Origin of the sequence: Jannaschia seohaensis (assembly GCF_900116765.1) — a bacterium.
GTDB lineage: Bacteria > Pseudomonadota > Alphaproteobacteria > Rhodobacterales > Rhodobacteraceae > Jannaschia > Jannaschia seohaensis.
On record NZ_UETC01000017.1, the window covers coordinates 1 to 88,882 of the forward strand.

Below are 88,882 nucleotides of genomic sequence, written 5' to 3' on the forward strand. Positions count from 1 at the left end.
CCGTGTGTCCTTGGCGGTGGGCGTCTGCCCGGTGCCGATGAGGGGGATATGCGCCTCTGAGTCCTCACTATCAACGAACGAAACCGTGAAATACTGCATATCTACGCGCGCCTGCGCACAGATTGCCCGCTCTTCCGCACGCCCCTCACGGCGTCGCGACGGACCCTCACGCCCCCGCGACCGCGCCCCCCGATCCTGCAACGAAACCCGCCCGCGCCCCCGCACCGGCACCGCGCCCGGCCCCCTCCTTCTTCTGGCTAAAAATACTCAAATCCCGCCCGGGCCACCTACACCGCCGCCCACAGCAAGCCCCCACCCGAGCCACCAGCCCGCCGCGCGGGGGCCACGCCCCCGCGCCCCCGGTCATTTTCCGGTCTACCGAACCGCCGCTCCCATGCAGGGGGCTGGCCCCGCGCGCTCCCCTCGGCTATTGCCCCCGCCTGACCCGAAGGCGGAGCGCGCAGATGCAAGGCAGTGCCAATCTCAACGTCATGATCAAAGCCGCCCGCAAAGCCGGGCGCGGCCTGATCAAGGATTTCGGCGAGGTCGAGAACCTCCAGGTCTCGGCCAAAGGCCCCGGCGACTTCGTCAGCCGGGCCGATCGCCGCGCCGAGGAGACGATCCGCGCGGAGCTGATGGAGGCTAGGCCCAATTACGGCTGGCTGGGTGAGGAGTCGGATCCGGTGGAGGGTAAGGACCCGACGCGGCGGTGGATCGTAGATCCGCTCGACGGGACGACGAACTTCCTGCACGGGATGCCGCATTGGGCCATCTCCATTGCGCTCGAGCACAAGGGCGAGGTCACCTCGGCGGTGATCTACGATCCGGTCAAGGACGAACTCTTCTGGGCCGAGAAGGGCGCGGGTGCCTGGCTCGACGGGCGGCAGCGCCTGCGGGTGTCCGGCCGGACCTCGATGATCGAGACGGTCTACGCGACCGGTCTGCCCTTCGGCGGCGGCCGCTACTTGCCCGCGGTCTTGCAGGACCTCGGCCGGCTGCTGCCCGTCTGTGCGGGCGTGCGGCGCTGGGGCGCGGCGGCGCTGGACCTCGCCTATGTCGCCGCGGGCCGCTATGACGGCTATTGGGAGCGCGGACTCAAACCCTGGGACATGGCCGCGGGCGTGCTTCTGGTGCGCGAGGCCGGCGGCATGGTCCAGCCGATCCGCCCCGAAGGCCAGGCATTGATGGACGGTCACGTCATCGCCGGGTCGGGCGCCATCTTCGATCGCTTCGCACAGATCATTCGGGACCGCGCGTAACAACGTCTGGGCCGGGCGCGGCGGGGAGAATCCCCGCCCTACTTCCGTGCGGGCCGTAGGGCGGGGATATTCCCCGCCCCCCCGCTTGACGGCGCGGCGCGGTTGCGCCGCGCGACGGGCCGTGCGACCTCTGATCCGACAAGACCTTTATCCGAGACGCCCGTGACCGCCTCCGCCGACCTCCCCCGCAACACGGGCCTGCACTTCGACCCAGCGGTGGTCGAAGCGGTCCGCGTCAATACCCCAGCCACCCTACGCCGCGCCGCCACCCTGCCCGGCCGGCGCTCGGTCAAGAAGGAGTGGCAGGCCGCCTGGCTGGCCCGCGCCGTCTCCATGATCGACCTGACCACGCTTTCGGGCGACGACACGCCCGGCCGGGTCCGCCGACTCTGCGCCAAGGCGCTCCACCCCGTGCGCGCCGACATCCTGGACGCGATCGGTCTGCCCGATCTCACCACCGGCGCGGTCTGCGTCTATCACGAGATGGTCCCCGTCGCGGTGGAGGCCGTGGCGGGCCGTATCCCCGTCGCCGCCGTCTCGACCGGCTTTCCGGCGGGTCTCACGCCCTTCGACCTGCGCCTGCGCGAGATCGAGCGCTCGGTTGCGGCGGGCGCGACCGAGATCGACATCGTCATCTCCCGCCGCCACGTCCTGACCGGCGACTGGGCCGCGCTCTATGACGAGACGGCGCAGATGCGCGCGGCTTGCGGCGACGCGCATATGAAGGCGATCCTCGCCACCGGAGAGCTCGGGACGCTCAAGAACGTGATGAAGGCGTCGATGATCTGCATGATGGCCGGGTCCGACTTCATAAAGACATCGACCGGGAAGGAGAGCGTCAACGCGACGCTCCCGGTCTCGCTGACGATGATGCGCGCGATCCGAGCCTATGAGGCCGCGTCCGGGTTCAAGGTCGGATACAAGCCCGCGGGCGGGGTATCGAAGGCGAAGGACGCGATCCTGTATCTGGCGCTGCTCAAGGAGGAACTTGGCGACCGCTGGCTCCGGCCGGACCTGTTCCGCTTCGGGGCCTCGTCGCTGCTGGGCGATATCGAGCGGCAGTTGGAGCATTTCGTGACCGGGCGGTACTCGGTCGGGCATCGGCACGCGCTGGGGTGAGTTGCGCCGCCGGGCCGGCGGCGCGCCGGGCGGGGGCTCTGCCCCCGCACCCCCGGAGTATTTTCGGCCAGAAGAAGAGGGCACATGACCGAGGTGGCTGAGATTTTCGAGACCATGGACTGGGGCCCCGCGCCCGAGAACCGGGCCGAGGCGGATGCCTGGCTGGACGCGCATGCACGGACCTTTGGGCATTTCATCGGTGGCAAGCGATGGAAGCCCGGCGAGACCTTCGCCACCGTGAACCCGGCCACGGGCGAGGCGCTCGCTCAGGTCACGCAGGGCACGGAGGATGACGTGACGGCCGCCGTGAAGGCCGCGCGGAAGGCGCAGAAAGCCTGGGCCGCGGCCTCCGACCATGACCGGGCGCGGGTGCTCTATGCCATCGCGCGGGGCCTGCAGAAGCATGCCCGGCTCTTCGCCGTGCTGGAAGTGCTCGACACCGGCAAGCCGATCCGGGAGGCGCGGGATATCGACGTGGCGCTGGCCGCCCGGCACTTCTACCACCATGCGGGCCATGCGGCGCTGCGCGGCGAGACGCTGCCTGGGGCCGCGCCCTGGGGCGTCTGCGGGCAGATCGTGCCGTGGAACTTCCCGCTGCTGATGCTGTCCTGGAAGGTCGCGCCCGCGCTCGCCATGGGTAATGCCGTCGTGCTGAAGCCCGCAGAGTGGACGCCGCTGACCGCGCTGGCCTTCGCCGATATCTGTCAGCAGGCGGGCGTGCCGCCGGGTGTGGTCAACATCGTCACCGGCGACGGGGCGACCGGAGCGGCGCTGGCCGCGGCCGAGATCGACAAGCTGGCCTTCACCGGCTCGACCGAGGTGGGCCGGGTGCTGCGCCGCGAGACCGCCGGGCGCGGGATCGGGCTGACCTTGGAGTTGGGCGGCAAGTCGCCCTACATCGTCTTTGAGGACGCAGATATCGACGGCGCGGTCGAGGGCCTCGTCGACGCGATCTGGTTCAATGGCGGCCAGGTCTGCTGCGCGGGATCGCGCCTGCTGGTGCAGGAGGGGATCGCGGAGGACTTCCAGCGCCGGCTGATCGCGCGGATGGCCAAGATCCGCGTGGGCGACCCGCTCGACAAGGCGGTCGACATGGGCGCGCTGGTTCATGCCGAGCAGAAAGCGCGGGTCGAGGCGATGCTGGCGCAGACCTCCGGCACGGTGCATCGCGGGGTGGCGCCCGAGGGCTGCTACCTGCCGCCGATCCTGGTCTCGGACCTGCACTCCGCCGACCCGCTGATGCAGGAGGAGGTGTTTGGGCCGGTCCTCGCCATGACCACCTTCCGCACGCCCGCCGAAGCGGTGCAGCTCGCCAATGACACGACCTATGGGCTCGCCGCCTCGGTCTGGTCGCAGGACATCGACATGGCGCTGGACACGGCGCCCCGGATCGACGCGGGCGTCGTCTGGGTCAATGGCACCAACATGCTGGACGCCGCCGCCCCCTTCGGCGGCATGAAGGAGAGCGGCTTCGGCCGCGAGGGCGGGATCGCGGGGCTGCACGCCTATCTGCGGCCGGAGGCGGGCGCGGCGCTGGCCGAGCCCAAGCGCTATGACGGCACGGCCGCGCCCTCGGACATGATCGACCGGACCGCCAAGATGTATGTCGGCGGCAAGCAGGCCCGGCCCGATGGCGGCTATTCCCGCCCCGTCTTCGGCCCCAAGGGCGCCGTGGGCGAGGTTGGGATCGCCAACCGCAAGGATCTGCGGAACGCCGTCGAGGCGGCGCGGGGGGCCAAGGGCTGGTCGGCCTCGACCGGGCATCTGCGAGCGCAGATCCTCTACTACCTAGCGGAGAATCTCAGCGCCCGCGCGGCCGAGTTCGACGCCCGGCTCAAGGCGCAGGGGGCGAAGGACGCCGCGGAGGACGCGGTGCGCGCCCTGTTCCGCTGGGCCGCCTGGGCGGACAAGCATGACGGGCGCACGCTGGGCGTACCGATGGGCGGGCTGGCGCTGGCGCTGAACCGCCCGGTCGGCGTGATCGGGGCCTTCGCCGCCGAGGACGCGCCGCTGACCGCCATGGCGACGGTGATCGGCGCGGCCTTGGCGACGGGCAACCGCCTGGTGCTGGTCGCGCCCGAGACGGCGCCGCTGACCGCGACCGACCTTTACCAGGTGCTCGACACGTCGGACGTGCCGGGCGGGGTGGTCAACCTGCTGACCGGCGACCACGCGGAGCTTGCCCCGCATATGGGGGGACATCTGGGGGTGGACGCGGTCTGGTCCTTCTCCTCGGCCGACATCTCGGGCGTGATCGAGCGGGAGGCGGCGGCGGACCTGAAGCGGACCTGGGTGAATTTCGGGCGCGCGACGGATTGGGCCGACTCCGACCGGTTTCTACGGGCCGGCTGCGAGGTGCAGACGGTCTGGGTGCCGTTCGGGCTCTGATCCGGGGTCAGCGCGGGAGATCCAGGGCGGAGGGGGGCTCTGCCCCCCGCCCTGCGGGCCCCCCCGAGGTATTTTTGGCAAGATGAGAGCGGGGGCCTTCGCCGCCGCAGGTCAAAGCAGGGCGCGCAGCAGAGAGGTGCCGGCAAGGCCGATCAGGAGGCAGAGGGCGAAGGGCTTGTAGTAGCGCTCCAGCGAGGGACGGAAGATCGCCTTGCCGATCAGCACGCCTGTCGCGGCGACCGGCGCTAGGGCCAGGCCGCGCGCCAGCGCCGGACCGTCGAACAGGCCAAAGCCCGCCTGCCAAAGCAGCGTCAGCAGCGACGAGGCGAAGAGAAACAGCACCAGCGAGGCGCGGATCACCCGCGGGGGTGCGTCCTGGGCCAGGACATAGAGCGCGACCACCATCCCGCCGATCGAGGCGATGCCGGTGACGATCCCCGACAGGATCCCGGCCCCGACCAGGCCCGCATTCGTCGCCAGCCACGCCATCCGCACCCGCGCCAGGAGCAGCAGCGCCAGCACGATCAGCACGCCAAGCGCCAGGAGCCGCGTATCCTCCACCGGGAGGCGGGTGGTCAGCCAGAGGCCGGCCGGAACCCCGACCGCCGAGGTGAAGGCCAGGGTCAGGGCGATGCGGCGGTCGGCCTCGCGGATGCCGCCGCGGATCATCAGAAGCGATGCCGTCATTTCAAGCATCCAGCAGATCGGGATCAACTCCCGCGGGGGGAGGATCGGGATCGCCGCCGCCATCACCAGCGCCGACAGCGCGAACCCCGCGAAGCCCCGCACGATCCCCGCGGCCAGGACGATCAGCGCCAGGAGCGCGAAGTCCGGCGGCGTGAGAGCGAGCATCTCCATCCCGCGTCGTTACGCCGGCGCTCTCCGGCCGTATAGGACCAGATGCCGCCCGCCGATCAGCCGTCGATCACCGTCACCTCGGGGGCGGCGGCGCGCAGGATTTCGCGGATGTCGCGGGCCAGACGCTCGAACGCGCCGCCCTGGGCGGCGGTCTTGCGCCAGACCAGCGCGATATCGCGACCCGGCTGCGGCTCCGGCAGGGGGCGCGCCGTGACCAGATCGGCGCGCGTCACCTCGGAGCGCACATAAAGCGCGGGCAGCACCGAGAGGCCCAGACCGGTCGCCACCATCTGCCGGAGCGTGTCGAGCGACGTCCCCTCATAGTCCAGCGACAAGGTCGCCCCCGTCGCCAGCGCGAGTTCGGCCACAGTGTCGTGCAGGCGATGCCCGGTCTCCAGCGTCATCACCGTCTCGCCGCGCAGCCCGTCGGGCGGCACGGGATCACAGGCCGCCAGCGGGTGATCGCTGGGCATCACCACGAGAAGCGGCTCGTGGAACAGGGGGACATGGATCAGACCGGGCTCCTCGACCGGCAGAGGGAAAAACAGCAGGTCGAGGCTGCCGTCGCGCAACCGGCCCATGAGATCCGCCGCCAACCCCTCGCGCACGTAGAATTTCAGCCTGGGATAGGTGTCGTGCAGGGTGGGCAGGATAAGGGGCAGGAAATAGCCCCCGAGCGAGCCGACGATTCCCACGCGGATCGTGCCGTCGAACGGGTTGGCCCCCGCCCGGGCCAGGGCCGCGATATCGGCCACGTCGCGCAGCACCCCCCGGGCGCGGTCGGCCACCTCGCGCCCGATCGGCGTCAGCGTGACGCCCGCGCGGGATCGCTCCACCAATTGCACGCCCAGCTTTTCTTCCAACTCCCGCAGCTGGGCGGAGAGCGTGGGCTGGGTGACGTGGACCGACTCGGCCGCGCGGCGGAAATGCAAGCAATCGGCGACCGCTACGAGGTAGCGAAACTGTTGCAGCGTGGGCATGGACACCTCGATAGTAGGCCGCTATCGAAAAATAGATAAATCAGATGCTGGAACAATCAAACTGCGCTCCTATGTCTCACGACAACGCGCAGCCTGGGACTTGGAATGGGACAAAGCGAAAGCAGCGGAAAACCCCTGGGCGGGTCGGCCGGGATCATCTCTATCCTCGTGCCTGGCGGCCTTTTCGTCTGGTTCCTGCAGTTCCTGCCGGCGGTCGCGGCGGGCGAGACGATCCTGTTCCGCTACGACTGGGTGCCCGCGCTGGGGGTCTCGATCGGGATGCTGATCGACGGGCTCTCGCTGAGCTTCGCGCTGCTGATCACCGGGATAGGGACGCTGGTTACGCTCTATTCGTCCAGCTATCTCGGCGGGCACGTCCATTACAGCCGCTTCGTCTGCTATCTGCTGTCCTTCATGTTGGGCATGCTGGGGCTTGTCCTGTCGGACAACCTGCTGGCGCTGTTCGTCTTCTGGGAGGTGACGACGATCGCCTCCTATCTGCTGATCGGTTTTTCGGCGGATGAGTCGAAGTCACGGCGCAACGCGCTCCAGGCGCTGCTGGTCACCGGCACGGGCGGCCTCGCCTTCCTGGCCGGGATCATCCTGCTGGGTGCGGCGACGGGCACGTTCGAGCTGTCGGAGATCGAAGGCTCCCTGGCCGAGCATCCGCTCTACCTGCCGATCTTCATCCTGGTCGTGCTGGGCGCCTTCACCAAATCGGCGCAGGTTCCGTTCCATTTCTGGCTACCCAACGCGATGGCCGCGCCGACGCCGGTCTCGGCCTATCTGCACTCGGCCACGATGGTGAAGGGCGGGGTTTATCTGCTGGCGCGGCTGAACCCCAGCTTGGGCGGCACAGATCTGTGGTTCTGGACGCTGACGCTCTTTGGAGGGGTGACCGCGGTCTTCGCCTCGATCCTCGCGATCAAGCAGATCGATATCAAACAGGTGCTGGCCTACACGACGCTGATGGCGCTGGGCACGCTGGTGATGTTCATCGGGCTGGGCACCTCGGACGCGATCAAGGCGGCGATGGTGTTCCTGCTGGTCCACAGCTTCTACAAGGCGTCGCTCTTCCTGATGATCGGAGTAGTCGATCACGGCACCGGGACGCGGGACGCGACGGTGTTGCGCGGGCTGACGCGGGCAATGCCCTTCACGGCGCTGGCGGCGGCGCTGGCGGCGCTGTCGATGGCCGGGATCCCGCCGCTCTTCGGGTTCATCGGCAAGGAGTTCTTCTACAAGGCATCGCTGAGCGCCGAGATCGGCATGTTCTGGGTGACGGCCTGCGCTTTCCTGGCCTCGGCCCTGATGTTTGCGGCCGCCGGCATCGTCGCCTGGCGCCCCTTCACCGGGCGGTTGGCCGAGACGCCAGTCACGCCGCATGAAGGCCCCTGGGCGATGTTGATCGGGCCGCTGCTGCTGGCCGCGCTGGGGCTCGGCCTGGGCCTCTTCCCCGACTACGCCGAAGTTCTGGTGCGCCCGGCGACCGCCGCCGTCTACGGCGCGGCGGTGGAGGTCGATCTCTACCTCTTCAAGGAAGTGAATTCCGCGCTGATCCTGTCGCTGGTCACCTTCGCCCTGGGCTGGCTGATCTATATGGGTCACGGCACGTTACGCGACCGGCTGCGGCGCTCGCCCGACCGCTTCGATCCGGGCTGGGACCGACTGATGGACGGCGTGCTGGCCGGGTGCAAATGGCAGGCGAACCTGATCCAGACCGGGCAGTTGCGCCGCTATATCTTCGTCACCTTCCTGACCCTCGCCGTCGCGCTGGTCTGGACGATCTGGCGCGCGGGGTTGGTGCCGACGATGGAGCTGGGCGACGATCTGCGGGTCAAGCACTGGGCCGTGCTGATCGCCATCACCGCGGGGGCGGCCATCGTGGCCTTCACCAATTCGCGCATGACGGCCGTGGCCGCGCTGGGCGTGGTCGGCGTCGGCGTCGCGCTGATCTTCATCACCTTCGGCGCCCCCGACGTGGCGATCACCCAGCTTCTGGTCGAGGTGCTGGTGGTCGTGCTGGTCGCGGTCGCGATGCTGAAGCTGCCGCAGATGAACGTGGAACACGTCAAGGCGGTCCGGGTCTGGGATCTGCTGCTGGCGCTGACCATCGGCGTGTCGACGACCGTGGTGCTGTTGACCGTCATGGATACGCCCTTCGACCTGCGCCTGACCGAGTTCTTCGAGCAAGCCTCGGCCCCGGTCGCCTTCGGCCGCAACATCGTCAACGTGATCCTTGTGGACTTCCGCGCGCTCGACACTTTCGGCGAGATCGCGGTGGTCGCCATCGCAGCCCTCGGCGCCTACGCCCTGCTGCGCGGCACGCGGAGGCCCAACCCATGAAGTCGTCCCTCATCGTCCGCGCCGCCACGCGCCTGCTGGTCGGCCTGCTGCTGCTGTTCTCAATCTGGATGCTGCTGCGTGGCCATAACGAGCCCGGCGGCGGGTTCATCGGCGGGCTGATCGGCTCGACCGGGTTCATCCTCTACGCCATCGCGCATGGCTGCCGCGCCGCGCGCGAGGCGCTCCGGCTGGAGCCGCAGACCATCGCCATGGTCGGCCTGGGCGTCGCCCTCGCCGCTGGGGCCTTCGCGGCGATCCCGGGCGATGCGCTGTTCACGGGGCAGTGGCTGTTCCTCTGGCCCAGCGAGGGCTCCAAGGGCGTGCCGCTGTCCAACATCCTTGTCTTCGATATCGGGGTCTATCTGGTCGTTCTTGGCTCGGTGCTGACCCTGGTGCTGGCCCTGGAGGAGGAGGTCTGATGGAGGTCTTCGTCGCCATCATGGTCGGGGCGCTGGTCACGGCGTCGGTTTATCTGATGCTGGCCCGCAACGTGCTGCGCTTCCTGTTCGGGCTGGTGCTGCTGTCGAACGCCGCCAACCTGGTGATCTTCGCCGCGGGCGGGCTGACGCCCGAAGCGCCGCCGCTGATCGCCCCCGGCGCCAACGCCCCGCCCGAGGGCGTGGCCAACGCCCTGCCCCAGGCGCTTGTGCTGACGGCCATCGTGATCGGCTTCGGCCTCTTCGCCTTCGCGCTGACCCTGGTCTATCGCGGGTATCAGAACCTCGGGACGCTCGACACCGACGAGATGCGCCTGGCCGAGCCGGTGGAGGCCGAAAAGACGTGACGTCCCTCTGGCTGCTTCCCCTTCCGATCATCGTCCCCTTCGCGACGGCGGTCCTGGCCTTCCTGTTCCGCCGCGGCGCCGAGGGGCGCTGGATTTCCGTGATGGGCTCGGCGGCGACGCTGGTCCTGGGCGTGCTGCTGCTGATGGAGGTGCTCGCCAACGGCCCGCAAGCCGCGCAGATGGGCGAATGGCCCGCGCCCTTCGGCATCACCCTGGTGGCCGACACGCTGTCGGCCGTCATGGTCGTCATCACCGGCATCACCGGCCTCGCCGTCGCCATCTACGCCGTGGCCGACATCACCGAAGACATGGAGGAGATGGGCTACCACTCCCTCTTCCAAGTCCTCATCGCGGGCGTCTCGGGCGCGTTCCTCACCGGCGACCTGTTCAACCTCTATGTCTGGTTCGAGGTCATGCTGATCTCGTCCTTCGGCCTGTTGATTCTGGGCGGCAAGCGGGTGCAGTTCGACGCGGGGATCAAATACGTCACGCTGAACCTCATCTCGACGATCCTGTTCCTGAGCGGCATCGGCCTGCTCTACGGCACGACCGGCACGCTGAACCTCGCCGATCTGAGCCGCATCGCGCCCACCGTCGATCCGGGGCTGATGACGGTCATCTCGATGATGTTCATGGTGGGCTTCGGGGTGAAGGCGGCGGTCTTCCCGCTCTTCTTCTGGCTGCCGGCCTCCTATCACACGCCCAGCTTCGCGGTCTCGGCGGTCTTCGCCGGCTTGCTCACCAAGGTCGGCGTCTACGCGATGATGCGGCTCTTCACGCTGGTCTTCACCCAGGACATCGCCTTCACCCATACGATCCTGCTCTGGGTCGCGTGTCTGACCATGGTCACGGGCGTTCTGGGCGCCGCGGCGCAGACCGATTTCCGCCGCATCCTGTCGTTCCACATCGTCAGCCAGATCGGCTACATGATCCTGGGTCTGGCGCTGATGACGCCGCTCGCGGTGGTCGGCGCGGTCTTCTACCTGGTCCACCACATCATCGTGAAGGCGAACCTGTTCCTGGTCGCGGGGGTGGCGAACCGGATCGCGGGCGGGACCGAGCTTGCGCGGATCGGCAGCCTCTACAAGGGCGCGCCCTTCCTCGCCTTCCTGTTCCTCGTCCCGGCCTTCTCGCTGGCGGGCTTCCCGCCGCTCTCGGGCTTCTGGGCGAAATACGTGCTGGTGAAGGCGTCGATGGATATCGAGCTCTGGATCGTGGCCTTCGTCGCGCTGGCCGTGGGCCTGATGACGATCTATTCGATGACCAAGATCTGGGGGCAGGCCTTCTGGAAGCCGCATCCCGGGGGCATCGTCCCGACGCTGACTTCGCTTGAGCCGGGGGAACGGATGGCCCTACTGCTGCCGATAGTCTCGCTCGCGCTGATGACGGTGCTGATCGGCCTCTACCCCGAGCCCTTCGTCCTCGTGGCGGAGCGGGCGGCGGAGGAACTGCTCGATCCCGCCGCTTATATCGCGGCCGTCCTCGGAGAAGAGGAGATCCTGCAATGAGCCTTTTTCTGCTCAACATCATCCTGGCCATCGCCTGGGCCGCCCTGACCGGGACGTTCACGCTGGCGGGGTTGGGTGTCGGCCTCGTCGTCGGCTTCTTCGCGCTTTGGGTGGCCTCTCCGTTGTTCGAGGAGAATGGCGGCCGTTACTTCACCCGCGTCTGGCGCTGGATCAAGCTGGTGGTTCTGTTCCATTACGAGCTCATCGTCTCGTCGCTCTCGGTCGCATGGGACGTGCTGACGCCACGCCACCGGGCGCGGCCGGGGATCGTCGCCGTGCCGCTCAAGGCCAAGGGCGAAGCGGAGGTTCTGCTGGTCACGAACCTCATCTCGCTTACCCCGGGCACGCTCAGCCTGGACGTGACCGAGGATTGCAACACCCTTTTCGTCCACGCGATGTTCGCGGACGACCCGCAGAAGATCCGGGACGACATCGAGAACGGGATGGAGCGCTGGGTCCGGGAGGCGATGGAATGAACGAGACGGTGACGGCTCCTCTTTCGGCAACCATGCCGATCCTGGCCTTCGCGGTGCAGGTCGGCTTCCTGATGGTGATGGCGGGCATCGTGCTGGCCTTCGTGCGGCTGGCCAAGGGCCCCAGCCTGCCGGACCGGGTGGTCGCGCTCGACACGATGACGGTTCTGATCGTCGCCTTCTGCGGCCTCTTCGTCTTCGAAAGCGGGGCGACCGCCTTTCTCGACGTGGCGGTCGTGCTGGCGCTGGTCGGCTTTCTCGCCACGGTCGCGCTGGCCCGCTTCGTCGAGCGCAAGGCCGACCGGGCCGACGTGGATCGCGTCATCCAGCCCCCCCGGCCAGAGCCGACCCCAGATATCGAGGAGCTGCCATGATCCTGGAGATCGTCCTTTCGGTCCTGGTCCTGCTTGGGGGATTCTTCGCCTTCGTCGCGGGGCTTGGCATCCTCCGGCTGCCGGACGTGCTGATCCGGATGCACGCGACGACGAAGGCCGGAACGCTGGCCTCGGGCCTCATCATGGCCGCCGTGGCGCTCGGCCTCGGGGACTCCGCCACGGTCGCGCGCGCCGTGGCCATCGTGCTGTTCCTGCTGCTCACGGCTCCGGTGGCGGCGCATATGATCGGGCGCGCGGCCTTCCGGGCGGGCGTGCCGCTATGGGAGACCGATATCGACCGGACCGCCGACGAAAAGCTCGGCGTCCTGCCGGAACTGGCGCGCCGCCGGTCCGAGGGCCCGCGGCGCTGACCGCATCCGCGCCGGCTACGTCGCCTGGCCATCGGCGCGGATCAGACCGGCCCGCGTCACGGCGCGAGGGCCCTGTCGGCGCGGCGCCATGGGCGCGATTCAGAGCGGTTGAAGAGCGGCGTCGCGGGCCTCGCGCGCTTACGGGAGTGTCGATCGGTCGGGAAGCGTGTCTCAAGATGCGGGCACCGCCGCCACCGGAATAGCTTCGGCGCGTTGGGTCGTGACTTTGGTCCCGCTCACGCAGCCTCCTAAGGGTTCTACGACCTGCACGCCGTTTCACCGGCCTCGCCCTGCTGCTCCCCGACGCCATGTCCAGCGGCAACGACACAGTCCCGCTGAACTGGCAGGGCTGGGCGCCTTGACGGTGGTCCGTCGGCGCGCCTAGCGCCCCCGGAACCAGTCGCGGATGCCGCGGCGGCGTTCCGCGAAGTGGTCGCCCGCATCCTCCCAGGCCTCGCCGATATCCTCGGCGACCCGGCGGCGCCAGCGCATGACCCGAACCGTGATCGCCCAGATCGTTCCCGCGAGCAGGGTCAGGAAGATGATGTTGAACCAGGGGATCAGGGTCACGTCCGGCCCTTCGACCGGGCGGATCGAGACGGCGTTCGGGTAGATCGACAGCCACTCGAAGCGCCAGCCGTAATGGCGCACGGCGACCCATTCCTGATCGACATCCGAGTCGTAATCGTTCGCCTCGGCCTGGAGATTGCCTGAGTCGAACTTGAAATAGGGCGGCCAGAAGCCCGTATCCTGGTTGCGGTAGACCCGGGCGTTGCGGTTCTCGTCCACCGCGTTGATGAAGCGCACGTCTCGGCTGTCGGCGACAGCGTTGCCCCCGTCCGGCCCGGCATAGAACGCGCCGTTCCAGCCCGAGGTATCGACGCGGATCACCTCGGTTCCGGTGATCCGCACGATGTCCCGGTCCGGCAGGTTGTAATGCAGAAAACCGCCCGCGATCAGCACCACGATCAGCAACAAGGCATATTTGACGAAGCGCATCCGGCGTCTCCTAAAGGCTGTTCAGAATCAGGCTGGTCCCGATCACAAGGGCAAGCGGCACCACATAGACGCCCAGGATCAGCTTCCGGCGCAAGCCGCCCTCGTAGGCGCGCAGGCCGTTCTCGATATGGGTATGCTCCGGCAGAGGCGGCTGTTCCCGCGCCCATTGCTCGGCCAGCCGCTCCCGCTCGCCGGCCCGGAAATAGAACCAGAGCGAGACGAAGACGACCGTCAGCGCCACGACGAGCACCAGCAAGAGACGGGAAATCGGGATCATCGGCCACCTCCGCTCATCACCTGTGGGCGGGAGGGCGCGGGGTCAAGGTGCCTCACCACTCCGCCTCGGTCCAGCCCTTGGGCAGGTTGGCCAGCGACAGCACCAGGATTGGCGCCCAAAGCAGCGCGCTGCGCGCCGAGAGCATGACGAAGTGCCAGGGCGCCTCGCGCCAGACGACACCGCCCGCCGCGCCATAGAGCAGCATGAAGCCCGCCGCCGCCACCACCGCCAGCACCGCCGCCGAGATGAGGCCGTTCACCACCAGCCAGGCGACGCCCTCGGGCAGGACGCGGCCCAAGGCCCAGGGCAGGCCCCAGGCCAGGAGCCCCAGGCCCAGAAGCGGCAGGACGACATCGGTGAACATGGGGCGGCCTCCTTCGCGCTTTCATATCGGTGCGGGGATGCGGGCTGTCCACCTCTGGCGCTCCGGCCGGTTTCGTGCCCATTTGGCGCCCATGGACGCCTTACTGACCGAAATCGAAGCCCGAGCGGACGAGATCGCGGCCCTGACCGCCGACCTCGTCCGGATCCCGACGCTCAACCCGCCCGGCCGCCACTACCGCGACATCTGCGACGCGGTCGGCGCGCGCATGTGCGCGCGCGGCTGGCAGGTGGAGATGATCCGCGCCGAGGGCGCGCTGGGCGACAGCGACGCCTATCCCCGCTGGAACGTCATCTGCCGGCTGGAGGGCAAGGCCCCCGGCGACACAGTGCATTTCAACTCCCATCACGACGTGGTCGCCGTTGGCGAGGGCTGGACCCGCGACCCGTTCGGCGGCGAGATCGAGGGCGGCCGCGTCTGGGGCCGGGGCGCCTGCGACATGAAGGGCGGGCTGGCCACCTCCATCGTCGCGGCGGAGGCCTTTGCCGACCGCGTCCCCGACTTCCGCGGAGCCATCGAGATCAGCGCCACCGCAGACGAGGAATCGGGCGGCTATGGCGGCGTCGCCCATCTGGCCGAGCAGGGCCGCTTCGCCCATGTCGGCCATGTCATCATCCCCGAGCCGCTGGGCAAAGACCGCATCTGCCTGGGCCATCGCGGGGTCTGGTGGGCCGAGATCGAGACCAAGGGCCATATCGCCCATGGCTCCATGCCCTTCCTCGGCGACTGCGCCGTGCGGCACATGGGCGCCGTCCTCGACGAGATGGAGCGCACGCTCTTTCCCCTGCTCGCCGGACGCCGGACCGACGCGCCTGTCATCCCCGACGGCGCGCGCCAGCCGACGGTGAACCTGAACGCGATCCATGGCGGGGAGCCGGTCCAGCCCGACGGCTATACCGGCCTGCCCTCGGCCTGCGTGCCCGATCGCTGCGTGCTGACCATCGATCGCCGCTTTCTGCCCGAAGAGGACATCGCCGAGGTCAAGGCCGAGATCCGGGCGCTGATGGAGCGGGTGCGCGCCGCGCGGCCGGACTTTCGCTACGAGATCCGCGACCTGTTCGAGGTCCTGCCCACCATGACCCCCGAGGACGCCCCCATCGTGACGACCGTCCGCCAGGCCGTCGCCGACGTGATGGGCCGCGACGCGGGCTTCGTCGTCAGCCCCGGCACCTATGACCAGAAGCATATCGACCGGATCGGACGGCTGAAGAACTGTATCGCCTACGGCCCCGGCGTACTGGACCTCGCGCACCAGCCCGACGAGTGGATCGGCATCGACGACATGGTCGATTCGGGCAAGGTCATGGCCCTGGCGCTCCACCGGCTGCTGGGCGGGTGAAGACGATCCATCTCGACATCAACGACCGGGGCAGCCGTTACGCCGTCACCGGCGCGCCCGCCGCCGACGCGGAGGCGGCGAAGCAGGTGGTCAAACGGCTCTGCCGCGGCAAGAAGTTCGCGAAGGCCACCCATAACAGCTGGGCGCTGATCGGCGCCGACGGCCCGGTCAAGAACGACGATGGCGAGGCGGGCGCGGGCATGGTCATCCTGCGCATGCTGGAGCGGGAGGAGCTGCACGACCATGTCGTCATCGTCACCCGCTGGTATGGCGGCAAGCATCTGGGCGGCGACCGCTTCCGCCACGTTCAGGAGGCGGTGCGGACCTATCTCGACGCGTTGAGCTAGCGCGCGCCTGTCCGGCCTCTCGCTTGGCGTCACCGGGGCGTGGGCTATCTCTCGACGATGCTGTCCCAGGACGAGATGACCGAGGTATTCACGCGCCTCCGCGCGGCCCGGCCGGAGATCCAGCCGCCCGAAGCGAAGGGTGGGCGCACGGCCTTCCGGTCGGTCGTCTCCTGCATGCTCTCGGCGCAGAGCCTCGACCGGAACACCGCCGCGGCGAGCCGTGCGCTCTTTGCGCTGGCGCAGACGCCCGAGGGGATCCTCGCGTTGAGCGATGACCAGATCACCACCGCGATCCGGCCCGCGGGGCTCTATAACGTGAAGGCCCGCAACCTGCGGAAGATGTGCCGGGCGCTTCTGGACGATCACGGCGGCGCGGTGCCCCGGGACCGCAGGGGGCTGATGTCCCTGCCCGGCGTGGGGCGGAAATGCGCGGATATCGTCCTGCATTTCACCTTCGGTCAGCCGGTGGTCGCCGTCGACACCCATGTCCACCGGGTCTGCAACCGGGTCGGGCTCGCGGAAGGCAAAACCGAGGCGCAGACCGCCGCTTCTCTGGACGCTCGCATGCCGGACGCGTTTCGGATGGAGGCGCATCTGCTGCTTTTGGACCACGGCAAGCGCGTCTGCCGGGCGCGGGTCCCCAGGTGCGGCGACTGCCTTCTGGCCGATCTCTGTCAAGTTGCGCCGATGGCGTGACATGCCAGCGGCGGGAAGGGAAATGCACAGGATCCGCCGGGCCCCGGCCGATGGGCCGCGCGCAAGCCCAAAGGGCAATCTGGGGGCCGCCGCATCCCCGAGGGCCAGAGGCATGGGTCGCCTACGAGGCGCGCCTCGCGCAAGGCGGGCGCGCCGGGAGCGGCGAACAGGTCGGGCCTCCGTGCCCGCGTGACGGTGGACCAAGGCGGGGGCCGGTTTAGCGGCCCGGGGCGAGGGTCGCGGCGAGGCGCGGGCGGCTCCCCCCCCCGGCGGCCACCAGAGCGGCGGATCGCGACAGATACGCCCGGCCCCGCGCGGGCCGGCATCGCGAAAGGGTGATGCGTCACGGCCGCGACGCGACGCCCGCCGCGCGCGCTGCGCCCAGGAAAATCGCCGATCGCTTGCATGCTCGGACAACGCCGCCTAAGTGAGAGGTTGAGAGGCTGGCACGGGCAGGCGCCTCGCCAACCTGGTCAGGTCCGGAAGGAAGCAGCCACAACGAGCCCCGTCTGGGTCGTCGACCGGCCTCTCACCCCCTCCCTTTTGCACGCGCCTCTTGCCGAAGGCCCCGATCCCGCCGACACTCGCGCGCGTCGCACGACCGCGAAGGAGCCGCCCCGTGATCGCCGCCCTCGCCCTCCTCCTGGGGTGCCAACTGGCCGGAGAGCTGGTCGTACGCAGCCTGGTCCTTCCGGTGCCGGGTCCCGTCGCGGGGCTCGCCCTGCTGCTAGCGCTCTTCGCCGCGCGCCCCGCCCTGGTGGAGCGGCTGCGGCCGACGAGCGGCGTCATCCTGGCGAACCTGTCCCTGCTCTTCGTTCCCGCGGGGGTCGGCGTGGTGGCCAATCTGGACATCCTCACCGAGGACGGGCCCGCCATCCTCGCGGTGCTCGTGGTCTCGACGCTGCTGGCGATGGCGGTGACGGTCGGCACGTTCCTTGGGGTCCGCAACCTGATGGGCGGCGCGCGGAAATGACCGAGGTCGCGACGCTCTGGAGCTATCTCTCCGCGTCGCCGCTGACGTGGCTGACGGCGACCCTGGTGGCCTATCTCGCCGCCGCGCGCCTGTCTCAGGCCGCGGGGCACAGCCCGCTGGCGAACCCGGTCCTCTGGTCCGTCATCGCCGTAGCGCTGACGCTCACGGTGACGGGCACCGAATACCGCACCTATTTCGAGGGGGCGCAGTTCATCCACTTCCTGCTCGGCCCCGCGACCGTCGCGCTCGCCGTGCCGCTTTTCGACAACGCGGCCGAGATCCGCCGCACGGCGCTGCCGATCCTCGCGGCGCTCATCGCGGGCTCGGGGGTGGCGGTGCTGTCGGCCATCGCGATGGCCCGCGCGCTGGGGCTGTCCGACGCGGTCATCCTGTCGATCAGCCCGAAATCCACCACCGCGCCCGTGGCCATCGGCGTCTCGGAGGCGGTGGGCGGCATCCCCGGCCTCACCGCCGTCCTGGTGATCCTGACGGGCATCATCGGCGCCGTCACGGTGACACCGATGATGAACGCGCTGCGGGTGCGGGACTGGCGGGCGCGGGGCTTCGCTGTCGGCGTCGCGGCGCATGGGATCGGGACCGCGCGGGCCTTTCAGGTCAACGAGACGGCGGGTACCTATGCGGGCATGGGCATGGCGCTGAATGCGCTCCTGACCAGCCTCCTCGTGCCGCTGCTGGTGGCCTGGGCGGTCTGAGCCTCGCCCCGGCGCGGATCGGCCCTAGCTGCCCCACGATGCAGGATGGCAGCGCCGATCAGGACCGAAAGACCGACTGGGCCGAAGAGCGGACCGATTGGGCCGAGGACCGCACCGTTCTCGCCAATGAGCGCACCTTCGCGGGCTGGATGCGCACCGGGATGGCCGCCATCGCCATCGCCGTGGGCCTGCGCGCCGTCTTCAACGCGGCCGAGCCGACTTGGCTGCCCAAGCTGGTCGCCACCGTGTTCATCGGGGCCGCGCTGACGATCTTCTGGTCCGCCTGGCGCAACGCCACGCGGGGCCACAAACGGCTCAGCACCCACGCCACCCACGAACAGGACACCCGCTTCTTCGCGACCCTCGCCGCGACCTTCTCGATCGGCGCCATGGCCGTGGGCGCGATCCTCTGGACGCTCTGAGCGGTGGACGCCCCGATGCCCGCTGCGTAAAACCGGGTGTCTCTTCAGGGGAGCGCGATGCAGGACCAGCCCGCAGATCAAGCCTATCAGGTGCTCGCGCGGAAATACCGCCCGGCCACTTTCGCCGACCTCATCGGCCAGGATCCGATGGTCCGCACCCTGCGCAACGCCTTTGCGCAAGGGCGGATCGCGCAGGCCTTCATCCTGACGGGCATCCGCGGGACCGGAAAGACGACCACGGCGCGAATCGTCGCCAAGGGCCTCAACTGCGTCGGCCCCGACGGCGCGGGCGGGCCGACGACCGACCCTTGCGGCCAGTGCGAGCCCTGCCGCGCCATCGCCGAGGGGCGCCATGTCGACGTGCTGGAGATGGACGCAGCCTCCAATACCGGTGTCGGCGACATGCGCGAGATCATCGACTCGGTCCACTACCGGGCCGCCTCGGCGCGCTACAAGATCTACATCATCGACGAGGTTCACATGCTGTCGAACAGCGCGTTCAACGCGCTGCTCAAGACGCTGGAAGAGCCGCCGGCCCATGTGAAATTCATCTTCGCTACCACCGAGATCCGCAAGGTGCCGGTCACGGTGCTCAGCCGCTGCCAGCGCTTCGACCTGCGCCGGATCGAACCGGAGGTGATGATCGCGCATCTGCGCGGCGTGGCCGAGAAGGAGGGCGCGGAGATTGCCGAGGACGCGCTGGGCCTGATCGCGCGCGCCGCCGAGGGCTCGGTGCGCGATGCAATGTCGCTGCTCGATCAGGCGATCAGCCACGGCGCCGGAGAGACCACCGCCGACCAAGTCCGCGCGATGCTGGGGCTCGCGGATCGGGGCCGCGTGCTGGACCTTTTCGAGCTCATCATGAAGGGCGAAGCGGCGGCGGCCCTTATGGAGCTGGGTGCGCAATATTCCGATGGGGCCGATCCGATGGCGGTGCTGCGCGATCTGGCCGATGTCACCCACTGGGTCTCGGTCATCCAGATCACCCCCGACGCCGCCGAGGACCCCACCGTCGGCCCGGACGAGCGGGCGCGCGGTCAGGCCATGGCCCAGGGTCTGCCGATGCGGTCGCTGACCCGGATGTGGCAGATGCTGCTGAAGGCCCTGGAGGAGGTCTCCCAGGCGCCCAACCCGATGATGGCAGCCGAGATGGCAGTGATCCGTCTGACCCATGTAGCCGACCTGCCCTCCCCCGACGAGCTGATCCGCAAGCTGCGCGACGCGCCCGCCCCGGCGGCGCAGGCCCCCACCGCGCCACGCCCGGCGCCTTCGGGGGGCGGCGGGGGAACCCCCGCCCTACGCGGCGGTGCGGCCCCCGCCCTGGCCGCCGACCAGGAACAAGCGCTGGCCCGGTTCCAGACCTTCCCGCAGGTGGTCGAGCTGATCCGGGCCAATCGCGATGTGAAGCTGCTGGTCGAGGTCGAGACCGGCGTCCGGCTGATCCGCTACGCCCCGGGCCGCATCGAGATGGAACTGGCGCCGGACGCCGCGGGCGACCTGCCCCAGCGCCTCGCGGGCAGGTTGCAGGGCTGGACCGGCGTGCGCTGGGTCATCACCCTCGGCCGTGGCGGCGCCCCCACCATCGCCGAGACCCGGGACGCGGCCCGGCGCGAGACCGAGACCGCCGCGCTCGCCCACCCTCTGACCCAGGCCGTCCTCGCCGCCTTCCCAGGTGCCCAGCTCCTCGAGGTGCGCACCCGCGCCGAGATCGAGCAGGCCGCCGCCGGGGAGGCCCTGGAGGAGGTCGAGGACGAGTGGGATCCGTTCGACGAGGACTGAGACCCGGCTGAGCCGTCCCGGCCGCTCCGTCTGCTGCCCGACATGGCGCGCGCCGGGACGCGGGCGGCGGGAGAGGAGACCGCACAGCACAGGGCAACCGCCCCTCTCGGCGCGCATTCGCACATGGGGTCGCGCGGCCCTGTGGCGGAAAACGGCCCCGAGATGGAAACCGAATCGCCTTGCCTGTCGTTCCTTTGCCGAAACGATATGAAGGAGACAGACAATGCCCGACAGCTTCGTCACCGGCATCGACGCACAAACTCAGGAACAGATGTGCGACGTCCTGAATGCGCGCCTGGTTCAGGGCATCGACCTGCGACTCGCCGTCAAGCAGGCGCATTGGAACATGCGCGGCAAGGGCTTCATCGGGGTGCATGAGCTGCTCGACGAGGTGTCTGCGCGGCTGGGCGAGGGCACGGACATGATGGCCGAACGCGTGGCGCTGATGGGCGGGATCGCGCGCGGCACGACCCAGACCGTCGCCGAGCGGAGCGACCTGCCCGCCTATCCCGTCGAACTGGTCGCGCTCGACGGCCATGTCGACGCGTTGGTCGAGCGGTTCAAGCAATATGGCAAATACCTCCGCGACGGGATCGAGGCCGCCGACGCAGCGGGCGACGAGGACACCGCCGACCTGCTGACCGAGGTTAGCCGCATGGTCGAGAAGGACACCTGGTTCATCGGCTCGAACGCGGCCGTGGCCGCCTGACGGCCGCGCCTGCGGCCTGAAAGCCGAGAGAACGGCGGGCTTGCCCCGCTTGAAGCGCCGCGTCCCCGCCTTTACCTCGGTGGGGACGCATGCATGTGAGGGACCACGATGTTCAAGGGACTGGGCGGCCTCGGCGATATGGCCGGGATGATGAAAAAGGCGCAGGAGATGCAGTCCAAGATGGGCGAGATGCAGGAAAATCTCGGCCATATCCACGTTGTGGGCGAAAGCGGCGCGGGCCTCGTGAAGGCGACCGCCACCGCCAAGGGCGAATTGATCGGGCTGGATATCGATCCGTCGATCTTCAGCCCCGACGACAAGGAGATGGCCGAGGATCTGATCCTTGCCGCCATCAAGGACGCCCAGACCCGCGCCAATGAGCGGGGCCGCGAGGAGATGGGCAAGATGGCCGAAGAGCTCGGCCTGCCCCCGGGCATGAAGCTGCCCTTCTGAGCTCATGGACGGCCAAGAGGCCATCGAAGAGCTGATCGCGCAGATGGCGCGCTTGCCCGGGCTTGGCCCGCGCTCGGCGCGCCGCGCGGTCCTGCACCTCGTGAAAAAGCGGGACGCCCGGCTCGTGCCTCTGGCGCGGCTCCTGACGGAGGTCGGGCAATCGGTGCGGCCCTGTCTCAATTGCGGCAATATCGCTACAGCGGATATTTGCGGCATCTGTGCCGCCGGGGATCGGGCCAACGGGCAGATCTGCGTGGTGGAGGATGTCGCGGATCTCTGGGCGATGGAGCGGGCGCAGGTCTTCAAGGGGCGCTACCACGTCCTGGGCGGCACGCTCTCCCCGCTCGACGATGTCGGCCCCGACGATCTGGCCATCCCCAAGCTGCGCGACCGGATCTCGGCCGAGGCGGTGACCGAAGTGATCCTGGCGCTCAACGCGACCGTGGACGGGCAAACGACGGCCCATTACGTGGCGCGCGAGTTGGAGGCCACCGGCGTTCAGGTGTTCGGGCTTGCCCGGGGCATGCCCGTGGGCGGGGAACTCGACTATATGGATGACGGCACGCTGCGCGCGGCCCTGTCCCAAAGGCAGCCGATCTAAGCCCCGCAAGCCTGTGACTTTTTCGCACTGGTCACGTTGCCGCGCGGCCATTCCGCTTGCCACCCCCTCGGAGTCGTCGCATCTTTTTGGTGCGGGTCGTGCGGGTTCCGCAGTGTCGAGCCGGATCGCATTGCCTCCCACGCGGGTCTGGGTCGTTCGGATCGACGCTCCATGAAGAGTGAACCAGCCGGATGAACGACGGACCTATGAGGAGTATTTCCGCCGCCCTCGGCAACGCCGTATCGGCGACATGGCACCGCCTCTCTCCATCGCCTCCGCCAGGGTCGGACGCGGAGTGCGGGGATGGCTGTCTGGCCCTGATCGAGATCGACGACATGCGTGATCTGATCGACCGATCCGATTGGGACACCACTCTGCGCCTGTTCGGGCGGATCGAAGACGCGCTGCGCCGGGCCGTACCGTGCCATGCCGAGCTTGCCTGCATGGATGAAGGCCGATTTCTGGTGCTGCTGCCCGCGACGCCGATCTGCGAGGCCACCGAAATCGTCGAGACGCTGCGTCAGATCGGCGGGCTGGCCCTGGTTGATGACGGGACGGGCTGGAAAACACGGACCCTGTCGGCGGGGCTGGTCCAGTCCGGCCAGGGCGAGAGCCGGCGCCGCGCCATCCTCCGCTGCGGGACCGAGGTCGCCCGCGCCAGGGCCTTCGGCGGTGACCGTCTCATGCGGGAACAGAGCCGGCCCGCCGCGACCGTCTGCCCGTCGCGGGACGAGATCGAGGCGGATCTGGCATCGGGCGCTCTGCGCCACCACGTTCAGCCGATCGTGGACCTCCAGACGGGCCATATCGCCGGATTGGAGGCTCTGCTGCGCTGGACTCGGGACAATGCGCGAAAGATGGCGCCAGGGGAGTTCGTCGACGTCCTGGACCGCATTCCCAACTACATGACGGACCTGGTGCCCCGCCTTCTGGATCATGTGGCCGCCCCCCTGCTGGCACGGCCCGGCCCGTTTCTGACGATCAACATCACCGGCGCTGTCCTGGACGGCGCGGGCTCCGCCTCCTGCCGCTGGCTGAAGTCGGTACTGGAACGAGTGCCGCCGGACCGGATCGTCGTCGAGATCGTGGAGAACGCCATCATCGCGCGCCCGTCCCGCGCCGAGGAGCTGGTCAAAAACCTTCGGGCGCAGGGCGTGCGCGTGGCGCTGGACGATTTCGGAACCGGGCTGTCCAATCTGGACCGGCTTCGGACGATGCAGGTCGATATCCTGAAGCTCGATCGTGGCTTCGTCTCCGATCTCGGCAGCACCGGGCGAGAGGAGACGATCCTGCGCAACCTCGCCCGCATGGCGGAGGAGTTGGGCATGTCGCTCTGGGCCGAGGGGATCGAAACCGAAGCGCAACGGCAAGCCGTCGCCGACTTGGGCATCCGCTACGGCCAAGGCTATCTGCTGGGCCGTCCCGGACCGCCGGAAGACTGGGCGCCACGGCTCGGCGTGCCGGTCTGTCTGATCCCCGGCCCCCCCTGCGCTAGCGGACGGGCGCGAGAAGCGCGTCGTCCAGCGAACAGTCCCGCGCCACGTCGGGCGCGCAGTCGCGGGGCTCCAGCGACCGCGTGAGACAGAGGCGCACTTCTCGGATGCGGCCGGAGCGGCAGGTGACGGTGACACCCTCGGGTGTGAGGCTGGGGTTCGCCTCGAGAAAAGCCTCTTCGACCACGGACGCCGGAAGCGTCACGGCGCGCCCGAGCTCGCGCAGGGCGGCGGGCCGCACGATCCCCTCCCAGGCTTGCCGGGCCAGCCGGAAGTAGTCGCCCGGGGCCAGGCCCGAACAGCGCCCATGCTTCTTCCACTGATGCCAGGCGCTGCCGGAGGTGCCCATGATATCCGCCATCGCGGCCGTCTCGACTCGGGTCGCGTCGCGGTGGCCGGTCGGGCAGTAGCTGGGCCAGCCCGCCTCGTATTGCGGCCAGAGGCCGTGGAGCACGAAGCCCAGATCCCGGCCTGCCTCGCATTGCGGCGATTGCCGCGCGTCGCCCTCCAAGGCGCACCAGGTCGGCGACCAGCTCAGCGCGAGGACATAGTAGTCGAACGCCCCTGCCCGCTCGCCCTCGGCGAAAGCAGGCGCGGAAAGCAGCGCCAGCACGGCCAGCAGTCGTTTCATTTCACGGCTTCCCCTGCGGTCCCCCGATGACTATATCACCGCCGAGTTCCCCCGAAAGCGCGAACCCGCGGCCCCGCCCGCAGCCCCTGATCCGGGCGACGCGACAGGCATGCCCGCGAGACGAGGAAAAGGAGATCGAGGATGAACAAACCGATCATGGCCAAGGCCACCGCCGTCTGGCTGGTGGACAACACGACGCTCAGCTTCAAGCAGATCGGCGATTTCTGCGGATTGCACGAGCTGGAAGTCCAGGGCATCGCCGATGGCGACGTCGCGGTGGGTGTGAAGGGATTCGACCCGATCGCCAACAACCAGCTGACCGCCGAGGAGATCGAGAAGGCGGAGAAGGATCCGGGTCACAAGCTCAAGCTGAAATACAACGCCGCCGCCGTCGGCGAGGAGAAGCGCCGCGGCCCGCGCTATACCCCCCTGTCCAAGCGCCAGGACCGGCCGAACTCGATCCTCTGGCTGGTGAAGTTCCACCCCGAGCTGACCGACGCGCAGATTTCCAAGCTGATCGGCACGACCAAGCCGACGATCCAGTCGATCCGCGAGCGGACCCATTGGAACATCCAGCACATGGAGCCGATCGACCCGGTGGCGCTGGGACTGTGCAAGCAGACCGAGCTCGACGCCGCCGTGCAGAAGGCCGCGGCGCAGAAGGCCAAGGAAGGCGCGCCCATGTCTGACGAGGAGCGCCGCAAGCTGATCTCGACCGAGCAGTCCTTGGGCGGCGATGAGCCGAGCCTGCCCGCCTCGATGGCCGGGCTGGAGACGTTCAGCCTCACCGGCTCGAATGACGATGACGAGGAGGAGAAGCGGGACGACCGCGACGTGCGCGACGCCGACAGCTTCTTCAACCTGCCCGATAACGGGGACGACGACGAAGACGACGAAGACGACCGGCGCTGACGGGCCGCGCGGGGGCCTGCCGGGAGGATCCCGGCCCGGCCCCCGCCGCCGTCAGGCGTCGATATCGGCGAATTGGGTTCCCGCGTCGGAGGGCTTTTTCGGATCGCGCTCCACGCCGAGCATCAGCACCACGTTCTTGGCCACATAGACCGAGGAATAGGTGCCCACGATCACGCCCCAGAGGATCGCGAAGACGAATCCGCGGATGACGTCTCCGCCCAGCACGATCAGCGCGACCAGCGCCAGCAGGGTCGTGCCCGAGGTCATCAAGGTCCGGCTGAGCGTCTCGTTGACCGAGCGGTTCATCACCTCGATCAGCGGGGTCTTCTTGAATTTGATGAGATTCTCGCGCAGCCGGTCGAAGATGACGACCGTGTCGTTGATCGAATAGCCCAGCACCGTCAGCAGCGCGGCGATCGTGGCCAGATCGAACCGGATCTGAAGCAGGGCGAAGATGCCGATGGTCAGCACCACGTCATGCACCAGCGCCGCCACCGCGCCCACGGCGAACTGCCACTCGAAGCGCAGCCAGATATAGAACAGCATCGCCCCGATGGCCGCCGCCAGAGCGATCAGGGCCGTCGTGATCAACTCTCCCGAGACCTTGGGGCCGACCGACTCGACCGACGGAAAGGTGAGCGACGGATCGACCGTCTGGAGCGCGACCTCGACGGCCGCGATGGTCTCGGGCGTGACCGATTCCGCGCCGGCCTGCGCCTGGATGCGAATCTGGGCGACGTTCTGGTCTGGGGCGAAGGTCGGGTCGAACACCTCGGTGATGGTCACGTCGCCCAAGTCCAGCGGCGCCAGCGCGTCGCGATAGGCGCCCACATCGACCGCCTGGCTCGACTCCGTCCGGATCGTCGTGCCGCCGAGGAAGTCGATGCCGAAGTTCAGGCCGACCAGCAGCCAGATCGCCAGAGACGCCACCATCGCGACCACCGAGGCCCCGAAGGTGTAGTGGCGCCACCGCATGAAGTCCCAGTTGGTGTCCTGGGGGACGAGTCTCAGGCGCATGTCAGACCTCAATCTGGCGGGGGCGGCGGCGTTCGAACCAGAGCACGATCAGCAGGCGGGTTACGAAGATCGCCGTGAAGACCGAGGTCAGGATCCCGATGCCCAGCGTCACCGCAAAGCCGCGCACCGGGCCGGAACCCAGGGTGAACAGGATCACGGCAATGATGAAGGTGGTGATGTTGGCGTCGACGATGGCGGAGAGCGCCTTCTCGTAGCCGAGCTCGATCGCGCGCGCAGGCCCTTTGGCGGTCTTCAACTCTTCGCGGATACGCTCGAACACGAGCACGTTCGCGTCGACCGCCATGCCGATGGTCAGCACGATGCCCGCGATGCCCGGCAAGGTCAGCGTGCCGCCGATCAGGGAGAGCAGGCCGAAGATCAGCGCGACGTTGATGCCGAGCGCAAGGGTCGCGAAGGCCCCGAACAGCCCATAGCTGAGCACCATGAACACGACGACGGCCGCCATGGCGACCAGCGCGGCGATCTGGCCCGCGTCGATGCTATCCTGGCCCAGTTCGGGACCGATGGTGCGCTCTTCGAGAAAGACCAACTCGGCCGGCAGAGCGCCGGCGCGCAGCAAGATGGCCAGCCGATTGGCCTCGTCCACGCCGAAATTGCCGGTAATCTGGCCCGAGCCGCCGGTGATGGCGCTCTGGATCGTCGGGGCGGTCACGACCTCTTCGTCGAGAACGATGGCGAAGGGCGCGCCGATATTCTCGGAGGTATAGACGCCGAACGCGCGCGCGCCCGACGGGTTGAAGCGGAAAGTCACGGCGGGCAGGCCGTTCTGGTCAAAGCCCGGCTGGCTGTCGACCAGATCGTCGCCGGTCACCACCGGAGAGCGCTCCAGCAGATAGAAGACCCCTTCGTCCTCCATGTCCGGCAGCAAGAGCTGGTCGGCGTCGGGCGTGGTCGCCGAGTCGGCGCCGCGGGCGATGACGGGGTGGAAGGTGAGGCGCGCGGTGGTCCCGATCAGCTCCTTCAGCTCCTGGGCGGAGCCGATGCCCGGCACCTGGATCAGAATACGGTCGGCGCCCTGGCGCTGGATGGTGGGTTCGCGGGTGCCGGCCTCGTCGACGCGGCGGCGAATGATCTCCAGCGACTGTTGCAGGGTGCGGTCATCGGTCGCCGCGCGTTCGGCCTCCGACAGGGTCAGCGTCAGAATGTCGCCCGCGCCCGAGACGTCGATGTCGGTTTGGCCCACGCCGGTCAGCGATACGATGGGCGAGGCCAGAGCGCGGACCGCGTCGACGGCGGCCTGCATCCCCTCGGGCTGGGAGATGCGGACGCGCAATTCGTCCGGCGGCGATTCCTGGCGGCGGATGGTGCCGATCGTGCCCCGCAGGTCGCGCAGCGTGTCGCGGACCTCGGGCCAGTAGCCGTCGATCCGGCCCGCATAGACGTCCTCCAACTGGACTTCCGCCAGCAGATGAGCGCCGCCGCGCAGGTCGAGGCCGAGGTTCACGAGGCCCGAGGGCAGGAAGCTGGGCCATTCGGCCAGCGCCGCCTCGATCTCGGGCGTGGGGACCGAGCCGCGCTCCAGGGCGGTCGCGGCGTCGTTATGTCGCTCGACCGGTCCGTAGAACAGGTTCGGCGTGGCGAGCAGGAGGCCGATCACGCAGACCAGAAGGATCGACAGACGCTTCCAGAGCGCGATCTGCAACATGGGCTCAGCCCGCCGGTTCGGTCTTGGACAAAACCTGCGCGATGGTGGCGCGGACGACGCGAACCTTCACACCCTCGGCGATTTCGACCTCGAGCTCGCCGTCTTCCTTGACCTTGGACACCTTTCCGATCAGCCCGCCTTGGGTCACGACCTGGTCGCCGCGGCGCAGCGCCTCGACCATGGCTTTGTGCTCCTTCACTTTTTTCTGCTGCGGACGGATCAGCAGGAAATACATGATCGCGAAGATCAGGATGAGCGGGATGAACTGCGCGAATGCGCTTCCGGCGCCTCCGGCGGCTTGGGCGTAGGCGGGGGTTGCGAACATGAGCGGGTCCTTCGTCTGGCGGGGGCGGTGGCCCCGTCGTCGGTCGGGCGGAACCTAATGGTGGCCCCGGGGGGGTGCAAGGGCGGGCCGGCGGTTGACGGCCGTCAAAGCAGGACGGCCCTCACGCTCATACAAACCGGGCTTTACCCTGCGAAGGAGTTCATCATGGCCTTGATGGTAAACGACACCGCGGCGCTTATGCATCTGCTCCCGCCCTCCGGCGGCCCCGCGGCAGCCGCGACCCGTTATGGGGTCCACTTCATCGTGACCGCGCCTGACATCCCGTTCGCAAGCGTCGTCCGCGGCAGTGGCCTGACTTTCGACGCGCAGGGCCGCCTCACAGGTGGCGAAGTCAGGCAGCTATACGTGCTGGACGGACCGCCGGATACGTCGGACTTTCGCGCCTTTTACCGAGATCGGGACGCAGCGATCGCCAGGATCGACATCCCCTCCGACCGGCGCGACGGCGCTGCTTTGCAGGCGCTGGCTGATGCAACGGCAGCCACGGGCGATCTCCAGCCCGTCGTGGCCGCCTTCGCGCCGTTCGGCCAGATCACGGTCAGCGCCCCTGGCGGGATCGGCTCCAGCTATGACATGCGCGCGAAGGTCGATCTGGGTGCGCTCGGGGACGACCTCCGCGTCGGGGCCTATAGCTTCGAGGGCAGTGACACTTTGATCGGAGGCGCAGACGCGGACAGTTTCTTCTCTTATGATGGCAGAGGCTTCTACGCCGGGCAGGACGTCCTGATCGGCGGGGACGGTGGCGACAAATACACGGTCTTCCTGGGCGATGCGCGCGGCCGCACCGGACCCGACGGCGCCCCTCTTCCTCCCCCCTCGGTCGAGATCGTGGAGACGGCGGACGGGACTGGACGGGACGGGCTCATCTGGACAGACATGCGATTCGACCTGCGGGGGACCAATATCGAAGACCTGGACCTGCGGGACCAGCGTTCCCGCCACGACGAAGACCGCACGCCGATGGAGGGGATCGGCTCGGAGGCCGACAACGTGATCCGGGGCACGGTGAGCCAGGATTATGAATATGACGGCGGGATTTGGCAGCCCGATGGACCGTCGATCCCGCTCCGCTTACTCGGTCTTGGCGGAAACGACACCATCATCGGACGGGGAACTGCGATAGAAATCTCCGGGGGCGAGGGAAACGACCGGATCGTCGCCGTGTTCTCCGCACATCCCCGGAACGCTAGGATTGAGACGACTCTTCTAGCGGAGGGCGGTGCCGGTGACGACGTACTCATCTTCGCATCAACGTTAGACGACCCTGTCGCGGGCCCCCAGGGCCATGTCCTGGAAGGCGGCGCCGGCAACGACGTGTTCTCGGTCCGGCACGAAGCGGAACTCACCATCGACGGCGGGGACGGGACCGATGAACTACGCGTGACGACCCAGGGCATGGACGACCTCTCTCTGACCGGCGTGGAAGTGGTGCGTGCGGTCGGGCGTCAGGACGCCGCGCTCCGTGCCAGCGAGGGCGTCGATATCCTGCGCGGCGACCGGGGCGACGACACGCTCGACACCGGGGAGGTGGCGGATCTGCTGATGCTCGGTGGGGTGGGCGATGACACCTTTGTGCTCCAGGCCGAGCGCGCCGAAATCCGCGAAGAGCAGGCGGGCGGCACCGACCGGATCGAGAGCCACGGCATCGACTATATCCTTGATCCCTACATCGAGGACGCGGCGCTGGTGGGCCCGGCCTCCGACGCTTTCCTGGTCGGGAACGGCCTCGACAATGTGCTGAGCGGTGACAGCGGCGACAACGCCCTCTACGGGCGCGGCGGCAACGACACGATGACGGGCGGCGACGGGGCCGACATCTTCGTGCTGAACCTGCGTTTCCGCGGGGCGGAGACGATCACCGATTTCGTCTCGGGCGAAGACCGTGTGGCCCTGGTCGGTCCCGACCTGGGCGCGATCGCGGGGGCGGACGCCCTGGCCCAGGGCTGCATGGCCACCGAGGCGCAGCATCGGCTGATCTTCAATTGGAGTGACGGAACGCTGGCCTATGACATAGACGGGTCCGGCGACGGTGCACCGGTGCTCCTGGCCACCTTCGAGGGCGTGCAGAGCCTGACGGCAGACGACTTAGGACTCGTCTGACGGGCTGGCCCCTCGGGCGGTGCCGCGCTATGGGGCGGCACCGCCACCAGGAGGGCCCCGAGCCATGCACGACATCCGCACCATCCGCGACGATCCGGCCGCTTTCGACGCCGCTCTCGCCCGCCGGGGGCTCGCGCCGATGTCGTCCGATTTGCTGGCGCTCGACGCGGCCCGGCGGGGCAGCATCCAGGCCGCCGAAGCCGCCTTGCAGGAACGCAACGCCGCCTCCAAGCAGGTCGGCCAGGCCAAGGCCAGCGGCGACGAGGCCGAGTTCGAGCGGCTGCGCGCGCTCGTCGCCGACAAGAAGGCTGAGATCACCCGACTGGAGGAGGAGGCGCGCGAGACCGACGCCCGCTTGCGCGACGCGCTGCTGGGCATCCCGAACCTGCCCTATGACGACGTGCCCGATGGCGAGGACGAAGCCGACAACGTGGAGATCGCCCGCTGGGGCACACCCCGCGTCTTCGACTTCACGCCCAAGGAGCATTTCGAGATCGCGGGCGTGGTGCCCGGCATGGATTTCGAGACGGCAGCCAAGTTGTCGGGCTCCCGCTTCGTGATGCTGCGTGGCGCCGTCGCCCGCATCCACCGAGCGCTCGCGCAGTGGATGCTGGACGTCCATACCGGCGAGAACGGGCTGGTCGAGCACATGACTCCGGTCCTGGTCCGCGACGACGCCATGCTGGGCACCGACAAGCTGCCCAAGTTCGGCGATGACAGCTTTCTCACGCGCGAAGGCTACTGGCTGATCCCCACGAGCGAAGTGACCCTGACCTACTCGGTCGCGGGCGATGTGCTGGAGGAGGCAGCGCTGCCCCTGCGCATGACGGCCCACACGCTGTGCTTCCGTTCCGAGGCGGGCTCGGCGGGGCGCGACACGGCCGGGATGCTGCGGCAGCACCAGTTCGAGAAGGTCGAGATGGTGTCGGTGACCCATCCCGATCAAAGCCGTGCCGAGTTGGACCGCATGACCGGCCTCGCCCAGGACATCCTGGAGCGGCTCGGCCTGCCCTACCGCACCGTGGTGCTCTGCACTGGCGACATGGGCTTCGGCGCGCGCCGGACCCATGACATCGAGGTCTGGCTGCCGGGGCAGGACACCTATCGCGAGATTTCGAGCTGCTCGACCACGGGCGATTTCCAGGCGCGGCGGATGAACGCGCGCTTCAAGCCTGCGGCTGGGGGGAAGCCCGAATTCGTCCATACGCTAAACGGCTCGGGGCTGGCGGTGGGGCGCTGCCTGATCGCTGTGCTGGAGAATGGGCAGCAGGCGGACGGGTCGGTTACGCTGCCAGAGGTGCTGGCCCCCTATCTGGGCGGGAAGACCGCGCTTTCGCCCGAGGGCGCGCTGGTCTGAGAGGGCGGAGGGGGCTCTGCCCCCGCTGCGCTCCCCCGGGATATTTCAGCAGGGAAGAAGGGGCGTTAACCTTTATTAGCGGTTCGTTAAAGCGTTTCGCCTTTAACCTGCGTTAGCAGCGAAAGGCGAAACGCGTGCACCGCTCGACCGGAGCACCGCGCTTCGCGAAAGGCCGTGATCCGGGTCTTTCGCGAAGCGCTTTAGTCGGACCTTCTCCTGGACGCTCGTCCTCTATGTTGCGGTTCGTCGCTGCATTTATGTCGCGGGTCGTCGCTGCATTCGTCGGTTGTGAAGATGGCCGCCATAAGGTCCCGATGGCTCTGGGGCGGCTTGCGCGGGGTCTGGCGTCGATGCTTGGCAGCTAGGTCTTAAGCTTGGCCGAGGCCATGACGATGGGCTCGCGCGGGAAGAGCAACCGGCATCTGGCGGCGCAGGGCCGCGACGGCTGTCGGAGCTTCCGGAACCCGCGCCCCGTTCCGTCAGCGTCATGCCCTCGGTCGCCGCCACCCTCTCGCGCGGGTCGTCGCGGCTCATGCCTTTGCCGGCGCAAGCGCCACGTTTGCCGCGACTGTCCGCGCTACTCGCAGGCGTGGCGTGATCCCCCAACGGATGACACCGCCGCGAAGCCCCCGTCAGACCCCCGGTCTCCGAAAGGCACGGATGTTCCTACAGGTCAGAGCACGCCGATCTCGGCCAGGGCAACGGAAAGGGAGGGGGGGAGCGGCGTCTCGTCGATCTCGCTGGCATCGGCGTCGCGCGGCGCGTCCTCGGGCTTGAGGTAGCGCCAGCCCTGGAAGGGGCGCTTGGGCGTGGCCGCGACCGGGATCAGCGTCGGGTCGAGCACGATGCCGCAGCGGGGGATGCCGTCGGCTCGCCGCACTTCGTCGAAGCGCAAGACCCGCTGGCGGCAGAGCACCAAGCCCTTGACCACCCAGTAGATCGAGCCGCCATCGAGCACCTCCGCCTCGCGCTTGGGCCACATGCGGGTGACATGGCGCGGCAGCCCGTCTGGGCCCTGGGCCTGCGCGCTTGCCTGCCAACGGGCCATGGCGGCGACGCTTTCGCTGCCAACACTCAGCTTAATGAGATTGATCATGTGACACCCCGCCCCGACTGGCCTATATTTAGCCTCTCACCGCGCGCGCGCAACCAACCCTAGAGGACCGCGACCAGATGTCCGATTTCGCCGCCCCCATCGCCGAGCAGATTTGGGACATGAAGTATCGCCTCAAGGACGCGAGCGGCGCGCCGATCGACGCCGATATCTCGGCGACCTGGGATCGGATCGCCAATGCCCTCGCCGCGCCGGAGGATGAGCCTGCCCTCTGGACGCCCCGGTTTCGCGCCGCCTTGCAGGACTTCCGGTTTCTGCCCGCCGGCCGGATCGTGGCGGGGGCGGGCACGGACCGCGCCGTCACGCTGTTCAACTGCTTCGTCATGGGCACGATCGAGGACAGTATGGCGGGCATCTTCGAGGCGCTGAAGGAGGCGGCGCTGACGCTCCAGCAGGGGGGCGGGATCGGCTACGACTTCTCGACGATCCGGCCCTCGGGGGCGACCGTGAAGGGCGTGGCGGCCGATGCCTCGGGGCCGCTGAGCTTCATGGATGTCTGGGACGCGATGTGCCGCACGATCATGTCGGCGGGCTCGCGCCGGGGCGCGATGATGGCGACGCTGCGCTGCGACCACCCAGATATCGAGGATTTCGTCGCCGCCAAGGCCGATCCGGCGCGGCTGCGGATGTTCAACCTCTCGGTCCTCGTGACCGATCCCTTCATGGAGGCGGTCGCCGCCGACGCGGATTGGGACCTGATCTTCGACGGCACGATCTACCGCACGACCCGCGCGCGGGAGCTGTGGGAGGCGATCCTGCGAGCGACCTACGATTACGCCGAGCCGGGGGTGATCTTCATCGACCGGATCAATGCCGAAAACAATCTGCGCTACGTCGAGACCATCGCCGCCACCAATCCCTGCGGCGAGCAGCCCCTGCCCCCTTATGGCGCTTGCCTGTTGGGCTCGATCAACCTCGCCCGGCTGGTGGAGCGCCCCTTTGCCGCGGATGCGGCGCTGGACGTCGAGGCGCTGGAGGAGCTGACAGGCACCGCGATCCGGATGATGGACAACGTGGTGGACGCCTCACGCTTTCCCCTGCCCCAGCAGGAGGAGGAGGCGCGGGCCAAGCGGCGGGTCGGGTTGGGCGTGACGGGGCTGGCGGATGCGCTGGCGATGTGCGGGCTGCGCTACGGCACGCCCGAGGCAGCGGAGGCGACGGGCGGCTGGCTTAAAGCCATCGCCAATGCGGCCTATCTCACCTCGGCGCGGCTGGCGGCGGAGAAAGGTCCGTTTCCGCTTTATGACCGCGCGGCGATCCTGGCGGCGCCGATGGTGAAACGGCTGGACCCGGACGTTCAGGCCGCCATCGCGGAAAGCGGTCTTCGTAACGCGCTGCTGACCTCCATCGCGCCCACGGGAACGATCAGCCTGCTGGCGGGGAACGTGTCCTCGGGGATCGAGCCGATCTTCAGCGCGGAATATACCCGTAAGGTGCTGCAACCGGACGGATCGCGGACCGAGGAGGTCGTGCAGGACTACGCGCTCGCGGTCTGGCGCGCGCTGCATGGCGACGCGCCGCCGCCCGGGAGCATCGTGACCGTGGCCGACCTGCGCCCGGCGGAGCATGTCGCGATGCAGGCGGCGGCGCAGGAATGGGTGGATTCGTCGATCTCCAAGACGATCAACGTGCCCGCCGACATCTCCTTCGAGGCATTCGGGGATGTCTACCTGGAGGCGTGGCGGACGGGGTGTAAGGGCTGCACGACCTATCGGCCCAATGAGGTGACGGGGAGTGTCCTGAGCACGGAGCCCAGCACGGCCCCCGCGCCCGCGCCTCAGGCTCAGGTGGAACCCTTCGCGCCGATGGACCGGCCCGGGCAATTGGGCGGCGAGACCTACAAGATCAAATGGCCGATGAGCGAGCACGCGCTCTATATCACCATCAACGATATCGAGCTCGACGGGCAGCGGCGGCCCTTCGAGATCTTCGTGAACTCCAAGAACATGGAGCATTTCGCCTGGACGGTGGCGCTGACGCGGATGATCTCGGCGGTATTCCGGCGGGGCGGGGACGTGAGCTTCGTCGTCGAGGAGTTGAAGGCGGTGTTCGACCCAAGGGGCGGCGCCTGGATGCAGGGGAAGTACGTGCCCTCGATCCTGGCGGCCATCGGCGGGGTGATCGAACGGCACATGATCGCCATCGGGTTCCTGGAGGGCGAGGGGCTGGGGCTCAAGATCGACCCGGCGACACCGCCCATGCGGCAGGCGGCCGGGCCGAGTTGCCCGAATTGCGGGTCTTTCGACGTGCGGATGATCGAGGGCTGCGCCACCTGCGCGAATTGCGGGTTCTCGAAATGCGGATAGGACCGGTCGCGCGGCTTTCAGCCTAGGCGCGTGCGGCGATGGCGGGACCGGGGGCCAGCCCCCGGACCCCCGGGATATTTGAACAGGGAAGAAAGAGCCCGGGTGCCGGAACCGCCGGGGCGTCGGGCCTCCGGGAGATGGCACTGTGTCAGCGGAAGGGATTTCACTCTGGCGAGGAGGGAGAAAGTGGCGCGGTTGACGGGGCTCGAACCCGCGACCCCCGGCGTGACAGGCCGGTACTCTAACCAACTGAGCTACAACCGCGCGCTTGCTCGCCGTCTAGGATGGGTTGGAAGGGGCGTCAAGCGACGATTGACCTGTTATCGGCATATGCGTGAGAGAGCGGGCGGGATGGGCGTGACGTGGCCGCCCGAGGCGGGCGGCGCCAGCGCTGGCGGAGCGGGGTGAAACCGAGGGGGACCGCCCGCGGCGCGGCATTCTCCGCAGCGGTTTGCGGCCTCTGCAAAGGGTCGAGAGGTCCCGCGCCTCCGCGTCACCGGACCAGCCAATTCAAGGACCGTTGCCGACGCGGCCTTGGGCGCTGCACGACATTGCCCCGCGTGCAGTCTTTCCACGCCCAGGCGCGGGCGCGCCCCGATTCGGCGGTGGAGCCGATAGGCGCAGCGGCCTCCGACCTGCGCTGAAAGGGCGCGGCTCAATCCGGGATGGCGCGGTTGACGAAGGAGAACCTGTCTTAGTTCCCTGGGATGGTTATGGCCTGACCTTATCGGGCGCCCCAAGGAGCTTTGCAGTTATGAAAATGCCAACGACTTTAAGGGTTGGAACCATCGGGGCGGTGTTCAGCGCGCTCTTCACGGCGGCCGCGGCGGCGGCGACGATCACCGGCACGCCAAGCGCGGATCCGTCGCCGGGATGGGCCCCAAACAGCACGAACCTCTTGAACTCGCTGTCGCAGACGCCCGGCCGGGTCGGCCAGGTGGCGCCGCATGTCTTGTTGAGCAGCACCGGGATCGGCAGCGTGACCCTGGATTTCTTCAATCTCGGCTCGGCGGGGCTGGCGTTTTTCGAAATCCGCTATGACGGCGTGCAGACCGGAACGACCGCACACCCGGTCGTCCCGAACGACACGATCCACACCGGCGGCATCGCGGTTTCGGCCGGGACAAGCGGTCTCGGCCTGACGTTCTTTGCCAATGAAACGGTCGATGTCCGCCTCGCCCTGGGCGGAGAGCGTGACTTCGACTTCGACTGGACGACCTTCAACGTCGCGCCGGTTCCGGTTCCCGCCGCGCTCCCCCTACTGCTGGCCGGGATCGGAGCCCTGGGCCTGGTCGCGCGGCGGCGCAAGACCGCCTGAACGCGCGTCGCCAAGGACAGGTGTGATGCGGGCGGCTTCGGCCGCCCGTTTTCGTATCGCGCTTTCGCCCTGCGCAAAAAGGTCAACAGATGGCGTCGCGCCGTCCCGGCGCCGGGAGGCGCGGCGATCGGGCGGGACGCCACGGCCCAGTGGCCCTCTCCGGCGTCTGAGTACGGGCCGTCGCGCGCGGTCAGCGCCCCGGCAGCGGGATATGCTCCGCATCGTCGCCGGGCGGCAGGTGGAAGCGGCGGTTCTCCCAGTCGCCGGCGCGCCAGCCCCCCCCTGGCGGCCTAGATCCGCCCCTTGGAGGAGGCGACGAAGTTCCACCAGATATGGCGCGGCCCAGCAGCATCACACGCGCGCCCCGGTCCTCGTGCTCGTCGGGCAAAGGGGTGGCGGCCCCGGCCGACAGCACTGCATCGGCATAACACATGCGGCCGGGATGCGGGCCGAGAGCCGCTCCCCAAAGGCTTCGCCCAGCACGAAGCGGACTTCCTTGCCCTCGGCCTCGATCAGGGGGAGGTCGGCCTTGGCCACATGCTCGAAATTGCTCTCGGCATCGTCGTGGGAGGCCGGGAGCGCCATCCAGGTCTGGAGACCGAAGAGGCTCTTGGGCCGCTGGCGATAGGCGCCATCCGCGCGCTCGGAATGGGTGATGCCATGTCCGGCGGCCATCAGGTTGACCGCGCCCGGCGCGACCCACTGGTCGGTGCCCAGGTTGTCGCGGTGATGGATCTGTCCCTTGAGTAGACAGGTTACCATGTTCAGGCCGATAGGCCGGTGGGAACGGATGTCGGTCCCCTCGCCGGTCAGGAATTCGACGGGGCCCTTCCGGTCGCCCCCCTGGTTCGTCAAGAGATATGAAACATATCACTTTTCTGCGGGGGCATGGCGGTGAGATCCAATCGGAGCGGCCCATAAGCACAATGGATTGGAAGCCCGTCGATGACACAGGTCCGATGCCCCTCTGCCGGTGCGATCTCTCGGAGCGTCGGGGCGACCCCACCGGGGGGCTGGAAAGTTCGCCTACACAATCCCCGCTCGGATTCTTCCCTCGAAATGAGCGGGGTTCCCTCGATTGCACCTCGGATCCATTCGGGCTCCTCTCGGCAGAGCGTTTTGGGGCATCTCGGGGTTCCAGCTCCAGAAAGCGTCAGGGACCATCGCATATGGCTCTCTCGTGGGGTCTACGGGTGCAGCGAGAACGTTACCCCCAGATCCTTACATCGGGCACTGCAGTCCGTCACCGGCAGCTCAGCCGACCCTGACCTTGCGCATGTCTGGACTGGAAGACGGCCCTCTTCCCCGGCTTGATACCCACGCACGCGACCCTGCATGTCCACTGCCATCGCGGGCCAGCAGACAGACTGCGACTCAGGTCAGCGAAGAGGAGCAGTCTTCTCCCGTCTCCTCCCTTGCTGGTCTTCACAGAAGAGCATCGGCCTCAGGTGACGGCCTGAGGAGCGTCCAGTGACTTCCTCTCTGCCGGTCACTTCGCCCCCCTCTTTTCGAATGCGGAAAGCGGATTACACCCTGATCTGCCCTTGCGGTGCCGAGACAGTTCTTGGCCGACACAGTGGATTCCATGACCGGCGAAGAACGGAGGCCCTCATATGCCCCGCCCACCGTGCGTCCGCGCACCAACGGTGAGCGCCGAGCGATCTGCCCTCACGAGCCGAGATGTGACAGTCTTCTCTGAACCCGCCTTAGCTGACAGAAAGTCACCCGATGTCTTGGAACCCCGCGCTGGACCCTCACTGCCCCACTGGCGATGATGTGGATGCCATCGAGACAGTCATCGTCCCCCGCGCCCGCGACATCGGCGGATTCGAGGTCCGACGTGCTCTCCCGGCTCCGAAGCGCCAAATGGTTGGAAGTTTCATCTTTTTTGATCAAATGGGACCTGCGGAATTGCTTCCGTCGCGCGGCTTGGACGTGCGCCCGCACCCGCATGTCGGGCTGGCCACGATCAGCTATCTCTATCGCGGCAAGATGCATCACCGCGACAGCCTTGGCACCGACGCATGGATCGAGCCGGGGGCCGTCAACTGGATGGTCGCTGGTCGCGGGATCACCCACTCAGAGCGCACTGACGATGAAACCCAGGTGGACCCGATGCCTTTCTTCGGCATCCAGACCTGGGTGGCCCTGCCGAAGGACCACGAGGACCGCGCTCCGATGTTCCAGCACGCAGCGGCCGACACCCTGCCCTTGCTCAAGGGCGAAGGTAAAGAAGTGCGCCTGATCCTCGGCACCGCCTATGGCGAACGCGCCCCAGTGGAGACTGCGACCGAGATGTTCTACGCCGACGCCGTTCTTCAAGCGGGCTCGAAGCTGCCGCTGCCTGACGATCACGAAGACCGGGGCGTCTATGTGGTCGAGGGTTCGGTTGAGATCGCGGGCGACGTGTTCGAGGCTGGGAGGATGATGGTGTTCCGCCCGGGGGACCGTGTATCCATGACGGCCGGCCCATCAGGCGCTCGTGTAATGCTGCTCGGAGGTGAGACCCTGGAAGGCCCGAGATACATCTGGTGGAACTTCGTGGCCTCCTCGAAGGAACGGATCGAGGAAGCCAAGGAGGCTTGGCGAGCCGAAGCGTGGGACAGCAACCCGAGGTTCCATCTGCCGCCGGGGGATGATCAGGAGTTCATCCCGTTGCCGGCGCGATAAGCGGCCGCGACTTCTGGCCGAGAGGTCCTATCAGCTGATTGCGCGATGACCGGACCCAGGGAAGTCTCCGATCATCGCTGATATCCAGGTTAGACGAAGAGCGCGTCCGAGGGCGACAGGTCGGCCCGCGTGACGCCCAGCAGCGTGAGCGCATCGCCGTTACCCAGGTCCAGCGTAACGCCCTCCTCGTCCTGAAGGATATCCGCGGCACGGATCAGATCCCGGGCGCGGTCGATGCCGTCGAAGTCGAACTCCACACGGTCGAGACCAGGCGCGAAATCCTCGATGACGTCCGCGCCATATCCGCGGGCGAACACGAAGACGTCCGCACCTTCGTCGCCACGCACTACATCCGCGCCACCTCCGGCGTCGATCCGGTCGTCGCCCGCGCGTCCGCGAATGGTCTCGTCCCTGCTGCCCCCCAGGAGCAGGTCGTCGCCGTCGGTCGGCGGGGTGCGCACGAAGACAGGCGCGGAAAGGACGCGCTCAGCGTTGTCGAAGCCGTCGCGGAAGCGAATCTCCACCGCGACATCGGCACCCAGATCCTCTTCGGTCAGCTGATATGTGGGCTGGAAGGCGCCGGGGATCGGCTCGTCGTCACGGAGCCACGCGTAGATGAAATCGTCCGGATCGAAACCGTCCAAGTCGACGATCTCCGGTTCCGCCGTCAGCGTCGCGCCCACGACCGGATCCCCGGACAGGCCGATCTCCCCCTCGGCCGGGGTCTGGAGGTTCTCGACCAGTCGCGGCGGCCCGCCTGCGCCCCCGAGCCGCACCGAAAGAGTGACCTCCGCTCCGTCCGCGTTGGCGATCGTTGCCCGCGCGACGACCGCGGCGCCCACCTCGTCCGGCGTCAGAGTGTATCGCAGGCCGTTCGCGCCCTCGATCGTCTCGGCTTGTCCGTCGAAGACGCGGAACCACTGGATGTCCGTCTCCGTCAGCCGCCCGCTGCTGTCCAGGTCCCCGGCGAGCCGCAGCACGGCGCCTTCCACGGCGTCGCCCTGCATCCGGGCGTTTGTTATCTCCAGGAATGGCCGCGTCTCGCGTTCATATTCGCCAATCGCCAGCTCGGACAGCGCGACCTCGCGCGAGAGGACGTCGAGCTGTCCGTCGACATCGCGCTCGTTCCAGGCGAAGAAAAGCGTTTCGTCGGAGGCCTGCGCGATCTGCGGAAGCCGCTGGATCGCGGGCCCGCCGGCGACGAGGTAGTTGTCGCCAACGGGTTGGTTATCGGCATCGAAGACCTGCGCGAAAACATCCGAGTTCTCGGACCATGTCACGGCCCATCCGCCATCCGCCAGCGCGATGGCGGCAAATCCGTCAACCGCGTCGGAGTTCAGCCGATCCTCACTGATCCAGATCGGATCGGGGGCAATCACGTCGGCCTTGAAGGCACGCGGCGACGCGGTGACCTCGAAGGCGTGGAAGGGCGTGAATTCCGGGGGCGGCGTCTCGCCCTCGGCGTAAGGGAAATTCACGAAGACGAGAAACTGATCGCCTCCAAGAGAGAGGAAGGAATCGAGTGTCAGGCTCAGATCGGCCTTCGACCGCTCGACGAACGGAAGACCGTAATCCTCAGGAATGTCCAAGTAGTTGTTCGTCGTGATCGGTGACTGTTCCGCGAACGCGAAGGAGCGGGAGTTGTAATTGAGGCGGAACCCTTCGGCCACATCGAAGCCGGGGCGCGGGTTCAACGGATTCTGGGGGACGTCGATCTGGGTCGGCTCCAGGAACTCCAGATCCTCGAAGAGCACGCTGGTGTAGCGGGGGAAGTCAAAGTCCGGGTCCCGCTCCGGCGTGACCCGGGCGGCGAAGCCCCCGTCAGACTCGGCGGCTACAACGAGAAGTTCGAGAGGACCGGGCGAATCCTCAGGCTGCTCGATCACCGTGAAGACGGGGGTGAGGGCCAGCCCGTCGGCCCGCACCTGCTGCGCGAGCACCACGCCGGTGGGTCCGTCCGGCCCGGTCTGCTGGGCGATCCAGGACAAGAGCAACGTGTCGTCGCTCAGCACCGTCACCTCGGGCTGGCGCGCCCCGAACCAATCGCCTTCGGGGCGGAACTCTTCGCCCAGGGTGCCGTCGGTCTCGCGGACGCGCAGCACGATGTCGAATGCGCCGTCTGGACCGCGGGACTGATAGGCGATGGCGATACGTCCATCCGCGAGCGTTGCGACGTCGGGATTGCCATCGAGATCAGGATTTGGGGCGTTAATGATGGTGGGAAATGACATCGCAGGTCCTTCAAAATAGGCGTTCAAGCCCTCAGAATAGGCGTCCAAGGATGTCAGTGATAAGTTCATTCCGCACGAGGCGAAACCCCGCCACCCCTATATATCTGAAAATGCCAACTTTTCCTCAGGGCGCTTTGAAGGCGCGCCTGGAATATTGAGCTGATCTTTTTGCCGGCAGCGCAGATTTCGCGCCACACTGAATTCAAGGCGTTTTGAGACCGCTCGGTATGCCCCTGCGACTTTATCCCCGGTCACCACGCTCCCCTCCGAATGCGGTCAACTCAGTCCCAGCCTGCACCTGTGGGGCCTATGTGAGGTTCCATGTGAAGACCCCGGTCTCGATCTTCTCCGACAGGGCAGGCCCATCGTCCCGCGCGACCACGCCTGAGGTGCCCCGAGGGCGCGCTGGGCTTGGATGGTCTCGGCCCCCCTCTCACGCAGCCTCGCTGCGGGTGCTGCGGGTGGTTATCTCCGTGCGTCCATCGCTGATCCCATTCCTTGAGGCCGGAGACCGTCAGGGGATGCTTCCCATCGGGGAAGCACATGTCCTCGATATGGTGGGCGGTGCGCTGGAAGGAGTCGCGGTTTGCGATCTGGTGCTGGCCTGCGGCAAAACCGTTGATCGTCATGGCGACGTCGCTGCCTCACGCCATGGTCTTAGTCATTATCATGATGGTGCTGGGGGTTCTTCTGTTCGTCTGGTCGGATTGGTGGCTGCCCACGTGCCCCTCATGGTCGATCTGCGGTTGCCCTCGGGGTCAGCCGCCGACCTCGTCGCCGGTGGTCTGGTCGATGAAGAGCGACAACTCCCCGACGCCGGGATGGCCATCGCCCGCGCCGAAGCCGCCCCGATTGGGCGGCGCGTCGCCCGCGATGCCTCCTACACCGCCGGGATTGGGACCGGCGACCCGCGAATGCTGGTAGGACGACTGCGACACGAGCTTTCCGTCGATATAGAGGGCCAGCCCGGTATTGGAGTCCAGCGACCCCTCGATCGTGTAATCCCCGTCCGTCACCTGCCAAACCGCCTCGCCGCGATTCGCCGCTTCGCCGACGCCCGAGGAACTGCCGGACTGGAGGTAGAGCACACCGTCATGCTGGTAGAGGATCGTGGAATGCACGCTTCCGCCCGCTTCCCAGAGAATGCCGTTGTCGCCGGCGCTCAACTGCGCGTCCATCTTGAAGGAGAAGCGCTGGACATCCTCCAGATCGCGAAAGGTAGAGCCGACCGCCAACACGGCATCGGCCTGGAAGCGGTCCGTGACGGAGCGCAGGAAGGACGTGCGGATCACGCTGTCGCCATCCATCGCGGCGACCGTGTCACCCGTCACGTCCTCGACGCCTATGCTCACCGTCGACAGGACGGCGATGCCCAGGCCGACCAGCGCGGCGGTCAGGACGACCCAATCGACCGTGACCGCGCCGGATTCGTCTTTGAAGAACTGGTCAGACATCCCGTCCTCGCCTTCCTGTCGGCACACGCCGCTCCGTGAGAGGTAGAAGAACAATTCGACGAATTCGCGGCGAAATCTCGATACGCGGCAGCGCTTGCATTGGCGCCGGGTTGCGGCGAAACCGCGCTGACGGATCGGAGGGGATATGACACGCATCGCATTGGTGACGGGCGCGGCCCGCGGCATCGGCCTTGCCACGACGAAGCTCTTTCTGGAGGAGGGCTGCCACGTCGTCATGGTCGACAATGATGTGGAGGAGCTCGAACGCGCCGCCGCGCCGCTCCAGAACGTCACCCCGATGCCCTACGACGTCTCGGACCCGGAGGCGGTCGCCACACTCGCCGCCGAGGTGGAGGGGCCGATCAGCGTGCTGGTCAACAATGCCGGTCTCGCGGATTTCGGCCCGATGGCGGAGACCAGCTTCGAGCGGTGGCGGGCGGTGATGGCGACCAATCTCGACGGCCCGTTCCTGGTCACGCAGGCCTTCCTGCCGCAATTGCGCGCCACCAAGGGGGCGGTGGTCAACATCGCCTCGATCAGCGCGCTGCGCGCGTCGACGCTGCGGGTGGCTTACGGCACGTCCAAGGCAGGCGTGGCCCATCTGACCGAGCAGCAGGCGGTCGAGTTGGGCGAGTATGGCGTGCGGGTCAACTGCGTCTGTCCAGGCCCGGTGCGCACCAAGCTGGCCATGGCGGTCCATACCCAGGACATTATCGACGCCTATCACGACGCGATTCCCCTGAATCGCTACGGTCAGGAGCGCGAGATCGCCGAGGCGATCGTCTGGCTGTGTTCCGACAAGGCAAGCTATATCACCGGCCAGCGGCTGGCGGTCGATGGCGGTTTCGAAGCGACGGGAATCGGCCTGCCCGCCCTGCGGAGCTGACCCGCCCGATCCGGCTGCATGAGAGGGTCCAATCGCTCGGCGGCGCCACGATTGGGCTGAAACGCGCCTCAGAAATGGTCCGCGTGCAACTGTTCCCGACCGAATTCGGCCACAGGCACGAACTATCTAGGCGGCGACGTTCGTCCGCTTCGGGTTGCGCGCAATCAGGAGCGGTTAACGAGTGTTTACGATTTCCCGCCTCCATGGCGGCTCTGTCAGACGGATGCTTATCATGCCCTCCCGCTCCGCGCTCAGCACACTCGCTGTCGCTCTCGCCTCGACCGCTATGGCCCTACCAGCCGTCGCGGCCGTGATCGCGCCATCGAATATCACGGTCTCGGTGCCGGCCGGGTCCAACGATCCGACCGGCCCAGTCTATACGGACGATGTCCTCCTGGAGACATTGACCTTCGAACGGCCCGGCGGCGGAATCGTGGTCTACGATGCCAGCGGCGGCTCCTTCGCCGCCGCGCAGTCCTTCGAAGTCACCGGATCTCGCACCAAGATCAACGCCGAATGGGGCGATGACGACGATGGGGCGGATGGCAACGACACCCCCTTCGCCAAGGCCGGATACCCCCTTGGCGGCGCCATCACCCAAGAGACGACCGACCCGACCATCCAGGACGCGGCCCTGCTGCAAGCCTATAACAGTCTCAGCCTGAGCGAGATGACGGACGGCGAAAGCGGCAATGGCACGATGGAGTTCGTGACGACCTTCACGAAGTCGCTGGCCTATGACGATGTGGGGGGCGACGGCCTCCCGGACATCACTTTCTTCGAGCGCGGCGGCAATGACATCTTCTCGATCGAACTGATCATCGGCGGGTCGGCCGCCAACCCGATCTATTCGCAGGCCCTGACGATGAACTCGGCGAATTTCTGGGGCACCGGGATCAGCGTCGACACGCTCGAAATCTCCAGCCCGCAGCAGATGTTCGTGGGCGGGTTCGATTTCTCGGACTGGGGCTTGTCCTCGGGTGACATTGTCGGCGGCTTCCGCCTGAATACGACCGGCGGCCCGGATCTCGGTGGCTTCTTCCTCGCCGCGGAGGATCCCAACACGTTCGGTGCGCCCTTCCCGGTCCCGCTGCCGGCGGGAGGCCTGTTGCTGATCGGAGGCCTCGCCGGTCTGGGCGCGCTCCGATCCCGGCGCAAAAGCTAAGCGGGCCTTGGGGCGATGCGGAGATCGCCCCCGAGCCTCCCCGGCGGCGCCAACGCGACTGACGCCGACGCAGCGATCAGGGCGCGATTTCCCTCTTCCAGGGGCACGCATGTGCTGGCCGCCAACGCGCGAGGCCGGGGCGTGCCCCTCTGAACGAATGTGCGGGCGCTTGGTGCATCTCAGCCGGTTGGCGCGGCATCGCCGCGCCGCGGTTCTCCCCGCCGGCCTCTGCGGAACCCGTTTAAGCCTCTTCGATTTGCCGGCCTGCAATCGATGTTCTTGTGCCCGGCCCGACTCCGCATAACCTATTGAAAATAATAAAACCCAATCAGGTCTTTCAACGCTGGGGAGAATTTCGGCGGCTCATGAGTGTTCGGCCGAAATCATGGGCAGGGAATCACTCAAACACCGAGTCAACGGTTGACCAATAGAGTTAGATGGGTATGGCTCCTGCGTTAATCCGAAGCAAAACAGAGGCCACCTGGCCATCCAAAACGATGTAATAAAAAGAAAAAACGTCGCGAAAGGCCCAGGTGGACAGAAATTGACGGTCATCACCGGGAGGGTTCGATGAACAAGCTCACACCTGTCGATCAAAGCGACGCAGGACCTTTCAGGAAGGCAATCCGCGAGAATTACGGGTCCGACGAGGCCGACGTTATCCGCGCATTGATCGAGCATTGCAGGTTCTCCGATGTCGAGCGGGAGCAGATTGCCGCGGCGGGCGCGCGCTATGTCGACCGCGTCCGCAAGGACACCTCGCCCTCGATGATGGAAGCCTTCCTCGCGGAATACGGCCTGTCCACCGAAGAAGGTGTCGGGCTGATGTGTCTCGCCGAAGCGCTTCTGCGCGTGCCGGACGCGGAGACCATCGACGACCTGATCCAGGACAAGATCGAGCCCTCGAACTGGGGCGCCCATCTTGGCCATTCCTCCTCATCGCTGGTCAATGCCTCGACCTGGGCGCTGATGCTCACCGGCAAGGTGCTGGATGACGATCCGAAAGGCCCGGGCCGCGCCTTGCGGGGGCTCGTGCGGCGCATGGGCGAGCCCGTGGTCCGCACGGCCGTCGCCCAGTCGATGCGCATCCTCGGTCGGCAATTCGTGCTCGGCCAGACCATCCAGGAAGGGATGAAGAACGCCCGCGAGCTGGAGAAGAAGGGCTACACCTATTCCTACGACATGCTGGGCGAAGCGGCCCGCACCGACGAGGACGCCAAGCGCTACCAGAAGGCCTATGCCGATGCGATCGCCGCCATCGCCAAGCAGGCCAAGGGCGATGTGCGCTCCAGCCCCGGCATCTCGGTCAAGCTGTCGGCGCTGCATCCGCGCTATGAATACACCCACAAGGACACCGTGATGTCCGAGCTGGTGCCGCGAGCCAAGGAACTCGTGCGCCAGGCGGCAAAGGCCAATATCGGCTTCAACATCGATGCCGAGGAACAGGACCGTCTGGATCTGTCGCTCGACATCATCGAGGCGCTCCTCTCCGATCCCGAACTCGAAGGCTGGGAAGGCTTCGGCGTCGTGGTGCAGGCCTATGGGCGCCGCGCCGCTCCGGTCATCGAATATCTCTACGATCTGGCCGAGCGGCTCGACCGCAAGATCATGGTCCGGCTCGTCAAGGGCGCCTATTGGGACACGGAGATCAAGCTCGCGCAGGAAATGGGCGTGGAGCGCTTCCCCGTCTTCACCCGCAAGGCCAATACCGATGTGAGCTACATGGCCTGCGCGCGGATGCTGATGGATCGCCGCGACCGGATCTATCCGCAATTCGCCACGCATAACGCCCATACCTGCGCCGCCGTCGTCGCCATGGCGGGCAATGACAAGGACAGTTTCGAGTTCCAGCGCCTGCACGGCATGGGCGAGTCGCTGCATGGCATCGTCAAGCAGTCCGAAGACACGCGCTGCCGGATCTACGCGCCCGTCGGCGCGCATCGCGATCTGCTGGCCTATCTCGTCCGCCGCCTGCTTGAGAACGGGGCCAATTCCAGCTTCGTCAACCAGATCGTGGATACGAGCATTCCATCCGACAGGATTTCGCGGGATCCGGTGAGCGAGGTGAAGGCGCTCGACCAGATCGCCAACCCGACGATCCGCCTGCCCCGCGAGCTGTTCCCCGATCGCCCCAATTCCAAAGGCTTCCGCATCAACGAGCCCGCGTCGATCCTGCCGCTGATCGCCGCGCGGCAGGAATGGGCGGAGGCGACCTGGAACGCGGCGCCGATGCTTGTCGGCAACCCCGCGCCCAAAGGCAAGGCGCGCGACGCGGTCTCGCCCGCGGATCTGAGCACGGTCGTGGGTCAGGTCCACGAGGCCACCGCGGAGGAGGTCGGGGCCGCGCTCGATGCGGCCGGTCCCGGTTTCGAGGAATGGTCGGCGCGGCCCGTGGCGGAGCGGGCGGAGATCCTGCGCAAGGTCGCGGATCTCTACGAAGCCAATATCGCCGAGCTTTGCGCGATCACCACCCGCGAGGCCGGAAAAACGCTGCTCGACGGCATCGCCGAAGTCCGGGAAGCCGTCGATTTCCTGCGCTACTACGCCAACGAGGCCGAGCGCCTGGAAGAGGAGCAACCGGGCGAGGCGCGCGGCGTCTTCGTCTGCATCAGCCCGTGGAACTTCCCGCTCGCCATCTTCACCGGCCAGATCGCGGCGGCGCTGGTGGCGGGGAACGCGGTGCTGGCCAAGCCTGCCGAACAGACGCCGATCATCGCCGCCCGCGCGGTCGCCCTGATGCGCGAGGCGGGCCTGCCCGAGGGCGCGTTGCAGCTTCTGCCCGGCGACGGGCCGACCGTGGGTGGGCCGCTCACCTCCGATCCGCGCATCGCCGGTGTGTGCTTCACCGGCTCGACCGAGGTGGCGCAGATCATCCACAAGGCGCTGGCCAGGAACGCCGGGCCCGATGCGGTGCTCATCGCCGAGACGGGCGGGCTGAACGCGATGATCGTCGACTCGACCGCGCTGACCGAGCAGGCGGTCCGCGACATCCTGATCTCGTCCTTCCAGTCCGCCGGGCAGCGCTGCTCGGCGCTGCGCATGCTTTACGTCCAGGAAGACGCGCGCGAGCGGCTTCTCCACATGCTCTATGGCGCAATGGACGCGCTGACCATCGGCGACCCCTGGAACGTCAATACCGATGTCTCGCCGGTGATCGACGAGGAGGCGCGCACGGGCATCTCCGACTACACCGCCGCGCAGGAAAAGGCCGGGCGCGTCCTCAAGACGCTGCCCGCGCCCGAGACCGGCTGCTATGTGCGGCCCGCGGTCGTCCAGGTTCGCGGCATCGGCGATCTGGAACGAGAGATCTTCGGCCCGGTCCTGCATGTGGCCAGCTTCAAGGCGACGCAGATCGACAAGGTGGTCGATGACATCAACGCCAAGGGCTATGGCCTGACATTCGGCCTGCACACGCGGATCGACGACCGGGTCCAGCAGATCGTCGAGCGGATCGAGGTGGGAAACACCTATGTGAACCGCAACCAGATCGGCGCGATCGTGGGGTCTCAGCCCTTCGGGGGCGAGGGGCTCTCCGGCACCGGACCCAAGGCGGGCGGGCCGCTCTACCTCACGCGGTTCCGGCGCACGGGCAAGCCCGGCACCTTCGACGCGCCCAAGGGCGATGCGGTGGGAGGGGCCGAGATCGCAAAGGCCATCGCCAAGGTCGATGCGCGGAACTGGGCGGCGCGGGGCGACGACCGTGTCGCCGTGCTTCGCAAGGCGCTTTCGGGCTCCAAGGGCGCAATCCGCCGCGCACTGCAAGAGACGGCGGCCTTCGACATGACGCCGCAGACGCTGCCGGGCCCCACCGGCGAGAGCAACCGCCTGAGCATGTATCCCAAGGGCACGGTCCTGTGCCTGGGACCGACGACCGAAGTCACACTGGCTCAGGCCGTCCAAGCCCTTGGGGCCGGCTGTGGCGTCGTGGTCGTCGCCCCCGATGCCAAGGCGGCGGTGCAGCCTCTGGCCCAAGCGGGCGCCCCGATTGTCGGGCTGGACGGTGCGGTCTCGCCGGAGACGCTGAAATCCCTCGACGGGATCGCCGCCGTCGCGGCGGCCGGCGCCTCGGATTGGACGCGCGATCTGCGATTGGCTCTGGCCGAGCGCGACGGGCCGATCGTGCCGCTGGAGACGCAGGTCATCTGCCCCGAACGCTACGTCGTCGAGCGCCACCTGTGCATCGACACGACCGCCGCAGGGGGCAATGCGAGCCTCTTGGCGGCTTCGGAATAGCGGGGCGGGCCCGCACGAGGCGGGCCCATCCGAAACCGCATTCCCGAAAAAAACGGAACCCGAAAAACAGGGAGACTTCCCATGTCATCTCAGACGAAAGAACCTCGGGCGCCATCGTTGGGTCTGGCACTTGTCCCAGTGGTGCTGACCCTTGCGGTGCTGGCTATCCAGCTCTTCTACTTCGACGATTTCACGCCGCATATCCCGCTTTCGATCGGCTTGGCGATCACGGCTCTCGTCGGGATTTATCTCGGCCATAACTGGCCCAATATCCAGGATGGCGTCTTTCATGTCATCAACGTATCGCTGCCCTCGGTCTCAGTTCTGATCACGGTGGGCATGATCATCGGGGTGTGGATCGCCTCGGGTACGGTCCCGACGCTGATCTATTACGGCCTCGTGATCCTCTCGCCGCAGATCTTCCTCGCGGCCGCGATGATCCTGTGCTCGATCGTTTCGCTATCCCTTGGCACGTCCTGGGGGACGGTCGGCACCGTGGGTCTTGCGCTGATGGGGATCGGCGCGGGCTTCGACATTCCGATGTACTGGACCGCCGGCGCCGTCGTCTCGGGGGCGTTCTTCGGCGACAAGATCTCGCCCCTGTCGGACACCACCAATCTCGCTCCGGCGGTGACGGGGACCAACCTGTTCGATCACATCAAGAACATGATGCCGACCACGATCCCGGCGATGCTGATCGCGCTGGGCATCTACACCTGGGTCGGCTTTTCCATGATCGACGCCGAGGCCACCTCGTTCGAGCGCATCGAAAGCATCACCACCGCGCTTCAGGCGAATTTCTGGATCTCGCCCTGGCTGCTGCTTCCGGCGCTGCTGGTGATCGGGCTTGCCGTGACCAAGCAGCCGCCCATCCCGTCGCTCTTTGCGGGCGTGCTCTTGGGCGGGCTGATGGCCATCGTCTTCCAGGGCGCGGGGCTGCATGACGTCTTCACCTTCGCCAATAGCGGCTATTCGATCTCTACCGGCGTGTCCGAGATCGACAGCCTGCTCAATCGCGGCGGCATCCAGTCGATGATGTGGACCATTTCGCTGGTGCTCATCGCGCTTGGCTTCGGCGGCGCGCTGGAGCGCACCGGCTGCCTGGAGACGATCATCAACGCGATCATGACCAAGGTGACCAGCTTCGCGGGCATCCAATCCTCGGCCATCGGCACTTCGGTCGCGACCAACCTCGTCGCGGGTGATCCCTATCTGTCCATCGCACTGCCGGGCCGGATGTATGCGCCGGTCTATCGCGGCATGGGCTATTCGACGCTGAACCTGAGCCGCGCCATCGAAGAGGGCGGGACGCTGATGTCTCCGCTGATCCCATGGAATGCGGGCGGCGCGTTCGTCATCAGTGCGCTGGCCCTCGGCGTGGCGGACGGCAATGTCGAGAACCTGCTCTATATCCCGCTGTCCTTCGCGTGCTGGCTGGCCCCGGTCATCGGCATCCTCTACGCCGTGACGGGCCTGTTCTCTCCCAAGGCCACGCCCGAGGAAGTGCAGGGCTGGAGGGACAGCGGCGAGGCGATCAAAGATCTGCGGGCGCATGGCTTCGAAGGCGCGCCCGCCAGCGCTCGCGCCCAACCCGCCGAGTGAGTTTTCCCAAAGTTGGTCGCGCTCCGGCGCGGCCAACGCAGCCAAGACAGGCGGCGCGCCCAGGTCGCGCATATCCATGCCAAGCCGGTCCTGCACTGCCCGAGACGGGAGACGCCGCCGCCGAGCTTGAGAACACCCCCGGCAGCTCCAAGCGATAAACGAAACGTCGTCAGGTGCTTATGGTGGGTGGTGAGGGGCTCGAACCCCCGACATCCTCGGTGTAAACGAGACGCTCTACCAACTGAGCTAACCACCCCCGACCGCGCCGATAGCGCAGGGCGGGGAATGCTGCAAGCCTAGCCCAGACGCCGCTCCCCCTGCCCGTCCAGGACGAAGACGACGCCCTGCGGGTCGTCCAGCGTATCCCAGGCCTCGGGCGGCAGGCCGCGCGCCATGGCGCGCAGGCCGATCACGAGGACGCCATGGGTGATCAGGATCGCGGGGCGCGGGCGGGCCAGGACCCGGGACAGCCGGGCGATCAGGGCGTCCTGGCTCTCGGCGCCGGGGCAGGCGAATTTCCACAGCACGCCGGGCCGCGCTTCGGGCGGGCGCGGCAGACCCTCGCCCGCGCCCATCGCGATCTCGGAGAGGTCGGGATCGACCGTGGCCCGCAGACCTGCCAGCGCGGCCGAGCGGCGGGCTCGGCCGAGCGGGCTGACGAAGGCGGGGACGGCCACGCCCGCGCGGCGCAACAGCGCCCCTTGCCGCGCGGCCTGCACCCGGCCCAGCGCCGTCAGCGGACTGTCCCGCTGCCCCTGCATGCGGCCGGAACGGTTCCAGACGGTCTCGCCATGGCGGAGGATGTAGAGGGGCGCGGTCATACGTCCCCCCTGCCCGTGCCGCCGCGCGAGGCCAAGCTCAGAAGATCAGAATGTCGTCGATTCCGAGCTCCCGCACGCTGGCGCGGGTGAAGGTGGCAATCACTTCCAGGCCGCCATCGCCCCGAGGCCCATCGACATCCACCGACAGCTCCAGGGTCCGGGTGTTGAAATCGGCAAGCCCATCCCGCAGCAGACTGCGCACGCCGGACGGCTCCAGCTCCCGCGGGAGGATGCGGCCGTTGCCGAGCCCGAAGAACTGATCGTCCAGCGCTAACTGGTCGCCCGGCCCGAAATCGGTGATCAGCGCGTTCCCCGGCACCCCCGCCTGAAGGAAGGCGAAGACATCCGCCCCCTCGCCGCCGGTCAGCGTGTCGTTGCCGCCCAGACCCGCAATCGTGTCGTCACCGACACTGCCCACAAGGCGCGTGTCGGTGTTATCGCCGACGATGCGAATGTCGTTGGTGCCCTGGGCGAAGACCTCCTCGACCCCGGTCCGTCGGACATTGAAGTTAACGCTGGTCTGCACCTCGTCGAAGCCGCCGCTGTCGCGGATCGTGTCGCCCGTGCTGTCAACCGAAGAAGTGTCGTTGCCCAGGTCGCCCTCCATCAGATCCGATCCGGTGCCGCCGACGAGTTCGTCCGCGCCGGCCCCGCCGCGCAGCGTGTCGTCGCCATCGTTGCCGCGCAACAGGTCGCACCCGCTATCGCCGTTGATGAGGACGTCGCCGGTCAGGCCGTCCACGGTGTCGTTGCCGCCGCCCGCATTGATCACGTCGCTCGCGCCCGAGCCAAGCAGGCGGTCGTTCTCGTTGGAAGCCCCGAGCGACAGCTCGAACTCGGGATTGGTCGGAGGCGTCCCCGCCCCGTCATCGCCCACGATGCGCAATTCCGTTCGCGAGGTGGTGGCCCCGCCGGGCAGGACCGCGCCCGCGACCTGGCTGATCTCCAGGGCGAAGATCTCGTCGCCCTCGATGGCGGTGTCGCCGAAGATCCGCAGCCCGATCAGCCCCGCACCGGACCCCGCGGCGATCGTCAGCGCGCCCGAGGCCTCCTGATAGTCCTCGCCCGCGATGGCCGACTCGGTCGACACCGTGCGCCAAGTTCAGCGTCACGTCCGGGCGCGCGGGCTCCGACAGGAGGATCGGGACGGAGTAAGTCTGGCTGCCGCTATCGAACTCCCGCATGGAAACCGCGACGGGAGCTACGCGAACGAAGGTGTCGTCCGGCTCGGGCCGAAGCACGCCAGGCGCCGGATCGCCACGGCCCGCCTCGCCGCGCACGGCCCCGCTGTCATTGTCCAGGATCGTGCCGCGCGCCACCTGACCGATGGTGTTGCCAGCGAAATTCGCGTTCTGCGCATTGTAGACGAAGAGGTCGAAGCTCTCGTCATCCTCTCGCAGCGTGTCGCCGCGAATGGTGACCGAAATCACCCCGCTCTGCTCCCCGGCGGGAATGGTGAAAGCGCGGGCGATGGGATCGAAATCCTCGGAGCGGGAATCAGAGCCATCCAGCGTGGTATAGTTGAACGTCACCGGCGACGGCGCGGGCCGGTCCAGCGTAACGAGGAAGCGCATGGTGCCGAAACTGCCGCTCCCCTCGATCATGGTCGCGTCATGGATCTGGATCACGGGGACGATCGGCGCGGTGGAGACCGGTGCCTCGACGCCGGTTGCCGGCTCGGTCCGGCCCGCCACGCGCGAGACGGCGCCGCCATCGTCGCCAATGATGCCGATGGTCGCCTCAAGTGCCGGCGCGCCGCCCTCGAAGCGGCCGCCGGAAATGCCGGTCAACAGAACCTGGAAGGCCTCGTCTCCCTCGATGAGCTCGTCGCCGCGCAGGATAAATTCCGGCCGCGTGCTTTGCTGGCCCGCGTCGATCGTGACCGAGCGGGCCAGCGCGTCGTAATCGCCGTTGAAGGCGCTCGCGGTGATGTCCTGCGTGGCATAGTCGAGGGTGACCAGCGTGTCCGTCGGCCCGTCCAGCGTCACCAAAAGCGAGACGCGCTGAAAGCTGCTGTCGCCTTCGATTATGTCGGTTCCCTGAACGCGCAGCGTGGGCAGTTGATCGACCTGCTCGGGCCCGAAGATCGGCGTCCCCGCCGCCCCGATGCCAGAGCTCAAGTCGGCTCGCCCGCTGTCATTATCGACCGTCGTCACCTCGACCGAGAGCGCCTGCGCGCCGTCCACGATATTGAGGCTGCGCGGGTTGTTGAAAACGATCTCGAAGCTCTCGTCGGGTTCGGGGAGCAGATCTTCCCGGGTCAAGACCTGCAAGCTGGCGGAGCGCTGACCGGCAACGAAGTTGACCGTGCCCGACGCGCCGTCGAAATCCCCTTCGCTATTCGCCGCGCTGCCTTGCTGGGTAAACCAGTCGATGCTGGCCGAGGCGGTCGCCGGACGGTCCAGCGTGACCAGGACGTTCAGGCGCTTGAATGAGCTATCGCCCTCGATGTAGCTCGTGTCATAGGCGGTCACGGTCGGGAACGCCCCAGGCTCCGGCTCGGGCTCGAAGATCAGGCGCGCCTCGCCGGGATTGGCGCTGGGCTGATCCGGGATCCCGTCATCGTCGTCCAGGATCGTGCTGGTGGCCACGACAGCAGCCGCATCCTGGGGAAAATCCAGGCCGCGCGGGTCGTAAGCGACGATCTCAAAGGTCTCGTTGTCCTCCAGCAGGATGTCGCAGCGCAGGATCATCTCGATATCCTGCTCCGTCTCGCCGGCGGCGAAAACTGACGGTGCCCGAGGTGCCGTCAAAGTCCCCCGCCTTCGCCGAGTTCTCTTGGGTATACCACCGGAAGGAGGCGGGAACGTTGGGCGCCTCGTCGAGCGTTGCCCGGAAGGAAACCCGCGTGAAAGAATCGTTTCCTTCGATGAACTCGGCATTGGAAATGGGTGACGGTCGGCATGGCGAAATGCACGACGCAACATGAACCGCCCCAACCACCCTCACGTTGCGGGGCGCGCAGGGTCAACGCCTTTCTATGCGCGCCGGCTGAAGGCGGTGGCGTCAGATCGATCTGCCCGCGCAGATAGCGGCGCGACACGGAGCCAAAACCGCCGGCATGGCATGGGTGCTTGGCGGGCACGCCGTGTGGGGTCATGATGAGGAAGCGGGGAGGCGGACCATGCGGATCATCGGAGACATTCATGGGCGCCGGGACCTCTATGCCCGCGCGCTCGCCGGCGCGAAGGAGAGCGTTCAGATCGGGGATTTCGGGATGGGCTTCATCCCCGAGGAAGACCTGGCGACCTGGCCCGGTGGCCCCGGGCACAAATTCTTCCGTGGCAACCACGACGACCCCGCTCTGTGCCGCGCCCATCCCGCGCATCTGGAAAGCGGTCCCTACGGCAACCTGTTCGTCGTCGGCGGCGGATGGTCGATCGACCGAGAGTATCGCACCCCCGGCGTGACCTGGTGGCCGGACGAAGAACTGCCCCCTCGGAGCTGCGGGATCTGACGGACCGATATGCAAGCGCCGCCCCGGAGGTGATGCTGACGCATGAGGCGCCGATATCGGTCGCCGAGGCCTTCTTCGGCTCCATCGACAGCCCCAAGACGCGCAGGCCAAGCCGCACCAGTTTGGCTCTGGAGAAGATGCTGGCCCTGCATCGCCCTCGCAGCTGGGCTTTCGGTCATTGGCACGAGCGACGGGATTGGCCGGTCGACGGAACCCGGTTCATCGCGCTGGAAGAAGGCGGGTGGGTCGACCTGCCGGACCAGAAGATGCCGCCCTCGATGGCGCGCCCCCGCTAGCCGCCGCCCCATCGCCAGTTCGGTCTCTTCCAGTGAGCGCGCTTTCCTCGGGGTGCCGCTCCTGCCTTGAGCCTTTGCCTGGACGGGATCTGTCGCGGCCGAATGGAGGCGCCGCGCCGCATGTCTCACCCGGCGCGCCCCCGGCCAACCGGCTGGCACGGCGCATGCAAGACGGTGCATCGGCGATCCGCCATACGCCCCGGGGTTCACTGAACCGGGAAACGAATTTGCAGACGCCTGCCAAGAAATCGAGGGAAAATGGTGGGTGATGAGGGATTTGAACCCCCGACATCTTCGATGTGAACGAAGCGCTCTACCACTGAGCTAATCACCCGTCCGGCGCCCTTTAGACCGTCCGCGAGGGGGGTTCAAGGCCCCAGGAACAGGGCCGCCTCCGATCGGCGGCGGCCCCGGGTCTTGGCTGTCAGTGCGCCACGGCACCCCGGTCGTCACCGCGCCGCTGGCGCTCGGCCAGAGCGGCGGCCTCCTCGGCGGCCTCGTCCCATTCGATGGGCTCGGGCTTGGAGACCAGCGCGCGCTCCAGCACCTCGGAGACGTGCTTGACCGGCACGATCTCCAGGCCCTCCTTCACGTTGTCGGGCAGCTCGGCGAGGTCCTTCTCGTTCTCCTCGGGGATCAGAACGGTCGTGATCCCGCCACGTAGGGCGGCCAGCAGCTTTTCCTTCAGCCCGCCGATGGGCATCGCGTTGCCGCGCAGGGAGACTTCGCCCGTCATCGCGATGTCGCGCCGCACCGGAATGCCCGTCAGCGCCGAGACGATGGAGGTCACCATCGCCAGCCCCGCCGACGGCCCGTCCTTGGGCGTCGCCCCGTCAGGCACGTGGACGTGAATGTCCATCGTGTCGAACTTCGGCGGCTTTATCCCGATCTCAGGTGCGATGGAGCGCACAAAGCTCGAGGCCGCGTCGATCGACTCCTTCATCACGTCGCCCAGCTTGCCGGTGGTCTTCATCCGGCCTTTGCCGGGCAGCTTGATCGCCTCGATATGCAGCAGATCGCCGCCCACGGAGGTGTAGGCCAGCCCGGTGACGACACCGACCTGATCCTCCATTTCGGCCAGACCGTAGCGGTATTTCTGGACGCCGAGGAAGTCGCTGAGATTGTCCTCGGTCACCTCGACCCGCTCGGCCTTCTTGCCGACGATCTGCGTGACGGCCTTCCGGGCGATCTTGGCGATCTCCCGCTCCAGGTTCCGCACGCCCGCCTCGCGGGTATAGACCCGCACGATGGCCGTCAGCGCCTCGTCGGTCAGCGAGAACTCGGACTTGCGCAGCCCGTGATCCTTCACCTGCTTGGGCAGCAGGTGCCGCTTGGCGATTTCGACCTTCTCGTCCTCGGTGTAGCCGGCGAGCGGGATGATCTCCATCCGATCCATCAGCGGCCCGGGCATGTTGTAGGAGTTGGACGTGGTCAGGAACATCACGTTCGACAGGTCGTATTCCACTTCGAGATAGTGGTCGACGAAGGTGTTGTTCTGCTCCGGATCCAGCACCTCCAGCATCGCGCTGGCCGGGTCGCCGCGGAAGTCCTGCCCCATCTTGTCGATCTCGTCGAGCAGGATGAGCGGGTTGGTCGTCTTGGCCTTCTTGAGCGCCTGGATGATCTTACCGGGCATGGAGCCGATATAGGTCCGCCGGTGTCCCCGGATCTCGGACTCGTCGCGCACGCCGCCCAGCGAGATGCGGATGAACTCGCGTCCCGTGGCCTTGGCGACCGATTTACCCAGCGAGGTCTTGCCGACGCCCGGAGGGCCGACGAGGCACAGGATCGGCCCCTTCAGCTTGGCCGAACGCGCCTGGACGGCGAGATACTCGACGATCCGCTCCTTGACCTTCTCCAGGCCGTAATGATCCTTGTCGAGAACCTCCTGCGCCTTGACGATATCCTTCTTGACGCGCGACTTGGTGCCCCACGGGATCGACAGCATCCAGTCGAGATAGTTGCGCACGACGGTCGCTTCAGCGGACATCGGCGACATGTTCTTGAGCTTCTTGAGCTCGCCCTCGGCCTTTTCGCGCGCCTCCTTCGACAGCTTCGTCTCGGAGATGCGCTTCTCCAGTTCGGCCAGCTCGTTCGAGCCATCCTCACCGTCGCCCAGCTCCTTCTGGATCGCCTTCATCTGCTCGTTCAGATAGTATTCGCGCTGCGTGCGCTCCATCTGCGACTTGACGCGGCTCTTGATGCGCTTTTCGACCTGCAGGACGCTCATCTCGCCCTGCATCATGCCGAACACCTTCTCCAGCCGCTCGGAGACGACCAGCATCTCGAGCAGGGCCTGCTTCTCGCCGACCTCGACGCCCAGATGGCCCGAGACCAGATCGACCAGCTTGGCGGGGTCCTGCGCCTCGGCGACGGCGCCCATCGCCTCTTCGGGGATGTTTTTCTTGACCTTGGCGTAGCGCTGGAACTCTTCCGCGACGGAGCGGATCAGCGCCTCGATGGTCTCTTCGTCGCCGCGGGTCTCCTCCAGCGGCTCCGCATGGGCTTCGAAGAAGCGCTCGTTCTCGACGAATTCGGTGACCTTCACCCGGGCGCGGCCTTCGACCAGAACCTTGACGGTGCCATCGGGCAGCTTGAGCAGTTGCAGCACGTTAGCAAGCACGCCCACGCGGTAGATTCCGTCGGCATCCGGCTCGTCCACGGCGGGATCGATCTGGCTGGCCAACAGGATCTGCTTGTCGTCCTGCATCACCTCCTCGAGGGCGCGGACGGATTTGTCCCGGCCCACGAAGAGCGGGACGATCATGTGCGGGAACACCACAATGTCGCGCAACGGCAGGACGGGGTGGGTGGATGCGGTCATGTCGGTTCTTCCTTTCGCAAAGATCCAGGGCCCCGTCTGTGGCAGCCGTCCGGACCTTCCGGTTTTCGACCCCTAGGTGGGGTTGGCGGCTGCCCGCGTCAACGCGCAAGCGTCACCATACATCGGACCTCGTCAATCTGTCCCCTGCCGCGGGTCGGCGCAAGAGCGTCCCAAAGATGCCCAGGGCGGAAGGATTGACCCCGCAGATACCCAGTTCCGACCCAATCCCTGCCCCGATTTGCTGCCATTCCAGGGACGATCCTCCCTTGGGCCCCGCATGATGACGTTGCTCCTTCTCCAGTCCCGCCGTTTTGGCCTCACTTTTGCCATACTGCTGCTCGCCGCGCCGATCTGGGTGCTGGCGCTGTCCCTCGAAGGCATGCCGCTCTCCGATGCCGCCTGGACGGCTTTTTCGGCGATCGGCGGGCTGTATCTGGCGCTTGCGGGGCTGATCGTGCTCGCTTTGCGCGTCCCGGGGCTGCGCGGCTGGCGGGTCGCGGCGGAGACGACGGCGCTCGCCACCGTGATCCTGGGCCTGCTCGCAGTACTCCTACCGGGGCCGACGCTCGGCTATGCGCTCTGCATCCCGTCGGGCGCGGCGGCGATCTGGATCGCGCTCTATGGCCCGCTCTCGCGGCTGATCCCGCGCCGCGTCACGCTGCGGGAAAACGCGCGCGTTCACATCCCATTGCCGCATCAGATGGTCTGGCGCATGGCTCTGCCGACCCGCCCGGCGGAACATTGGGATCCGCTGCTGCGCAGCAGCGTGCAGGACAGCGAGGATGTCGACACCTTCCATCTCGAATATGCATGCGGCGGCGGCGAGACCGACGCGGTCACCGTCACCATGCTCGAAATCGAACCGAACCGAGGCTATCGCTACCTGTTCCAGGGCGAGACCTCGGGAGTCGGACGCGCCTTCGTGCAGGGCTACCACCGGATCGTGCTGACCCCCGACGGGGACGAGGCGACCTGGGTCGAGCTGTCCCGCCAGACCGAGGAGTGCCTGCTGGCCCAGGCGTTCCTCTCCTGGCTCGATCGCATGCCGGAAGACTACGCCCGCTTCCTGCGCGCGAGCACTCTGGGCGAGTCGATGGACGGGACGCTCACCGGCCTGCACCGCCTTGCCGTGCTGCGCGAGGAGCTCGGCCGCAAGCGCAAACTTAAGCGTCCCAAGCTGACCGCCCAGCGCGGCTCGGCCATTCTGCGCGCCGCGGCTGCGGAGGCCGGCGCGCTTCTATCACGCACGCCGTCGCTCATCTCCTGGTAGCGCCCCCGCGGGAGGGCGGGCGGGGCGATCCGCGCCAGCGGGAGCGTCGCGCGTCCTCGCGCGCAGGCAGAGCCACGCGTCCTCGCGCGCAGGCACGGAGTTGCCCCGCTTCACAGCGGCGCGATATCCCCCTCGGCCCGCAGCCGGTGGAACTCGGCCTCCCAGGCGGCAAAGCGCCCCGCGGGGATGGCGGCCCGCATCCCGGCCATGATCTCCTGGTAGTAATGCAGGTTGTGCCATGTCAGCAGCATTCCCGCGATCATCTCCTTGGCGCGGCTGACATGGTGCAGATACGCGCGGGAATAGCCTCGACAACAGGGGCAGGTGCAATGCTCGTCCAGAGGCCGCGGGTCATCCGCGTGGCGGGCGTTGCGAATGTTGACCTGTCCCCGTCGGGTCCAGGCCTGTCCCGTCCGGCCCGAGCGCGTCGGCAGCACGCAATCCATCATGTCGATCCCGCGGGCCACCGCGCCCACGATGTCGTCCGGCTTGCCCACGCCCATCAGATAGCGCGGCTTGTCGGCGGGCAGCTGCTCCGGCGCGTAGTCGAGGCAGCCGAACATCGCCGCCTGCCCCTCGCCCACGGCGAGGCCCCCCACCGCATAGCCGTCGAAGCCGATGGCGCGCAGCGCCTCCGCGCTCTCGGCCCGTAGGTCCTCCTCCAGCCCGCCTTGCTGGATGCCGAACAGCGCATGGCCCGGCCGGTCCCCGAACGCCTCACGGGAGCGCGCGGCCCACTCCATCGACAGCCGCATCGAGGACGCGATGCGCGCGCGGTCGGCGGGCAGGGCCGGGCATTCGTCGAAGGCCATCACGATGTCCGAGCCGAGCAGGCGCTGGATCTCCATCGACCGCTCCGGCGTCAGCCGATGCCTGGAGCCGTCGATATGCGACCGGAACGTCACCCCGTCCGGGTCGAGTTTCCGCAGCGCCCCCAGGCTCATCACCTGGAACCCGCCCGAATCGGTCAGGATCGGCCCGGGCCAGTTCATGAATTTGTGCAGCCCGCCCAGCCGGGCGATCCGCTCCGCACCCGGGCGCAGCATGAGGTGGTAAGTATTGCCCAGAAGCACATCCGCGCCCGTTTCGGCGACCGAGCCGGGCAGCATCCCCTTCACCGTCCCCGCGGTCCCCACGGGCATGAAGGCGGGCGTGCGGATCGTGCCCCGCGGCGTCTCGATGCGGCCCGTTCGGGCCGGCCCGTCCGTGGCGTCGAGCGAAAAAGCGAAACGGTCGGACATGGGGCGCGGCTCCGAAGATCGAGAGCGGCGGACCTACCACGCTTGCCGAGGGAAGGAGAAGGGGGCGCGTCACTCACTCCGCGCCCCCTATGGCAAGGGCTCCGGCCCTTGCACGCAAAAAGACTTGGTCTTCAACGGCGCCAAAATAATGCCCGTCCGTCCGCCCGTCTCCCCCTGAATCGGGGGTGCGGCGGCACGACGCGCCTCCCCTTTACCCCGACCCGCCCAATCCTTATGTTTTCCGTCAACTACCTCCGGGTCCGATACGAGACCCGCACCGAATTGACCGGAGACCATCCCATGAGCGCCGACGACTCGTCCCAAGGTCCGATGGAGGGCGCGCCCCTCATCGCTCCGTCGACCACCGATCACGCTTTGCACGAACCCATCGTCGAAGCCTGCCGCAGCGTTTTCGACCCGGAAATCCCGGTGAACATCTTCGACCTGGGCCTCGTCTATACGATCGACATCAGCCCCGAGAACGACGTGCGGGTCATCATGACCCTGACGGCCCCCGGTTGCCCCGTCGCGGGCGAGATGCCGGGCTGGGTCGCCGATGCGGTCTCGGCCGTGCCCGGGGTGCGCACGGTCGACGTGGACCTCACCTGGGAGCCGCCCTGGGGCATGGAGATGATGTCCGACGAGGCGCGGCTGGAACTGGGCTTCATGTAACCTCCGCAGGTGGCCCGCCCCTGACCGGCGGGTCGCTCGGACAGGTCCGGTCTCGTCCGCCGCGCCAAGTCGTCGGACCGGTCGGGCGAGGTCGAGGCGTCGGTGAGCGGACGCGCTCGGGGCCCAGGGGCCAACGGCGGCGACGGTCGGACTGCCGACGCGGTGACGGAACCTTCACCGGACCGTCAGCCAGGCGACATGGGGCGGCACGACAGACGCGGGCATCAACTCCTGAAAACCACCGGTGGTTCTTCGCCCCCTCGCCGCGCTGCACCGCCGCGCCCGCCCTGGGCGAGACCCATGCCACCGCCCAGGCGCTGATCTATGGCACGCGCCCCTCCTTCCTGATCTCCAAGATGGAAGACGGCGCGCTCAAGTCGACGCTGGAGGCCTGCCACGCGGAGACGTCGCAACGCTCCGCCTTCTCCATCGGACATCGCGGCGCGCCACTGATGTTCCCTGAGCACACGGTCGAATCGGACGTCGCCCCCGCGCAGATGAGGCGGGCATCCTGGAATGCGACGTGACCTTCACCGAAGATCACGAACTGGTCTGCCGCCACGCGCAGAACGACCTCCATACCACGACGAACATCCTGGTCTCGGATCTGGCCGATACCTGCGTGACGCCCTTCACCCCGGCTTCGGCCGATGCGGGCGCGACCGCCGAGTGCCGCACCTCCGAGCTGACGCTCGCAGAGTTCCTGACGCTCACGCCCAAGATGGACGCAGCCAATACCTCGGCCACCACGGCGGAAGCCTATCAGGGCGGCATCGCCGATTGGCGCACCGATCTCCAAACCGACGGCGCGATGCCGAAGACCGACGCCAAGTCGATCGCGCTGTTCGAGGCGCTGAACGTCGATCTCACGCCCGAGCTGAAATCCCCATCGGTCGAGATGCCCCATGAAGGCTTAAGCGAGGGAGACTACGCCCAGAAGCTGGTCGACGAGTACAAGGCGGCGGGTATCAACCCGTCTCGCGTCTGGCTCCAGTCCTTCAACTTGGAGGACGTGCTCTACTGGATCGAGGCGGAGCCGGACTTCGGCGCCCAGGCCGTCTATCTGATGGATGAATGCGACCTCGACGGCTACGCGCCGATGGACCCGCCGACCTGGATGCTGGTGGCCTTGGAGGATGGCGAGATCGTGCCCTCCGCCCTGGCCATGGACGCGAAGGAGGCCCGCCTGGAGATCATCACTTGGCCCCTGGAACGCTCCGGCCCGCTGGCCGGCGGCGGGGGCTGGTACGTCCAGTCGATTGAGGAAGTCACCGACAGTGACGGCGACTATTTCGACCTGCTGCACGTGCTGGCCCAGGAGGTGGGCGTCGCGGGGGTCTTCTCCGACTGGCCGGCGACAACGACTTTCTACGCCAATTGCATGGGCCTGTGACGGCTCCTCCGGGGAGCAGGGTGACGCCCCCGGACCCCCGTCTCCCCGGGCGGCGCGAAACTGGCTGAGGGGGCGCCTCTTCCCGCCCCTGGCCAACGCAGGCGCACGGCGCGCTTGGCTCCGGAGCGTCGGCTCAGCGGTGTCAGCCCCTCGCTCGGACAGCGGCGGGAGAGGTGAGGTCACGGGAGGACGCGAAGGGCCGAGGTTACTGCGCGCCCCCGCTGCCCAAGGGCGGACACAGGCTGCGGGCGGGGCGGCAGACGCTGAGACGGCAACGCCCTGTCAGATCCGGACCGATGGTGCGGCACCGTCCCGAGCAAGCATCGCGAGGGCCGTATCTTCCGAGGCCGGGACGTCTGACGCGACCGCACCGCCATCGCGCAGATAACCGGCCGCCTGAGAGCTCTCCGTCCGATCGCCAGCCGCGATGCGCGCGAGCCCCCTCCGCGACCGAACGCCTCGCTACCGTCAGCGACTGGGCATAGGGCCGGGGTCGAGGAGTTGCGCCGGGCCGAGACGGCGCGGCGTGCCCCGTTACAAGGGAAGGATCCGGGCCGGGCGGCGGCCCAGACCCGGGCGCCCGGCGACCCAGCGCGCGAGGGCCAGACGCATCCGCTCAAGGCGCCGTCGTTTGGCCCGGCGCAGCTGCGCGTCGAAAAGCGCGCGCTCCTCGGCATAGCCGGTCGGCGGCGGCGCGGGGCTGGGGGGATAGGGCGGCAGCACCAGGATCATGGCTGATCTCCTTTCGCAGCGGAGCTTGGCCGCCCATCGTGCGCGTTGCAGCCCGACAGGTCCGCAACTAGCCTTCCACGAATGAAACCCCCCGCCTGGAACGATCTCGCCCTCTTCGCCGCCGTGGCCCGTGCGGGCACGCTGGCGGGCGCGGCGCGCGAGACCGGCGCCTCCATCCCGACGCTCTCGCGCCGCATGACCGCGCTGGAGGAGGAGATCGGCCGTAGGCTGTTCCGGCACGGAGCCGACGGCTATGCGCTGACCGAGGACGGGCGGGAGCTGGCCCTGCGTTGCGAGGACATGGTCCGCGCCGCCGCCGCCATCGAAACCTGGCGCGCGGTCGGCCCGCGCCGGGTTCGCATCTCTTGCGGGACATGGACGGCACAGGCGCTGGCCGGCGGCCTGCGCGATTGGTGGAGTCCGGACGCCGCCTGGGTGCCCGAACTCGTCCGCGCCGAGCGCAGGCTCGACATCGCGCGCCGCGAGGCCGATATCGGCATCCGCAACCGCCGCCCCGAAGAGCCGTGGCTGGCGGGCCGGCGCACCCGCACCGTCACATATGCCGCCTACGGCACGGCGCCCGGCTGGATCGCGGTGGCGGTCGACACGCCCTCGGCACGCTGGCAGGCGCGCATGCACGGAGCGGAGACCGTGACCACCGCCTCCGACCCGCAGATCGCGCTGCGGCTGGCCGAGGCGGGGATGGGACGCGTCGTTCTTCCGACCTTCGTGGGCGACCGGCTGGACCTGCCCCGCTCGGGCCCTGTGATCGAGGCGCTGACCTCCGAGGAATGGCTCGTCGCCCACCAGGACGCCCGTCACGCCCCGGGCATCCGCGATGCGCTCGACGCGCTGGCCGCGCATCTGACACGCGGCGCGCGACCGCAGACCGAAGGGCGATAGCTCCCGCCAAAGGGTGGTGCTAGATCAGCACCGATGTCCAGTCCCGCCTCTCACCGGCCAGCCGGCCCGCCCTTGATCCTGCTGGTGGCGCTGGCGGTGGGGTCGATCCTGACGCTCAACGTCGTGTTGCCCTCCCTGGGAAATCTCGCCGCCGCCTTCGACCTGGGCTTCGGCACGGCGAGCCTGGTGATCTCCGCCTACATCCTGACAACGGCGGTCCTGCAGCTGATCGTCGGCCCGCTCTCGGACATTTGGGGGCGACGGCCGATGATCTTGGGCTCGCTCGCCGTGTTCGTCCTGGCCTCGCTGGGCTGCGCCCTGGCCACCGATTTCGTGGTCTTCATGGCCTTCCGGATCCTGCAAGCCGCGGTCATCACCGCCAATGTCCTATCCCGCGCCATCATCCGCGACACCTCTCCGCCCGAGGAGGCCGCCGCGCGGCTGGGCACGATGGGTATGGCCTTCGCCCTGGGCCCGATGCTGGCGCCGATGATCGGCGGCGTGCTGGACTCGGTCTTGGGCTGGCGGGCGAATTTCTGGGCCTTCACCCTTCTTGGCGTGGTCCTGCTGATCTGGAGCGCGCGGGCCCTGCCCGAGACGGCCCCGCTGCAGGGCGGAGGCGTCCTGGCGCAGATCCGAGCCTACCCGTCGCTGCTGCGCGATGGAACCTTCTGGTCCTACACGTTCTGCATGGGGCTTTCGGTCGGGGTCTTCTTCGCCTTCCTGACAGCGGCCGCCGCCCTGGGCACCGAGGTCTGGGGCATGTCGGAGGCGGTGCTGGGCCTCTGCCTCGGCGCGCCGCCACTGGGGTTTCTGCTCGGCAACTTCCTGACGACACGGCTGAGCCGGCGGATGCCCGGGGCGCGCCTGATCCTTGGGGGCCGCCTCGTCACCCTGCTCGGGATGGTCGGCGCCGCCACGACCTGGGCGCTGGGGGTGGCGGGGCCGGTCGCCTTCTTCGTCTGGATGCCGCTGGTGGGCGTCGGCAACGGCCTGACCTTCCCGTCGGCGACGGTGGGGGCGATGGCGGTTCCGGCCCGGCTGACCGGTGCGGCGGCGGGGCTCTCGGGGGCGATGGTGCTCGGCGTGGCGGCGGCGACCACGGCGACGACGGGCGCGGTCCTGGGCCACCCGCCCAGCCCGGGGCTCGCGCTGGCGCTGCTGGGCGGGCTGGCGCTGGCGGCGCTGCTGGCCGGGCTGCCGGCGGTGCGGCGGGACTGGGACGGGATCGTGCGGGCCTCTTGAGGCGTCGCCGTCAAGGTCTTACGTTACTGTCAGACCGTTCAAAGGACCTGTCCCATGTTCGCCATTCCCGGCCAGCCCCCCGTCACCGTGACCGATGCCGCCGCCGCGCAGATCGCCCGGCTGATGGCCAAGCAGGACGCCGCGGGCCTCCGCATCGGCGTCAAGAAGGGCGGCTGCGCGGGCATGGAATACACCATGGATTACGTCCCCGAGGTGGAGCCGAACGACGAGGTGGTCGAGGTCGCCGGCGGCGCCCGGGTCATCATCGCCCCCATGGCGCAGATGTTCCTGTTCGGGACCGAGATCGATTACGAGACCTCGCTGCTCGAGTCGGGCTTCAAATTCCGCAACCCCAACGTGGTCGATGCCTGCGGCTGCGGCGAGTCGATCAAGTTCGACGAGAAGCTGGGCACGGCTTCCTGATCATCTGCTGACGGGCGTGATGCCCGGTCAGAGGCCTCGGACGCACGCCGGGGCCTTTTCGTTTCAACTCGATCCCCGGTCGCGCTAGACCCTCCCGCAAACAGGAGGGATCCCATGCCGCAGAAATACGCCGCCGGAAATTGGAAGATGAACGGTCTGGTCACCGACCTGACCGAGGTGCTGGAGATCGACAAGGGCGTGGCCGATCTGGCCTGCCAGACGGTGATCTGCCTGCCCGCGACGCTGATCTACGCCGCCGATGGAGACCCCCGCCAGACCGTCGAGATCGGCGGGCAATACTGCCACCCCGCCGCCTCCGGCGCCCATACCGGCGATATCTCCGCCGAGATGCTGGCCGAGGCGGGCGCCTCCTACGTCATCACCGGCCATTCGGAGCGCCGCACCGATCACGGCGAGACCGACGCGGATGTGCGCGCCCAGACCGAGGCGGCCTGGCGCGCCGGGCTGGTCGCGATCCTCTGCATCGGCGAGACGCTGGACCAGCGCGAGGCGGGCGAGACGCTCTCGGTGCTGATGTCCCAGATCGACGGATCGCTGCCCGAGGGCGCGACCGCCGAGAATACGATCCTGGCCTATGAGCCCGTCTGGGCGATCGGCACCGGCAAGGTCGCCACGCCCGATCAGGTGGCCGAGGTCCACGACGCGCTGCGCGAGAAGCTCGGCCCGGAGATGTCGCTGCTCTATGGCGGGTCGGTCAAGGCGGCGAACGCGGCCGAGCTCTTCGCGCTGACGAATGTGGACGGCGCGCTGGTCGGCGGGGCCTCGCTCAAGGCCGCCGATTTCGTGCCCATCGCAAAGGCCCTGTCGGAATCCTGATAAGGGCGGCGGGGTCAACCCCGCCCTACCTCCCGTAGGGCGGGGATTTCCCCGCCCCTCCCCCATGCTGGCGCGGCCAGAGCCAAACACGCGGCGGCCCCGCCGCCCGCCGCTGCCCTTTCAAGCGTCGCAACCGGCGCCCGAGCTGCCCGCCACTCGGACAGTCCGCTGAATCAAAGATCCTTTGCGGCCTCAACCTGCCCGCGCCGGACAGCATCGACCCGGACCGAGCTTGGTGAATCAGCCCCGAAGCCGCAGCCGACGCCCCGACAGGATCCTGGCGGTATTCCCGCCGCCGGTCCAAGACCAGCCGCGTCACGGCGCCTTGACGCCTCGCCTCCGGCGCGTCACGCCCCACTCCATGCGCCGCCTGTCTCAATCCCCGACCGACCCCGCCTTCGTCCAGGACCCGTATCCGTTCTACGACCGCCTCCGCGCCGCCGGCCCTCTGGTCTGGTGGGACGAATACGACATGCCCGTCGCCGCCTCCCATGCCGTCGTCTCGGCCCTGCTTCGCGACCGCCGCCTCGGACGAGAGGATCCGAACCCGCCCCCGCGTCCAGCCCACCAAGCCGGGTTCTGGGGAGTGGAGGATCACTCCATGCTGGAGCTGGAGCCACCGCGCCACACCCGCCTGCGCGCCTCGGTCCTCCGCGCCTTCACCTCCCGCCGCGTCGCGGCGCTGGCGCCCGGAATCGAAGCGCTCTCCAATGAGCTGGTCGACGCCTTCCCCGACGGTCCCTTCGATCTGCTCGACGCCTTCGCACGCCCCCTGCCCGTCCGCGTCATCGCCCAGCTTCTCGGCGTGCCCGAGCGGGACGCGCCGCGCCTGCTGGCCTGGTCCAACGCGATGGTCGGCATGTATCAGGCGGGCCGCGATCACGCAGCGGAGGTCGCCGCCGCAGACGCCGCGACGGCCTTCACCGCCTACCTGGAGCACGTCTTCACCGACGCGCCGGACGGGCTGATCGCCGACCTGCTCCGCGTCGAGGCCGAGGGCGGATTGACCCGTGCCGAGCTGACGACGACCTGCATCCTTTTGCTGAACGCCGGCCACGAGGCGACCGTGCATACGCTGGGCAACGGCGTCGCGGGTTTGGTGGCGGCCGGGCTCTGGGGCCGGACGGTCGATGACGCGCTGGTGGAGGAGGTGCTGCGCCACGACCCGCCCCTGCATCTCTTCACCCGCTACGCGCAGCAGGACGTGGAGATCCACGGCCATCTGCTGAAACGCGGGGAACGGGTCGGCCTGCTGCTGGGCGCGGCCAATCGCGACCCGGTGCCTTACCCGGAGCCCGCCCGCTTCGACCCCACGCGATTTCCCGATGCGCCGGCCGCCACGAGCTTCGGCGCGGGGCTCCATTTCTGCCTCGGCGCGCCGCTGGCCCGGCTGGAGCTGCGCATAGGGCTGGGCGCCCTGGCATCGCGCTGCCCGGGCCTGCGCCTGGCCGAGCCGCCACGATACGCGGACATCTACCACTTCCATGGCTTGGCGAAGCTGAGCGTGACCCGCGACTGAACAGCACGACAGTTGCGTCTTGGAGAGACTGAAAGACTGCCATGCGCCCGTCGATCGCCGCCTAACGCGCCCGGCCCACCCTGACGCAAGAGACGGGAAGTTCGCCCAACGTCGCGGCCGACAGCCCCTGTTGCATCGCCGAAGTGGGGTCGTTGCCTAAGCCCACGCCATCGAGAACGTCCTGATTGGGATCATTCCCCTGGACACCCCCGACCGGGACGAGAGAGCATCCGAGCCGTTCGGAGACCCGGTGCCCGGCTGGGTCTTCGCCCCATGGGTCATCGGCGGCGATGGTATCTTATGGCGGATCTGCGGCGGTGTAGATGGATGCTCGCCATCGCGTCGCGCGGCTTGCTGAAGAGGGCATCAGCGGCCGCGCCGCAGCAGATCAACCGATGATCCGGGCCTCGGCCGGCCCGCGGGGGGGGCGAGAAGACATCACCTGCAAAGAAACGGACTGCGACCGAGAGGATGACGCTGCCGGAGTTGGCGCAGGCTCCGGAAGGTGCCACGGGCGTCGCGGCCGTGCCCGCCGCCCTCGGCCGGGCGCGGCGACGATGGGGCTTCAGGGGCGAAGAGACCCGCCAACCGCCCCCGCCCCCGGCCCCCCATCGGCCCCGGATCCAGCGCCGCCCGCGCCAAGCATCGGACGAGGACATGGAGCCGCGGCGACCCGCGAAGGTCCCGGCACGGCTTTCATGGGCCAAGGTCAGCATCCGGCGCGTCAGATTGCGGGCGGGGGCCCATCGTCTGGTCATTGAGGACAGCGAGACGTGCGCGCGCCACCGGTTCGCGGATCCTGCAGGTCACCGTGAAGACCGACCCGACCCGCGCCCGGGGTCGGGTACCGGTGCCTCTTCCTTCCCGCTGACAGCCCGAATTCCCCCAACGATATGCTCGTGGCCAAGCCCAAGGCTCCCCTGCGAAAGATCGGCGCAAGCCCCCGCGAAAGCCGCCCTAAAGCCATCGGAACCCTTTGTCCGAAGATGCGAGGCCCGCGTACCCTATCGGCGCCGTCCGGCTTATCCGCGCGAAGGAAGGCGCGCGATCTTGCACCGCAGCGCCCCCTGTTCGACCCTGACGCATCCCCAGTTGGAGACCGACCGTGATGACCCGCTTCCTCCTTGCCATGCTTCTGCTCCTCGCCCCGCCCGCCCTGGCGCAGGGCAATGGTGGTTGCCCGCCCGGCCTCGCCAAGAAGAGCCCGGCCTGCGTGCCGCCCGGACAGGCGAAGAAGGCGGGCTATGCCGTGGGCGACCGCTACGAGGGAGCCTGGGACACCGTTCGACGGGATCGCTACGGCCTGCCGCCGCTGGCCGAAGGCGAGGCCTATGTCCGGGTCGGAGACCGCATCCTGCGGCTCGACCGGGAGGAGCGGATCATCCTCGACGTCGTGCAGCTGATGCTGGAGTGAGTGGCGTAGGGCGGGGTTAACCCCGCCCTACCTATTCCGCCGCGACCCGGCGCGCCCCGAGGAGCGGCTTGAGATAGCGGCCGGTGTGGCTGCCCTCGACCTCGGCGATCTGTTCGGGGGTGCCCGTCGCCACGATCTCGCCGCCGCCATCGCCCCCCTCCGGGCCGACATCGATGATGTGGTCGGCGGTCTTCACGACATCCAGGTTGTGCTCGATCACGACGACCGTGTTGCCCTGGTCCACCAGCTCGTGCAGCACCTCCAGGAGCTTGCGCACATCCTCGAAATGCAGGCCCGTGGTCGGCTCATCCAGGATATAGAGCGTCCGGCCCGTCGACCGCTTCGACAGCTCCTTCGAGAGCTTCACCCGCTGCGCCTCGCCCCCGGACAGCGTCGTCGCCTGTTGCCCGACCTTGATATAGCCCAGGCCCACGCGCATCAGCGCGTCCATCTTCTCACGGATCGAGGGCACCGCCTTGAAGAATTCCTGCGCGTCCTCGACCGTCATGTCGAGCACGTCGGCGATGCTCTTGCCCTTGAACTTGATCTCCAGCGTCTCGCGGTTGTAGCGCGCGCCCTTGCAGGTCTCGCATTCGACATAGACGTCGGGCAGGAAGTGCATCTCGATCTTGATGACCCCATCACCCTGGCACGCCTCGCAGCGTCCGCCCTTGACGTTGAAACTGAAGCGGCCCGGCTTGTAACCCCGCGTCTTGGCTTCGGGCAGACCGGCGAACCAGTCGCGGATGGGCGTGAAGGCGCCGACATAGGTGGCGGGGTTCGAGCGGGGCGTGCGGCCGATGGGCCGCTGGTCGATATCGATCACCTTGTCGAGATGCTCCAAGCCCTTAACGGTCTCGCAAGGCGCGGGCGTCTGGCGGGCGCCGTTGAGCTTCATCGAGGCGGTCTTGAACAGTGTCTCGATGGTCAGCGTGGACTTGCCGCCGCCCGACACGCCGGTCACGGCGACGAACTTGCCCAGCGGGTAATCGACCGTCACACCCTTGAGGTTGTTGCCCGTGGCCTTGACCACGGTGAGCTTCTTCTTGTTGCCCTTCCGTCGCTTGCCGGGCACCGCGATCTCCTTGCGGCCGGCCAGGTAGTCGCCGGTGATGGAGGCCGGGTTGGCGGCCAGCTCCGAGGGCACGCCATGGGCGACCACCGTGCCGCCATGGATGCCCGCGCCCGGGCCGATATCGAACACGTAGTCGGCCTCGCGGATGGCCTCCTCGTCATGCTCGACGACGATCACGGTGTTGCCCTGGTCGCGCAGCCCCTTGAGCGAGGTCAGCAGCCGGTCGTTGTCGCGCTGGTGCAGGCCGATCGAGGGCTCGTCCAGCACGTAGAGCACGCCGGTCAGGCCCGAGCCGATCTGCGAGGCCAGCCGGATGCGCTGACTCTCCCCGCCCGAGAGCGTCCCGGCGTTCCGGCTCAGCGTGAGATATTGCAGGCCGACATTGTTGAGAAAGCCCAACCGCTCGCGGATCTCCTTTAGGATCGCCCGCGCGATCTCGTTATTCTGCTTCGAGAGCTGCCCCGGCACCGCCTCGACCCAGTCCAGCGCCTCGCGGATCGACATCTGGACGACCTCGCCCACATGCAGCAGCCCCGCCTCGCGCGAGCCGATCTTGACCGCCAGCGCCTCGGGCCGCAGGCGGAAGCCGTTGCAGGCGCCGCAGGGGCGGTTGTTCTGGTAGCGCTCGAACTCCTCGCGGACCCAGGCCGAGTCGGTCTCGCGGTAGCGCCGCTCCATGTTGGGGATCACGCCCTCGAAAACGCGGGACACCTCGTAGATGCGGCCGCCCTCGTCATAGCGGAACTTGATCTTCTCCTCGCCCGAGCCGCGCAGAAAGACCTGCTGGATCTTGGGATCCAGATCCTTCCACGGCGTTTTCGGGTCGAAGCCGTAATGCTTGGCGATGCTCTGGATCGTCTGGGTGAAATAGGGCGACTTGCCCTTGTTCCAGGGCGCCAGCGCCCCCTTGACCAGGGTCAGGGTCGTGTCCGGCACCACCAGTCGCTCGTCAAAGAACAGCTCGTGCCCCAGCCCGTCGCATTTCGGACAAGCCCCGAAGGGCGCGTTGAAGGAGAACAGGCGCGGCTCGATCTCGGGGATGGTGAAGCCGCTGACGGGACAGGCGAATTTCTCGCTGAACGTGTGGCGCTCCGGCTCGCCCTCCTTGGGCGCGGTCTCCAGGATGGCGATGCCGTCGGCGAGGTCGAGCGCGGTGCGGAAGCTGTCGGCCAGCCGCGTCTCCAACCCCTCGCGCACGACGATCCGATCGACAACCACGTCGATATCATGGCGGAATTTCTTGTCGAGGGTGGGCGGCTCGTCGAGGTCGTGAAACTCACCGTCCACCTTGACCCGCTGGAAGCCCTGCTTCCTGAGCTCCAACATCTCCTTGCGATACTCACCTTTGCGGTCGCGCACGATGGGCGCCAGCAGATAGCCGCGCGTCCCCTCCGGCAGGGCCATGACGCGGTCGACCATGTCCTGGACCTGCTGGGCCTGGATCGGCTCCCCGGTCTCGGGCGAATAGGGCGTGCCCGCGCGGGCAAAGAGCAGGCGCAGGTAATCGTAGATCTCGGTGACGGTGCCGACGGTCGAGCGGGGGTTCTTCGAGGTCGTCTTCTGTTCAATGGAAATGGCGGGAGAGAGGCCGGAGATGTGGTCCACATCCGGCTTCTGCATCATGTCGAGGAACTGGCGCGCATAGGCGCTGAGGCTTTCGACATAGCGGCGCTGCCCCTCGGCATAGATCGTGTCGAAGGCCAGCGAGGATTTGCCCGAGCCCGAGAGCCCGGTGATGACGACCAGCTGATCGCGCGGAATGTCCACGTCGACGCCCTTGAGGTTGTGCTCCCGCGCGCCGCGGACCTCGATGAACTTCTGCTCGGCCATGCTCTGCCCCCGATGATCCCAAGGTCTGTTACGTAGGAAACCCGCGCCCGGAGGCAATCCGTCCCACCTGATTCCCCTCAGGAACAATTGTGGAACGCTTAGCACCGTCGCAGGCTGGGGACCAGCCGCTCGACCCGGCGCAGGCGCCCTCGGTTCGCGGAGGCGGCGGGGGTATGGCCGCCGCCCCCGCGCTCTTCGCCACGGATCAGCCGCTTATCGCCGATTGCAGCCGGTCCGGAGGATGATCCGGCGGGGCAGCTCGGGACGACCGACCACCGGCCGGGACTCCCCGCCCAAAGCCCCCCGCGTGCAGGATCTGCGACATGGTGCCTCGGGCCTTTGCGGCACCGGCGCGACGGCTCGGCCCCGGCCGGCACGGATCACCCTCCCGCGACGAGATCCCCCGGAGGCGGGCGCATGCGATGGGCCCGCCCCCCGGCCCAAATCGCCAGAGCGCCGCCCAAGCAGGCCGCCGCGACGAAGAGGACGAGCAACGGACCCGCCCCCGCCCCGACCCAGACCCAAGCCAGCACCGGCGTCCCGGTGACTGTTCCCAGGTTGCCCAGCTGCGCGATGGCGCCCGTCGCGCGCACCCGCCCCCCCTCGGTCGCGTTCCAGGCCGGAATCGCGGCGAAACTCGCCCCCGGCACCAGGCCCATCGCCGCGAAGGACAGCTCCACCCCGCCGGGCAGCCCGGCCAGCGCCAGCGCCGCGCCCAGCGCCGTGCCGCCATAGCCCAGCAAAGCCACATGATGCGGCGCGATCCGGCGGCAGAGCGCGCCCCCCGCCAGGGTCGAGGCCAGCGTCACCAGCGGCAGAACCGTCGCCAGACCCGGCCGCCCGAGCGCGTCCGGCAGCAAGGCCACCCCGGCCACGAAGAGAAACGTGTAGCAGAAAAAGCCCAAGCCCGGCGCCATGGCCCGGATCGAGCCATAGATCTCGCGATGTACCGTCACCGGGTTTAGCCGGAGCGGCGACACCGGCCCCCGCGGCACTCGGCGCCAGAGCGCCACGGCGAGCAGAAGCAGGAGTGCTCCGTGCCCCGCGAAGAGCATGGGCAGTCCCCCGGCCGCGAGGACCGAGGGGAAAAGCTGCGCCGAAATCACCAGCGACGCGCCGAAGAAGACCGCCCAAAGCCCCATCACGAGCGGCCGGTCCCGGTCGCTGGCCGCCGCCGCCATCAGCGGTGGCCCGCCCACGACCAGCCCCAGATGCGCCAGCCCCTCGACGGCCCGGCTGACAGCGAAGGCGCCGAAGCCCGGCATCGCGGCCTGGAGCAGCGACATCGCGCCTCCGAGCACGAGCCCCCCCAGAAACACGCGGCCCGCCCCCAAGCTGGCCGATATGCCCCCGGCCATCGGCCCCAGCACAAGGCCCATCACACCGACCATCGACACGAGAAAGGCCACCCCGGTCACCGGCCGCCCGAAGGCGTCGGCGACCTCGGGCAGGGTCAGCGCGATCTTGCCGAACTGTGCAGCCGCCAGCAGGCCGCCCAGGAAGACGAGGCCGACGAGGTTCCAGGAGGTGCGTTCCATGCGATCCCCCATGACAGGCATTGCCCCGTTTGGCGACCGGCAGGGGGGCGCAGGCATCAAGCAGATGGCGCACCGAGAAACGCAGGCATATCCGACTGACGGCATCGCCCGGCAGGACCGTGCGCCTCCGGCGGGGATATTTTTACAGGGAAGAAGGCAAGGTGGGATCCGGTCCAGCCCGTCGCGCCTGCCCGCATCACGGGTTTACAAATACTCACGGCGCCCCGGACCCGGCGCGCGTGCCGGTCCTTCGTGGCGCAGCCCGTCGAGGCGGGGGTCCGGGGGGCGTCCCCCGGCCCCTCCGCCGGGCGCGATCAGAAGTGGATTGCGCGCCCGTCAGCGTCGAGCACCGATTCGTGCATCATCTCCGACAGGGTCGGGTGCGGGAAGACGGTGTGGGCAAGATCTTCCTCGGTGGTCTCCAGCTGGCGTCCCACGACATAGCCCTGGATCAGCTCGGTGACTTCAGCGCCGACCATGTGGGCTCCCAAGAGTTCGCCCGTCTTCTTGTCGAAGATCGTCTTCACCATGCCCTCCGGCTCGCCCAGGGCGATGGCCTTGCCGTTGCCGATGAAGGGGAAGTGGCCGACCTTGATGTCGTAGCCCGCTTCCTTGGCCTTGGCCTCGGTCAAGCCGACGCTGGCGACCTGTGGATGGCAATAGGTGCAGCCCGCGATGCTCTCGGGCCGGACGGGATGGACGTCGTTCTTTCCCGCGATCAGCTCGGCCACCATCACGCCCTCATGCGACGCCTTGTGCGCGAGCCACGGCGCGCCCGCGATGTCGCCGATGGCGTAGAGGCCTTCGACCCCGGTGCGGCAGTATTCGTCGACCACGACATGGGAGCGGTCGATCTTCACCCCGGCCTCTTCCAGGCCCAGCCCCTCGACATTGCCGACGATGCCGACGGCCGAGATCACCGTGTCGAACTCGTGCTCGGCGGCCTTACCGTTCGACTCGATGGTGGCGACCACCTTGTCCTTCTGGCGGTCGAGCGACTTGACGACGGCCTTTTGCAGGATGGTCATGCCCTGCTTCTCGAACTGCTTCTTGGCGAACTTGGAGATCTCCTCGTCCTCCACCGGAAGGATGCGGTCCATCACCTCGACCACGGTCGTCTCGGCGCCGAGCGTGTTGTAGAAGCTGGCGAACTCGATCCCGATCGCGCCGGAGCCGATGACCAGCAGCTTCTTGGGCATGTGCGGCGGCTGGAGCGCATGCTTGTAGTTCCAGACCCGTTCGCCATCGGCCTCCAGGCCCGGCAGGTTGCGGGCGCGGGCGCCGGTGGCGACGACGATGTTCTTGGCGGTCAGTTCCTCGGTGCCCTTGTCGGTCTTGACCGAGACCTTGCCCTTCCCGGCCAGCTTCGCCTCGCCCATGATCGAGGTCACCTTGTTCTTCTTGAACAGGTGCCCGATGCCGCCCGACAGCTGCTTGGCCACGCCGCGCGAGCGCTTGACCACCGCGTCCAGGTCGTAGCCGATCCCGTCGGCCTTCAGCCCGAACTCCTTGGCGCGGTGCATCAGGTGGAACACCTCGGAAGAGCGCAGCATCGCCTTGGTCGGGATGCAGCCCCAGTTGAGGCAGATGCCGCCGAGATGCTCGCGTTCGATGCAGGCGACCGAAAGGCCCAGCTGCGCGGCGCGAATGGCAGCGACGTAGCCGCCGGGGCCGGCGCCGATCACGATCATGTCGTAGGATTTGGCCATGAGGGGTCTCCGGTGAATGGGTCGTTCAACGCTAAACTATCTTCTGACCCGCCCGGGGGGAACCCCGGCGCCCTGTCGCAGCGTCATGGCCGGAATGCGCCCGGCGCGGTCTCAGGCGCCGGGCGAGGTCCAGCGGACCCAGCCGATGAAGAGCGTGGCCGCCGCGACCAGCGCGGCGACATCACTCACCGGAAGAAGCCAGATGGGTAGGCCGGTCGATGTCACGATCAGCTTGGCGACGGCCGCCAGAACCAGAATGGCGACCGAGACATGGGCGGTGCGGGAATGGGTGAGATAGGTCGGTTTCATGAGGCGCCTCTCCTGTCTCCGCCCCCAATGCCCTAGGCGGCCGTTGGCTTTCCGGCCTCCTCCGCCGCCTGCAATTCGCGGAGCACGGCCCCATAGCCGCCCGCCTCGAGCATCTCGGCCTCCCGCCTGCTGTTGCGCCGGGCGAGGGCGGCGTTGCGATAGGGGAAACGGCCGTAGCGGCGGATCATCTCGCGATGGGTGCGCGCATGCAGAAGGGTCAATGGCGAGTCGAGCCGCATGAATATGAGCCGCACGGCGCGCGCCTGGTCCGGCAGGCTCTCGGAATGCTCGAGCGGCAGGTAGAAGAATTGCCGTCCGAGCCCCTCGACCTTCAGGTCGAAGCCCCGGCCGATCGCCTGGGCGGCCACGGCGCGGGCCAGCCTGTCCGTCGCGAAGGCCCGAGCCTCCCCGCGGAACATGTTGCGCGGGAATTGATCGGTCAGGATCAGATAGGCCAGCGTCCCGCGCGGCGTGATGCACCAGGGGCGCAGGTCCGTGGCCTGCTCCCAGAGATCCAGGAACCGGTCGCGAATCTCCTGGTCCAAAGCGTCGCTGCCGACATACCAGCCCTTGGGCTCCGTCTCCTCCAACCAGAACCGGAGGACCTCCTCCGCTCGACTGTCCATCTCCGTCTCCGTCCTTTCAGGCCGCTTCTTCTTTCTCGTTGGCGATCTGCTCTTCCCACTCGTCGACGATGGTCGTCATCATGACCGGGGTCGCGCCGGTGCCGGCGATCGGCACGTAGGGCGCGGACTCCTCGATCTCGACCGCCTTGCGGCGCGTCATCCGCCACAGCGCATAGGCGGCGAGCAACGCCATCTGCACGCCGGTGAAGACCCAGAAGCCTCCCGGCCCGATCTTGCCCATCAGCCAGCCCGTCACCAGCGGCCCGCCAATCGCGCCGACCCCGTTGACGAAGAGCAGCTGGGCAGAGGCAGAGGCCATGTCCTCGGTCCCCAGGAAGTCGTTGGTATAGGCCAGCAGCAGGGCATAGAGCGGGTTCGCCATGCCGCCGACCAAAAAGGCCGCGGCCAGCATGCCCTGGTATCCGCCGAGCCCCGAGACGCCCAGCAGACAGGCCAGGGCCCCCAGCACCGCGCAGGCCACGACCAATTGCCGCCGATCCACCCGGTCCGACAGCCAGCCGATCGGATATTGCAGCAGCATCCCGCCCGCATAGATCGACGACGCCAGAAGCGCGATCTGACCGGGGGAGAGTCCCTCCAGCGCGCCGTAGACGCCCGCCATGCCGAAGAGGCCAGAGAACACCGCCCCCAGCAGGAAGATGCCGACGAAGCCCAGGGGCGAGACCCGGTAGAGCTGGCGGAAGGACATCGCCTTGGCCGTCTCGAAAGGCGGCACCGGCGTGGCCGACAGCAGGATCGGCGCGAAGGCCAGGCTGACCAGGACCGAGACGGTGATGAAAAGCTCGTATTCGGCCGCATCGCCCAGCGTGAAGAGCGCCTGCGCCGCCACGATCCCCACCATCTGCGCGATCAGGTAGAGCGACAGCGCGCGCCCCCGCGTCTCGTTGGTCGTGGTGTTGTTGAGCCAGCTCTCGGCGACGATGTAGACGCCGCAGAAGCAGAACCCCAAGAGCAGGCGCAGCACCGTCCAGGCGATGGGATCGACCAGCGCCGGATAGAGGATCAGCCCCGCGCTGGCCAGCGAGCCCAGCGCGGCGAAGACCCGCACATGGCCGACCCGCTTGATCATCGACGGGACGAGTTGCGATCCCAGCAGGAAGCCCGCGAAATAGGACGACATGACCACCGACATCGCGCCGGTGGAGAACCCTTCCAGCTCGCCCCGCACGCCCAACAGCGTGCCCTGGATGCCATTGCCCAGCATCAACAGGGTGATCCCCAAGAGCAGCGCCCAGGAATTGCGCAGAACGGACAGCATCGGAGACCTCGTGCATCGGAAATCCGGGTCGCGCCTACGCCCGTCGATCCGATCCGTCCATCCCGTTTCCGACATCGGCGCGAAGCTGTGAAGACCGGCGCCCGACGCGCCCACCATCGGAAGGGTGCGCGCCGCTTTATGCCCCGTTGGGCAGCAGCAGCGACGCATCCCCGTAGCTGAAGAACCTATAGCGCTCCCGCACGGCATGCGCGTAGGCCGCCAGCATCCGGTCGCGCCCCATCATCGCCGAGACAAGCATCAGCAAGGTGCTCTGCGGCAGGTGAAAGTTGGTGATCAGACCGTCCGCCGCCCGAAAGGTGAAGCCGGGATAGATGAAGATGTCGGTCTCGCCGCGGAACGGCGCGATGGCCCCGCCGCGCGCGGCCGTCTCGATCAGGCGCAGGGCGGTGGTGCCGACCGGAATGACGCGTCCCCCTTCGGCCTTGGTCCGGGCGATGGCCTCCGCCACCTCAGGGTCGATATTGCCCCATTCGGCATGCATCCGGTGGGTGGTCACATCCTCGACCTTGACCGGCAGGAAGGTGCCCGCGCCCACATGCAAGGTCACCTCCGAGAAGGCCACGCCGCGCGCCCGCAGCGCCTCGAGCAGGGGGGCATCGAAATGCAGGCTGGCCGTGGGAGCCGCGACCGCACCCGAATGGCGGGCCCAGATCGACTGGTAATCCTCCCGGTCGCGGGCGTCGGGCGGGCGCTTGGCGGCGATATAGGGCGGCAGCGGCATCTGCCCGGCCGCGTCGAGCGCCGCTTGCAGCGCCTCGCCCTCCCCGTCGAAGGCCAGCACGACTTCGGTCTCGTCCTTGCCCGCCACGCGCGCGGTCAGCCCGTGGGAGAACTCGATCCGGTCCCCCTCGCGCAGCTTGCGCAGCGGCTTGCCCAGCGCGCGCCACGCGCCGTCAGGGCGCGCCTCCAGCAGGGTGAACTCGCAGCGCGCCCGGCCCGACCCGTCGCGCGTCTCTCGCACCCGCTCCCCGTCGAGCCGGGCGGGGATGACCTTGGTATCGTTCAGGATCAGCCGGTCACCGGGCCGCAGCCACCGGGTCAGGTCGGTCACGCGGGCATCGGTCGTCCGGTCGGGCTGCACCACCATCATCCGCGCCGAGGAGCGGGGCGCGGCGGGGCGCGTGGCGATCAGGTCGTCGGGCAGGTCGAAATCGAAATCGGTGAGCTTCATGCGCGCCCTTTACTCTCCCGGCGGGGGCCTGCGAAAGATCTCACGGAACACGCCGGGCGTGAGGATCGAGAGGGGATTGACCTCCACCTCAGGCGTCTCGGCCCGGCCGCGCAGGCGGTAGGTGAAGCCGAAAAGCCCCTCGTCGCGCCGCGAGAAGAACGCGCCGAAGAGGCCGTTCACCAGATAGATCGGCGACACCACCCCCTCCAGGTCCATGGTCTTGGCGGCGAGGTCATACGTCCCGTCGGCGGTGATCGACATGCTGGGACCGACGGCGCTGGCCCGGCGCACGACGATATCGCCGGGCCGCAAGGTGAAATCGCTCTCGACCGTGGTGAAGGCCAGACCTTCGCCGGTCAGCTGCTCCAGGATGCCCACGACGGACAGGGTTTGCAGCAGCGAGGCCAGCGCGGGCGCGTTGCGCACCCGCAGGTCGGCGATCCGCAGCGCGCCGTCATATACGCCCTGCTGCCCGGTCGGTCGGAGCGTCAATTGCAGCCGCCCGCCCCGCGCATCCCGGAACAGCCCCGCCGATCGCAGCACGCCGCCCGCGTCGCCGCCCTGCACCTGTAGCGCTGTGCCGCCTTGCTGGGGGGCCAGCACACCCTCGATCGCGGTGCCGCCGTTAATCGCGGCGGTGAACTCCCCGGCCCCGCCGCGCAGGTTGGCGCGCAGGCCGGTCAGGGCGATGCCCTCGGTGATCGTCAGCCGGTCCAGGGCGATGTCCAGCGGGCTGCCCTCACCGCCGCCTCCGTCCCCGCCGACCAGCAGCGCCCGCCGCAGGTCGGCCTCCCCGCCGCCGATCGAGATCCGCGGCGATGCGTCCGCGCCGCGGCCGGTCAGGGTCAGAGGCCCGCGGAACCAGCCCGTGTCCACGGCCTGGAACTGCGCCTGATCCAGGCCACCGCCCGGTCGCAGCGACACCCGCCCCGACGCGGACAGGCCGGGCGCGTCGAGCGCGACCCGCGTGACCTCGGGCGCGCTGCCGAGCACTGCGTCGAGGGCGAAAGCCGCCGCCCGCCCGGCCGGCTTCGACCAGGAGATCGCGGGCAGGCCCACCGCCAGCCCGGTCAGGTCCGATGTGAGCGACAGCCGCGGCGGCGCGCCGGGCTCCAGCGTCACCTCCAGCTGCGCGGCCGTGCGCCCCGACAGATCGAAGGCGCCCAGATCGATCCCGAGCCGCGCCAAATCTTCCGGCGCGACCCGCGCCGTGCCCGCCACTCGCCCCGGCCCGGCCGGCGGGCCCGGAGGTCCGGGCGGCGCGCCCGGCACGATCGGCTCGGTGCTGCGCGGGGGCAGCGGCTGGCGCCAGCTGCCCTCGAAGGGGATGCCCTCGAAAGTCATGGCGCCGCCGATCTCGACCGCCTCGGGATCGGCGGTCATGGTCAGCATCTGCGCGGCCAGACGGCGGCCCGGCACCACCTTGTCGCTTTCTACGTCCCGCAGGATTGCACGCACGGACCAGTCGATATCGGCGGGCGCATTGCCATCGCGCAGCGGCAGGGCGACCCGGACCACCGCCTCGCCGCGCCCAGTGGCCAGGCTCCGGTCCCGGCTCACGCGCTCCAACAGGCGCAGCGGGCGGTTGTCTAACAAGGTGAGGATGTCGCCGATCTCGCCCCCCGCGCGCATCTCAAACTCGGCGCGCAGGGGCTGCTCAGTGGCATCCAGGATGACGAAATCCGCACTGGCGATGAGCAGGCGGGGCGTCTCGGCGGTCACGTCCACGTCGGGACCGCGCGCGGGGATCGCGGCGGCATCGACCCGCATCGCCAGGCGGCGGCCATCGAATTGCGCGGCGCCGCTCGCCTGCTCAGCGGGCGGCATATGGCGCATGAAGCGGACCTGTCCCTCGCGATAGGCGAAGCTGGCCTGAACGTCCGGCGGACGGCCGGGGGCGAAGCGCAGCGCGCCGACCGCGTCGGTCGCGGTGCCGCCGATCATGTTGGTCACGAACCAACGCCGCGCGCCCGGGCGCAGATCGGGCGGCCAGAGCGCCTTGAGATCTTCCACCGGCATCTCGGGGACCTCCAGGCGCACCCCGCCCTCAAGCCCGCCCGGCGCAAAGGCCACGCGGCCCGACAGCCGCGCCGTGCCGGAGGGTCCGGTCAGCATGGCCTGACCGATGCGCAGCGCCAGAGGCGTCTGGGTCAACCGGGCCGTGATCACGCCCTGATCGAAGGCGACACGGCGCTCGAAAACCCCCTCGGGGTCCAGCACAGTCTCGCCCAGGCGCAATTGCAGCTGCACCGGCCCGGTCGCCCCGTCCTCCAGGATGACCTGCCCCGCGCCGCGCAGCGACAGCTCGGGCGAGCCCGCCGCGATCTCCGACAGCATGATCCGGTCGCTGCCCGGCTCCCAGTCCAGCGCCAGCGTCGCACGGTCCAGACGCAGGTCGGGCCGATCCACCAGAATCGCGTCGCGCAGCTCCGCCCGACCGGAAAGCGGACCCAGCCGCCCATCGGCACCGATCTCGCCGCCGGCGCGCAACGACACCTCGCCTCGCGCGAGGCGCAACGCGGGAACGCCCGGCAGGATTTCGGCCAGATACCCCAGCGGAAGGCCGTCCAAGGACGCCTCCGCCGTCGCCCGCTCCCCGCGCGTCAGCCGCAGGGACAGGCCCGCCGCTCGGCCCGGCCCCACCGGCAGGCGCGTGTCGAGCGTCAACGCGACGGCCGCCCCGTCGCGCCGCAGCGCCAGCGTGCCGTCAGTGACGTCCTGCGCGAGCCCGGTGATCGCATCGCTCAGCCGCAGGGTGATCCCCGAGACACGCACACTGTCCAGCTCCGCGATGGCGGGCGCGGCGAGGGCCGCATCCAGCAGCGCCAGCGCCTCCGCCGGGTCGCGCGGCAGCGCGCCGCCGCCCGCGCCGAGTTGCAGCGAGAACCGTCCCTCCGCATCCCGCGCGACGTTCAGGGCCAGCCCGGCGAGGTCCACCTCCCGGGGGCGCACCCGCCCGCGCAGAAGGTTGGCCCCGTCCACCGTCACCCGCGCCTCGGGCAGCGTCACCAACGCCGCGCCGTCCCGCGCCAAGGCCAGATCGAAAGCGCCCAGCCGCAGCGCCCGCGCCGCGCCGTCCCAGGCCAGGGCGATCTCGCCGATCTCCAGCGTGGCCGGGGCCAGCCCCCGCTCCGCCCGCGCCTCGACCTGCGCGACCATCCAAGCCGGAAGCGCGATCGGCCCCCGGGTCAGGCGGTAAGCGGTGCCCCCTGCAAGACCGACGACAACCACCGCCAGCACCAGCAAGAGCCGGGCCAGCAGGAGGATCGGTCGTCTGAGGGATAGCGGCATCGCGGTTCCGGTTCGGGCCAGTTCATCTTGACCTGGGGTGGGTCGGGTTCCAAGTCCACCGCCATCAGCGTTCAACGCATCACCGCACCGGAGAGAGCCATGTCAGAGATCACCGCAGGCAGCCCTGCCCCCGACTTCACCCTGCCCCGCGACGGCGGCGGCACCGTCTCTCTGGCGGAGCTGAAGGGGAAACAGGTCGTGCTCTACTTCTACCCGCGCGACGACACGCCGGGCTGCACCAAGGAAGCCATCGCCTTCACCGGGCTCGGGGCCGAGTTCGAAGCGGCGGGCGCGGTGGTCATCGGCGTCTCCAAGGACACCGTCGCCAAGCATGACAAGTTCATCGCCAAGCACGAGCTGGGCGTGATCCTGGCCTCGGACGCCGAGGGGACGACCTGCGAGGATTACGGCGTCTGGGTCGAAAAGAACATGTATGGCAAGACGAGCATGGGGATCGAGCGGGCGACCTTCCTGATCGGCCCGGACGGCACCGTCCAGCAGGTCTGGCGCAAGGTGAAGGTGCCGGGCCATGCCGAGGCCGTGCTCGAAGCGGTGAAAGGGTGAGGCCGGAGGCCGCGCCGGCATGACGCCCCTCGCTCAAATGGCGGCGGAGGTCCTGACCACCGCCGACCCGCGCGCCAAGACCGACCTGTCGCGCCGCCACGCCGCCGCCTGGCTGGCCGCGCGCGCCGAGGGCGTCCTCCCCGAGATCGGCACGGCCGAGCCGCCGGATCGCCCCGCACGCCCGGACCGGCCGGAGCTGCTCCATCCAAGGGACGTGCCCCGGCGCAAGCCGGGCACCCCGGCCGGGCGCATCGCATTGCTGCATGCGGTCGCCCATATCGAGCTCAACGCCGTCGACCTGCATTGGGACGTCATCGCCCGATTCGCCCATATCCCCATGCCGCCCGGTTTCTATGACGACTGGGTGCGGGCCGCAGACGACGAATCGAAGCATTGGGGCCTGATGGCCGACTGCCTGGAGGCGGAGGGCAGCCATTATGGCGCCCTGCCCGCCCATGCCGGCATGTGGCGCGCCGCCGAGGACACGGCGCAGGATCTGATGGCCCGTCTCGCGGTCGTGCCCATGGTGCTGGAGGCCCGGGGCCTCGACGTCACCCCCGGCATGATCGACATCTTCCGCCGCGCCAAGGCCGAGCAGGCCGTTGCCGCCCTGGAAACGATCTATGCTGAGGAAGTGAGCCATGTTGCCTATGGGTCCAAGTGGTTCCACTTCCTCTGCGGCCGTCACGATCTCGACCCGAAGGACGTCTTTCACGACCTCGTCCGGCGCCATTTTCACGGCGCCCTCAAGCCACCGTTCAACGAAGAGAAGCGTGCGGAAGCCGGGCTGCCGCCGGATTTCTACTGGCCCTTGACCGAGTCCGCCTGACCACAGCCCCGAGACGGATCGGCGAGAATCTGCGCAAATCCCGCGCGACTCCGCCGGTTCCGTGACCGCTGCTTGTTCGACCCCGCCCCGCATGTCACAGACAGCGGCGCATGGACGTGGGGGACATCACGCCGTGCTCTTGGGGAACGGGTTCGCCGGGCCGCCTCACGGCCCCGCAGAGCGGACGAGACTTAACGGGGAAACAGTCTTGAAGCAGCGCTTGATGGACAAGCTGAACGCGCGACTAGAGCGCGTCCTGCCAGAAAAACGACTCTTCCTGAAATCCGACGACAGCACACGATTCGTGCGCCTTCGCCCGGCCACGCAGGCGGGCATCCTGACCGGAGGCGCGCTGGTTCTGGGCTGGACCGCGGTCGTCACGGCCTTCTTCCTGATCGGCGCGATCAGTTCCAACTCGTCGCGCGAGCAGGCCGCCAACGCCCAGGCCGCCTACGAAGCCCGCCTCGGTGCGCTGGCCTCCGAACGGGACGCGCGCGCGCGGGACGCCGAAGAGGCGCTGGCTCGCTTCTACACCGCCCTCGACGAAGTTTCTAAGATGCAGGAGGAGTTGCTCGCCTCCGAGCAGCGGACCCGCGAGTTGGAGACCGGGATCGAGGTGATCCAGCGGACCCTGCGGCGCACCATCTCCGAGCGGGACGAGGCGCGCGACGCCGTGGTCGCGGCTCTGGACAAGCTGGAAGACGCCCCCGAGGCGACCGCCCGGGCCGAGCGTCTGCATGCCGACGCGGCCGTGACCGCCGCGGCCCTCGCCTCGGCCCTCGACGACACCGCCAAGGAGCGGGACTCGGCCCGCGCGCTGGCCGCCGGCGCCGACGGTGAGATCGACCGTATGGAGGCCATGGCCGCGGCCATGACCGCGCGCAACGACCGCATCTTCCGCCGTCTGGAGGAGGCCGTGGAGGTCTCGCTGGAGCCGCTGGACAAAGTCTTCTCTCGCTCCGGCATCTCGACCGACGCCATCTTGGAGCAGGTCCGCCGTGGCTATTCCGGCCAGGGCGGCCCGCTCGAGCCGATCATCATCTCCACCCGCGGCGACCCGTCCGGCATCCCGGACGAGGACACGGCCCGCGCCAACCGCCTGCTGGACCGTCTGGAAGAGGTCGAACTCTACCGCATCGCCGCCGAGAGCCTCCCGCTCGCGCATCCCGTCCCCGGCCCGCATCGCCGCACCTCGGGCTTCGGCCCGCGCTGGGGCCGGATGCATTCGGGTCTCGATTTCGCCGGCCCCCGCGGATCCGTGATCGAAGCGACGGCAGAAGGCACGGTGACCCATGCGGGATGGCTCTCGGGCTATGGCAAGCTGGTCAAGATTCGACACCCGCTGGGCTTCGAGACGCGCTACGCCCACCTGAACTCCATCGACGTGACCGTCGGGCAAAGGGTCTCGCGCGGGCAGCGCATAGGTGGTATGGGAACCACCGGACGGTCGACTGGCGTGCATCTCCACTATGAGATCCGCCGGAACGGCAAGGCCCTGAACCCAGTCACCTTCTTGAACGCAGGCGCAGATGTTTTCTAAATCCAAGCTGAACCAGCCCGGCGGGGACGCCGACAAGCCCAAGCAGCCGGGCACGCCCGCAGGGGCCGCCCCGTCGCAACCTCCCTCGAAACCTGCCGGCATGGAGATGGGATCCGGCATGTCCGCGCCCAAGCCCAAGGTCGCCGCCTCGACCCTGTCGAACGACCTGACCATCAAGGGCGACATCACCACCACCGGTGACATCCAGGTCGAGGGCAATATCGAAGGCAATATCCACGCCCATCTGCTGACCGTCGGCGAAGCCGCCGTCGTCCGGGGCGAAGTCGTGGCAGACGACATCGTCGTCAATGGCCGCGTCGTGGGCCGGGTGCGTGGCCTGAAGGTGCGCCTGACCTCCACTGCCCGCGTCGAAGGCGATATTATCCACAAGACGATCGCCATCGAATCCGGCGCGCATTTCGAAGGCGCCGTCCAGCGCCAGGAAGACCCGCTCGGCGGGAAGTCCGGCGCCGGCGCAGCGCCCAAGCCCGAGGCGCCGAAGGGCTGAACCCCGCCCCGCTCTCGTGACCGGAGAAGACCGATCTCGGACCCCGCCCCTCCAATGGAGCGGGGTTCGTCGTCTTCCGGGCCTTGAAGGGCGCATCCCGTCTCCGCGCCGGTCGGAAGTGGTACTGACGACCATCGGCTCGCTCGGCGACCTCTATCCAGTCCTCTCGCTCGCCCGCGCGCTGGAAGCGCGGGGGATCGAGACGCGGCTGGCGCTTTCTCCCGACGATTGCGAGATGGCGCGGCGTTGGGGGCTGCTGGCGACTCCCATCGGCCCCTCCGAAGCGGAGGTCTGCGCGGCGCTCGGCCTGACCCGCGACGAGATCGCGGCTGCCGTGCTGAAGGATCCGGGCCCGCTGATCCGCGACGCGCTCATGCCGCTGCTGCCGGACATGGCGCGCGAGATCGCGGCGCTCTGCGATCGGGCGGGCTGCGTCGCGGGGACCACCTTCGCGCTGGGTGGGTCGCTGGCGGCGGAGATGACGGGCACGCCCTATGTCCCCCTGATCCTCCAGCCCTTCATGGCGCTCGCGCCGTCGGACCCGCCCAGAGGCGGCACCTTCCGCTATACGCGCCGCCCGGCCGAGGGCTGGGCGCTGGCGTGGAACCGCGCCTATCTCGGCCTCGCGCACCGCGTCCTGCGCTGGCGCCACGGGCGCGCGCTGACCCGAGTGCGCCGGGGCCTGGGCCTGCCGCCCCAACCGGGCACGCCACTTCTGGACCACGGGGCAGATGTCCCGCTCCGCCTGGGTCTCTGGTCGCCACGTTTCTCGCCCCTGCCCGCAGATGCCCCCCCGAAGCTGACGCTTGCGGGCTTCCCCCCGGCGCCCGAAGGCACGCTGCCGCCGGAGGTGCGCCGTTGGATCTCGGAAGGCCCTGCCCCGCTGGTCGTCACCCTCGGCTCCATCGCCCAGGGGCTGGGCCGGGACGATTTCTGGCAGGAGGCCGCCGCGATGGCCCGGACGATGGGTCTGCGCGCCGTGCTCCTCCACGGAGACGCGCCCGCGCCCGAAGGCCCAGACCTGCTGCCGCTGCGTTACGGCGCCCATGCGGAGCTCTTCCCCCAGGCCGCCGCCATCGTCCATCACGGCGGCATCGGGACCACGGCCGAGGCGCTTCGCTCCGGGCGGCCGCAACTTGTTCTTCCGGTCGGAGGGGATCAGCCCGACAACGCCGCGCGGCTGGAGCGGATGGGCGCGGCGGTGACCATGCCGGTGCTGCGCTTCACCGGCGCGGCGGGTGCGACACTGCTGAGCGACTTCCTGCAATCCTATCCCTGGGATGCCGCCGCCGATAGGGCACGCGCCCTGACCGAGGAAGACGGGGCCGCCATGGCGGCCCGGCTGCTCGAGTCCATCGTCCTGGAGCGGTGACTACCCGGCCGCGTCCGAGCGCGACTTGCCCGAAGCGTTCGATGCCAGCACCGAGGCCATCAACCCATCGAGATCGCCGTCCAGCACACCGCTCGTATCCGAGGTCTCGTAGCCCGTCCGTAGATCCTTCACCATCTGGTAGGGTTGCAGCACGTAAGACCGGATCTGATTGCCCCAGCCCGCATCGCCCTTGGCCTCATGGGCGGCGTTAATATCGGCGGTGCGCTTGTCCAGCTCCAACTGGTAGAGCCGCGATTTCAGGGCCTTCATCGCGATGTCGCGGTTCTGGTGCTGGGACTTTTCGGACGAGGTCGTCACGATCCCGGTCGGCAGGTGCGTAATCCGGACCGCCGAGTCGGTGGTGTTGACGTGCTGCCCACCCGCGCCCGAGGAGCGGTAGGTGTCGATGCGGATATCGGCCGGGTTCACCTCGATCTCGATATTGTCGTCGACGACCGGATAGACCCAGACCGAGGCGAAGGATGTCTCCCGCGTGCCCTTGCCGAAAGGCGAGATTCGGACCAGGCGGTGAACCCCGCTCTCGGATTTCAGCCAGCCATAGGCGTTCTTGCCGCTGATCTTGTATGCGGCGGATTTGATCCCCGCCTCCGACCCGGCCTCCTCCGATTGAAGCTCCGCGTCGAAGCCGCGGGACTTGGCCCAGCGGAGATACATGCGTTGCAGCATCTCGGCCCAGTCGCAGGCTTCGGTGCCGCCCGCGCCGGCGTTGATCTCCAGGAAGGTGTCGTTGCCATCCGCCTCGCCGTCGAGCAGCGCCTCGAGTTCCTTCTCGGCGGCCACGTCCACCAGCTTGGCGATGGCGGCCTCGGCATCGGCGACAACCTCCTGGTCGTCCTCCATCTCGCCCAGTTCGATCATCTCGGCATTGTCGGAGACGTCGCGCACCAGCGCTTCGATCCCCTCGATCCCGTCCATCAGGGCCTGCCGGTCGCGCATCAACTTCTGCGCCCGCGCCGGATCGTCCCAGAGAGTCGGATCCTCGATCATCGCATTGAACTCTTCCAGGCGATGCGCAGCCGTCTCCCAATCGATCCGCTGCTTGAGCAGCGCGATCGACTTCTCGATGGCCTCGATATTGTTCTGAACCTCGGCGCGCATCCCGCCCTCCTTTCGTCGCCCGTCCCTAGACTGCGGCGGGCGGCGCGGCAAGGCGGCGCGGTGCGGACCGTCCGTTTGCGCCCATGACGCCGCGCTAGCTTGTCAGAGGGCGAAAACGTGACGCGGAGACCGACAGGAGCGGCAAGGGCAACTCCGGGGGCGGGATCGACAAGGTCACGCTCGGCGCCGGCGCGTTAGCCATGCTAGCGCTGATCGGGATGATCTACTTCGCCCTCACCGGGCGAAGTCCCGAAGACCGCCTGACGACGGAGATCGCCGCCGCCGAGGCGGATATCGCGGAGCTTGCGGCTAAAGCGGCGGACCTTTACGTAGGCGCATAGCCTGCATGACGGAGGTAGTTCCGGCATTCGTCTGCGCTGAACATTCGACAGATCGAGCCGAT

Annotated in this window: 75 protein-coding genes, 3 tRNA genes, 1 other RNA gene and 1 pseudogene; 49 read left to right on the forward strand and 31 right to left on the reverse strand. The window is 68.2% G+C overall.

What is annotated here, in order from left to right; genetic code table 11:
- Nucleotides 1–464: 464 nt before the first annotated feature.
- The 3 genes from DTQ71_RS20695 (at nucleotide 465) to DTQ71_RS20705 (ending at nucleotide 4,766) form a co-directional block, all read left to right on the forward strand.
- Nucleotides 465–1,259 (forward strand): inositol monophosphatase family protein, encoded by a 795-nt coding sequence (locus DTQ71_RS20695; protein WP_109566208.1) that lies wholly within the window; start codon nucleotides 465–467, stop codon nucleotides 1,257–1,259.
- Nucleotides 1,260–1,421: 162 nt separating this feature from the next.
- Nucleotides 1,422–2,378: a deoxyribose-phosphate aldolase gene (gene deoC, locus DTQ71_RS20700; protein ID WP_109566209.1), complete on the forward strand. Its 957-nt coding sequence runs from the start codon at nucleotides 1,422–1,424 to the stop codon at nucleotides 2,376–2,378.
- A gap of 84 nt (nucleotides 2,379–2,462) precedes the next feature.
- Nucleotides 2,463–4,766, forward strand: a complete 2,304-nt coding sequence (locus DTQ71_RS20705; protein WP_109566210.1) for an aldehyde dehydrogenase family protein — start codon at nucleotides 2,463–2,465, stop codon at nucleotides 4,764–4,766.
- A 111-nt stretch (nucleotides 4,767–4,877) separates the two neighbouring features.
- On the opposite strand, the gene DTQ71_RS20710 is transcribed toward DTQ71_RS20705, so the two are convergent.
- On the reverse strand, nucleotides 4,878–5,624 hold the full coding sequence (locus DTQ71_RS20710) for a sulfite exporter TauE/SafE family protein (RefSeq protein WP_109566211.1): 747 nt from the start codon (nucleotides 5,622–5,624) through the stop codon (nucleotides 4,878–4,880).
- A 56-nt stretch (nucleotides 5,625–5,680) separates the two neighbouring features.
- Nucleotides 5,681–6,604 (reverse strand): LysR substrate-binding domain-containing protein, encoded by a 924-nt coding sequence (locus DTQ71_RS20715; RefSeq protein WP_109566212.1) that lies wholly within the window; start codon nucleotides 6,602–6,604, stop codon nucleotides 5,681–5,683.
- A 105-nt stretch (nucleotides 6,605–6,709) separates the two neighbouring features.
- Here DTQ71_RS20715 and DTQ71_RS20720 point away from each other — a divergent pair, with 105 nt between their 5' ends.
- The 7 genes from DTQ71_RS20720 to mnhG are packed head-to-tail and all read left to right on the forward strand — an operon-like array spanning nucleotide 6,710 to nucleotide 12,460.
- Complete coding sequence (locus tag DTQ71_RS20720; protein WP_109566213.1) at nucleotides 6,710–8,950, forward strand: putative monovalent cation/H+ antiporter subunit A; 2,241 nt, start codon at nucleotides 6,710–6,712, stop codon at nucleotides 8,948–8,950.
- On the forward strand, nucleotides 8,947–9,369 hold the full coding sequence (locus DTQ71_RS20725) for a Na+/H+ antiporter subunit B (protein ID WP_109566214.1): 423 nt from the start codon (nucleotides 8,947–8,949) through the stop codon (nucleotides 9,367–9,369). The genes DTQ71_RS20720 and DTQ71_RS20725 overlap by 4 nt, the downstream gene beginning before the upstream one ends.
- On the forward strand, nucleotides 9,369–9,734 hold the full coding sequence (locus tag DTQ71_RS20730) for a Na+/H+ antiporter subunit C (RefSeq protein ID WP_109566215.1): 366 nt from the start codon (nucleotides 9,369–9,371) through the stop codon (nucleotides 9,732–9,734). The genes DTQ71_RS20725 and DTQ71_RS20730 overlap by 1 nt, the downstream gene beginning before the upstream one ends.
- Entirely contained in the window at nucleotides 9,731–11,242 is a 1,512-nt protein-coding gene (locus tag DTQ71_RS20735; RefSeq protein WP_109566216.1) for a Na+/H+ antiporter subunit D, read from the forward strand. Before DTQ71_RS20730 ends, DTQ71_RS20735 begins: the two co-directional genes overlap by 4 nt.
- Nucleotides 11,239–11,718: a Na+/H+ antiporter subunit E gene (locus DTQ71_RS20740; RefSeq protein WP_109566217.1), complete on the forward strand. Its 480-nt coding sequence runs from the start codon at nucleotides 11,239–11,241 to the stop codon at nucleotides 11,716–11,718. Before DTQ71_RS20735 ends, DTQ71_RS20740 begins: the two co-directional genes overlap by 4 nt.
- The gene (locus DTQ71_RS20745) at nucleotides 11,715–12,089 is read left to right on the forward strand and encodes an MrpF/PhaF family protein (protein ID WP_245947680.1); all 375 of its coding nucleotides are present in this window, start codon (nucleotides 11,715–11,717) and stop codon (nucleotides 12,087–12,089) included. Before DTQ71_RS20740 ends, DTQ71_RS20745 begins: the two co-directional genes overlap by 4 nt.
- On the forward strand, nucleotides 12,086–12,460 hold the full coding sequence (gene mnhG / locus DTQ71_RS20750; protein WP_109566218.1) for a monovalent cation/H(+) antiporter subunit G: 375 nt from the start codon (nucleotides 12,086–12,088) through the stop codon (nucleotides 12,458–12,460). Before DTQ71_RS20745 ends, mnhG begins: the two co-directional genes overlap by 4 nt.
- 381 nt (nucleotides 12,461–12,841) lie before the next feature.
- Here mnhG and DTQ71_RS20755 read toward each other — a convergent pair whose 3' ends face one another.
- The 3 genes from DTQ71_RS20755 to DTQ71_RS20765 are packed head-to-tail and all read right to left on the reverse strand — an operon-like array spanning nucleotide 12,842 to nucleotide 14,100.
- Entirely contained in the window at nucleotides 12,842–13,459 is a 618-nt protein-coding gene (locus DTQ71_RS20755; protein ID WP_109566219.1) for a DUF1523 family protein, read from the reverse strand.
- Between the two features lie 10 nt (nucleotides 13,460–13,469).
- Nucleotides 13,470–13,736: a hypothetical protein gene (locus DTQ71_RS20760; protein ID WP_109566220.1), complete on the reverse strand. Its 267-nt coding sequence runs from the start codon at nucleotides 13,734–13,736 to the stop codon at nucleotides 13,470–13,472.
- A 52-nt stretch (nucleotides 13,737–13,788) separates the two neighbouring features.
- Nucleotides 13,789–14,100 (reverse strand): hypothetical protein, encoded by a 312-nt coding sequence (locus DTQ71_RS20765; protein ID WP_109566221.1) that lies wholly within the window; start codon nucleotides 14,098–14,100, stop codon nucleotides 13,789–13,791.
- 91 nt (nucleotides 14,101–14,191) lie between these two features.
- Between DTQ71_RS20765 and DTQ71_RS20770 the strand changes: the two genes are divergently transcribed.
- The 12 genes from DTQ71_RS20770 to DTQ71_RS20825 all read left to right on the forward strand — a co-directional run bounded on the left by DTQ71_RS20770 (nucleotide 14,192) and on the right by DTQ71_RS20825 (nucleotide 23,730).
- A complete protein-coding gene (locus DTQ71_RS20770) occupies nucleotides 14,192–15,457 on the forward strand; it encodes an acetylornithine deacetylase/succinyl-diaminopimelate desuccinylase family protein (RefSeq protein ID WP_109566276.1) in 1,266 nt (421 codons plus the stop codon).
- Nucleotides 15,454–15,804 carry a YigZ family protein gene (locus DTQ71_RS20775; protein WP_109566222.1) on the forward strand — a complete coding sequence of 117 codons (351 nt, stop codon included), beginning with the start codon at nucleotides 15,454–15,456 and terminating at the stop codon, nucleotides 15,802–15,804. Before DTQ71_RS20770 ends, DTQ71_RS20775 begins: the two co-directional genes overlap by 4 nt.
- Before the next feature lie 39 nt (nucleotides 15,805–15,843).
- Nucleotides 15,844–16,500, forward strand: a complete 657-nt coding sequence (locus tag DTQ71_RS20780) for an endonuclease III domain-containing protein (RefSeq protein ID WP_218564438.1) — start codon at nucleotides 15,844–15,846, stop codon at nucleotides 16,498–16,500.
- A 436-nt stretch (nucleotides 16,501–16,936) separates the two neighbouring features.
- Nucleotides 16,937–17,035, forward strand: an RNA gene (ffs, locus tag DTQ71_RS20785) — signal recognition particle sRNA small type.
- Nucleotides 17,036–17,119: 84 nt separating this feature from the next.
- On the forward strand, nucleotides 17,120–17,473 hold the full coding sequence (locus tag DTQ71_RS20790; RefSeq protein ID WP_109566223.1) for a CidA/LrgA family protein: 354 nt from the start codon (nucleotides 17,120–17,122) through the stop codon (nucleotides 17,471–17,473).
- Nucleotides 17,470–18,186: an LrgB family protein gene (locus DTQ71_RS20795; protein WP_109566224.1), complete on the forward strand. Its 717-nt coding sequence runs from the start codon at nucleotides 17,470–17,472 to the stop codon at nucleotides 18,184–18,186. Before DTQ71_RS20790 ends, DTQ71_RS20795 begins: the two co-directional genes overlap by 4 nt.
- A gap of 38 nt (nucleotides 18,187–18,224) precedes the next feature.
- Entirely contained in the window at nucleotides 18,225–18,608 is a 384-nt protein-coding gene (locus DTQ71_RS20800) for a YidH family protein (RefSeq protein ID WP_109566225.1), read from the forward strand.
- Between the two features lie 57 nt (nucleotides 18,609–18,665).
- Complete coding sequence (locus DTQ71_RS20805) at nucleotides 18,666–20,387, forward strand: DNA polymerase III subunit gamma/tau (protein ID WP_109566226.1); 1,722 nt, start codon at nucleotides 18,666–18,668, stop codon at nucleotides 20,385–20,387.
- A 223-nt stretch (nucleotides 20,388–20,610) separates the two neighbouring features.
- Entirely contained in the window at nucleotides 20,611–21,096 is a 486-nt protein-coding gene (gene dps / locus DTQ71_RS20810; protein WP_109566227.1) for a DNA starvation/stationary phase protection protein Dps, read from the forward strand.
- A 108-nt stretch (nucleotides 21,097–21,204) separates the two neighbouring features.
- Nucleotides 21,205–21,549, forward strand: coding sequence for a YbaB/EbfC family nucleoid-associated protein (locus DTQ71_RS20815; RefSeq protein ID WP_109566228.1), 345 nt, complete (start codon nucleotides 21,205–21,207; stop codon nucleotides 21,547–21,549).
- 4 nt (nucleotides 21,550–21,553) lie between these two features.
- The gene (recR, locus tag DTQ71_RS20820; RefSeq protein ID WP_109566229.1) at nucleotides 21,554–22,150 is read left to right on the forward strand and encodes a recombination mediator RecR; all 597 of its coding nucleotides are present in this window, start codon (nucleotides 21,554–21,556) and stop codon (nucleotides 22,148–22,150) included.
- 335 nt (nucleotides 22,151–22,485) lie between these two features.
- A complete protein-coding gene (locus tag DTQ71_RS20825) occupies nucleotides 22,486–23,730 on the forward strand; it encodes an EAL domain-containing protein (protein ID WP_170125519.1) in 1,245 nt (414 codons plus the stop codon).
- On the opposite strand, the gene DTQ71_RS20830 is transcribed toward DTQ71_RS20825, so the two are convergent.
- On the reverse strand, nucleotides 23,642–24,274 hold the full coding sequence (locus DTQ71_RS20830; protein WP_109566231.1) for a ribonuclease T2 family protein: 633 nt from the start codon (nucleotides 24,272–24,274) through the stop codon (nucleotides 23,642–23,644). The genes DTQ71_RS20825 and DTQ71_RS20830 overlap by 89 nt on opposite strands.
- 141 nt (nucleotides 24,275–24,415) lie before the next feature.
- Between DTQ71_RS20830 and DTQ71_RS20835 the strand changes: the two genes are divergently transcribed.
- Nucleotides 24,416–25,186, forward strand: a complete 771-nt coding sequence (locus tag DTQ71_RS20835) for a DUF1013 domain-containing protein (RefSeq protein ID WP_109566232.1) — start codon at nucleotides 24,416–24,418, stop codon at nucleotides 25,184–25,186.
- 51 nt (nucleotides 25,187–25,237) lie between these two features.
- Here DTQ71_RS20835 and secF read toward each other — a convergent pair whose 3' ends face one another.
- Genes secF through yajC form a run of 3 tightly spaced genes read right to left on the reverse strand, consistent with a single transcriptional unit; the run spans nucleotide 25,238 to nucleotide 28,194 of the window.
- On the reverse strand, nucleotides 25,238–26,203 hold the full coding sequence (gene secF, locus DTQ71_RS20840; protein WP_109566233.1) for a protein translocase subunit SecF: 966 nt from the start codon (nucleotides 26,201–26,203) through the stop codon (nucleotides 25,238–25,240).
- Between the two features lies 1 nt (nucleotide 26,204).
- Nucleotides 26,205–27,869: a protein translocase subunit SecD gene (secD, locus tag DTQ71_RS20845; protein WP_109566234.1), complete on the reverse strand. Its 1,665-nt coding sequence runs from the start codon at nucleotides 27,867–27,869 to the stop codon at nucleotides 26,205–26,207.
- Nucleotides 27,870–27,873: 4 nt separating this feature from the next.
- Entirely contained in the window at nucleotides 27,874–28,194 is a 321-nt protein-coding gene (yajC, locus tag DTQ71_RS20850; RefSeq protein WP_109566235.1) for a preprotein translocase subunit YajC, read from the reverse strand.
- Between the two features lie 165 nt (nucleotides 28,195–28,359).
- Between yajC and DTQ71_RS20855 the strand changes: the two genes are divergently transcribed.
- Nucleotides 28,360–30,315 (forward strand): calcium-binding protein, encoded by a 1,956-nt coding sequence (locus tag DTQ71_RS20855; protein ID WP_170125520.1) that lies wholly within the window; start codon nucleotides 28,360–28,362, stop codon nucleotides 30,313–30,315.
- Between the two features lie 64 nt (nucleotides 30,316–30,379).
- Entirely contained in the window at nucleotides 30,380–31,672 is a 1,293-nt protein-coding gene (serS, locus tag DTQ71_RS20860) for a serine--tRNA ligase (protein WP_109566237.1), read from the forward strand.
- A 673-nt stretch (nucleotides 31,673–32,345) separates the two neighbouring features.
- Here the strand turns inward: serS and DTQ71_RS20865 are convergent.
- Nucleotides 32,346–32,768 carry a DUF1489 family protein gene (locus DTQ71_RS20865; RefSeq protein WP_109566238.1) on the reverse strand — a complete coding sequence of 141 codons (423 nt, stop codon included), beginning with the start codon at nucleotides 32,766–32,768 and terminating at the stop codon, nucleotides 32,346–32,348.
- A 77-nt stretch (nucleotides 32,769–32,845) separates the two neighbouring features.
- Here DTQ71_RS20865 and DTQ71_RS20870 point away from each other — a divergent pair, with 77 nt between their 5' ends.
- Nucleotides 32,846–35,092 (forward strand): adenosylcobalamin-dependent ribonucleoside-diphosphate reductase, encoded by a 2,247-nt coding sequence (locus DTQ71_RS20870; protein ID WP_109566239.1) that lies wholly within the window; start codon nucleotides 32,846–32,848, stop codon nucleotides 35,090–35,092.
- A 187-nt stretch (nucleotides 35,093–35,279) separates the two neighbouring features.
- Here DTQ71_RS20870 and DTQ71_RS20875 read toward each other — a convergent pair.
- Nucleotides 35,280–35,356, reverse strand: a tRNA-Asp gene (locus DTQ71_RS20875).
- A gap of 490 nt (nucleotides 35,357–35,846) precedes the next feature.
- Between DTQ71_RS20875 and DTQ71_RS20880 the strand changes: the two genes are divergently transcribed.
- Entirely contained in the window at nucleotides 35,847–36,410 is a 564-nt protein-coding gene (locus DTQ71_RS20880; protein WP_109566240.1) for a VPLPA-CTERM sorting domain-containing protein, read from the forward strand.
- A 351-nt stretch (nucleotides 36,411–36,761) separates the two neighbouring features.
- Here DTQ71_RS20880 and DTQ71_RS20885 read toward each other — a convergent pair whose 3' ends face one another.
- Nucleotides 36,762–37,265: a pirin family protein gene (locus DTQ71_RS20885; RefSeq protein ID WP_342768147.1), complete on the reverse strand. Its 504-nt coding sequence runs from the start codon at nucleotides 37,263–37,265 to the stop codon at nucleotides 36,762–36,764.
- Nucleotides 37,266–38,138: 873 nt separating this feature from the next.
- On the opposite strand from DTQ71_RS20885, the gene DTQ71_RS20890 reads away from it, so the two are divergent.
- On the forward strand, nucleotides 38,139–39,080 hold the full coding sequence (locus tag DTQ71_RS20890) for a pirin family protein (protein WP_109566241.1): 942 nt from the start codon (nucleotides 38,139–38,141) through the stop codon (nucleotides 39,078–39,080).
- 89 nt (nucleotides 39,081–39,169) lie between these two features.
- Here the strand turns inward: DTQ71_RS20890 and DTQ71_RS20895 are convergent, their stop codons facing one another.
- Nucleotides 39,170–41,311, reverse strand: coding sequence for a hypothetical protein (locus DTQ71_RS20895; RefSeq protein WP_109566242.1), 2,142 nt, complete (start codon nucleotides 41,309–41,311; stop codon nucleotides 39,170–39,172).
- 758 nt (nucleotides 41,312–42,069) lie between these two features.
- Nucleotides 42,070–42,765 (reverse strand): Flp family type IVb pilin, encoded by a 696-nt coding sequence (locus tag DTQ71_RS20900; protein ID WP_109566243.1) that lies wholly within the window; start codon nucleotides 42,763–42,765, stop codon nucleotides 42,070–42,072.
- A 145-nt stretch (nucleotides 42,766–42,910) separates the two neighbouring features.
- On the opposite strand from DTQ71_RS20900, the gene DTQ71_RS20905 reads away from it, so the two are divergent.
- The 4 genes from DTQ71_RS20905 (at nucleotide 42,911) to nhaC (ending at nucleotide 50,651) form a co-directional block, all read left to right on the forward strand.
- Nucleotides 42,911–43,651, forward strand: coding sequence for an SDR family NAD(P)-dependent oxidoreductase (locus DTQ71_RS20905; RefSeq protein WP_109566244.1), 741 nt, complete (start codon nucleotides 42,911–42,913; stop codon nucleotides 43,649–43,651).
- Between the two features lie 232 nt (nucleotides 43,652–43,883).
- Nucleotides 43,884–44,816 (forward strand): exosortase-dependent surface protein XDP2, encoded by a 933-nt coding sequence (locus tag DTQ71_RS20910; protein WP_170125521.1) that lies wholly within the window; start codon nucleotides 43,884–43,886, stop codon nucleotides 44,814–44,816.
- 570 nt (nucleotides 44,817–45,386) lie between these two features.
- Nucleotides 45,387–49,049, forward strand: coding sequence for a bifunctional proline dehydrogenase/L-glutamate gamma-semialdehyde dehydrogenase PutA (gene putA, locus DTQ71_RS20915; protein ID WP_109566246.1), 3,663 nt, complete (start codon nucleotides 45,387–45,389; stop codon nucleotides 49,047–49,049).
- A gap of 81 nt (nucleotides 49,050–49,130) precedes the next feature.
- Nucleotides 49,131–50,651, forward strand: coding sequence for a Na+/H+ antiporter NhaC (gene nhaC / locus DTQ71_RS20920; RefSeq protein WP_109566247.1), 1,521 nt, complete (start codon nucleotides 49,131–49,133; stop codon nucleotides 50,649–50,651).
- 180 nt (nucleotides 50,652–50,831) lie between these two features.
- Here the strand turns inward: nhaC and DTQ71_RS20925 are convergent.
- The 4 genes from DTQ71_RS20925 to DTQ71_RS20940 form a co-directional block, all read right to left on the reverse strand.
- Nucleotides 50,832–50,907, reverse strand: a tRNA-Val gene (locus tag DTQ71_RS20925).
- Nucleotides 50,908–50,947: 40 nt separating this feature from the next.
- Nucleotides 50,948–51,472 (reverse strand): histidine phosphatase family protein, encoded by a 525-nt coding sequence (locus DTQ71_RS20930; protein WP_109566248.1) that lies wholly within the window; start codon nucleotides 51,470–51,472, stop codon nucleotides 50,948–50,950.
- Between the two features lie 37 nt (nucleotides 51,473–51,509).
- Nucleotides 51,510–52,349: a calcium-binding protein gene (locus DTQ71_RS23685; protein WP_281271265.1), complete on the reverse strand. Its 840-nt coding sequence runs from the start codon at nucleotides 52,347–52,349 to the stop codon at nucleotides 51,510–51,512.
- Entirely contained in the window at nucleotides 52,339–54,165 is a 1,827-nt protein-coding gene (locus tag DTQ71_RS20940; protein ID WP_170125522.1) for a Calx-beta domain-containing protein, read from the reverse strand. The genes DTQ71_RS23685 and DTQ71_RS20940 overlap by 11 nt, the downstream gene beginning before the upstream one ends.
- Nucleotides 54,166–54,596: 431 nt before the next feature.
- On the opposite strand from DTQ71_RS20940, the gene DTQ71_RS20945 reads away from it, so the two are divergent.
- Both DTQ71_RS20945 and DTQ71_RS20950 read left to right on the forward strand, forming a co-directional pair.
- Nucleotides 54,597–54,929 (forward strand): hypothetical protein, encoded by a 333-nt coding sequence (locus DTQ71_RS20945; RefSeq protein WP_109566251.1) that lies wholly within the window; start codon nucleotides 54,597–54,599, stop codon nucleotides 54,927–54,929.
- A 32-nt stretch (nucleotides 54,930–54,961) separates the two neighbouring features.
- Nucleotides 54,962–55,225, forward strand: coding sequence for a hypothetical protein (locus DTQ71_RS20950; RefSeq protein WP_109566252.1), 264 nt, complete (start codon nucleotides 54,962–54,964; stop codon nucleotides 55,223–55,225).
- A gap of 259 nt (nucleotides 55,226–55,484) precedes the next feature.
- Here the strand turns inward: DTQ71_RS20950 and DTQ71_RS20955 are convergent.
- Nucleotides 55,485–55,559 (reverse strand) — tRNA-Val (locus DTQ71_RS20955).
- Nucleotides 55,560–55,649: 90 nt separating this feature from the next.
- Entirely contained in the window at nucleotides 55,650–58,049 is a 2,400-nt protein-coding gene (lon, locus tag DTQ71_RS20960) for an endopeptidase La (protein WP_109566253.1), read from the reverse strand.
- A 277-nt stretch (nucleotides 58,050–58,326) separates the two neighbouring features.
- Here lon and DTQ71_RS20965 point away from each other — a divergent pair, with 277 nt between their 5' ends.
- Nucleotides 58,327–59,319, forward strand: a complete 993-nt coding sequence (locus tag DTQ71_RS20965; protein ID WP_109566254.1) for a hypothetical protein — start codon at nucleotides 58,327–58,329, stop codon at nucleotides 59,317–59,319.
- Between the two features lie 110 nt (nucleotides 59,320–59,429).
- On the opposite strand, the gene tgt is transcribed toward DTQ71_RS20965, so the two are convergent.
- Complete coding sequence (gene tgt, locus DTQ71_RS20970) at nucleotides 59,430–60,560, reverse strand: tRNA guanosine(34) transglycosylase Tgt (RefSeq protein ID WP_109566255.1); 1,131 nt, start codon at nucleotides 60,558–60,560, stop codon at nucleotides 59,430–59,432.
- A gap of 300 nt (nucleotides 60,561–60,860) precedes the next feature.
- Between tgt and DTQ71_RS20975 the strand changes: the two genes are divergently transcribed.
- Nucleotides 60,861–61,232 (forward strand): SUF system Fe-S cluster assembly protein, encoded by a 372-nt coding sequence (locus tag DTQ71_RS20975; RefSeq protein ID WP_109566278.1) that lies wholly within the window; start codon nucleotides 60,861–60,863, stop codon nucleotides 61,230–61,232.
- Nucleotides 61,233–61,519: 287 nt separating this feature from the next.
- Nucleotides 61,520–62,625, forward strand: a pseudogene (locus tag DTQ71_RS20980) (glycerophosphodiester phosphodiesterase family protein).
- 534 nt (nucleotides 62,626–63,159) lie between these two features.
- Here the strand turns inward: DTQ71_RS20980 and DTQ71_RS20985 are convergent.
- Nucleotides 63,160–63,357 (reverse strand): hypothetical protein, encoded by a 198-nt coding sequence (locus DTQ71_RS20985; protein WP_109566256.1) that lies wholly within the window; start codon nucleotides 63,355–63,357, stop codon nucleotides 63,160–63,162.
- 81 nt (nucleotides 63,358–63,438) lie between these two features.
- Here DTQ71_RS20985 and DTQ71_RS20990 point away from each other — a divergent pair, with 81 nt between their 5' ends.
- The 6 genes from DTQ71_RS20990 to DTQ71_RS21015 all read left to right on the forward strand — a co-directional run bounded on the left by DTQ71_RS20990 (nucleotide 63,439) and on the right by DTQ71_RS21015 (nucleotide 69,698).
- Nucleotides 63,439–64,260, forward strand: a complete 822-nt coding sequence (locus tag DTQ71_RS20990) for a LysR family transcriptional regulator (RefSeq protein ID WP_109566257.1) — start codon at nucleotides 63,439–63,441, stop codon at nucleotides 64,258–64,260.
- 33 nt (nucleotides 64,261–64,293) lie between these two features.
- Nucleotides 64,294–65,505, forward strand: coding sequence for an MFS transporter (locus tag DTQ71_RS20995; RefSeq protein WP_109566258.1), 1,212 nt, complete (start codon nucleotides 64,294–64,296; stop codon nucleotides 65,503–65,505).
- A gap of 54 nt (nucleotides 65,506–65,559) precedes the next feature.
- Nucleotides 65,560–65,928, forward strand: coding sequence for a HesB/IscA family protein (locus DTQ71_RS21000; RefSeq protein ID WP_109566259.1), 369 nt, complete (start codon nucleotides 65,560–65,562; stop codon nucleotides 65,926–65,928).
- A 114-nt stretch (nucleotides 65,929–66,042) separates the two neighbouring features.
- Nucleotides 66,043–66,765, forward strand: coding sequence for a triose-phosphate isomerase (gene tpiA / locus DTQ71_RS21005; RefSeq protein WP_109566260.1), 723 nt, complete (start codon nucleotides 66,043–66,045; stop codon nucleotides 66,763–66,765).
- A gap of 361 nt (nucleotides 66,766–67,126) precedes the next feature.
- Nucleotides 67,127–68,284 carry a cytochrome P450 gene (locus tag DTQ71_RS21010; protein ID WP_109566261.1) on the forward strand — a complete coding sequence of 386 codons (1,158 nt, stop codon included), beginning with the start codon at nucleotides 67,127–67,129 and terminating at the stop codon, nucleotides 68,282–68,284.
- 1,108 nt (nucleotides 68,285–69,392) lie between these two features.
- A complete protein-coding gene (locus DTQ71_RS21015; protein WP_170125523.1) occupies nucleotides 69,393–69,698 on the forward strand; it encodes an excinuclease ABC subunit A in 306 nt (101 codons plus the stop codon).
- A gap of 31 nt (nucleotides 69,699–69,729) precedes the next feature.
- Here the strand turns inward: DTQ71_RS21015 and uvrA are convergent, their stop codons facing one another.
- The 8 genes from uvrA to DTQ71_RS21055 all read right to left on the reverse strand — a co-directional run bounded on the left by uvrA (nucleotide 69,730) and on the right by DTQ71_RS21055 (nucleotide 82,547).
- Nucleotides 69,730–72,603, reverse strand: a complete 2,874-nt coding sequence (gene uvrA, locus DTQ71_RS21020) for an excinuclease ABC subunit UvrA (protein WP_109566262.1) — start codon at nucleotides 72,601–72,603, stop codon at nucleotides 69,730–69,732.
- A gap of 380 nt (nucleotides 72,604–72,983) precedes the next feature.
- Nucleotides 72,984–74,141 (reverse strand): MFS transporter, encoded by a 1,158-nt coding sequence (locus DTQ71_RS21025; RefSeq protein ID WP_170125524.1) that lies wholly within the window; start codon nucleotides 74,139–74,141, stop codon nucleotides 72,984–72,986.
- 314 nt (nucleotides 74,142–74,455) lie between these two features.
- Complete coding sequence (lpdA, locus tag DTQ71_RS21030; protein WP_109566264.1) at nucleotides 74,456–75,850, reverse strand: dihydrolipoyl dehydrogenase; 1,395 nt, start codon at nucleotides 75,848–75,850, stop codon at nucleotides 74,456–74,458.
- 111 nt (nucleotides 75,851–75,961) lie between these two features.
- Nucleotides 75,962–76,159 carry a hypothetical protein gene (locus DTQ71_RS21035; RefSeq protein WP_109566265.1) on the reverse strand — a complete coding sequence of 66 codons (198 nt, stop codon included), beginning with the start codon at nucleotides 76,157–76,159 and terminating at the stop codon, nucleotides 75,962–75,964.
- A gap of 32 nt (nucleotides 76,160–76,191) precedes the next feature.
- Nucleotides 76,192–76,785 carry a DUF924 family protein gene (locus DTQ71_RS21040; RefSeq protein ID WP_109566266.1) on the reverse strand — a complete coding sequence of 198 codons (594 nt, stop codon included), beginning with the start codon at nucleotides 76,783–76,785 and terminating at the stop codon, nucleotides 76,192–76,194.
- A gap of 16 nt (nucleotides 76,786–76,801) precedes the next feature.
- Entirely contained in the window at nucleotides 76,802–78,064 is a 1,263-nt protein-coding gene (locus DTQ71_RS21045; protein ID WP_109566267.1) for an MFS transporter, read from the reverse strand.
- A 136-nt stretch (nucleotides 78,065–78,200) separates the two neighbouring features.
- Nucleotides 78,201–79,256, reverse strand: a complete 1,056-nt coding sequence (gene queA / locus DTQ71_RS21050; protein ID WP_109566268.1) for a tRNA preQ1(34) S-adenosylmethionine ribosyltransferase-isomerase QueA — start codon at nucleotides 79,254–79,256, stop codon at nucleotides 78,201–78,203.
- 9 nt (nucleotides 79,257–79,265) lie between these two features.
- Complete coding sequence (locus DTQ71_RS21055; protein ID WP_109566269.1) at nucleotides 79,266–82,547, reverse strand: AsmA-like C-terminal region-containing protein; 3,282 nt, start codon at nucleotides 82,545–82,547, stop codon at nucleotides 79,266–79,268.
- Nucleotides 82,548–82,646: 99 nt separating this feature from the next.
- Here DTQ71_RS21055 and DTQ71_RS21060 point away from each other — a divergent pair, with 99 nt between their 5' ends.
- The 5 genes from DTQ71_RS21060 to DTQ71_RS21080 all read left to right on the forward strand — a co-directional run bounded on the left by DTQ71_RS21060 (nucleotide 82,647) and on the right by DTQ71_RS21080 (nucleotide 87,360).
- Nucleotides 82,647–83,111 (forward strand): peroxiredoxin, encoded by a 465-nt coding sequence (locus DTQ71_RS21060; protein WP_109566270.1) that lies wholly within the window; start codon nucleotides 82,647–82,649, stop codon nucleotides 83,109–83,111.
- A 19-nt stretch (nucleotides 83,112–83,130) separates the two neighbouring features.
- The gene (locus DTQ71_RS21065; protein ID WP_109566271.1) at nucleotides 83,131–83,940 is read left to right on the forward strand and encodes a ferritin-like domain-containing protein; all 810 of its coding nucleotides are present in this window, start codon (nucleotides 83,131–83,133) and stop codon (nucleotides 83,938–83,940) included.
- Nucleotides 83,941–84,163: 223 nt separating this feature from the next.
- Complete coding sequence (locus tag DTQ71_RS21070; protein ID WP_109566280.1) at nucleotides 84,164–85,480, forward strand: DUF5930 domain-containing protein; 1,317 nt, start codon at nucleotides 84,164–84,166, stop codon at nucleotides 85,478–85,480.
- On the forward strand, nucleotides 85,470–85,988 hold the full coding sequence (locus DTQ71_RS21075) for a bactofilin family protein (protein WP_109566272.1): 519 nt from the start codon (nucleotides 85,470–85,472) through the stop codon (nucleotides 85,986–85,988). Before DTQ71_RS21070 ends, DTQ71_RS21075 begins: the two co-directional genes overlap by 11 nt.
- A 118-nt stretch (nucleotides 85,989–86,106) precedes the next feature.
- Nucleotides 86,107–87,360, forward strand: a complete 1,254-nt coding sequence (locus tag DTQ71_RS21080; protein WP_109566273.1) for a glycosyltransferase — start codon at nucleotides 86,107–86,109, stop codon at nucleotides 87,358–87,360.
- Here DTQ71_RS21080 and prfB read toward each other — a convergent pair whose 3' ends face one another.
- Nucleotides 87,361–88,479: a peptide chain release factor 2 gene (gene prfB, locus DTQ71_RS21085; protein ID WP_109566274.1), complete on the reverse strand. Its 1,119-nt coding sequence runs from the start codon at nucleotides 88,477–88,479 to the stop codon at nucleotides 87,361–87,363. It lies immediately after the preceding gene.
- A gap of 200 nt (nucleotides 88,480–88,679) precedes the next feature.
- On the opposite strand from prfB, the gene DTQ71_RS23690 reads away from it, so the two are divergent.
- On the forward strand, nucleotides 88,680–88,820 hold the full coding sequence (locus tag DTQ71_RS23690; protein WP_170125525.1) for a hypothetical protein: 141 nt from the start codon (nucleotides 88,680–88,682) through the stop codon (nucleotides 88,818–88,820).
- Nucleotides 88,821–88,882 lie beyond the last annotated feature (62 nt).

What these genes read in the sequence shown, in the direction of transcription:
- DTQ71_RS21000 (WP_109566259.1), top strand. Translation starts at nt 65,560, where the DNA reads ATGTTCGCCATTCCCGGCCAGCCCCCCGTCACCGTGACCGATGCCGCC.
- secD (WP_109566234.1), bottom strand. Translation starts at nt 27,869, where the DNA reads ATGTTGCAGATCGCGCTCTGGAAGCGTCTGTCGATCCTTCTGGTCTGC.
- DTQ71_RS21010 (WP_109566261.1), top strand. Translation starts at nt 67,127, where the DNA reads ATGCGCCGCCTGTCTCAATCCCCGACCGACCCCGCCTTCGTCCAGGAC.
- DTQ71_RS20715 (WP_109566212.1), bottom strand. Translation starts at nt 6,604, where the DNA reads ATGCCCACGCTGCAACAGTTTCGCTACCTCGTAGCGGTCGCCGATTGC.
- DTQ71_RS20695 (WP_109566208.1), top strand. Translation starts at nt 465, where the DNA reads ATGCAAGGCAGTGCCAATCTCAACGTCATGATCAAAGCCGCCCGCAAA.
- DTQ71_RS20995 (WP_109566258.1), top strand. Translation starts at nt 64,294, where the DNA reads ATGTCCAGTCCCGCCTCTCACCGGCCAGCCGGCCCGCCCTTGATCCTG.
- DTQ71_RS21070 (WP_109566280.1), top strand. Translation starts at nt 84,164, where the DNA reads ATGGACAAGCTGAACGCGCGACTAGAGCGCGTCCTGCCAGAAAAACGA.
- recR (WP_109566229.1), top strand. Translation starts at nt 21,554, where the DNA reads ATGGACGGCCAAGAGGCCATCGAAGAGCTGATCGCGCAGATGGCGCGC.
- DTQ71_RS20730 (WP_109566215.1), top strand. Translation starts at nt 9,369, where the DNA reads ATGGAGGTCTTCGTCGCCATCATGGTCGGGGCGCTGGTCACGGCGTCG.
- DTQ71_RS20985 (WP_109566256.1), bottom strand. Translation starts at nt 63,357, where the DNA reads ATGATCCTGGTGCTGCCGCCCTATCCCCCCAGCCCCGCGCCGCCGCCG.
- DTQ71_RS21035 (WP_109566265.1), bottom strand. Translation starts at nt 76,159, where the DNA reads ATGAAACCGACCTATCTCACCCATTCCCGCACCGCCCATGTCTCGGTC.
- queA (WP_109566268.1), bottom strand. Translation starts at nt 79,256, where the DNA reads ATGAAGCTCACCGATTTCGATTTCGACCTGCCCGACGACCTGATCGCC.
- DTQ71_RS20745 (WP_245947680.1), top strand. Translation starts at nt 11,715, where the DNA reads ATGAACGAGACGGTGACGGCTCCTCTTTCGGCAACCATGCCGATCCTG.
- uvrA (WP_109566262.1), bottom strand. Translation starts at nt 72,603, where the DNA reads ATGGCCGAGCAGAAGTTCATCGAGGTCCGCGGCGCGCGGGAGCACAAC.
- DTQ71_RS21075 (WP_109566272.1), top strand. Translation starts at nt 85,470, where the DNA reads ATGTTTTCTAAATCCAAGCTGAACCAGCCCGGCGGGGACGCCGACAAG.
- nhaC (WP_109566247.1), top strand. Translation starts at nt 49,131, where the DNA reads ATGTCATCTCAGACGAAAGAACCTCGGGCGCCATCGTTGGGTCTGGCA.
- DTQ71_RS21045 (WP_109566267.1), bottom strand. Translation starts at nt 78,064, where the DNA reads ATGCTGTCCGTTCTGCGCAATTCCTGGGCGCTGCTCTTGGGGATCACC.
- DTQ71_RS21065 (WP_109566271.1), top strand. Translation starts at nt 83,131, where the DNA reads ATGACGCCCCTCGCTCAAATGGCGGCGGAGGTCCTGACCACCGCCGAC.
- DTQ71_RS21015 (WP_170125523.1), top strand. Translation starts at nt 69,393, where the DNA reads ATGACCCGCTTCCTCCTTGCCATGCTTCTGCTCCTCGCCCCGCCCGCC.
- DTQ71_RS20835 (WP_109566232.1), top strand. Translation starts at nt 24,416, where the DNA reads ATGAACAAACCGATCATGGCCAAGGCCACCGCCGTCTGGCTGGTGGAC.
- mnhG (WP_109566218.1), top strand. Translation starts at nt 12,086, where the DNA reads ATGATCCTGGAGATCGTCCTTTCGGTCCTGGTCCTGCTTGGGGGATTC.
- prfB (WP_109566274.1), bottom strand. Translation starts at nt 88,479, where the DNA reads ATGCGCGCCGAGGTTCAGAACAATATCGAGGCCATCGAGAAGTCGATC.
- tpiA (WP_109566260.1), top strand. Translation starts at nt 66,043, where the DNA reads ATGCCGCAGAAATACGCCGCCGGAAATTGGAAGATGAACGGTCTGGTC.
- DTQ71_RS20710 (WP_109566211.1), bottom strand. Translation starts at nt 5,624, where the DNA reads ATGGAGATGCTCGCTCTCACGCCGCCGGACTTCGCGCTCCTGGCGCTG.
- serS (WP_109566237.1), top strand. Translation starts at nt 30,380, where the DNA reads ATGCACGACATCCGCACCATCCGCGACGATCCGGCCGCTTTCGACGCC.
- DTQ71_RS20880 (WP_109566240.1), top strand. Translation starts at nt 35,847, where the DNA reads ATGAAAATGCCAACGACTTTAAGGGTTGGAACCATCGGGGCGGTGTTC.
- DTQ71_RS21055 (WP_109566269.1), bottom strand. Translation starts at nt 82,547, where the DNA reads ATGCCGCTATCCCTCAGACGACCGATCCTCCTGCTGGCCCGGCTCTTG.
- DTQ71_RS20905 (WP_109566244.1), top strand. Translation starts at nt 42,911, where the DNA reads ATGACACGCATCGCATTGGTGACGGGCGCGGCCCGCGGCATCGGCCTT.
- DTQ71_RS21040 (WP_109566266.1), bottom strand. Translation starts at nt 76,785, where the DNA reads ATGGACAGTCGAGCGGAGGAGGTCCTCCGGTTCTGGTTGGAGGAGACG.
- lpdA (WP_109566264.1), bottom strand. Translation starts at nt 75,850, where the DNA reads ATGGCCAAATCCTACGACATGATCGTGATCGGCGCCGGCCCCGGCGGC.
- DTQ71_RS20965 (WP_109566254.1), top strand. Translation starts at nt 58,327, where the DNA reads ATGATGACGTTGCTCCTTCTCCAGTCCCGCCGTTTTGGCCTCACTTTT.
- DTQ71_RS21025 (WP_170125524.1), bottom strand. Translation starts at nt 74,141, where the DNA reads ATGGAACGCACCTCCTGGAACCTCGTCGGCCTCGTCTTCCTGGGCGGC.
- DTQ71_RS20975 (WP_109566278.1), top strand. Translation starts at nt 60,861, where the DNA reads ATGAGCGCCGACGACTCGTCCCAAGGTCCGATGGAGGGCGCGCCCCTC.
- yajC (WP_109566235.1), bottom strand. Translation starts at nt 28,194, where the DNA reads ATGTTCGCAACCCCCGCCTACGCCCAAGCCGCCGGAGGCGCCGGAAGC.
- putA (WP_109566246.1), top strand. Translation starts at nt 45,387, where the DNA reads ATGAACAAGCTCACACCTGTCGATCAAAGCGACGCAGGACCTTTCAGG.
- DTQ71_RS20910 (WP_170125521.1), top strand. Translation starts at nt 43,884, where the DNA reads ATGCCCTCCCGCTCCGCGCTCAGCACACTCGCTGTCGCTCTCGCCTCG.
- DTQ71_RS20795 (WP_109566224.1), top strand. Translation starts at nt 17,470, where the DNA reads ATGACCGAGGTCGCGACGCTCTGGAGCTATCTCTCCGCGTCGCCGCTG.
- DTQ71_RS20805 (WP_109566226.1), top strand. Translation starts at nt 18,666, where the DNA reads ATGCAGGACCAGCCCGCAGATCAAGCCTATCAGGTGCTCGCGCGGAAA.
- DTQ71_RS20855 (WP_170125520.1), top strand. Translation starts at nt 28,360, where the DNA reads ATGGCCTTGATGGTAAACGACACCGCGGCGCTTATGCATCTGCTCCCG.
- DTQ71_RS20765 (WP_109566221.1), bottom strand. Translation starts at nt 14,100, where the DNA reads ATGTTCACCGATGTCGTCCTGCCGCTTCTGGGCCTGGGGCTCCTGGCC.
- DTQ71_RS23690 (WP_170125525.1), top strand. Translation starts at nt 88,680, where the DNA reads ATGCTAGCGCTGATCGGGATGATCTACTTCGCCCTCACCGGGCGAAGT.
- DTQ71_RS20865 (WP_109566238.1), bottom strand. Translation starts at nt 32,768, where the DNA reads ATGATCAATCTCATTAAGCTGAGTGTTGGCAGCGAAAGCGTCGCCGCC.
- DTQ71_RS20870 (WP_109566239.1), top strand. Translation starts at nt 32,846, where the DNA reads ATGTCCGATTTCGCCGCCCCCATCGCCGAGCAGATTTGGGACATGAAG.
- DTQ71_RS20830 (WP_109566231.1), bottom strand. Translation starts at nt 24,274, where the DNA reads ATGAAACGACTGCTGGCCGTGCTGGCGCTGCTTTCCGCGCCTGCTTTC.
- DTQ71_RS20890 (WP_109566241.1), top strand. Translation starts at nt 38,139, where the DNA reads ATGTCTTGGAACCCCGCGCTGGACCCTCACTGCCCCACTGGCGATGAT.
- DTQ71_RS20895 (WP_109566242.1), bottom strand. Translation starts at nt 41,311, where the DNA reads ATGTCATTTCCCACCATCATTAACGCCCCAAATCCTGATCTCGATGGC.
- DTQ71_RS20725 (WP_109566214.1), top strand. Translation starts at nt 8,947, where the DNA reads ATGAAGTCGTCCCTCATCGTCCGCGCCGCCACGCGCCTGCTGGTCGGC.
- DTQ71_RS20800 (WP_109566225.1), top strand. Translation starts at nt 18,225, where the DNA reads ATGCAGGATGGCAGCGCCGATCAGGACCGAAAGACCGACTGGGCCGAA.
- DTQ71_RS20720 (WP_109566213.1), top strand. Translation starts at nt 6,710, where the DNA reads ATGGGACAAAGCGAAAGCAGCGGAAAACCCCTGGGCGGGTCGGCCGGG.
- DTQ71_RS20945 (WP_109566251.1), top strand. Translation starts at nt 54,597, where the DNA reads ATGCGGATCATCGGAGACATTCATGGGCGCCGGGACCTCTATGCCCGC.
- DTQ71_RS20760 (WP_109566220.1), bottom strand. Translation starts at nt 13,736, where the DNA reads ATGATCCCGATTTCCCGTCTCTTGCTGGTGCTCGTCGTGGCGCTGACG.
- DTQ71_RS20815 (WP_109566228.1), top strand. Translation starts at nt 21,205, where the DNA reads ATGTTCAAGGGACTGGGCGGCCTCGGCGATATGGCCGGGATGATGAAA.
- DTQ71_RS20940 (WP_170125522.1), bottom strand. Translation starts at nt 54,165, where the DNA reads ATGATCCTGCGCTGCGACATCCTGCTGGAGGACAACGAGACCTTTGAG.
- DTQ71_RS20755 (WP_109566219.1), bottom strand. Translation starts at nt 13,459, where the DNA reads ATGCGCTTCGTCAAATATGCCTTGTTGCTGATCGTGGTGCTGATCGCG.
- dps (WP_109566227.1), top strand. Translation starts at nt 20,611, where the DNA reads ATGCCCGACAGCTTCGTCACCGGCATCGACGCACAAACTCAGGAACAG.
- DTQ71_RS20930 (WP_109566248.1), bottom strand. Translation starts at nt 51,472, where the DNA reads ATGACCGCGCCCCTCTACATCCTCCGCCATGGCGAGACCGTCTGGAAC.
- lon (WP_109566253.1), bottom strand. Translation starts at nt 58,049, where the DNA reads ATGACCGCATCCACCCACCCCGTCCTGCCGTTGCGCGACATTGTGGTG.
- DTQ71_RS20770 (WP_109566276.1), top strand. Translation starts at nt 14,192, where the DNA reads ATGGACGCCTTACTGACCGAAATCGAAGCCCGAGCGGACGAGATCGCG.
- secF (WP_109566233.1), bottom strand. Translation starts at nt 26,203, where the DNA reads ATGCGCCTGAGACTCGTCCCCCAGGACACCAACTGGGACTTCATGCGG.
- DTQ71_RS20900 (WP_109566243.1), bottom strand. Translation starts at nt 42,765, where the DNA reads ATGTCTGACCAGTTCTTCAAAGACGAATCCGGCGCGGTCACGGTCGAT.
- DTQ71_RS21060 (WP_109566270.1), top strand. Translation starts at nt 82,647, where the DNA reads ATGTCAGAGATCACCGCAGGCAGCCCTGCCCCCGACTTCACCCTGCCC.
- DTQ71_RS20705 (WP_109566210.1), top strand. Translation starts at nt 2,463, where the DNA reads ATGACCGAGGTGGCTGAGATTTTCGAGACCATGGACTGGGGCCCCGCG.
- DTQ71_RS20740 (WP_109566217.1), top strand. Translation starts at nt 11,239, where the DNA reads ATGAGCCTTTTTCTGCTCAACATCATCCTGGCCATCGCCTGGGCCGCC.
- DTQ71_RS20950 (WP_109566252.1), top strand. Translation starts at nt 54,962, where the DNA reads ATGCTGACGCATGAGGCGCCGATATCGGTCGCCGAGGCCTTCTTCGGC.
- tgt (WP_109566255.1), bottom strand. Translation starts at nt 60,560, where the DNA reads ATGTCCGACCGTTTCGCTTTTTCGCTCGACGCCACGGACGGGCCGGCC.
- DTQ71_RS20825 (WP_170125519.1), top strand. Translation starts at nt 22,486, where the DNA reads ATGCGTGATCTGATCGACCGATCCGATTGGGACACCACTCTGCGCCTG.
- DTQ71_RS20990 (WP_109566257.1), top strand. Translation starts at nt 63,439, where the DNA reads ATGAAACCCCCCGCCTGGAACGATCTCGCCCTCTTCGCCGCCGTGGCC.